General features: G+C 71.9%; 99 protein-coding genes and 7 pseudogenes (2 of these 106 only partly in view). 48 read left to right on the forward strand and 58 right to left on the reverse strand.

Annotated elements, in window-relative coordinates:
* Both ACLGIH_RS01760 and ACLGIH_RS01765 read left to right on the forward strand, forming a co-directional pair.
* Positions 1–432, forward strand: partial view of a ribonuclease J gene (locus ACLGIH_RS01760; protein ID WP_416523415.1) — the 3' portion only. The gene continues 1,254 nt to the left of window position 1, outside the view; 432 of the gene's 1,686 nt are visible here — the last part of the coding sequence; the start codon falls outside the window, past its left edge; the stop codon is at positions 430–432.
* 60 nt (positions 433–492) lie between these two features.
* Positions 493–1,209 carry a polyamine aminopropyltransferase gene (locus ACLGIH_RS01765; RefSeq protein WP_416523416.1) on the forward strand — a complete coding sequence of 239 codons (717 nt, stop codon included), beginning with the start codon at positions 493–495 and terminating at the stop codon, positions 1,207–1,209.
* Between the two features lie 133 nt (positions 1,210–1,342).
* Here ACLGIH_RS01765 and ACLGIH_RS01770 read toward each other — a convergent pair whose 3' ends face one another.
* The 5 genes from ACLGIH_RS01770 to ACLGIH_RS01790 all read right to left on the reverse strand — a co-directional run bounded on the left by ACLGIH_RS01770 (position 1,343) and on the right by ACLGIH_RS01790 (position 9,011).
* Complete coding sequence (locus tag ACLGIH_RS01770) at positions 1,343–2,455, reverse strand: lytic polysaccharide monooxygenase auxiliary activity family 9 protein (RefSeq protein WP_416523417.1); 1,113 nt, start codon at positions 2,453–2,455, stop codon at positions 1,343–1,345.
* Between the two features lie 57 nt (positions 2,456–2,512).
* Positions 2,513–4,735, reverse strand: coding sequence for a glycoside hydrolase family 6 protein (locus tag ACLGIH_RS01775; protein ID WP_416523418.1), 2,223 nt, complete (start codon positions 4,733–4,735; stop codon positions 2,513–2,515).
* Between the two features lie 78 nt (positions 4,736–4,813).
* Positions 4,814–6,961 carry a glycoside hydrolase family 3 N-terminal domain-containing protein gene (locus ACLGIH_RS01780; RefSeq protein WP_416523419.1) on the reverse strand — a complete coding sequence of 716 codons (2,148 nt, stop codon included), beginning with the start codon at positions 6,959–6,961 and terminating at the stop codon, positions 4,814–4,816.
* A gap of 337 nt (positions 6,962–7,298) precedes the next feature.
* Entirely contained in the window at positions 7,299–8,429 is a 1,131-nt protein-coding gene (locus ACLGIH_RS01785; RefSeq protein WP_416523420.1) for a glycoside hydrolase family 12 protein, read from the reverse strand.
* A gap of 273 nt (positions 8,430–8,702) precedes the next feature.
* The gene (locus tag ACLGIH_RS01790; RefSeq protein ID WP_416529259.1) at positions 8,703–9,011 is read right to left on the reverse strand and encodes a cellulose binding domain-containing protein; all 309 of its coding nucleotides are present in this window, start codon (positions 9,009–9,011) and stop codon (positions 8,703–8,705) included.
* Between the two features lie 203 nt (positions 9,012–9,214).
* Between ACLGIH_RS01790 and ACLGIH_RS01795 the strand changes: the two genes are divergently transcribed.
* A complete protein-coding gene (locus ACLGIH_RS01795; protein ID WP_416523421.1) occupies positions 9,215–10,027 on the forward strand; it encodes a hypothetical protein in 813 nt (270 codons plus the stop codon).
* 74 nt (positions 10,028–10,101) lie between these two features.
* Positions 10,102–10,797 carry an alpha/beta fold hydrolase gene (locus ACLGIH_RS01800; protein WP_416523422.1) on the forward strand — a complete coding sequence of 232 codons (696 nt, stop codon included), beginning with the start codon at positions 10,102–10,104 and terminating at the stop codon, positions 10,795–10,797.
* 106 nt (positions 10,798–10,903) lie between these two features.
* On the opposite strand, the gene ACLGIH_RS01805 is transcribed toward ACLGIH_RS01800, so the two are convergent.
* Genes ACLGIH_RS01805 through ACLGIH_RS01815 form a run of 3 tightly spaced genes read right to left on the reverse strand, consistent with a single transcriptional unit; the run spans position 10,904 to position 12,125 of the window.
* Positions 10,904–11,041 (reverse strand): hypothetical protein, encoded by a 138-nt coding sequence (locus tag ACLGIH_RS01805; RefSeq protein ID WP_416523423.1) that lies wholly within the window; start codon positions 11,039–11,041, stop codon positions 10,904–10,906.
* Positions 11,042–11,055: 14 nt separating this feature from the next.
* Positions 11,056–11,583 carry a transmembrane transport protein gene (locus ACLGIH_RS01810; protein ID WP_416523424.1) on the reverse strand — a complete coding sequence of 176 codons (528 nt, stop codon included), beginning with the start codon at positions 11,581–11,583 and terminating at the stop codon, positions 11,056–11,058.
* Positions 11,580–12,125, reverse strand: coding sequence for an RNA polymerase sigma factor (locus tag ACLGIH_RS01815; protein ID WP_416523425.1), 546 nt, complete (start codon positions 12,123–12,125; stop codon positions 11,580–11,582). Before ACLGIH_RS01815 ends, ACLGIH_RS01810 begins: the two co-directional genes overlap by 4 nt.
* Before the next feature lie 269 nt (positions 12,126–12,394).
* Between ACLGIH_RS01815 and ACLGIH_RS01820 the strand changes: the two genes are divergently transcribed.
* Positions 12,395–13,201, forward strand: a complete 807-nt coding sequence (locus tag ACLGIH_RS01820; protein WP_416529260.1) for a transglutaminase domain-containing protein — start codon at positions 12,395–12,397, stop codon at positions 13,199–13,201.
* A 98-nt stretch (positions 13,202–13,299) separates the two neighbouring features.
* Here the strand turns inward: ACLGIH_RS01820 and ACLGIH_RS01825 are convergent, their stop codons facing one another.
* A complete protein-coding gene (locus ACLGIH_RS01825) occupies positions 13,300–15,891 on the reverse strand; it encodes an MXAN_6230/SCO0854 family RING domain-containing protein (RefSeq protein ID WP_416523426.1) in 2,592 nt (863 codons plus the stop codon).
* 307 nt (positions 15,892–16,198) lie between these two features.
* On the opposite strand from ACLGIH_RS01825, the gene ACLGIH_RS01830 reads away from it, so the two are divergent.
* On the forward strand, positions 16,199–18,790 hold the full coding sequence (locus tag ACLGIH_RS01830; protein ID WP_416523427.1) for an SCO7613 C-terminal domain-containing membrane protein: 2,592 nt from the start codon (positions 16,199–16,201) through the stop codon (positions 18,788–18,790).
* Between the two features lie 109 nt (positions 18,791–18,899).
* Positions 18,900–20,306, forward strand: a complete 1,407-nt coding sequence (locus ACLGIH_RS01835) for a DUF6351 family protein (protein WP_416523428.1) — start codon at positions 18,900–18,902, stop codon at positions 20,304–20,306.
* Between the two features lie 36 nt (positions 20,307–20,342).
* Here ACLGIH_RS01835 and ACLGIH_RS01840 read toward each other — a convergent pair whose 3' ends face one another.
* From ACLGIH_RS01840 to ACLGIH_RS01850, 3 genes and pseudogenes are all read right to left on the reverse strand, one after another.
* Positions 20,343–20,933, reverse strand: coding sequence for a hypothetical protein (locus tag ACLGIH_RS01840; protein ID WP_416523429.1), 591 nt, complete (start codon positions 20,931–20,933; stop codon positions 20,343–20,345).
* Positions 20,934–21,239: 306 nt separating this feature from the next.
* Positions 21,240–21,911, reverse strand: coding sequence for a maltokinase N-terminal cap-like domain-containing protein (locus ACLGIH_RS01845; RefSeq protein ID WP_416529261.1), 672 nt, complete (start codon positions 21,909–21,911; stop codon positions 21,240–21,242).
* Between the two features lie 303 nt (positions 21,912–22,214).
* A pseudogene (locus ACLGIH_RS01850) lies at positions 22,215–22,769 on the reverse strand (hypothetical protein); the annotation flags it as partial.
* Between ACLGIH_RS01850 and ACLGIH_RS01855 the strand changes: the two are divergent.
* Positions 22,651–23,148, forward strand: a complete 498-nt coding sequence (locus ACLGIH_RS01855) for a LysR substrate-binding domain-containing protein (protein WP_416523430.1) — start codon at positions 22,651–22,653, stop codon at positions 23,146–23,148. The pseudogene ACLGIH_RS01850 and the gene ACLGIH_RS01855 sit on opposite strands and share 119 nt — an antisense overlap.
* A 93-nt stretch (positions 23,149–23,241) precedes the next feature.
* A complete protein-coding gene (locus ACLGIH_RS01860; RefSeq protein WP_416523431.1) occupies positions 23,242–23,904 on the forward strand; it encodes a class I SAM-dependent methyltransferase in 663 nt (220 codons plus the stop codon).
* Between the two features lie 40 nt (positions 23,905–23,944).
* On the opposite strand, the gene ACLGIH_RS01865 is transcribed toward ACLGIH_RS01860, so the two are convergent.
* Positions 23,945–24,727: an aminotransferase class IV family protein gene (locus ACLGIH_RS01865; protein ID WP_416523432.1), complete on the reverse strand. Its 783-nt coding sequence runs from the start codon at positions 24,725–24,727 to the stop codon at positions 23,945–23,947.
* Between the two features lie 248 nt (positions 24,728–24,975).
* Between ACLGIH_RS01865 and ACLGIH_RS01870 the strand changes: the two genes are divergently transcribed.
* The 4 genes and pseudogenes from ACLGIH_RS01870 to ACLGIH_RS01885 form a co-directional block, all read left to right on the forward strand.
* Entirely contained in the window at positions 24,976–26,388 is a 1,413-nt protein-coding gene (locus ACLGIH_RS01870) for a cytochrome P450 (RefSeq protein WP_416523433.1), read from the forward strand.
* Between the two features lie 156 nt (positions 26,389–26,544).
* Entirely contained in the window at positions 26,545–27,489 is a 945-nt protein-coding gene (locus tag ACLGIH_RS01875) for a terpene synthase family protein (RefSeq protein WP_416523434.1), read from the forward strand.
* Between the two features lie 329 nt (positions 27,490–27,818).
* A complete protein-coding gene (locus ACLGIH_RS01880) occupies positions 27,819–28,493 on the forward strand; it encodes an HAD family hydrolase (protein ID WP_416523435.1) in 675 nt (224 codons plus the stop codon).
* Positions 28,494–28,539: 46 nt separating this feature from the next.
* Positions 28,540–29,033: pseudogene (locus ACLGIH_RS01885) on the forward strand (MFS transporter); the annotation flags it as partial.
* A 226-nt stretch (positions 29,034–29,259) separates the two neighbouring features.
* Here the strand turns inward: ACLGIH_RS01885 and ACLGIH_RS01890 are convergent.
* On the reverse strand, positions 29,260–29,997 hold the full coding sequence (locus tag ACLGIH_RS01890; RefSeq protein WP_416523436.1) for a TioE family transcriptional regulator: 738 nt from the start codon (positions 29,995–29,997) through the stop codon (positions 29,260–29,262).
* 58 nt (positions 29,998–30,055) lie between these two features.
* Between ACLGIH_RS01890 and ACLGIH_RS01895 the strand changes: the two genes are divergently transcribed.
* Entirely contained in the window at positions 30,056–31,312 is a 1,257-nt protein-coding gene (locus ACLGIH_RS01895; protein ID WP_416523437.1) for an erythromycin esterase family protein, read from the forward strand.
* 570 nt (positions 31,313–31,882) lie between these two features.
* On the opposite strand, the gene ACLGIH_RS01900 is transcribed toward ACLGIH_RS01895, so the two are convergent.
* The 4 genes from ACLGIH_RS01900 to ACLGIH_RS01915 form a co-directional block, all read right to left on the reverse strand.
* Positions 31,883–32,239, reverse strand: coding sequence for a hypothetical protein (locus ACLGIH_RS01900; RefSeq protein WP_416523438.1), 357 nt, complete (start codon positions 32,237–32,239; stop codon positions 31,883–31,885).
* Positions 32,240–32,369: 130 nt separating this feature from the next.
* Positions 32,370–32,786, reverse strand: a complete 417-nt coding sequence (locus tag ACLGIH_RS01905) for a TIGR03618 family F420-dependent PPOX class oxidoreductase (RefSeq protein WP_416523439.1) — start codon at positions 32,784–32,786, stop codon at positions 32,370–32,372.
* Positions 32,787–32,918: 132 nt separating this feature from the next.
* Positions 32,919–33,347, reverse strand: a complete 429-nt coding sequence (locus tag ACLGIH_RS01910) for an SRPBCC family protein (protein ID WP_416523440.1) — start codon at positions 33,345–33,347, stop codon at positions 32,919–32,921.
* A 151-nt stretch (positions 33,348–33,498) separates the two neighbouring features.
* Positions 33,499–36,153 (reverse strand): SpoIIE family protein phosphatase, encoded by a 2,655-nt coding sequence (locus ACLGIH_RS01915; protein ID WP_416523441.1) that lies wholly within the window; start codon positions 36,151–36,153, stop codon positions 33,499–33,501.
* Positions 36,154–36,536: 383 nt separating this feature from the next.
* On the opposite strand from ACLGIH_RS01915, the gene ACLGIH_RS01920 reads away from it, so the two are divergent.
* The gene (locus tag ACLGIH_RS01920) at positions 36,537–37,787 is read left to right on the forward strand and encodes a poly(ethylene terephthalate) hydrolase family protein (RefSeq protein ID WP_416523442.1); all 1,251 of its coding nucleotides are present in this window, start codon (positions 36,537–36,539) and stop codon (positions 37,785–37,787) included.
* Positions 37,788–37,867: 80 nt separating this feature from the next.
* On the opposite strand, the gene ACLGIH_RS01925 is transcribed toward ACLGIH_RS01920, so the two are convergent.
* The 5 genes from ACLGIH_RS01925 to ACLGIH_RS01945 form a co-directional block, all read right to left on the reverse strand.
* A complete protein-coding gene (locus ACLGIH_RS01925) occupies positions 37,868–39,310 on the reverse strand; it encodes a cellulose binding domain-containing protein (RefSeq protein ID WP_416523443.1) in 1,443 nt (480 codons plus the stop codon).
* A 34-nt stretch (positions 39,311–39,344) separates the two neighbouring features.
* Positions 39,345–40,949 carry a beta-N-acetylhexosaminidase gene (locus ACLGIH_RS01930; protein WP_416523444.1) on the reverse strand — a complete coding sequence of 535 codons (1,605 nt, stop codon included), beginning with the start codon at positions 40,947–40,949 and terminating at the stop codon, positions 39,345–39,347.
* 90 nt (positions 40,950–41,039) lie between these two features.
* The gene (locus tag ACLGIH_RS01935) at positions 41,040–41,819 is read right to left on the reverse strand and encodes a carbohydrate ABC transporter permease (protein WP_416529262.1); all 780 of its coding nucleotides are present in this window, start codon (positions 41,817–41,819) and stop codon (positions 41,040–41,042) included.
* A gap of 122 nt (positions 41,820–41,941) precedes the next feature.
* Positions 41,942–42,925 (reverse strand): carbohydrate ABC transporter permease, encoded by a 984-nt coding sequence (locus ACLGIH_RS01940; RefSeq protein ID WP_416523445.1) that lies wholly within the window; start codon positions 42,923–42,925, stop codon positions 41,942–41,944.
* A gap of 205 nt (positions 42,926–43,130) precedes the next feature.
* Entirely contained in the window at positions 43,131–44,399 is a 1,269-nt protein-coding gene (locus tag ACLGIH_RS01945; protein WP_416523446.1) for an extracellular solute-binding protein, read from the reverse strand.
* 315 nt (positions 44,400–44,714) lie between these two features.
* Between ACLGIH_RS01945 and ACLGIH_RS01950 the strand changes: the two genes are divergently transcribed.
* Positions 44,715–45,656, forward strand: a complete 942-nt coding sequence (locus tag ACLGIH_RS01950) for a GntR family transcriptional regulator (protein ID WP_416523447.1) — start codon at positions 44,715–44,717, stop codon at positions 45,654–45,656.
* Between the two features lie 121 nt (positions 45,657–45,777).
* On the opposite strand, the pseudogene ACLGIH_RS01955 reads toward ACLGIH_RS01950, so the two are convergent.
* Positions 45,778–46,251, reverse strand: a pseudogene (locus tag ACLGIH_RS01955) (hypothetical protein); the annotation flags it as partial.
* On the opposite strand from ACLGIH_RS01955, the pseudogene ACLGIH_RS01960 reads away from it, so the two are divergent.
* A pseudogene (locus tag ACLGIH_RS01960) lies at positions 46,249–46,395 on the forward strand (CGNR zinc finger domain-containing protein); the annotation flags it as partial. The pseudogenes ACLGIH_RS01955 and ACLGIH_RS01960 sit on opposite strands and share 3 nt — an antisense overlap.
* A 95-nt stretch (positions 46,396–46,490) precedes the next feature.
* Here the strand turns inward: ACLGIH_RS01960 and ACLGIH_RS01965 are convergent.
* The 4 genes from ACLGIH_RS01965 to ACLGIH_RS01980 form a co-directional block, all read right to left on the reverse strand.
* Complete coding sequence (locus tag ACLGIH_RS01965; RefSeq protein WP_416523448.1) at positions 46,491–47,294, reverse strand: class I SAM-dependent methyltransferase; 804 nt, start codon at positions 47,292–47,294, stop codon at positions 46,491–46,493.
* Complete coding sequence (locus ACLGIH_RS01970) at positions 47,291–48,865, reverse strand: radical SAM protein (protein ID WP_416523449.1); 1,575 nt, start codon at positions 48,863–48,865, stop codon at positions 47,291–47,293. The genes ACLGIH_RS01965 and ACLGIH_RS01970 overlap by 4 nt, the downstream gene beginning before the upstream one ends.
* Positions 48,866–48,943: 78 nt before the next feature.
* Positions 48,944–49,513, reverse strand: coding sequence for an SRPBCC family protein (locus ACLGIH_RS01975; RefSeq protein ID WP_416523450.1), 570 nt, complete (start codon positions 49,511–49,513; stop codon positions 48,944–48,946).
* Between the two features lie 455 nt (positions 49,514–49,968).
* Positions 49,969–50,577, reverse strand: a complete 609-nt coding sequence (locus ACLGIH_RS01980) for a TetR/AcrR family transcriptional regulator (protein WP_416523451.1) — start codon at positions 50,575–50,577, stop codon at positions 49,969–49,971.
* 68 nt (positions 50,578–50,645) lie between these two features.
* On the opposite strand from ACLGIH_RS01980, the gene ACLGIH_RS01985 reads away from it, so the two are divergent.
* A complete protein-coding gene (locus ACLGIH_RS01985) occupies positions 50,646–51,584 on the forward strand; it encodes a DMT family transporter (RefSeq protein WP_416523452.1) in 939 nt (312 codons plus the stop codon).
* A gap of 106 nt (positions 51,585–51,690) precedes the next feature.
* Here ACLGIH_RS01985 and ACLGIH_RS01990 read toward each other — a convergent pair whose 3' ends face one another.
* The 5 genes from ACLGIH_RS01990 to ACLGIH_RS02010 form a co-directional block, all read right to left on the reverse strand.
* On the reverse strand, positions 51,691–52,572 hold the full coding sequence (locus tag ACLGIH_RS01990; protein ID WP_416523453.1) for a F510_1955 family glycosylhydrolase: 882 nt from the start codon (positions 52,570–52,572) through the stop codon (positions 51,691–51,693).
* Positions 52,573–52,657: 85 nt separating this feature from the next.
* Positions 52,658–53,434, reverse strand: coding sequence for a cytochrome c biogenesis CcdA family protein (locus tag ACLGIH_RS01995; protein ID WP_416523454.1), 777 nt, complete (start codon positions 53,432–53,434; stop codon positions 52,658–52,660).
* A 284-nt stretch (positions 53,435–53,718) separates the two neighbouring features.
* Positions 53,719–54,213, reverse strand: coding sequence for a DUF2752 domain-containing protein (locus tag ACLGIH_RS02000; RefSeq protein ID WP_416523455.1), 495 nt, complete (start codon positions 54,211–54,213; stop codon positions 53,719–53,721).
* A 184-nt stretch (positions 54,214–54,397) separates the two neighbouring features.
* On the reverse strand, positions 54,398–55,378 hold the full coding sequence (locus ACLGIH_RS02005; RefSeq protein ID WP_416523456.1) for a M56 family metallopeptidase: 981 nt from the start codon (positions 55,376–55,378) through the stop codon (positions 54,398–54,400).
* Positions 55,375–55,749: a BlaI/MecI/CopY family transcriptional regulator gene (locus tag ACLGIH_RS02010; protein WP_416523457.1), complete on the reverse strand. Its 375-nt coding sequence runs from the start codon at positions 55,747–55,749 to the stop codon at positions 55,375–55,377. The genes ACLGIH_RS02005 and ACLGIH_RS02010 overlap by 4 nt, the downstream gene beginning before the upstream one ends.
* Before the next feature lie 290 nt (positions 55,750–56,039).
* Between ACLGIH_RS02010 and ACLGIH_RS02015 the strand changes: the two genes are divergently transcribed.
* A complete protein-coding gene (locus ACLGIH_RS02015) occupies positions 56,040–56,516 on the forward strand; it encodes an ATP-binding protein (protein ID WP_416523458.1) in 477 nt (158 codons plus the stop codon).
* Positions 56,517–56,745: 229 nt separating this feature from the next.
* Here the strand turns inward: ACLGIH_RS02015 and ACLGIH_RS02020 are convergent, their stop codons facing one another.
* Positions 56,746–56,931, reverse strand: coding sequence for a hypothetical protein (locus tag ACLGIH_RS02020; RefSeq protein WP_416523459.1), 186 nt, complete (start codon positions 56,929–56,931; stop codon positions 56,746–56,748).
* A gap of 337 nt (positions 56,932–57,268) precedes the next feature.
* On the opposite strand from ACLGIH_RS02020, the gene ACLGIH_RS02025 reads away from it, so the two are divergent.
* The 4 genes from ACLGIH_RS02025 to xdhC all read left to right on the forward strand — a co-directional run bounded on the left by ACLGIH_RS02025 (position 57,269) and on the right by xdhC (position 63,991).
* Positions 57,269–58,618 carry a phosphatase PAP2 family protein gene (locus ACLGIH_RS02025; RefSeq protein ID WP_416523460.1) on the forward strand — a complete coding sequence of 450 codons (1,350 nt, stop codon included), beginning with the start codon at positions 57,269–57,271 and terminating at the stop codon, positions 58,616–58,618.
* A gap of 642 nt (positions 58,619–59,260) precedes the next feature.
* Positions 59,261–60,724 carry a xanthine dehydrogenase small subunit gene (locus ACLGIH_RS02030; RefSeq protein ID WP_416523461.1) on the forward strand — a complete coding sequence of 488 codons (1,464 nt, stop codon included), beginning with the start codon at positions 59,261–59,263 and terminating at the stop codon, positions 60,722–60,724.
* Entirely contained in the window at positions 60,721–63,180 is a 2,460-nt protein-coding gene (xdhB, locus tag ACLGIH_RS02035; RefSeq protein WP_416523462.1) for a xanthine dehydrogenase molybdopterin binding subunit, read from the forward strand. Before ACLGIH_RS02030 ends, xdhB begins: the two co-directional genes overlap by 4 nt.
* A gap of 1 nt (position 63,181) precedes the next feature.
* On the forward strand, positions 63,182–63,991 hold the full coding sequence (xdhC, locus tag ACLGIH_RS02040; RefSeq protein ID WP_416523463.1) for a xanthine dehydrogenase accessory protein XdhC: 810 nt from the start codon (positions 63,182–63,184) through the stop codon (positions 63,989–63,991).
* Positions 63,992–64,117: 126 nt separating this feature from the next.
* On the opposite strand, the gene ACLGIH_RS02045 is transcribed toward xdhC, so the two are convergent.
* Entirely contained in the window at positions 64,118–64,462 is a 345-nt protein-coding gene (locus tag ACLGIH_RS02045; RefSeq protein ID WP_416523464.1) for a MerR family transcriptional regulator, read from the reverse strand.
* 492 nt (positions 64,463–64,954) lie between these two features.
* The gene (locus ACLGIH_RS02050; RefSeq protein ID WP_416529569.1) at positions 64,955–65,305 is read right to left on the reverse strand and encodes a hypothetical protein; all 351 of its coding nucleotides are present in this window, start codon (positions 65,303–65,305) and stop codon (positions 64,955–64,957) included.
* On the opposite strand from ACLGIH_RS02050, the gene ACLGIH_RS02055 reads away from it, so the two are divergent.
* On the forward strand, positions 65,304–65,402 hold the full coding sequence (locus ACLGIH_RS02055; protein ID WP_416529263.1) for a CGNR zinc finger domain-containing protein: 99 nt from the start codon (positions 65,304–65,306) through the stop codon (positions 65,400–65,402). The two genes, ACLGIH_RS02050 and ACLGIH_RS02055, sit on opposite strands and share 2 nt — an antisense overlap.
* A 21-nt stretch (positions 65,403–65,423) precedes the next feature.
* Here ACLGIH_RS02055 and ACLGIH_RS02060 read toward each other — a convergent pair whose 3' ends face one another.
* Positions 65,424–66,881, reverse strand: a complete 1,458-nt coding sequence (locus ACLGIH_RS02060) for an alpha/beta hydrolase family protein (protein WP_416523465.1) — start codon at positions 66,879–66,881, stop codon at positions 65,424–65,426.
* A gap of 271 nt (positions 66,882–67,152) precedes the next feature.
* Between ACLGIH_RS02060 and ACLGIH_RS02065 the strand changes: the two genes are divergently transcribed.
* The gene (locus ACLGIH_RS02065) at positions 67,153–68,031 is read left to right on the forward strand and encodes a potassium channel family protein (protein WP_416523466.1); all 879 of its coding nucleotides are present in this window, start codon (positions 67,153–67,155) and stop codon (positions 68,029–68,031) included.
* Between the two features lie 159 nt (positions 68,032–68,190).
* On the opposite strand, the gene ku is transcribed toward ACLGIH_RS02065, so the two are convergent.
* From ku to ACLGIH_RS02080, 3 genes and pseudogenes are all read right to left on the reverse strand, one after another.
* Positions 68,191–69,201 carry a non-homologous end joining protein Ku gene (ku, locus tag ACLGIH_RS02070; protein ID WP_416523467.1) on the reverse strand — a complete coding sequence of 337 codons (1,011 nt, stop codon included), beginning with the start codon at positions 69,199–69,201 and terminating at the stop codon, positions 68,191–68,193.
* A gap of 3 nt (positions 69,202–69,204) precedes the next feature.
* Complete coding sequence (locus tag ACLGIH_RS02075) at positions 69,205–70,128, reverse strand: coiled-coil domain-containing protein (protein ID WP_416523468.1); 924 nt, start codon at positions 70,126–70,128, stop codon at positions 69,205–69,207.
* Positions 70,129–70,186: 58 nt separating this feature from the next.
* Positions 70,187–71,418, reverse strand: a pseudogene (locus tag ACLGIH_RS02080) (PP2C family protein-serine/threonine phosphatase).
* 749 nt (positions 71,419–72,167) lie between these two features.
* On the opposite strand from ACLGIH_RS02080, the gene ACLGIH_RS02085 reads away from it, so the two are divergent.
* The 3 genes from ACLGIH_RS02085 (at position 72,168) to ACLGIH_RS02095 (ending at position 75,871) form a co-directional block, all read left to right on the forward strand.
* Positions 72,168–73,436: a protein kinase domain-containing protein gene (locus tag ACLGIH_RS02085; RefSeq protein ID WP_416523469.1), complete on the forward strand. Its 1,269-nt coding sequence runs from the start codon at positions 72,168–72,170 to the stop codon at positions 73,434–73,436.
* Positions 73,437–73,611: 175 nt separating this feature from the next.
* Positions 73,612–74,655: a TerC family protein gene (locus tag ACLGIH_RS02090; protein ID WP_416523470.1), complete on the forward strand. Its 1,044-nt coding sequence runs from the start codon at positions 73,612–73,614 to the stop codon at positions 74,653–74,655.
* Positions 74,656–74,731: 76 nt separating this feature from the next.
* The gene (locus ACLGIH_RS02095; protein WP_416523471.1) at positions 74,732–75,871 is read left to right on the forward strand and encodes a site-2 protease family protein; all 1,140 of its coding nucleotides are present in this window, start codon (positions 74,732–74,734) and stop codon (positions 75,869–75,871) included.
* 143 nt (positions 75,872–76,014) lie between these two features.
* Here the strand turns inward: ACLGIH_RS02095 and ACLGIH_RS02100 are convergent, their stop codons facing one another.
* On the reverse strand, positions 76,015–76,218 hold the full coding sequence (locus ACLGIH_RS02100) for a cold-shock protein (RefSeq protein ID WP_416523472.1): 204 nt from the start codon (positions 76,216–76,218) through the stop codon (positions 76,015–76,017).
* 381 nt (positions 76,219–76,599) lie between these two features.
* Complete coding sequence (locus tag ACLGIH_RS02105) at positions 76,600–77,037, reverse strand: GNAT family N-acetyltransferase (protein WP_416523473.1); 438 nt, start codon at positions 77,035–77,037, stop codon at positions 76,600–76,602.
* Positions 77,038–77,282: 245 nt separating this feature from the next.
* Between ACLGIH_RS02105 and ACLGIH_RS02110 the strand changes: the two genes are divergently transcribed.
* Entirely contained in the window at positions 77,283–78,149 is an 867-nt protein-coding gene (locus tag ACLGIH_RS02110) for an ANTAR domain-containing protein (protein ID WP_416523474.1), read from the forward strand.
* 135 nt (positions 78,150–78,284) lie between these two features.
* Here ACLGIH_RS02110 and ACLGIH_RS02115 read toward each other — a convergent pair whose 3' ends face one another.
* The gene (locus tag ACLGIH_RS02115; protein WP_416523475.1) at positions 78,285–78,665 is read right to left on the reverse strand and encodes a DUF1330 domain-containing protein; all 381 of its coding nucleotides are present in this window, start codon (positions 78,663–78,665) and stop codon (positions 78,285–78,287) included.
* A 909-nt stretch (positions 78,666–79,574) separates the two neighbouring features.
* Between ACLGIH_RS02115 and ACLGIH_RS02120 the strand changes: the two genes are divergently transcribed.
* Together ACLGIH_RS02120 and ACLGIH_RS02125 are read left to right on the forward strand one after the other, a co-directional pair.
* Positions 79,575–81,401 (forward strand): carbamoyltransferase C-terminal domain-containing protein, encoded by a 1,827-nt coding sequence (locus ACLGIH_RS02120; protein ID WP_416523476.1) that lies wholly within the window; start codon positions 79,575–79,577, stop codon positions 81,399–81,401.
* Between the two features lie 219 nt (positions 81,402–81,620).
* On the forward strand, positions 81,621–82,124 hold the full coding sequence (locus ACLGIH_RS02125; protein WP_416523477.1) for a nucleoside deaminase: 504 nt from the start codon (positions 81,621–81,623) through the stop codon (positions 82,122–82,124).
* A 182-nt stretch (positions 82,125–82,306) separates the two neighbouring features.
* Here the strand turns inward: ACLGIH_RS02125 and ACLGIH_RS02130 are convergent, their stop codons facing one another.
* Positions 82,307–83,188 (reverse strand): trypsin-like serine protease, encoded by an 882-nt coding sequence (locus ACLGIH_RS02130; RefSeq protein ID WP_416523478.1) that lies wholly within the window; start codon positions 83,186–83,188, stop codon positions 82,307–82,309.
* A gap of 252 nt (positions 83,189–83,440) precedes the next feature.
* Here ACLGIH_RS02130 and ACLGIH_RS02135 point away from each other — a divergent pair, with 252 nt between their 5' ends.
* Together ACLGIH_RS02135 and ACLGIH_RS02140 are read left to right on the forward strand one after the other, a co-directional pair.
* A complete protein-coding gene (locus ACLGIH_RS02135) occupies positions 83,441–83,620 on the forward strand; it encodes a hypothetical protein (protein WP_416523479.1) in 180 nt (59 codons plus the stop codon).
* A gap of 382 nt (positions 83,621–84,002) precedes the next feature.
* A complete protein-coding gene (locus tag ACLGIH_RS02140; protein WP_416523480.1) occupies positions 84,003–84,941 on the forward strand; it encodes a TauD/TfdA dioxygenase family protein in 939 nt (312 codons plus the stop codon).
* A 55-nt stretch (positions 84,942–84,996) separates the two neighbouring features.
* Here the strand turns inward: ACLGIH_RS02140 and ACLGIH_RS02145 are convergent, their stop codons facing one another.
* The 4 genes from ACLGIH_RS02145 to ACLGIH_RS02160 form a co-directional block, all read right to left on the reverse strand.
* The gene (locus ACLGIH_RS02145) at positions 84,997–85,722 is read right to left on the reverse strand and encodes a cation efflux transmembrane domain-containing protein (protein WP_416523481.1); all 726 of its coding nucleotides are present in this window, start codon (positions 85,720–85,722) and stop codon (positions 84,997–84,999) included.
* Between the two features lie 2 nt (positions 85,723–85,724).
* Positions 85,725–86,060 (reverse strand): ArsR/SmtB family transcription factor, encoded by a 336-nt coding sequence (locus ACLGIH_RS02150; protein ID WP_416523482.1) that lies wholly within the window; start codon positions 86,058–86,060, stop codon positions 85,725–85,727.
* 103 nt (positions 86,061–86,163) lie between these two features.
* Entirely contained in the window at positions 86,164–86,748 is a 585-nt protein-coding gene (locus ACLGIH_RS02155) for a DUF488 domain-containing protein (RefSeq protein ID WP_416523483.1), read from the reverse strand.
* Positions 86,749–86,909: 161 nt separating this feature from the next.
* Positions 86,910–87,608 carry an SAM-dependent methyltransferase gene (locus ACLGIH_RS02160; RefSeq protein WP_416523484.1) on the reverse strand — a complete coding sequence of 233 codons (699 nt, stop codon included), beginning with the start codon at positions 87,606–87,608 and terminating at the stop codon, positions 86,910–86,912.
* A gap of 516 nt (positions 87,609–88,124) precedes the next feature.
* Between ACLGIH_RS02160 and ACLGIH_RS02165 the strand changes: the two genes are divergently transcribed.
* Together ACLGIH_RS02165 and rpmF are read left to right on the forward strand one after the other, a co-directional pair.
* Positions 88,125–88,853 (forward strand): S1 family peptidase, encoded by a 729-nt coding sequence (locus ACLGIH_RS02165; protein WP_416523485.1) that lies wholly within the window; start codon positions 88,125–88,127, stop codon positions 88,851–88,853.
* Between the two features lie 155 nt (positions 88,854–89,008).
* Positions 89,009–89,179 carry a 50S ribosomal protein L32 gene (gene rpmF, locus ACLGIH_RS02170; RefSeq protein ID WP_416523486.1) on the forward strand — a complete coding sequence of 57 codons (171 nt, stop codon included), beginning with the start codon at positions 89,009–89,011 and terminating at the stop codon, positions 89,177–89,179.
* A gap of 62 nt (positions 89,180–89,241) precedes the next feature.
* Here the strand turns inward: rpmF and ACLGIH_RS02175 are convergent, their stop codons facing one another.
* The 3 genes from ACLGIH_RS02175 to ACLGIH_RS02185 form a co-directional block, all read right to left on the reverse strand.
* Positions 89,242–89,730 carry a hypothetical protein gene (locus tag ACLGIH_RS02175; RefSeq protein WP_416523487.1) on the reverse strand — a complete coding sequence of 163 codons (489 nt, stop codon included), beginning with the start codon at positions 89,728–89,730 and terminating at the stop codon, positions 89,242–89,244.
* Positions 89,731–89,814: 84 nt separating this feature from the next.
* Positions 89,815–90,750, reverse strand: coding sequence for a hypothetical protein (locus ACLGIH_RS02180; RefSeq protein WP_416523488.1), 936 nt, complete (start codon positions 90,748–90,750; stop codon positions 89,815–89,817).
* Complete coding sequence (locus ACLGIH_RS02185; RefSeq protein WP_416523489.1) at positions 90,723–92,015, reverse strand: FAD-dependent monooxygenase; 1,293 nt, start codon at positions 92,013–92,015, stop codon at positions 90,723–90,725. The genes ACLGIH_RS02180 and ACLGIH_RS02185 overlap by 28 nt, the downstream gene beginning before the upstream one ends.
* A gap of 428 nt (positions 92,016–92,443) precedes the next feature.
* On the opposite strand from ACLGIH_RS02185, the gene ACLGIH_RS02190 reads away from it, so the two are divergent.
* Together ACLGIH_RS02190 and ACLGIH_RS02195 are read left to right on the forward strand one after the other, a co-directional pair.
* Positions 92,444–93,043: a hypothetical protein gene (locus ACLGIH_RS02190; RefSeq protein WP_416523490.1), complete on the forward strand. Its 600-nt coding sequence runs from the start codon at positions 92,444–92,446 to the stop codon at positions 93,041–93,043.
* Between the two features lie 136 nt (positions 93,044–93,179).
* A complete protein-coding gene (locus ACLGIH_RS02195; protein WP_416523491.1) occupies positions 93,180–93,590 on the forward strand; it encodes a four-helix bundle copper-binding protein in 411 nt (136 codons plus the stop codon).
* 12 nt (positions 93,591–93,602) lie between these two features.
* On the opposite strand, the gene ACLGIH_RS02200 is transcribed toward ACLGIH_RS02195, so the two are convergent.
* On the reverse strand, positions 93,603–94,175 hold the full coding sequence (locus ACLGIH_RS02200; protein WP_416523492.1) for a DUF4396 domain-containing protein: 573 nt from the start codon (positions 94,173–94,175) through the stop codon (positions 93,603–93,605).
* A 370-nt stretch (positions 94,176–94,545) separates the two neighbouring features.
* Here ACLGIH_RS02200 and ACLGIH_RS02205 point away from each other — a divergent pair.
* From ACLGIH_RS02205 to helR, 3 genes and pseudogenes are all read left to right on the forward strand, one after another.
* Positions 94,546–96,649: pseudogene (locus tag ACLGIH_RS02205) on the forward strand (SpoIIE family protein phosphatase).
* A 114-nt stretch (positions 96,650–96,763) separates the two neighbouring features.
* On the forward strand, positions 96,764–97,759 hold the full coding sequence (gene sph / locus ACLGIH_RS02210; RefSeq protein WP_416523493.1) for a sphingomyelin phosphodiesterase: 996 nt from the start codon (positions 96,764–96,766) through the stop codon (positions 97,757–97,759).
* A gap of 214 nt (positions 97,760–97,973) precedes the next feature.
* Complete coding sequence (helR, locus tag ACLGIH_RS02215) at positions 97,974–100,169, forward strand: RNA polymerase recycling motor ATPase HelR (protein WP_416523494.1); 2,196 nt, start codon at positions 97,974–97,976, stop codon at positions 100,167–100,169.
* Here helR and ACLGIH_RS02220 read toward each other — a convergent pair.
* Positions 100,166–100,618, reverse strand: a complete 453-nt coding sequence (locus ACLGIH_RS02220; protein WP_416523495.1) for a DUF6098 family protein — start codon at positions 100,616–100,618, stop codon at positions 100,166–100,168. The genes helR and ACLGIH_RS02220 overlap by 4 nt on opposite strands.
* Positions 100,619–100,953: 335 nt before the next feature.
* On the opposite strand from ACLGIH_RS02220, the gene ACLGIH_RS02225 reads away from it, so the two are divergent.
* The 3 genes from ACLGIH_RS02225 to ACLGIH_RS02235 all read left to right on the forward strand — a co-directional run bounded on the left by ACLGIH_RS02225 (position 100,954) and on the right by ACLGIH_RS02235 (position 104,015).
* Positions 100,954–101,841 carry a GNAT family N-acetyltransferase gene (locus ACLGIH_RS02225; protein ID WP_416523496.1) on the forward strand — a complete coding sequence of 296 codons (888 nt, stop codon included), beginning with the start codon at positions 100,954–100,956 and terminating at the stop codon, positions 101,839–101,841.
* A gap of 136 nt (positions 101,842–101,977) precedes the next feature.
* A complete protein-coding gene (locus tag ACLGIH_RS02230) occupies positions 101,978–102,988 on the forward strand; it encodes a LacI family DNA-binding transcriptional regulator (RefSeq protein ID WP_416523497.1) in 1,011 nt (336 codons plus the stop codon).
* Between the two features lie 97 nt (positions 102,989–103,085).
* Positions 103,086–104,015 carry an NADP-dependent oxidoreductase gene (locus ACLGIH_RS02235; protein WP_416523498.1) on the forward strand — a complete coding sequence of 310 codons (930 nt, stop codon included), beginning with the start codon at positions 103,086–103,088 and terminating at the stop codon, positions 104,013–104,015.
* A gap of 255 nt (positions 104,016–104,270) precedes the next feature.
* On the opposite strand, the gene ACLGIH_RS02240 is transcribed toward ACLGIH_RS02235, so the two are convergent.
* Both ACLGIH_RS02240 and ACLGIH_RS02245 read right to left on the reverse strand, forming a co-directional pair.
* A complete protein-coding gene (locus ACLGIH_RS02240) occupies positions 104,271–105,491 on the reverse strand; it encodes a Cmx/CmrA family chloramphenicol efflux MFS transporter (RefSeq protein ID WP_416529264.1) in 1,221 nt (406 codons plus the stop codon).
* Positions 105,492–105,632: 141 nt separating this feature from the next.
* The gene (locus ACLGIH_RS02245) at positions 105,633–105,848 is read right to left on the reverse strand and encodes a hypothetical protein (RefSeq protein WP_416523499.1); all 216 of its coding nucleotides are present in this window, start codon (positions 105,846–105,848) and stop codon (positions 105,633–105,635) included.
* A 105-nt stretch (positions 105,849–105,953) separates the two neighbouring features.
* Here ACLGIH_RS02245 and ACLGIH_RS02250 point away from each other — a divergent pair, with 105 nt between their 5' ends.
* Positions 105,954–107,048 (forward strand): AI-2E family transporter, encoded by a 1,095-nt coding sequence (locus ACLGIH_RS02250; RefSeq protein WP_416523500.1) that lies wholly within the window; start codon positions 105,954–105,956, stop codon positions 107,046–107,048.
* 161 nt (positions 107,049–107,209) lie between these two features.
* Positions 107,210–107,782, forward strand: coding sequence for a dihydrofolate reductase family protein (locus ACLGIH_RS02255; protein ID WP_416523501.1), 573 nt, complete (start codon positions 107,210–107,212; stop codon positions 107,780–107,782).
* Between the two features lie 141 nt (positions 107,783–107,923).
* Here the strand turns inward: ACLGIH_RS02255 and ACLGIH_RS02260 are convergent, their stop codons facing one another.
* Together ACLGIH_RS02260 and ACLGIH_RS02265 are read right to left on the reverse strand one after the other, a co-directional pair.
* Positions 107,924–108,145 (reverse strand): hypervirulence associated TUDOR domain-containing protein, encoded by a 222-nt coding sequence (locus ACLGIH_RS02260; RefSeq protein ID WP_416523502.1) that lies wholly within the window; start codon positions 108,143–108,145, stop codon positions 107,924–107,926.
* 9 nt (positions 108,146–108,154) lie between these two features.
* Positions 108,155–108,697: a MarR family transcriptional regulator gene (locus ACLGIH_RS02265; RefSeq protein WP_416523503.1), complete on the reverse strand. Its 543-nt coding sequence runs from the start codon at positions 108,695–108,697 to the stop codon at positions 108,155–108,157.
* Positions 108,698–108,770: 73 nt separating this feature from the next.
* Here ACLGIH_RS02265 and ACLGIH_RS02270 point away from each other — a divergent pair.
* From ACLGIH_RS02270 to ACLGIH_RS02280, 3 genes and pseudogenes are all read left to right on the forward strand, one after another.
* Positions 108,771–110,883: pseudogene (locus tag ACLGIH_RS02270) on the forward strand (MMPL family transporter).
* A 132-nt stretch (positions 110,884–111,015) separates the two neighbouring features.
* Positions 111,016–111,372: a hypothetical protein gene (locus ACLGIH_RS02275; RefSeq protein ID WP_416523504.1), complete on the forward strand. Its 357-nt coding sequence runs from the start codon at positions 111,016–111,018 to the stop codon at positions 111,370–111,372.
* 26 nt (positions 111,373–111,398) lie between these two features.
* Positions 111,399–111,692 carry a hypothetical protein gene (locus ACLGIH_RS02280; RefSeq protein ID WP_416523505.1) on the forward strand — a complete coding sequence of 98 codons (294 nt, stop codon included), beginning with the start codon at positions 111,399–111,401 and terminating at the stop codon, positions 111,690–111,692.
* A gap of 72 nt (positions 111,693–111,764) precedes the next feature.
* Here the strand turns inward: ACLGIH_RS02280 and betT are convergent, their stop codons facing one another.
* On the reverse strand, positions 111,765–112,330 hold the end of the coding sequence (gene betT, locus ACLGIH_RS02285) for a choline BCCT transporter BetT (protein WP_416523506.1). It continues 1,555 nt past the right edge of the window; the window shows 566 of its 2,121 coding nt (coding positions 1,556–2,121); its start codon lies off the right edge, out of view — the gene reads right to left on this strand; its stop codon occupies positions 111,765–111,767.

The raw sequence follows: 112,330 nt of genomic DNA on the forward strand, positions 1-112,330 counted from the left end.
CCCGACCGGGTCGTCATCGCCGAGGACGGAGTCGTCGTCGACCTCGTCGACGGGCGCGCCTCCATCACCGGCAAGGTGCCCGCGGGCAACGTCTACGTGGACGGCATGGAAGTGGGCGGCGCCACGGAGGCCTCCCTCAAGGACCGCCTCACCCTGGCAGAGGAGGGCGTCGTGACGGTCGTGGCCATCGTCGACGCCGACACCGGCGCGCTGGCCGAGGCGCCGGACTTCCTGGCCCGCGGCTTCGTCCACGACGACACGACCTTCGAGCCCGTCGTCCCCGTCATCGAGAAGACGCTGGCGGCCGCCGCCGAGGAAGGTGTCGGCGACGCCCATCAGCTCGAACAGCTCATCGCACGTGCCGTGGCCAACTGGGCGTTCCGCACCTACCGCCGCAAGCCCCTGATCATCCCCGTCGTCATCGACGCCTGAGCCGGCCGAGCACATGGGGAGTCGTCGGCCGACGGCCGGGACTCCGGACGAGGAGCACCGATGAGCACGCGCTTCGAGGAGATCGACTGGCGGCCGACGCCGCTGGGGGACATCAGCCTGCGCCGCCGCAGGTATCCGGGGTCGGCCGACGATGTGTACGAGGTGAAGCTCGGGGACGAGTTCCTCATGTCCAGCCTCTTCACGGCCGGGGAGGTCGCGCTGGCGGACCTGGGGCTGGCACGGCTGTCGGGTGCCGAGCTGGACGTCGCGGTGGGCGGGCTCGGCCTCGGGTACACCGCCCGGGCCGCCCTCGACAATCCCCGGGTGCGCTCCCTGATCGTGGTGGAAGCGCTCGGGGAGGTCATCGACTGGCACGAGCGTCATCTGGTGCCGCTCGGCGCCCGCCTGACCGGCGATCCCCGCTGCCGGCTGGTGCCGGCCGACTTCTTCGAGGCGGTCGGCAGTCCGGCCGGCCTGGACCCGCTGTCACCGGGACGCCTCTTCCACGCGATCCTGCTGGACATCGACCACTCCCCCCGCCACGTGCTCAACGCCCGCCACGCCGCGCTCTACCGTCCGCAAGGGCTCCGTGCCCTCGCCGCGCACCTCCACCCCGACGGCGTTTTCGCCCTGTGGTCCAACGACCCGCCGGACGAGCAGTTCACCGCCGCGCTCGGTGACGTCTTCGCCGCGGCCGAATCCCACGTCGTCGACTTCGACAACCCGTTGCAGGGCGGCACCGCCACGAACACCGTCTACGTGGCGCGCGGGAACTGACCGGTCAGGCACGGCCGTGATCGGCACCCGGTGCGCCAAGAGGCAGCCGGTCCAGGTGCAGCCGTCCAAGTGCAGCCGGTCGACGACGGCGCCGGTGCCCGCATCGGCGGGGCCGGCGCCGTCGTCGCCGGTGTTACGGGTTGACGCAGGTGATCGAGCCGACCGGCAGATTGTTCCCGGTCGACGTGGCGGTGAAGCCGAACGTCACGGTGCCGTCCGGCTGGATGGTGCGGTTGTGGTCGACGTTCTTGACCGTGACCGTGCCGTCGGAGCCGGTACTGAGGGTGCCGTTCCAGACTTGGTTGATCTTGGTGCCGGTGCCCGGCTGCCAGCGCACGGCCCATCCGTCACGCGCGGCGGTGTTGTGGTTCATCACCTCGACGGAACCCTGGAAGCCGCCGTTCCAGTGGTTGGTCACCTTGTAGACGGCCATGCACCCGGTGTGCGGGTCGGTGGGCGTCGGGGTCGGGGTCGGCGTGGGGGTCGGCGTGGGGGTGGGGGTCGGCGTGGGGGTCGGAGTGTTCCCCGAGCCACGGATACCGGTCACCTCACCGTTGCCACCGTCGAAGACGATGTCGGAGCAGGAGAAGAAGTTCTCCTGACTGTCCGAGCGCACCCACTGGATGAACATCATCGCGTCACCGGAGCGGCCCGACGGCAGCTTCACGTCCCAGAAGTAGTGACCGGACTCGCTGCCCACCGAGCCGGACTGCGGCGGGTCGGTGACGGTCTGGATGAGCTCCAGGTCGCCCCAGCCCAGCGGCTTCGTGGGCGAGTAGCCGGGCTTGGAGACATACACCCGGAAGTCGCCGGGGTGCGCCGCCCAGTTGCTGTGCTTGATCCTGATCGTCGCGCCGGAGGTGAGGTGCGTCCGGGGCCAGTCGGCGCGGGCGGCGTTGTAGCCGGTGAAGTTGTACGGGGAGCGGTCGCCGGCGCTGCACAGCTTGCCGTCCGGGACGTAGCCCGGGCCGCGTCCGCCGGCGTTGGAGTCGAGCACGGCGAACCAGTTGTAGAGCGCGGTCGAGCCGCTCTCCGCGAGCGCCGCCTTGCACGCCGGGTTCGTCGGGTCGAGGGCACCGGTGCCGGTCCTGGCGTCCAGATAGCAGAGGTAGGTCCGCGATCCGGGCATCATCGTCACACCGTGTGCCTGCGCGCTGTTCTGGCCGATCAGGGCCAGACCGAGGCCGCTGAGCAGGGTGGCCAGCACGGCCAGTAAGGACAGTGGCCTTCTCTTGCTTCGAGCCATGGTGTCTCCTGTGGTGGGGTGGGGTTGTGTCCGTCTCCTCGGCGGTCGCCGGGCCGGTCAGGCGGGCGGGACGCCCCAGGCCAGGTCGCTGCCCACGTAGGCGGGTATCTTCGGGGCGTCGGCGTAGGAGGCGGCGGTGCCGCGGCTGTAGTCGCCGGTCTCGTCGAAGGCGGACCAGTCGGACTTGCTCATCCGCAGCTGGAGGTCGCCGGTGTCCTTCCCGGCGGCCAGGCTGCCGCTCCTGAACCCGATCTCGAGGTAGGCGTCCGCGCCCGCGGCCGGGGTGCTCAGCGGCACCACTCGCAGTGTGACGTTGGCGCAGCCGACGGCCGCGTGGTCGCACCAGGCGTTCACGGTGGGCGAGCCGCCGTCGCGCGTGAAGTAGTAGCGGGCGGTGACCTTGGTGAGGTCCACCGAGGCGCTGCCGGTGTTGGTGATCCGCAGTCCGGGCCGGATGGCGTTGTCGGTGGCCGAGGCGTCGTTGTTCTTGTAGGTGACCTTCAGGCCGCCGGCCGGGTCGGGTCCGCCGCCGCCCGCCTCGGTGGTGACACTGAGTGCGGCCGAGGCCGCGGAGACGTTCCCGACGGCGTCACGGGCGCGCACGGTGTAGCGGTACGCCGTCGAGGCGGTCAGCCCGGTGTCGGTGAAGGTGGTGCCGGTGACCGGCGAGGAGTTGGCCTTGGTGTCGCCGCGGTAGACGTCGTAGCCGGTGACGCCGACGTTGTCGGTGGCCGCCGTCCAGGCCAGCGAGACGCTGGACGCGGTCTTCGCGGTGGCCCTCAGGCCGGTCGGCACGGTCGGGGCGGCGGTGTCGGTCGGGTCGGGGTCACCGCCGCCGTCGGTGGGCACGGCCGGGTGGGCGTTGCGTACGAGCATGGCGAACTGGTCGTGGAACCAGTGCCCGGCCAGCGGCGCGTCCGGCATCGCGCCGGTCGGGTTGTTGCCCGCGTTGGGCGCCGTGTACTCCGGGTTGCACATCGGATCCGCATGCTTGCCCTCGTCGTTCGGGATCTCCGTGCTCGCGCCGTCCGACTCCCCCGGCGGCTTGATCCACAGGAACGCGTCGAGGTGCGAGTCCGGGTGGTCGGTGGGCGCGGCCTGCGGGGGCCGGCCGAGGCCCGCGCCGTTGACGTTGCACCACAGGCCGCGGTGGGTCCTGCGGTCCACCTTGGACTGGCTGACGTAGGTGTCGAGCGTCGTGCTGGTCCCCTCCGCGGTCGGGCGGGCGCTGCCGCCCCAGCCGTTGCGGGAGGTGTCGATGACCATGCCGGTGGAAGCGGGCCAGCCCTGGGACACCAGCGCCGCGTGCACGGCCTCGGTGAAGTCCGCCTCGTCGAAGTTCGGGTTCCACTCGTAGAACTTGGCCGACTTGATCATGTTGCCGCCGACCGTCTTGTTCGGGTCGGTGAGGAACGGCTCGGCGAGCGGCGTGTAGTTGGAGACGTTCGTGATCAGGCCGTCCACGCTGCGCAGGCCGGCCGTCGTGCCCTTGACGACGTCCGTGTACAGCTGGGTGGTCTGGGAGAGGTTGGTGTCCCAGCCGAGCCAGCCGGAGTGGGCGAAGTCCATGTACGTGTACACGTTCGGGATGGCGTGCAGCTTGTTCAGGGCGTACCGGACGGCGTCCACCTGGATGCCGCTGCTCTTGGCCCGGGCGCACTCCGGGTCGGAGAGGTTGGTGACCAGGTTCGGCAGGCCGTCCGGCTCGATGACCGTGGTGATGCGGATGTCCTGGTACTTGGGGTTGGCGAAGACCTTGGCGATCTCGTCGATGTACTCGGTCTTGTAGCGCGCCAGCCCCTCGGCGCTGAGCGGCAGTTCGCCGTTGGAGGCGAGGGCGGCGCAGTCGCGGCCCGGCAGGTCGTACACCACGAACGTGGCCACGAGCGGCTGGCCGGGCTTCTTCTGCGCGAGGGCCAGGTCCAGGTGGTCGGCGAGGCTCTTGCGGCCCGCGTTGGCGTCGCCGCCGTGGATGGCGGCGATCCGGTCCAGCCAGACGGCCGTCGGGTAGCTCTTGACCTTCTCCATCCTGGCCTTGAGCGTCGCGTCGGTGGTCTTGGCGATGGACCCGTCGACGAGGCGGGCGTAGTCCGGGTTGACGTAGAACGACGCGCCGGCGAACGGATTGTCGACGTGTGCCTCCGCCGCGGACGCCTGGGGCGCGGACAGCTGGGCCGCCGCTCCCAGCAGCAGGGTGCTCAACGCGGTGGCCAGGGCGGCCGTCCGCCTGCGGTGCGGCCTGCCCGGCCGGGCGGCCGGGCGTAGGGTCCGATCGGTCATGTGCTCTCCTCGATACTGGGTGCTGGTGACGGTGTGCGGGAATGGCCGTGGGCCAACCGGGGGGAACAGGGGGTTCGGTCAGGTGGGGGTGCAGCGCGGGGCGGGGGTGCCCGCGGTGCCGTTCGCGGTGTAGCCGAAGGGGGTGACGGCGCCGGCGGCGAGGGTGCCGTTGGAGGATGTGTTGCGGACCGAGATCCGGCCGTTCGCGACGGTGTGGGTGCCGTTCCAGAGGCTGGTGATGGTGGCGCCGCCGAGGTCCCAGTCGACCGACCAGCCGGTGATCGGGCCGCCGGTCCCGGTGTTCTTGACGGTGACCTCCGCCTGGTGGCCGCCCGGCCAGGAGTTGACCAGCTTGTGGGTGGCGGTGCAGGCCTTCGCGGGGGTCGGGCCGGGGTCGGGATCCGGGTCGGGGTCGGGGTCGGGGTTCGTGCCGTAGGTCAGGCCGTGCCCGTACGGGAAGAGCGGGGTCTTGCCGTCGCCGTCGTTGATCGGCTGCTGGGAGGCGCTGCGCATCCAGGTCACGGGCAGCTTTCCGGTGGGTGCGTGGTCGCCGAACAGCACGTCCGCCACGCCACCGCCCTCCGTGCCGGGCAGCCAGGCCGCCAGCAGGGCGTTCCAGTCGGGCAGCTGGGCGGCGATGTCCAGCGGCCGGCCGGAGACCAGCACCACCACGACGGGCACCCCGCTCGCCTTCAGCCGGGCCAGGGTCTGGAGGTCCTCCTGGTCGAGTCCCATCCCGCCGGGACGGTCGCCGCGCATCTCGGCGTACGGGGTCTCGCCGACGACGGCCACGGCCGCCGTGTAACTGCCGTCGATGCCGTTGCCGTAGCGGTCGTAGGTGACCCGTGAGGGATCGGCGACGGCACCGCGGATGCCCTGGAGGACGGTGGTGCCCTCGGTGACGGCACCGCTGCCGCCCTGCCAGCCCAGCGTCCAGCCGCCGCTCTGGTTGCCGATGTCGTCGGCGGACTTCCCGGCGACGAACAGCCTCCCCGACTTCGGCAGCGGCAGGACGCCGCCGTCGTTCTTCAGCAGCACCTGCGAGGCGCGCACCGCCTGCCTGGCGAGGGTGCGGTGGGCCGCCGAGCCGACCGTGGAGGTGTACGTACGGTCGGTCAGCGGGCGTTCGAACAGGCCGAGCTGGAACTTCTTGGCGAGGATACGGCGGTTGGCGTCGTCGATCCGGGCCATGGGGACGCGGCCCGCGGTGACCTCGCCGCGCAGCAGGGTGAGGAACTTCTTGTAGTCGTGCGGGACCATCACCATGTCGACGCCCGCGTTGACGGCGGTGGCGATCTCGGCGCCGGTGAAGCCGCTCTGCCCGTCGAGCTGGTCGACGGCGGCCCAGTCGGAGACGACGAAGCCGGTGAAGCCCAGCTCCCCCTTGAGGACGTCGGTGACCAGGTACTCGTGGGCGTGCGACCGTACGCCGTTCCAGCTGCTGTAGGACAGCATCACCGAGCCCACGCCACGCCGGATCGCCTCCTTGAAGGGCGGCAGGTGGGTGGCGCGCAGCTCCGCCTCGGAGATCCGGGTGTCGCCCTGGTCGACGCCGCCGGTGGTACCGCCGTCGCCGAGGTAGTGCTTGGCGGTGGTGAGCACGGAGGCCGGGTCGGCGCCCAGGGTGTCGCCCTGCATGCCGGTGATGAACGAGGTCATGGCGGTGGGCAGTTCGGGCGTCTCGCCGAACGACTCGTACGTACGCCCCCACCGGTCGTTGCGGGCCACGCACAGACAGGGTGCGAACGACCAGTCGATGCCGGTGCCCGCGACCTCCTCGGCGACCGCGCGGCCGATGCGCTGCACCAGCGCGGGGTCGCGGGTGGCGCCGAGGCCGATGTTGTGCGGGAAGATCGTGGCTCCGCGCACCGCGTTGTGACCGTGCACCGCGTCGATGCCGTAGATCATCGGGATGCCGAGCGGGGTGGTCAGGGCGGTGCGCTGGAGGGAGTCGTAGGTGTCGGCCCAGCCCCGGGCGTTGTTGGGGCTGACCGTGGAGTCGCCGCCGGAGAGCACGGAGCCGATGCGGTAGGTGGCGAGGTCGGACTGCGGCACGAGCGCGTCCTTCTCGATCTGGGCCATCTGACCGAGCTTGTCGTCGAGCGTCATCCGCCCCAGCAGGTCGTCGACCCGCTGCGGCACCGGCAGCGAGGGGTCCTGGTACGGCAGGGCGGCGGCGGAGTCGGCGGCACGGTCGGGCGGGGCGGCGCCGGTCAGCCCGGTCACCGCGAGCGCGGCGGCGCACAGGGCGGCGACGATCGCGGGACGCCGGGGAGAGCGGGCGGGGCCGCGGGGAGAGCGGGCGGGACGACGTGGCGGGGGTGCGGGAGGAGGGGCTGAGGCTGCGAGGCGCGGGGTCATGGCGGGCCTTTCCGGGTGGCGGGCCGGAGGGGCGGGAGGTGGTGCGCTCCGGGGCCCGCCCTGTCGGCGCAGGGAAGGAGGACGGGCCCCGGAGCGGGCCGGTGCGGTGCCGGGCATGTGCGGTGCCGGGCCGGGCGGCGCGGTCAGGCCTTGCGGGCCGGAGGACGCCGGCCGGGCAGGCCGACCCGGCGGCGGAGGGGGATCAGGTGACGGAGCAGGCGGTGCCGTTCAGGGTGAAGCCGGACGGCTTGGCGAAGGTGCCGCTGTAGGTGCCCTGGAACCCGAAGGTCTGGGTGCCGCCGGCCGCGATCCGCGCGTTGTGCGTCACGGGGCCGGCCGTCACGGCGCCCGAGGACCCGGACAGGGTCGCGTTCCAGGCGTTGGTGACCCGCTGCCCGGACGGCAGTGTGAAGCCGAGCTTCCAGTTGTCCACGGCGCTCGTACCGGTGTTCTTCACCGTCACGTCGGCGGTGAACCCGCCCTGCCAGACGTTGGTGCCGTACGCCACCTGGCAGGCGGCCGCCGGGTCGCCGGGGTCGCCCGGTGTGTCGCCGCCGATGTTCACGGCGGAGGAGAAGGAGTTCACCGTCAGCCCGGCGCCGTTCTGCCAGGGCTCGAAGCCGGCCTGAACACTGGTCAGGTACCAGTTGCTCTGTGCCATGCCCCGGGCGACGGTCTGGTCGACGAAGTCCATGACGTCGAAGCTCCAGCTCGCGATGGCCGACGGGGCGACGAAGGAGATCACGTCGTTGGAGCCGTTGCTGCCGGTCCACACCTCCCAGGTGCGCCCGCCGACGGTGGCGGTGCCGACCGGTGAGCCGATCGGCTGGATCGGGCCGACCCGGTTGAACCAGATCATGATCTCGGTCCGGTTGACGCCGTCGGTGCGGGGCGTCGGGTCCAGCCAGATGTCGTACGCGGCGTTGAACACGGCGTCCGGGACATAGCCGTAGGAGATGCTGCTGGGCGCGCTGGAGATGGTGCTGATCCGCGCGGGAAGGTTGGTCCCCGGTGAACAGTTGGTGTAGTGGCAGCCGTTGAAGACCGACGGGTACGACTTGGGGGCGCCGTTGGTGGGCACCGAGCCGTCGGCCTGGGTGACCCGGAAGCCGGTGTCGGTGGCGGTGACGCACTGGGGGGCGCTGGTTCCCCAGCGGTTGTTCTGGACGACGTAGCGTCCCTGGATCACGGTCGATCCGAAGGGCTCGCAGATCGTGGTGTCGGCCTGGGCGGGCGCGGTGGCGACGAGGAGCGCCGCCACGGTGGTCAGAGCGGTGAGCAGCGCGCCGAACAGGGCGCGGACGGTGCGGAGGCGGTGCGGTGACGATCGCATGCGGGAGCCTCTTTCCGAGGGAACCGGATCCGACAGGGGGGTGCTGTGCGGGTTTCGGGAGCGCTCCCGTCTCCCCAAAGATGGGAGCGCTCCCACCCACCGGTTTCGGTCGCGACTGTAGGAGTTCTACGATGCCCATGACAACCCTGTGGACACCAATCCGTCGAATGAAGTTCGAAGTCGCAGCTCAGCGCTGCGGTCCGGCTCGCCCGAGCGACGGCCAAGTCGCGAGGACGCGTTGGGAGCGCTCCCGAAAGTCGGGAAGAACAGGGATCAGGTGGTGCAGGTGCGGCCGTTGAGCGTGAAGGCGTCGGGGGCGCCCGTCGCCGTCCCCCTCGCCTGGAAGCCGAAGCTCGCCGTGCCGCCCGGCGGCACGGCCGCGTTGTGAGCCGCGTTCGCCGCGGTGACCTCGGCTCCGGACTGGGTGACCGTGGCGCTCCAGGCGTCGGTGACCTTCTCGTCGCCCTTGAGGGCGAAGCCGGTCTTCCACCCGTTCACGGCCGCCGACCCGGTGTTCTTCAGCCGTACCTCGGCGGTGAATCCGCCGTTCCAGGAAGAGCCGACGCTGTAGGCGACGCGCAGCCCTCAGCCGGCGTGGGGGTGGGCGCCGGGGGTGGGGTGGGCGTCGGGCCCGGGTCCGGGGTCGGGGTGCTGCCGTCCGGCGAGGCAGTTCCTCCCTCGAACCGGCGAGGCAGGGCACCAGCGGTACCCCGTCTCCAATTCGTTGTCCATGCGGCAGATGCCGACCCTATTATCGTCCTCATGATGATAAGGATGGCGCGGGCATGACGAGCTGGGACGGTCTGCACAATCCCCTCGCGGTGGCCCGGGCCCTGACCCGTTCCTCCGCTGAAGACCGCATCGAGGACCCGGTCATCGCGGGAGTGCAGCGCATCCGCACGACCGTGGGACTGCTGGGCACGTTCTGGCTCCTGCTGGCCTACCCCCTGCGCGAGGGCCGCGAGGACTTTCTGCTCGGCAAGCTGGCGGAACTGCTGATCGGCTGCGCCGTCGTCGTGGGCGCCAGTGTCCTCGGCGTGGGCGTCTGCGTCCTCTCGGCCCGGCCGCCCCTACGGCGCGTGTACACGCGCCGCGCCGCCGGACCCCTGATGGCGCTGGGTGCGCTGCCACTCGGCGCCGGTACCGTCTGGCTGATGACCGCGGCCCTCGGCGGGGACATCGTCTCGCCCTCGGTCATGGGTCCGCACGACCTCACCTTCGGGCTCCTCGGCGGCATGTTCGGCACGATCCTCACCGGTCTCCTGCTCACCCTGCTTTTCGTCGCGGCCGCACTCCTGTGCGCCGCGCTCCTCGTCTGGGCGCTGATCTTCACCCTGGCCGCCGCCGTCACCGGCCTGAACTCCTGCTTCCGCACGGGGGAGGTGCACGAGCTGCTGCCGGCCCTGCTTTCCCCGCTGCTGTTCTGGTCCCTCTGCGCCGTCCAGCTCTTCGACGGCCCGGACGTGGCCGCACCACCCACCGTTCTCCACGCCTTCTCGCTGGGCGGCCCGCTGTCGGTGTCCGCGCTGTCCCTCTGGGAGATACGGCGTCTGCGCACCCGGTACAACGTGACGTTCGGCTCGCTGCTCGGCCGCTAGGGGGCTGGGCACACCAGGACGTGCCTCGAAAGTTGCGGCGGGGCGTTGTCAGACCCCTCCGTTACTGTCCGGCCATGACCAACTTCTTACTGGTTGCAGGCGCGTGGCTCGGATCGTGGGCGTGGGACGAGGTGGTGCCCACGCTGCGGGAGGCCGGCCACGGAGCTCACCCGTTGACGCTGTCCGGTCTCGCCGACAAGCAGGCCCTGCCTGCTGGGGAGCAGACTCACGTCCGGGACATCGTCGACGAGGTCGAGCGCCTCGATCTGCGCGATGTCGTGCTGGTCGGGCACAGCTACTCGGGCATCCCGGTCGGTCAGGCCGCCGGGCGGATCGGTGACCGGCTGGCCCGCGTGGTCTTCGTCGACTCCAGCGTTCCGGTCGACGGCGAGTCGTTCGTCTCCACCTGGTGGGAGGGCCCGGCGAAGCTCGAGGCCGCCCTTGCCGAGAACGGCGGCTTCTGGGCCCCGTTGGCCGAGGCCGACTGCGACGGCCAGGGTCTCACCGACGAGCAGACCGCCCGGCTGGTGGGCGGAGCGACGCCGCACCCGGGCGTCACTCTGGCCGACCCCGCCGTGCTGGCCCGGCCGCTCGAGGAGCCTCCGGTGACGTACATCAAGTGCCTGCTCGACGGCGCCGAGCCGAGCAACGACGTGGCCGGGCCACTGACCAGCGAGCAGTGGCGGCTGGTCGAGATGAACACCGGCCACTGGCCGATGTTTTCCCAGCCGGGCGACCTGGCGCGGATCCTCCTCGACGCGGCCCGGTAACCGCGGTTCCGTGCCGACGGGCTGCTCTTGGGTGTGCCCACCCCTACTGGTCACAGCCCTGTTTACCGCGATCTTCCGGAACCCCTGCGGCTGCCCGGCCGGCGGCTCAGGCCCAGAGCAGGACGACTCCGGTCAGGAGTGCTGTGCACGCCAGTGCCGCGAGCAGGAGGACGGTGCGCTCACCCGCGCCGCGGCGGCGCAGGGCAATGGCCAGCGGGCCGACCGGAGCGATCTTCTTGTGCATGGCAGTCTCCTTGATCAATTCGGACCGGTGGAGGCGTCCGGTGCTTCGGAAGGCGTCGTGCCGCAGGCGTCCCGCAGCCGCAGCAGAGCGCGGCGGCGGGACTGCGCCCGCACCAGAAGGCCCGCTGCGGCGGCGATGAGGACGACGCCGAGAAGGGCAGTGGCCAGCGCTTCGGCCACGGTGCCGCGTGCCGCGGCCAGGGCTGTCGCGGAGACGCCGGTCACCGTGGTGGCCGCGAGCGCGAGCCGGGCTCCCAGCACCCGGTCCCGGGCGAACAACGGCCGGCGCCTTCTCAGGACCCAGCCGGCGAAGACCGCCCAGGCCAGCCCGATGGCGATCAGCCCGGCGAAGGCGGCCCGGGTGCGTGGGGGGAGCGGTTCCGGCTCGGTCGCCCACAGCACCGAGATCAACACCGCCGCGCACCCTCCGGCCAGTCCCACAGCCACGTACCGCATGCGCGAACGCAGCGAGACCTCCGCCGCCAAGGCACGCTCCAGTTCCTTGGGCACGTCGCGCTGTGCTCCGTGGTCCGGCTCGCTCATGCCTGGTATCCCCTCTTGATGAGAACGTCCCGCAACATGCGACGCGCGCGGTGCAGCCTGCTCTTGACCGTGCCGGGCGGTGCGCCGAGGACCTCCGCGCAGCCGACCAGAGTCAGATCCTGGAGGTGGAACAGGATCAGCACTTCGCGCTCCAGGTGCGGCAGCTCGGTCAGGCCCGCTTCGATCTCCATCGTGGTCAGGACACCGCTGAGGCAGTCGTCGTCATCGACGACGGCACCCCCGTCCTCCGCGGACGTCTCGGGAGCCCGGTACGCCTGCCGCAGGTGATCGGCGACCGTGCGCCGGGCCAGGGTGAACAGCCACGGGGCGAACCGCTCCGGCTGCCGCAGCCGCGGCAGTCCGCGCACCACGGCGACCCATGCCTCCTGGGTGAGATCGTCCGCAAGGTGCGAGGAGCCGGCCATGCCCCGCATGTACCGCCACAGAGGGGCGTGCCAGAGGCGCACCAGCTCGCGGAACGCCTCCCGCTCTCCGAGCTGGCAGCGCACCACCAGCAGCCGGCTGTCCCGGTCGTCGCTCACCGCACCTCCCCGTGGCCTGTTACCGAGACAGTCGGCGTTCGGGGCCGAAAAGTTCACGTGATCTGGCCGGGCGGTTCCGGACCCGCCGTGTCACGCGGAAAACATCCGGCCGCAAGAGCGGCCGGGTCAAGTGCGGTCTTAGGTGCTCTGCACGTCTCCGCCGCCGGCCATCGAGGAATTGAACGCGTTCAGGTTTTTTGACATGGTGTCTCCTGCGGCCTTGAGGCTGCCGGAGCGAGAGGACCACGGTGGTGACGAGCTCGCTTTTCATGCCGCGCAGCCGTCGTCGGGTCGGCACGGCCGGGGCGGAGACGGCTGTGGGGAGCACCGCCCCGACTCGGATCCTCGACTGGCGGCATCCGGGCGTCGCCGCGCTGCTTCGACGGATCGACGTCCCGGCGGAATCGCAGGCCGCCGAGAGTGCCGCCCACCGGATCGCGACCCTGCGCCGAGCCCATCATCGGATCGCGGCGGCTGTACGGCCGGTGTATTCGGTCCAGGATGAGCGGCCCGTGTCGGAGGTGCTTCGCCGTCGGCGTGGCTCGTGCAGCCAGCGGCTAGCGGTACTGGAGTCCGTGGCGCGGGCGTCCGGGGTGGCCACGCGGGTGCGTGGCCTGCTGGTGGACGGCAGGTTCTGGTATCCGCGCTTCCCTCGGTTCCGCCGGGCCGTCCCGCACCGGGTCGTGCTCGCATGGCCGGAGTTCCACATCGGGGGCCTGTCCTCGGCCGGCCGTGCCGGCGGGCCCTGGCTGGCGGTCTCGGAGCTCTTCGGCGGGCTCGACGAGCTGAGCGAAGGCGGCACCGGCTTCACCAACGCCGACGCGGAGACGCTGTTCGAGGCGTTGTCCCGGACCGCGGTCGACTGGGACGGCGCGACCGCCTGTCCGGGCGGCGGCACAGCGTGCGATCTGTCGGCCTACGTCCTGGAGGACCTCGGCCGCTTCGACTCGCGCGACGAACTCTTCGCCCGGCACGGACAGACGCTCTGCGGGGCGGCAAGGCTGCTGGCCGAACCCCTTCTGGGTCGCCGGTCGGCGGGCGGCACGCTCGGCCGGCCGGACGACCGGACCGGCTGACCGTCGCTCCCTCGCCCGCCGTGCCGGTCCGGGTCGAGCCGAGCAGTGGTTGTGCCGACTCGGCCTCCGCCGAGACCACCACCCGACGGACGACAGGCTCAGCCCAGTTCCGCGACCAGGTCGCCGGCGGTCACCCGGGACAAGGTCTCGCAGACGTCCCCGGCCCCGGGGAAGAGCCGGTAGAAGGTGCCCGACGCCCGCGCCGGCCCGACGCTCCCGTAGACCGTCGCCATGAACACGCGAGTACCTGCGGCGAGTTCGGCCGCCGCCGCCTCGGGGTCGGGGTGCGCGCGGTGCTCCTCGGCATCCTTCAGGGAGGACACCCGGGCGGCGAACGCGTCCGCGTCCTCGTCCGGACGTCGCCGGTACCGCAGCAGTGCGGGTTCCGGCTCCCGGCACATCACCGCCACCTCGGGGGAACGTACCGCGGCCCGCCACACCGTGAGGTCCCACAGGGTGACCCGGGTGCCGGAACCGAACTGCTCCCACAGGTCCCGGGCCACCGCGGCCAGCGCGCCGCCACCGTGCGAGCCGACGCTCTGGAAGCCACCGGTGGACGGCAGATGGGTGTCCGTCCACAGGGCTCGGCGGCGGTCCAGGTCGACGACCATCGGCAGGCACACCCGCGAGCCGCCCGCCAGGTCGAAGCGCTGGCGGACCGCGCGAGGGTCGTAGGAGGCGTCCCGAGCGCCCTGCGCGGGCAGTGCCATGAAGCCCGCGAAGGCATCCGGCAGCTCCTCGAAGGGCACGTTGTTGTAGCTGAAGACCAGCGGAACGGCGTACACGTCCCCCCGCTCCCCCAGCCGCTCCAGGTCCAGGTCCACGTACTCGGTGGCGCCCTGCGGTGCCGGGGCGGAAGTGAGGTCGCCGGAGTGGACCGCGGCGTCCGGTCCGTGCACCAGGCTGGTGTAGTCGCACAAGCCGGTGAAGTTCCACTCGGCGTCGAAGAACGCGACCGACAGGTCCAGGTCCGTGCGGTTGCCCCGCGGCTCGGTCCAGTGCAGGAACAGCCGCAGAACCGTGCCTGCCGGCAGGGTCTGCACGCTCCCCCGCCCCACCGCCACCAGCGCCTTGGCGGTGGACCGCTCGGTGAACGGCACGGTGAGGTCGGCCAGACCGGAGTCCAGCACCGACAGATCGTACGGCTGCCCGGCGGCGAACCGGCGCAGCACCTCAGCCCTCAGCAGGCCGACCGTCGCGGTCACGAGACCGGCGGGCAGGGCGGGCCGTCGCTCGGGGACGGACAGGGCTCGGGTGACCTCTCCGCGCGGGAAGAACACGCGGCGGCGGCCGGTGCGGTCCTCGGTGCGCGTCCTCAGTGCGCCGAGCGCCGACAGCAGCGGGCCGGGGCCCACCTCCGGCAGCCCGCGCAGCAGGGCCTTCCCGAGCTCCGGAGCCAGGACGTCGGCGGTGTGCAGGCGCAGCAACGCGTCGATTCGGCGCACCAGTTCGCCGGGTCGTTCCCCCGCGACGGCCGCGGCGCGGGCGATGTCGCCCTCGGACATCGCCTGTTCCAGCCGTCCCGCCCAGGTGGCCGGGCGGATCCGGGCGCCGTCCACGCGGACGGCGTCGGGATGCGCGGCCGCCGTTTCCAGCAGGGCGGCGCCGAAAGCGGTGCCGGGATCGACCGGGGTGCCGCGCAGCACCGCGAAAGCGAGGGCGGCACGGGGGTGCCGGGCATGCCGCTCGAAGGGGTGCAGGACCTCCGCTGCCCGCTTCCACGCCGTCGGGTGCCGCAACACGTCCTCGACCAGGTACGGCGTCGGCAAGCCGTCCAGAACGGTGAGCAGTTCGCGGCGCAGCGGGCGCGGCACGTTCGCGAAGCGGGACCGCGTCACCAGGCCGGCGTCGGCGCCGGAGAGCACGGCGAGCAGTCGCAGCACGTCGGTTGCGGTGGTGAGCCGCTCCGTCAGCAGCTTCCCGACCGGCAAGCCGTCCGGCGCCGCGACCGTCAGCGCCCCCAGCACCATCGCCTTGGTCTCCCGCACCGGGATCTCCCGCGGTAGCAGGCCTCGCCCTGCAGGGGTGAGCGGCAGCAGCGTCAGCAGGTCGTCGCGGTCCTGCGGGGAGAGCGGGGTGCGACGTGCCAGCAGGGCGTCCACCACTGCGGTGGCATCGGCGCCGCGGTCGGTGCCCAGGCGCAGCAGCCGCAGCGGGCCGGACACCGGTGCCTTCGGGGCGCCGACCGCCCGGACCGGCAGCAGGAAGGGATCGTCCGCGTCGATGCGGCGGTGGCAGACCGGGCAGCCCGCGTAGTCGGATCCGCCCCAGCACAGTCGGCACACCAGGTGCGCGCAGGGCGAGACGGGGAACACCGTGCCGGCCTCACCGCACAGCACGCAGGGCTGGTCCGGCTGCTGCAGCAGGAACGAGAAGATCCGGTCCACGTACAGCCTGTCGGTGTTCCGCGGGACGGTGCGTGGGAAGCGGCGGAAGAGCGGGACGTGTGCGCGGTTGGAGCCGAGCAGATCGTCGACCTGCCCCACCAGGCGGGTGTGCGCGGCTGCCAGCGCGTCGGGGGTCAGCGAGGCGAGCGCCGCGTGCAACCGGGAGGAGAGGATGTGACCGCGGTCGAGCAGTTCGGTCTCGAGTCGGCGCAGTGCCGGTCCCGTTCCGGCGGCGGACGCGGGCACCGCGTCCACGTACACGGTCCGGGCACGGCGCAGCAGTACGGACTCGGCGGCGAGCAACGGCGGACACCCTCCACGACGGCCAAGGACGGAAGAAGGACAGAAGAACGGGGGCGGAGAGTGGGCGCGCCGGACTTTTTGCAGAAGGTGAGAAGGATGCGCGACAGGGAGCCGCCCCCGTTGATCCCGATCTCATCACACACACGCGCGGGCGCCAACGCATTTTGCGGCGGCAGCGGTGGTGGCAACGGTGCACGCTCGGGTCCCGTCCCGCAGGCGGGTGGCAGGTTCTGTGCGCGGGATCTGAGTAAGACCTGAGTACCCGTGCTCATGCCCGGGCGAGGTGACGGGAGCCACACTCCGACGCATGACGAACCTTCCGCCCCCGGCCGAGGAGCTGCGGCTCCTCGACGCCGAGCTGCGGCAACTCGACGCCCGCCGGGTCTTCCTGCTGCGGCGCCGCGCGTATCTGATCCACACGTTGAATGCGGCCTGTGCCCCGCGGCCCGCCCCACACACCGGGCCCGCGGCACCCGGGTGGCCCACCGGTGGCGGTACCGTCGCCGCTCGGCCGGAGACCACGGCACCGAGCGTGCAGAACGTGCTGCTGGTCCTCGGCGGGGTGCTGCTGACGATCGCCGCGATCGCGTTCACGCTGGTCGGCTGGGGGCACATGGGGATCGCCGGGCGGGCGCTGGTGCTGGGCGCGGTGACCACGGCGGCGCTGGGCGTGCCCGTGGCGCTGCTGCGGCGCGGGCTCGGTTCGACGGCCGAGGCGATGGCGGGACTCGGTATCGCGCTGACCGTGCTCGACGCCTACGCGCTGCACGAGGTCGTGTTCACCGGCGCGGACGGTCTCGGCTACACGGCCGCCGCGTCGGCGGTCCTGGCCGGGGCCTGGGCCGCGTACGGCGCGGGGGTGGGCGCGCTCGTGCCACCGCCCACGACCGGCGCTGCGACACAGGAGGACGCCGCGCGGAAGGACACGGCGAACAAGGCCGCGGCGCGGAAGGGCGCGACGCCGGAGGCCGCGGCGCGGAAGGGCACCACGCCCAAGGCCGCCGCGCGGAAGGGCGTGCGCCTTCCGCTGCGGCTTCCGCTTCCCCTCGCCGCGGCGACGGCGCAACTGCCCCTGCTCCTGTGGGCGCTCGCCGCCGGCGCGGGTCCGCACACGCTCACGGCCGTGCTGCTGGTGACCGCCGCGGCGGACACCGCGGTCGCACTGCGGACGGCGCTCGTGCCCGTACGGATCATCGCGATCGTCGGTGCGTCCGGCATGGGGGCCTGGGGTGTTCCGGCGGCCGGATGGCTCTGCTGGAGTGCGGCCGGCCCGGGCGCCGCCGCCCGTGGGGCGGTGCTCCTGTTCCTCGCCGCGGCGATCGCCCTGACCGCGGCGTGGTTCGCCCGGAGGCCGGGGATCGCCATGGGTGCGGCCCTGGCCGGGGGTCTGTGCCTGGTCGCCGGGGCGGGTGGGATGCTGCGGGCCCTGGTGCCCAGCGTGTGGACGGTGCCGGGGTGCCTGGCCTGTGGGATCGCCCTGCTGGCGGTCGTCCGGACGCGGCCGCCCGGGCCCGTGCGCCAGGGCCTGGTGATGGCTTCGCTGACCGTCCAGGGCCTCGCGGTGCTGTGGGCGGTTCCGCTGGTCGCCGGAACGCTCCTCGGTCCGGTGGCCTGGGCGGGGCGTGTCTGGTCCGGCGCTCCGCAGGACGCCCGGGCGGCCGCGTTCACGGACGTGCCCTGGCCTCCGTACGCGGCCACCGTGCCGCTCGTTCTCGCCGTCGTGGCCGGTGTGCTTGCGGTGGCCGGGCGCGGCGCGGCCTGGCGTCCGGCGGCCGCGGTGGGGGCGCTCGCCCTGGGCTGGGCGACGGCGTTCGTGTTCCCGGCGGTGCTCGGACTGCCCTACTGGGCGGGACTGGTGGCGCAGGGTGCCGTGGTCGTGGCCGCGCTGGTCTCCGCGGAGTGGACGCGCCGCGCGTCCGCCGAGGCGGCCGGCCGGTCCCCCCTGCCCCTCACGGCCGTACTGCTGGCCCTCGTCACCTCGGTCGGCCTCGCCTTCGTCTCGCTCGCCTCCGAGCCCGCGACGATCGTAGTGCTCGTGGCCCTGACCGTCCTGTTCGGCGCGGCGGCTTTCCGCCCCGGGCTCGCTCCGTTCGCGGCTCCGGCCTCACTCGTGTACGCCACGGCGCTGGCCTGCGCGCTCGGCGCGTCCGCCGGCTGGCAGACGGCGCACACCGCGCTGCCGGTCCTCGTCGTATCCGCCGTCGCGGCCCTGGTCGCGGCACGCCTCGGCGGCTCGCGTTCGCCCGCGACCGTGCCCGTGGAGGTGACGGGCGCGGCGGCGGCGCTGCTCGCCCTCACGCTCGCCATGGCCGATCTGCCGATGCTGGCCCTGGTGCTCTCGCTCGGCGGGGTCGTCGCAGCCGGGACCGCGCTGCGGCCGGAGCGGCGGGCGGCGGGCGGCCGGATGGCCGCCGTCCTCTTCCTGGCGGGCACTTGGGTGCGGCTGGTGGCCTGGGGCGTCACCGCACCGGAGGCCTACACCCTGCCGGTGACCGTGCCCGCGCTGGTCGTCGGGTCCCTGCGCCGCCGCCGCGATCCTGCGGTCGCGTCCTGGACGGCGTACGGTGCCGGGCTGGCCGCCACCCTGGTGCCGAGCCTGCTCGCGGCATGGGGCGATCCGCACTGGTCGCGGCCCCTGCTGCTCGGCACGGCGGCGCTGGCCGTGACCCTGGCGGGCGCCCGGCACCGGCTCCAGGCACCGCTGGTCCTCGGCGGGAGCGTGCTCGCGCTGGTGGCGCTGCACGAACTCGCCCCGTACATCGTCCAGGTCGTCGACGCGCTCCCCCGCTGGGTGCCTCCCGCACTCGCCGGTCTGGTACTGCTCGCCCTCGGCGCCACCTACGAGCAGCGACTGCGCGACGCACGGCGCGTGCGGGAGCTGTTCGGGCGGTTCCACTAGCCGGCAGGCAGGGCCTCCCGGACCTTCGTCTCCGTCCGCGATGAGAAACGCAGCCGGCGCCGGTCAATCCTGGGCGAGCAACGAGTCGACAGAAGAGGACAGGAAGCGCATGCGGTTCGTCTTCAGGTCACTGGCAGCGGCGGTGGCCGGCTGTCTCACCGCTGTCCTCCCGGGCACGGCGTCCGCCGACGACCACCGGGGAGGAAGGCACACGTCGTACGAGGGAAGCATCGACGGCGCCCGGTACCGGATCGAGATGCCGAAGCGATGGAACGGCACGCTGGTGCTGTACAGCCACGGCTACTACGTCGACGGCTACGTGCCGGACGAGGTCGCTCTCGCGGCACACACGGCGACGGAGGACTGGCTGCTGCGGCACGGGTACGCGCTGGCGGCGTCCGAGTACAAGGACAGGGGCCTCGGTTACGCGGTCGAGGACGCCATGACGGACCAGGTCGCCCTGCTCGACCGCTTCTCCACGAAGGTCGGGAAGCCACGCCGCACCATCAGCCACGGCATGTCGCAGGGCGCGGTGATCGCGGGGCAGCTCGCCGAGCGCCACCCGCGCAGGTTCGCGGGGACCGCGGGCATGTGCAGCGAGGTCGACACGCCCGGCACCTGGAACACCGCGCTGGACATCCAGTTCGTCGTCAAGACGCTGCTGGCGCCGGGCGCGGACGTCGACCTGGTACGGCCGGCCGACCCGGCCACCGCCACGGCGCACACCGAGGCACTGGCGGCGGCCGTACGCGAAGCGCGCGGCTCGAAGGAGGGACGCGCGCGGTTGGCGCTGGCCGGTGCGATCGCCAACATCCCCACCTGGTACTCACCGTTCGAACCGCGGCCGACGGAACCGACCGACCGGATCATCGCCCAGTCCCTGTGGGTCGAGTTCGCGTACGGCTACGGTCTCGGCCCCACCGGTCGCCTCGACCTGGAGGCACGGGCCGGCGGCAACCCGTCGTGGAACACCGGCATCGACTACCGGCGCCAGCTCGCCAAGTCCAGCCTCCGCGACCTCGTCCGCGAGGCGTACGCCGCCGCCGGTCTCGATCTGGGCGCGGACCTGGCGACCCTCGCGGGCGCGAAGCGGATCAGCGCGGACCCGGCCGCCGTTGCGTACACCAAGCGGCACGGCCTGGTCCGAGGCACGGCGCCGACACCCACGCTCACCCTGCACACCACGGGTGACGGCGGAGCTGTCGGCGACCAAGTGCGGTGGTGGGCCGACCAGGTGAAGCGGCACGGCAACGCCCCGTTCCGTCAGCTCCACCTCGCCCGCGGCGGACACTGCTCCTACAGCGCGGCGGAGGAGATCGTCACACTCCTCACCCTGGACCGCTTCATCGCCACCGGCCGGTGGGGGAACCTGGACCCGACCAGGTTGAACGCCCTGGTCGCGAAGTTCGGCCCCGAATACCAGAAGGTCTTCGATTTCGGGACGGGCCAGACCAAGCCGGTGACTCCGGCGTACACCGAGTACACACCACCCGTCTTCCTCCGGCCGACCCGCTGACGCACGCACCGCGTCCCGGAGCGGGACGGGCACGGTTCAGTCCGAGGGATCTGCGAGGGCTGGGCCGGCGTCCGATGGTCGGCCGGTTCGGTCGCCCGGCAGCAGGGTGAGCATGCACAGACCGCCGACCAGCCAACTCGCCATGGCCCACGCCCCGCAGCCGACGCCCAGTGTCACGACGAACGCGACGACCGACACCGTGACGCCGGCCGCGGCGGCACGCCGCACGCCGGTGCCCGCCTCCCACTCACGGCGTAGCAGGCCGGGACGCCGCCACGTCCACCAGAGGAGGACACCGGCGATGAGCGCCTCCACCATGACGAACCAGGCCGGAACTGTGGGCAGCGCGTCCGGTCCCGCCCCTCCGCGCCACAGGCTCAGGAGCCCGACGGCCAGGACGACCGGACCGGCCAGGGCGAACACCCCCGCCACAAGACGGAAGAAACCGACGCCCACCATCGGCATGCCGACGCCGCCGAACGGCACGGTCGAGCGGGAGAGCGCATGGTAACGGTGAGCCGCACCCCGGAAATCCGTCGCGACGATCCAACCGAATGCTGTCGCGAAGACCCCCCAGACCACCGAAAACTTGATGCCCCTCCTTTCACCGTGCACCCGCACCCGCACCCGCCGATGCAGACACCGGACGTGCCTGAGACACGGTAGACGGCGTCGCAGGCGATCTTTAAAGCCGGATCCCGGCAAAGTGTCGGTCCGCCGGATGCCGCATGACGACCGGAAGCCACGGTCGCGAACCGGTGCCGTCAGACCGTCTGCCCGGTGCGCAGTCGCCGCACATCCCGTACAAGGGCGTACAAGACGCTGAGCAAGATCACAGCTAGAACGGCGGAGACCGACATCAGAGCGCTGATGCGGTCAGTCACACGGACATCCTCAACGACAGCCTCGGCCAGCGGTGGTCACCCGAGCCGATCACCCTGATGCAGAGTGGGGGCCGGTGCGCAGGACAGCGAGCAGGCCCCGCGCGCGGATGCCGTCCGGCATGTTCCAGGGGGCGGCGATGTGGCCCGCTGCCTCTGGCGGCAGGACGGGCGCGTTGTCCGGGGCAGGGCGCAGGACCCGGTGCAGGCGGATGGTCGTGCCGTGCGGTGCCGACAGCTCAGTGCCCTCCTGGTCGTCGGTGGCGGTAGCGGTGAAGGCCCCGGGGGCGGAAACGTCACCGCTGTGGGAGTGGGTGACCTCCCGGTCGGGGGCGTTACTGGTGTTCTGGTCCTGGGCCTGGGCTCGGCCCTCGATCAGGGCCAGCAACTGGGCGACCAGCACCGGGTCGTGGCAGCCGTCGTAGACCCAGCGCTGCCCCAGCACCCCGTGCTCCATGGTGCCGATGAGAGCGTGCTCCGCCCCGTCGAGCGGGGCGCCGCGATAGGTGAGCGGCACCAGGTAGGTGGCCGGGTGAGTGCGGGAGGTGTCGGTGACCATCATGAACTCGATGCCGACCTCGCCCTGCGGGTCGTCCAGCCGGAAGCCGCCGGCCTTGGCCAATTCCGGCTCGTCCGCGCCCGCGTACCAGGGCCGGGAGGGCAGCCAGGAGGTGAGGAGTTCCAGCTTGGTCGGCTTGAGTACGGTGTGGTGGATGACGGCCATGCCGTGGATTTCCTTCCGTTGACCGGTCGTGACCTTCACACCTTCCCATCCTCGGCGTCGGCCGAGCGGCTCTTCGTCCGACGAGATCCACGGGGCATGCCCTGGCGGGACGCGGCGAGTTCGGCGAGGACCTCGACGGTGCGGTCGGTCTCGGCTTCGGTGTTGCAGTAGTGCGGCGAGAGCCGCCAGCGGGTGCACGTCGCGGTCTTCGGTGCCGAACTGGGTGTGCACCGGGTCGGTGGTGCTGGCGTTGATGCCGTGCCCGGCCAGGGCGGCCGCGACCTCGGCCGTGGCCATGCCGGCGACCTTGCAGGTGACGATCGCGCACCGCTCACGGCCGAGGTCGTGAGTGGTGATGCCGGGAACGGCGTCCAGTCGGTCGGGCAGACGGGCGCCGAGGGCCAGGGTGCGTCGGCCGATCTCGTCCATGCCGAGGTCCAGGGCGTGTTGGACGGCGGCGCTCAGACCCAGGACGTCGGCGTAGCTCGCTTCCCATGTCTCGAAGCGCCGTGCGCCGTCGTGCCAGGTGAAGCTGCGCTTGCCGTCCCAGGTGGCGGCGGCGATCTGGGTCACGTGCGGCTCCAGGTACGCGAGTGCCTCGGGGCGTACCCACTCGGCCGTCTCCCAGCAGCTGACGTTGCTGGATGGCTCCGCAGGCGGAGATCCTCGTCGCCCGCACGGAGAGGGCGCTGCGGGAACTGGAGCGCGCCGAGGCGGAGATCGCGGCCTCGCTGGAGGGGTGTCCGGGACGATCAGGGTGGCGGCCTTCCAGACAGCGATGCTCGCTCTGCTGCCCGCCGCGTTGACCTGGCTGCGGGAGAACCGTCCCCGGGTGAGGGTGGAGGCCGTGGAGGCCACACAGGCAGAGCCCGACACCTCGCTGCCCGGTCTGCTCACCCGGGACTTCGACTTGGTGATCCACGAGACGTTCCCAGGGCAGGCGCGGCCGGCCCGCGCCTCCGAGCATCACCTGCTGTGCGAGGAAGCCATGCGGCCGGCGACACCCGCGGACATGCTGGTCCACCTACGGCTGGTCGAGCAGGGCCACGCGGTGGCCTTCCTGCCCGACCTGCTGTGGTCCGACCGCACCCCCGGCCTCGTCCTCGACGCCTCCGCCGGCCACACCCGCACCGTCCTCGCGACCATCCGCACCGGGGCCGGGAAGCACCCGCTGATCCGGGCCGTCCTCACCGCGATCCGCCACTCGCTCGGCGAACTGCCCGCCCGCACCGGGTGACCGCCACAGGGCTTCGGCCCGTCGCGTACTGCTGGGTGTGCTGAACAGTTGCCCCCTGAACGCACCTCGGAGTCAGGGGCTACTGTCCCAGGCATGGTCGAACACGATGCCCTCAACGCCACCCGCGAGGCGTACGACGCTGCTGCCGCCACCTATGCGGAGTTGTTCCGCGACTCTCTGCGCGACAGCCCCTTGGACCGTGCGATCTTGGGTGCCTTCGCCGAGGTCGTACGTGCGAGCGGGGACGGCCAGGTCGCGGACCTGGGGTGCGGACCTGGCCACATCACCGCTCACCTGAACGAGCTGGGGCTGACGGCATTCGGCGTCGATGCCTCTCCTGCGATGATCGAGTCGGCTCGACAGGCCAATCCGAGCCTGCGGTTCGAGGTGGGCTCGATGGCCGCGTTGAACCTCGCCGACGGCGTGCTGGACGGCGTACTCTCACGCTGGTCCATCATTCACACACCGCCACAAGAACTCCCCGTCATCCTGGCCGAGTTCCATCGCGTGCTGGCTCCTGGCGGACACCTCCTGGTCGGCTTCTCGGCAAGCGACGGTCCGTCTCACCCGACGCAGGTCTTCGATCACGCGGTAGCGCCGGCCTACCGGTGGTCGCCCGACCACCTCGCCTCGATGCTGCGCGAGGCCGGGCTGGCCGAGACGGCCAGGATGGTCCGTGAGCCCCAGCCCACCGACCGACGGCAGTTCCAGGAGGTGCACCTGCTCGCCCGCAAAGCCTCGGCACAGGCTCCCTGACCGAGCCGTCACCGCGGCGGCCGACCACCACGGGCCTGCCCTACGGCTTCTCGCCGGGGATCGACAGGTACGTCTCCTGCAGCCGGCGCAAGACCGGGTGGCCGGCGGGGAACTCGGTGGCGTCGATCGCGGACAGGGGCCGGACGCCGATGCTGGTGTTCGTGGCGAAGACCGCAGCCATGCCTTTGGCCTGCTCCAGGCTGACTGTGGCGACGCGGTGCTCGACGTGCTGTCGGAGCAGACCCATGGTGACGCCGGGCAGCACGGGAGCCTCGGGCCACACCACCGTGCCCTCCTGGTCGACGAACCCCACGTTCCAGGTGCCGCCCTCGGACACGAGTCCGTCCCGGCCGATGAACAAGGCGTCGCCGAAGTCCGCCCGCTGAGCCGTCCCGCGTGCGTACAGGGCGCCGAAGAGGCCGAGGTGCTTCACCTCGGGCAACTCCCGCTCGTGCACCACGCTCTTGGCGCGCAGCGGTTCCGCAGGCAGCGCTCCGGCACCGCGTACGGACACCAGGACGTGCGGGTCATGGGCATCCGCCGGGTGAGCCATCTCGGCCTTCGGGTCGTAGATCGTGACGCGGACGACACACGGGCGGCTCTGCCCATCCAGCGCGTGGCGGACGTACTCGCGGACGCGTTCGGTATCCAGGTCCGCGTTCCGCACCATCTTGCAGTCCCGCACGAGGCGTTCCATGTGCAGCGCCAGACCTCGGATCGCGCCGTCGGCACCGACGCGCATCGACGTGAAGTGCCCGAGGTTCGTCAGGGCCAGGGGAAGCAAGTCGTCGGCGGAGACAGGCTTTCCATCGAGAGTCACCATGCCGCCCAGCATGTCGGCACCGTCCGCCCTGGTGGCACCCCGAGCAAGGTGTCCGACGGGCCGACGTCAAGTCATTCCCAAGTCGTCGCCGCACGGGGTTCCCCGGTCATGGCCCCGCACTGGCTCTGGCTCCGGCAAGAACCGCTGATCGTGCGGCCGCGGCCATCCCGGATTGGCCGACGAGCAAGCTGGGCCGAGCCGGCATGCGGTTGTACCTTCGACTGAGTTGCCCCCCTACGGGAGGAGTGATGGCGTTTACAACGGGAACCGCGCCTGGTGCCTTCCCCGTCGCCGGCCACGCCTGGTCTCTGGTGCGCCGCCCCCTGGACTTCCTGGAGTCACTGCCGAGGTACGGAGACCTGGTGGAGGTGCGGCTCGGCCCGGCGCGGGCGTATGTGCCGTGCCATCCGGAGCTGCTGTGGCGCGTGCTCACCGACGATCGCACTTTCGACAAGGAGGGTCTGTTCTACCGGCGGATCCGAGCCACGCTGGGCAACAGTGTGGGCAGTTGCCCCTACGCCGACCACCGCAGACAACGCAGACTGCTCCAGCCCGCCTTCCACCCTGCCCGGCTGGAGCGGTACAGCGGAGTGATGGAGCAGGAGATCACCGCTCTGACGGAACGCTGGTGCGACGGCCAGGTGATCGACGCGTTCCCCGCGCTGTACGGGGCGGCCCTGCGCACCGTCATGCGCAGCCTGTTCTCCACCAGTGCGGACGCCGGCACGGTGGCCCTGATCCGCAGCTCGGTCGAAACGGTGCTCGACCAGACGCTCAAGCGGCTGTTCGTCCCCCCGCCGCTCCAGCAGGTGCCATGCCCGGCGAACCGGCGCTTCCAACGGGCCCTGCGTGACCTGCGGCACGGGGTGGGCACCGTGGTCGCCGACTACCGGGCCGGCGGCCGCGACCAGGGGGACCTGCTGTCGATGCTGATCAGCGCACGCGACGAGGGGGCCGGTCACGCGGATGACGGTGCGACGCGTCTGGACGACGACGAGATCCGCGACCAGATCCTCATCATGTTCACCGCAGGAGCGGAGAGCGTGGCCACGAACGTGTGCTGGGCGCTGTACCTGCTGGCGCGGCACCCGGATGCCGCCCGCCGTCTCCGCGCGGAGGCGGATGCCGTGCTCGGCGGACGGCCGGCGGACGGCGGTGACGTGCCGGACCTGCCGTACACCGCCCGGGTGGTCAACGAGGCGCTGCGCCTGTACCCTCCGGGCTGGCTGTTTCCCCGCGTCACCACCGCGGAGACGGAGCTGGCGGGACGCCGTCTGCCGGCCGGGACGACCGTGTTGTTCAGTGCGCCCGTCGTGCACCGGCAGGCCGCCCTCTACGAGCGGCCAGAAGTCTTCGAACCCGACCGGTGGTTGCCCGAGCGCGTCCGCACGCTGCCCCGCGGAGCGTTCGTGCCCTTCGGCGGCGGAGCCCGCAAGTGCATCGGCGACTCCTACGGCATGACCGAGAGCGTCCTCGCGCTGGCCGCGATCGTCGGCCGGTGGCAGGTGAGCCTCGCTCCCGGCACGGACAGCCGGCCCGTCGCCGTGTCTCTCGCGTTGCGCCCCCGTCGCCTCCTTCTGCGGCTGACAGGGCGTGCGGCAGCCGACGGGGCGCGTCCGCGTCCGCCCCAGGGCCCGGGGGCGAGGAGGTCATCGTCGTGACGGCCGACCCTGCGCTCCGCGTGGAACTTCCGCCCCGCTACTGCCCTCTGCCCTCTGCCCACGGCCAGGCACCCCGACGAGGCCGCTCTGGCTCGGCATACCGCGACCTGGGTCGACGGCTTCGGGCTCGGGTTGTCCGAGCAGCAGCGGACCCGCATGCGCGGCAACGACTGCCCCGGCTTCTACGGGCGGATCATGCCGGAGGCCGACAGCCACCGGCTGGAGCTGGCCGTCGACTGGTGCACCCTGATGTTCCACTTCGACGACCTGCACTGCGACGAGGGATCGGCCGGCAGGCAGATGTCGCAGTTCACGCAGATGGCGACCCGGATCGTTCGCATCCTGGAGGAACCCCGCGCGGATGGCGCGGATGGCGCCTTCATGATGCCGGTCTGTGATCTGGCGGAGCGTGCCCGGCGATGGGGCACCGCCACCCAGCTCAGACGCTGTGCCGAAGCGCACCGGGCATGGTTTCTCGGCGTGCTGTGGGAAATGGGCCACCGCACCGCGGCCACCCTGCCCACGCTGGACGACTACGCCGACATGCGCCGGCACACCGCGGCCGGCACCGCGACGATGGCCTGGACGGAGATCATCGACGGCGAGGAGATAGCCGCCCGGGAGCTCGATTCGCCCGCCGTGCAGGCGCTGACCGGACTGGCCCTCACCACCGCCGCCTTTGACGACGACCTGTTCTCCTACGGGAAGGAACTGTGGTTCGCCCGGCGCGAGCGCGCTCCGTCGTCCTACGGGCTCAACCTGGTCGACATCCTGAGGCACGAGCACGGCCACTCGCGCGAACGGGCCCTGCGGGAGGCCGCCGCGCTGTGCGACCGGCTCACCCACCGGTTCGTAGCGCTGCGCGACCGGGTCCTGCCCCGCGCCTCCGGGCCGCTGCGCGCCTACGTGGACCACCTCTCCCACCTGATCCCCGGAAATCTCGCATGGGGCCTGGCAGCGGACCGCTACCGGAATCCCGACGGACTTTCCCCGGACGCTGTCATCACCACCGGGTCCATGACCGGCACCCCGCCGAAGGCCCCACACACACCGCCGATCCCCTCCATCGCGTGGTGGTGGGACCCTCTCCTCGCCATGTGACCCCCAGGCCCATAGCAGCGGTGGTGGGCCTCGGCAGCAAGGCGTTCCTGCCCGATTACGGGCAGGAATGTAGAGGTTCCGCGACTCCCGACCTAGGGTGATCGCTCATGATCACCGCAGATGCGATCGGGACCCTCACTCGATGTGCTCCGAGACCGCCTGCGACGCCCCTCGGCCCGCAGCTGCCTCGACCGGATCACCGGCACGGTCATCGCCGCCTTCGGCATCCGGCTCGCACTCGGTCAGCAGGGCACCGATCGACGCAGCCGCAGGCGGTCCGACAACCGCCGAACGGGCGGCCACACCACCGGAAGTGAAAGGACATCTGCATGGGCTCGCTCCCCACCAGCGCCGAGGCCGTGGTCTTCGACTGCGACGGCCTGCTCGTCGACACCGAAGCCTGCTGGACCGTTGCGGAATCGGCCATCTTCGCGGCGCACGGCCATCCCTTCGGGCCCGAACAGAAAGCCCTGGTCATCGGCCGCACCGTGGAAGCCGCCGGAGAGGCCATGGCCGAATACCTCGGGCGCCCCGGCGACGGCGCCGAACTCGCCGCCGAACTCCTCGAGAGGGTCCGCAAGGAGCTGGCCGGGGGTGCCGCGGCCCTCCCCGGGGCGGCGGAACTGGTGCGCGCCTGCCGGGCAGCCGTACCCATCGCCGTCGCCAGCAACAGCCCCCGGGAACTGCTGGACACGGCACTGTGGTCAGCCGGTCTCGCCGACTGCTTCACCCACTCGTTCGCCGCCGACGAAGTACGCTCCCCCAAGCCCGCACCGGAGCTCTACCTCACAGCATGCGAGGCACTCGGTACGACTCCCGAGCACTCCGTCGCGTTCGAGGACTCGGCCACGGGCATCATCGCGGCGCGTGCTGCCGGACTCCACGTCGCGGTCGTACCCTCCCTTCCAGGCGCCGGCCTCGACCACGACTGGCTCGGCACCACCCTGGCCGAACCCGAACTGCTGGACTGGGCCAGGCACCTGGGAGGTGGCGCGTTCCGCTGATCCACACCACACGGCACACCCCACTCGCACAACCCGTCGGACGACGCTTGGGTTCGCACCCTGGCAGTACGGCCTCGCCTTCGCCGTGCCCTCGATCGGCGGGCTGCTCGGCTCGCGGCCGGCCCGGCCGCTCGTCACCCGGTTCGGGCAGCATCAGGTCCTGGTCGTGGCCGGGGCCCTGCGCGCGCTCTGGCCCGTCGGCCTGGTCTTCCTGGGGCCGGGCACCGGAGGGCTGCTGTTGGTGACGGGCGTCGAACTCGGGCTGGTCCTCTGCTGCGGGGTCTTCAACCCCGTCCACGCCACCTACCGGCTCCAGCGCACCGCGACCGACCGGGTCGCCCGCACACTGTCGGCCTGGGCGGTGACGACCAAGGCCACGACCGCGCTCCTGACGGCCGCTGGGGCGTACTGGGCGGCCTGCTCGGCCCGCGTACGGCCATCGGACTGGCCGGCGTACTCCTGCTGCTGACCCCGCTGCTGCTCCCCCGCCGCGCGGCTGCGCTTCCCTCCGGGCCGGAGCCGGCGCCGCACCGCACCTGACGCCCGCCACCACCGCCGCGGCGGTCGCGGCGGTCAGCACCATCGGGCCGCGCAGCCACCGAACGTGGCAGCACTGGACGGCGAGTCGGTCGTACGGGACGCCGCCGGGCGGCTCGCCCTCCGGCGACTGCGGACCGGCTTCAGCGCCGCGGCCGGGCTGTCCGGCCCGCTGTGTCGTTGTGGTCCGTCTTGGCGTCACCCACGTCTTCGGCCGGCGGCCGGAGCGTCATCCCCGCTCGCGAAGGTACGCCTCCAGCTCCGCGGCCCCGGTCAGCATCGCCCGCCCGCGGGCGGACAGCCGACCGTGCCAGTCGCACAGGGCGGCCTCCAGCGGCTCAAGACCGCCGGCCGCCCGCACCCGGGCGATCAGCGGGGCGATCTGCTCCAGCAGGTGACCGCCCCGCCTGAGCTGGTGGGCCAGCCTGGCGTCCCGTACGTCGGTCTCGTCGTACACGCGGTACCCGGTCCGCGGGTCGCGGCGCGGGCGCACCAGCCCGGCGCGCTCCCATTTGCGCAGCGTCGCGGGCCGGATTCCGAGCTTTCCGGCCAGCGGCCCGATGAACGTGCCGCCGGACCCGGACCCGGACCCCGCACCGGACTCGGGCGCGGTGGTCGGCTCCAGGTCGCGGAGGGCACTCTCCACGGCTCCCAGGGTCCGCCGGTCGTCGAGGAGCTGGGCGTGGCTCTCGTCGATGAGACGGAACGCTTCATCGACCGCGCCCTGGTTCACCGCCCGCATGATCGACGTCGCGGTCTGGTGACCGTGGCCGGGCACCAGGGCGAGAAACGCGCTCAAGGCCCGCGCGTGCAGCGGCGTGTAGGTGCGGTAGCCGTGGGGTGTGCGACCGGCTGCCGGAAGGATGCCGGCCTCCTCGTAGTTCCTGATCGCCTGCGTGGACAGGCCGTGCCCGCGCGCCAGATCAACCGGCCTGAGCCGATCACCGCTTTGAAGCTTTCTCCCCATGGATCCGACGATATCGCGCACAAGTTTCAACCGAGGGTTCAACGATAGCGTTGAAGGCATGGCTACTGACACTGCTGATGTCAAGGACACCGTCCATGCCGTCGAGGCCGCCGCCGTCATGAAGCTCCTTCCGGCGCGGCCACGGCTGCTCGCCCTGGGCGAGCCCACGCACGGCGAGGACGCTCTGCTCGACCTGCGCAACGAGTTCTTCCAGCAGCTCGTCGAGCAGGAGGGTTACCGGACGATCGCGATCGAGAGCGACTGCCTGATGGGTCTGGCCGTCGACGACTACGTCACCTCGGGCACCCGCACTCTCGACGAGGTCGTGGAGCGCGGATTCAGCCACGGCTGGGGCGCGTCCACGGCCAACCGCGAACTGGTGCGCTGGATGCGCGCCTTCAACGTCCGCGCCGACAAGGACGGCCGGCCCGCGTCCGAGCGGCTCCGCTTCGCCGGCTTCGACGGCCCGCTGGAGATCTCCCACGCCGGGAGTCCCCGGCAGGCCCTCACCGCGCTCCACGGCTACCTCGCGGCCCGGGTGGACGCGGACCTGCTCCCCTGCACCGCGGACACACTCGACCGTCTGCTCGGCGCCGACGACCGGTGGACCGATCCTGCCGCGATGACGGACCCGTCCCGGTCCACGGGCCAGTCGGCCGAGGCCGGCCGGCTGCGGCTGCTCGCCGACGATCTGGTGGCACTGCTCGACCAGCAGACGCCGCACCTGCTCAGGACGTCCTCGCGGGACGACTGGGACCGGGCGCGCCTGTACGGGCGCGCCGCGACCGGCCTGCTGCGCTACCACCACTGGATGGCCGACAGCTCACCGGCCCGCATGACACGGCTGTGCGCGCTGCGGGATTCGATGATGGCCGGCAACCTCCTTGCCCTCGCTGCTCGGGGCCCGGCACTCGTCCACGCCCACAACTCCCATCTCCAGCGGGAGAAGAGCACGATGCGGATGTGGCAGGGCCCGGTGCAGTGGTGGAGCGCCGGTGCGCTGGTGAGCGCCCGGCTCGGCCGGGAGTACGCCTTCGTGGCCACGGCCCTCGGCACGATCCGGCACCAGGGAGTGGGCACCCCGCCGCCGGACACCGTCGAAGGACTCCTGTACGCGCTCCCGGAAGACCGCTGCGTCATCGACACTCCGCGGCTGGCCACCGCCCTCGGGGAGACACGGCCCGCGCCCCGCCGATCCGCCTGGTTCGGCTACGCTCCGCTCGACCCGGCCCACCTTGCGGACACCGACGGCATCGTGTTCGTCAAGGACGTCGAGCAGAGCCGGCGCCGCCGTCAGCTGTCCCGCCTGCCGTGACGCCTCGGGTGCGCGGGAGGCGTCACGGCCGTCGACCTTCGGACGGCCACGGCGATCACCGCCCCGACGACGATCCCCGCGACACCCCACGGCACGCTCGGGACCCCGTCGTTGAGGTGGTACCCCACCGCGCACAAGAGCAGAAACGCACCGAACGCGTACACCAGTGCGTACTGCCGTCTGACCATGGTCCTCATATCTTCCCTGAACCTTTCGCGGCGCGATCTCGCCGATCGGCGACCGTTCGTCTCGAAGACCGAGTAGGCAAAGACCCGACGGACTCGGCTCAGGGCACGTGACGACTGTGCTGAGTGCCGGCACTGTGCCGGCTCACCGCCATCAGGACGAGGCCGGTCATCAGAAGAACGACCGGTACGCCGAAGAGGAGCCTCATATTCCCTCACTGTGGGCCGTATCCGCGCGCCGGGCACCCGCGTGATCATGACATCCTCGGTGCCGGGCGTCCACAACGGCCACACCGACGAGGAGGAGTGAGCCCTGGGCCCGCGTCAAGCGCTCATATGTCCGGCACCGCGGACCCGCCAGGTCCTGGACGCCGTTGGCCGCGGTTCACGCCTTCCGCCCCTCGCTCACAGCCCCGGCCCGACGGCGCTCCCGCCGCCGGGCGACGAAGCCGGCCAGCACCGAGCCGACCACGAGCGGCCCGGAGACCCAACGGGTCACCTCCATGACCCGGCCGTGTTCCCCGCCCGCCATCAAGATCACCGTGTCGACGGTGATGGAGATCCCCACCAGAACGAAGCCGAGCCCCCAGGCGCGGACCACCCACACGGGCCCCCGGATCGGCTCCGGTGGCCGACGCGGCCGGAGTACAGCCCGCCACCCCATCCCTACGCAGCCCAGCCCCAGGGCCACCACGAGCACGTTCACGGCCCCGTCGAACACCTCGGTCACCTGCCCGAGCATCCGCGCCTCCCTCTGCCCCTCCCCGCGGACCTCAGAAGTTCAGGGCCGCCTCGGGCACACCATGATGCCCTCCCGGGCGCAACCCCTCATCAGGGCACTGAGGCGCGCGGGCGCTGCCCGGCGGACGCGGTCACCACCCGGGCGGCTTGGCGGTGCCCAGAGCGCGGTTGACGGCGATTTCGATGACGACTCGGCGGAGGTTGACCCGCGGGGGCTTGTAGCGCTCGGTGTACCGGCGCTCGGCGTCTGCGACGGACTCGGGGTCGTCCTTGACGACGGCGGTTCCTTCGAGGGTGCACCACCGCCGGCCCTCGGCCTGGCTCACGGCGACACGGGCCTCGGCGCCGGCGGCCAGGGCGGCACGGATGTTGCGGACCTTCTTGCTGCCGCCGTCGGTGATGACGCGAGCGACCCGCGCCTCGGGGTCGTACGTGACGCCTACGGGGGTGAGGTGGGGCGTGCCGTCGGGCCTGAGGGTGGTCAGGAAGCAGGTGCGGCGCTCCTGCCAGAAGGTGCCGTCCCCGTCGGCGGGCAGGGTGTCGGTCATCGGCGGTCGGTCTCCTCGGTGCGGTCGGCTCGGCACAACGCCCCTTCGGCCGGACAGTACCGTGGGGGGACGGGCATCGGCCGTGGCGCGACTCGCACCGCTGTACTTTCGCCTGGGCCCCGCCCCGCGTGGCTAGGGGGTCTCCGCCGCCGTCTCCGCCAGCTTCTGGAACTCGCCCAGGTCATAGTTGGCCAGCGTCGAATCGAGGTTCGTCAGCGCACCGACGTGTTCGATGAAGCCCTTGGGGTCGTACTCGATCTGCAGCGTCACCCTGCTCGAGGTGTCACTGAGGCGATGGAAGGTCACGACACCCGCGTGGTGCACGCCCGCCGTCGTGCGCCAGGCGATCCGGTTCTCGGGCACCACTTCGGTGAGCTCGGCGACGAAGTTCTTGTCCGCGCCGGGCAAGGACAGCTGCCAGGCGAAGCGCCGCTCGCTCAACGGCTCGACCAGGCGCACATGGCTGAGGAAGGACGGCCACCGCGTCACGTCGCTCCACAGTGCCCACGCCACGGAAACGGGGGCTTCGATGTCTACGGTCTCGACCAATGAGGCGGACACCCGGGTCCCCTTTCTCGGTTGTTCGAAGATGCGGGCCGACAGGTCGTCGCCGCCTCGCCTACCCCCGCGCGTCGAACCCACACGGCGATGCGTACCTCGTCGGCGGCACGGGCCGCGCCCTCCCGCCCACAGGGCCCGGGTGTTCGCTCGGTCAGGCGGCGGTGTCGCTGCCCGGTGCCGTGCCGGGCGGCAGGAGCTGCTCGGTCCAGATGACCTTTCCGTCGGCCGTGTACCGGGTTCCCCAGCGGTCGGTGACCTGGGCGACGAGGAACAGGCCGCGCCCGCCTTCGTCGGTGGTGGCCGCCTGCCGCAGGCGCGGGGAGGTGCTGCTCGCGTCGGACACCTCGCAGACGAGAGTGCTGTTGTACAGCAGGCGCACACGAATCGGCTCGGCTCCGTAGCGGATCGCGTTGGTGAGCAGTTCGCTGAGCATCAGCTCGGTGGTGAAGCTCATCTCCTCCAGGCGCCACGTCTGTAGTTGTTCGAGGCACGCGGCACGGACGGGGGCGACGGCCGCGGGGTCGGCCGGCACCTCCCAGTCGGCGACCCGGGAGGGGTCCGTACGGTGGGTGCGGACCGTCATCAGGGCGATGTCGTCCCTGCGGTGCGAGGGCAGCATGGCGTCGATCAGGGCCTGGCAGGTTTCCTCCGGGGCCCGGCCCCCGTGTCCGGCCAGGGTGTCGCGAAGGAGGCGGAGACCGGCGTCGATGCCACGGCCGCGGTGTTCGACGAGGCCGTCCGTGTAGAGGACGAGTTGGCTGCCTTCGGGCAGATCCAGTTCGGTGGTCTCGACGGGCAGGCCGCCCACGCCCAGCGGCGGGGATGCGGGAACGTCGGGGAAGCGCACCGTCCCGTCGGGAAGGACGAGCGCGGGCGCGAGGTGCCCGGCCGTCGCGACGGTGCAGCGGCCGGACACCGGGTCGTAGATGGCGTACAGGCAGGTGGCTCCCGTGATGCCCTGGCCGTCGGAGTCGCCGTCGCGGACCTCCTCGCGGTCGATGCTGGTGACCAGCTCATCGAGGTGCCACAGGAGTTCGTCGGGCGGCAGGTCGAGGTTGGAGAAGTTGTGGACGGCGGTGCGCAGCCGGCCCATGGTGGCGGCGGCGTGCAGGCCGTGGCCGACGACATCGCCCACGACCAGGGCGACACGGGCGCCGGGCAGCGGAATGACGTCGAACCAGTCGCCGCCCACCCCGGCCTGTGCGGGCAGGTAGCGGTAGGCGGTCTCCACGGCGCTCTGCGTGGGCAGGACCCGGGGCAGCAGGCTGCGCTGGAGCGCCACGGCCATGTCGTGTTCGCGAGTGAAGCGACGGGCGTTGTCGATGGCGACCGCGGCCCGGGCCGTCAGTTCCTCGGCGAAGGACAGGTCCTCCTCGTCGAAGGCCTCGGGCCGGTCCCCCCGCCAGAAGTTGGCCATGCCCAGGACGACACCGCGGGCCTGCAAGGGGGCCGCGATCAGCGAGTGGATGCCGTAGGCCAGGGCCAGGCGTGCTCCCTCGGGGTCCTGGGCGCGCCAGGCGTGGGCGACGGTCAGGTCCGGCTCGAGCACCGCGTGACCGCTGCCCAGGGCCGCCGCCATCGGTGTGGTGGCATCGGTGAACGTGATCAGGTCGCCCGCCGGCTGGAGGGGCGGGTCCGCGCGGACGCCGCTCACCGCCACCCGTCGCATCTCCGTCTGCAGGCCCGTCGGCTCCTCGCCGTGCAGCACGGGGTCCAGCAGTTCCACCGTGACGAAGTCCGCGAACCGGGGGACGGCGACCTGCGACAGCTCCTGCGCCGTCCGGGCCACGTCCAGCGTGGTGCCGATCCGCACCCCGGCGTCGTACAGCATCCTCAGGCGTTCCCTGGCCACTTCGGCGGTGCCGGACAGGGCAAGCAGTTCGGTGGTGTCCCGAAGGGTCGCGACGGTGCCCGCGGGCCCGCCGTGGGGGGCGGTGGGCCGCGTGCTGACGGCCAGCAGGCGCTCCCCGGCCATGCGCACCTCGTCGGTCACGGTGCGCGGTGCGGCCAGCAGTTCCACGATGTCCGTGTCGATGCCGAGTTGGCCGACATGGCGTCCCTCGGCGTCCGCGGGCAGGTCGAGCAGCCGGCGCGCCTCGTCGTTGGCCAGCAGCAGCCGGCCGTGGCCTCCGACGATGAGCACGCCCTCCCGCACCGCGTGCAGGACGGCGACGTGATGCTCGTACATCCTGGTCATCTCAGCCGGTCCCAGACCGTGCGTCTGCCGCCGCAGCCGTCTGCTCACCAGGGCGGAGCTGCCGGTGGCGAGGGCCAGCGCGGCGGCGCCGGAGCCGAGGAGCATGGGCAGTTGGCCGGCCACCGCGTCCCCCACGTTCGTGATCTGCATCCCGGCGCCCACGAGGCCGACCACCGAGCCGTCGGCGTCGGTGACCGGGACGATCGCCCGCGCGGCGTCGTTGGGTGCCCCCGTGAAGATCTCGGTGAAGGACTCGCCGGCGGCCCCCCGGGCGATGCCCTCGGCGCGTTCGCCGATCAGATCGGTGTCGGTGTCGGCGACGCGGGTCCCGTCCGGTTGCATGACGCTGATGAAGTCCACTCCCGCCGCCCGCCCGGCGTCCCGCACATGGGGTTGCAGGGCCTCGGTCGGATCGCCGGACGTGAGTGCCGCCGCGGTGCCGGGAGCGTGCGCGAAGGACTCCGCGGCGGCGAGCGACCGGTTGCGGGCATCGTCTTCGCTGTCGTGCCGGGCCTGGAACGCCAGCGCGATCACCGCGGCGGCGACCAGCAGCGCCGCCAGCACGAACTGCAGCAGAAACACCTGACCGGCGACGGTGCGCGTCCCCATCAGGGATCGGGGTCTCCCTCCCGGCAAGTGTCCTGACCCGCGTCCGAGAACTCCGTCCATGGGCCATTCCTAGCGTCGGCACACCCCGACCGGGCGACGGCGTGCCGGGCCGTCCGTCGGCTCGCCCCGGACGGGCGACGGGCGAGCACTGCATGTGCGCGCACCGGCATCGTGTCCGGCCCGGCAAACAGCCGGGGCCGTCACGACAGCGCATCGCACCGACGCCGGTGATTTCGCTGATGCTCCCGGCCCCGGCCTGCACTTGAATCAGCGCGAACGGCTTGCCGAACGCCTCCGGAGGACGAGGAGCAGTCGCGAACCACCTGGTCAAGAGCCTGACCGTGCACCGGCATCGAACGACGAACCCAGAAGGGAACTCGGACATGACCCACATCAGTCGGCGCCTGCGCGCATGGGGTGCGTCAGCCACCGGCGTCATCTCCTTGGCGGCTGTCGGTCTCCTGGCAACCCCCGCCTCCGCGGCCACCGAGGTGTACCGCGAGGACTTCTCCGGCGGCCTCGGCACCTTCACCGCCTCCGGCTCCGTCAGTACCGGCACCTACGGTGCCCGGTTGAGCGGGTCGCTGTTCTCCGACCCGTCCATGACGTCCACCGCCATCGATCTGAAGGGCTACAGCGGTGTGACGGTGTCGTACACCAGGGCGGCGTCCGGGCTGGATCTCGGCGAGAGCTTCACCGCGGCCTACTCGGTCGACGGCGGCTCGTACACCACGCTGGAGTCGACGCGCACCGCCTCGGGTGCGGCGGCGTTCCGTCTACCGGCCCGGGCCGACGGCCGAACCCTGCGGTTGCGGTTCTCGCTGGACGCCAACAGTGCCCTGGAGAGCCTGACCGTCGACGACGTCCTGGTCGAGGCCGAGAACGACGGGGGCCCGACCGATCCCCCGGCCGGGTCGCTGCCGCCGGTCGACGACGTCACCGAACCCGGCCCCTACGGAGTGACCGTCGACAGTACGGCCGACCCCGACGGCGACGGATGGCTGGTGTACCCGGCGAACGCCGGGCAGAACGGCGTGGACCATCCGATCCTCGTCTGGGGACCGGGCGCGGGGTCCGGCCCCGGCGACTACGAGGACATGCTCAGGCTGTGGGCCTCGCACGGGTTCGTCGTCTACAGCGAGGTCTCCTCCAGCAGCGGCGACTACATGGTCGACGCCCTCGACTGGCTGGAGGACGAGAACGCCAGGCCGAGCAGCCCGCTCCACCAGGACCTGGACCTCGCCGAGGTGGCCTTCGGCGGCCATTCCCGCGGGTCTCTCGGAACCTTCGACGCGGCCGGCGAACCGCGGCTGGAGACCACCATCCACGTGGCCGGCGGCTCGTTCGACGGCAACGGTCCCGACAGGCTGCGCAACCCGGCCCTCTACATCGGTGGCGACGAGGACTTCGCCACGGCGAACATGGAGCGCGACTACACCAACACGGACGTCCCGGTGTGGTTCAACGTCCTCGACGGCACCGATCACGTCTACGCCACCCGTAACGGCCGGCACATCATCACCGCATGGCTGCGGTGGCATCTGGCCGACGAGGAGTTCCGCCGCACGGAGGACTTCCTGAGCGGCGCGTGCACCTTCTGCGACCTCGGCGAGGTTCGGTACAAGAACTGGTGAGGCCCCGGGCGGACGGCGGCGCGTCGCTTCGCGGGAGGCGACGCGCCGCCGGTGCCCTCGGAAGCGCCGGGGCACGGGGGTCAGTTCGCGGGCACCGTGTCCTCGAAGGAGGTGCCCGCCGACCGGTACGCCGCGACCTTGGCGCCGACCTGCGCGGGGGTCAGTACCTGGTCCTTGACGTGGAGGACGTAGTCGACCTGCTCCCGGTACGCCCGCGGGGTGGTGGACGTCTGGCCGTTGAGGTCGATCAGCCACTGGTTGAAGTTGATCGACATGGGCCGCTCGGGCAGGTAGGCGGCGTCGTGGGTGCCGAACAGCTGCCCGTCGACGTAGTACTTGATGGAGCTGTCGTCGATGGTCAGGACGAGGTCGTGCCAGCCGGCGTGGCTCCGGCGGCTCTCGGTGTGCTGGTTGACCGCCTGCCAGGGGTCCGGGTTGTAGGTCTCCCAGGAGGTGGCGTACAGGATGTTGGACGGCTCGCCCCAGCCGCCGTTGGGGAGGTACTCGAAGTCGTACTCGGCGTAGTCGTCGGCCATCGGGGCTTTGAGGTCGTTGATGGTGAAGAAGGTCTGCACCAGGTGGTCGCCGTCGGGCCCCGACACGGGGGCGTCGCTGAACCGGACGCGGGCGGCGTACGTGCCGTTCTTGAACTTGGTGGCCTTGGTGAGGACCTCGGTGTGCTCGGTGCCGGAGGCCGTGCCGTTGGTGGAGGTCTCCATGGTCATGACGGTGTTGCCGTCGGCGGTGGAGAAGGTGACGTTGGAGGGGTCCCAGGTGGCGCCGGGGACGCCGGGGCCACCCTGGTTCGAGCGGACCGACCAGCCGTTGGCGGAGATCCGCGGGTCGGTGTGGGAGGAGTAGGTGAAGTCGTCCCAGAGGGCGCCGGAGCCGCCGGGCGGCGGCGTGGTGGGCGGCGGGTCGGTGGGCGTGTTCCCGTCGGGGGCGGTGCCCCAGATCAGTGAGCCGCCGCGGGTGGCGGTGACCTTCGTCCAGTCTCCGTAGGCGCTCTGCCCGGCACCGAAGGAGTAGTCGTCGCTCTGCTTCAGCGGCTGCCAGGACGACTGGTGGAAGCGCAGCTGCATGTCGCCGGTGTCCGCGCCCGGGGCGAGCGAACCGGCACCGGAGGTGAACCCGATCTCCAGGTAGCGGTCGGCGGTGTCCGTGGGCCTGGCGAGCGTGCCGAAGGTGCCCGTGATGTTGGCGCAGCCCTTGGCCGCCCAGGAGCAGGCGAAGCGGTAGGTGGCACCTGGCGAGTCGGCCTTGAAGTAGTAGCGGAGCCTGACCTCGTTGAGGGGCAGGGCGGTGTTGCCGGTGTTCTTCACCTTGAACCAGGGCTCGCTCTGGTCGGCGGTGGCGCCGGAGGCGCTGGTGCGGTACTGCACCGACAGCCCGTCCGCGGCGCTCGCGGTGCCCGGCAGGGCGGTGAGGGCGGCGGCGCCCACGGCGGTGACGACGGCCGCCGCGGCGGCGGCCCTCAGGCGGCTGCGGCGCGGTGCGGACGGCGGGTTGGCGTTGCTGGTCACTGTGGTGTCCTCTCCGTGCTGGGATCGGTCGGGGTCATGCGGGGGGCGCTGTACCTGCGGGCGCCGCGGGGGTCCGTGGCGCGGTCGGAGTGCGGTGCCGGCGGACGCCGAGGGCGTCCAGCCGGGGCGTGTGCGCCTCGAGCCTGGCCCGGAAGTCGGCCCAGGTGGTGGGTCCGGTCCAGGCCCGGTCGGCGAGTGCGCACAGCCGGGGGTAGGCGAGGCGGTCGAGGTCGTCGGCGGTGGGGGCGTACTCCGTCCAGATCTGCGCCTGGGTGCCGAGGACGCGTCCGCCGCCGGCCGCGGGGGCCTCCGGGTCGGGGTCTCCGCGGTGGACGGTACGCAGGTCGACGACGGGTCCGGGCTGGGCGGGCGGTGCCTGGGGGTCGTCGTCCTGGGCGTAGTCGAGGTAGGTGGTGCGGTGGTGGGTGAGGACGACGTCGTGGCCGTGGCGGAGCGCTTCGCCTGCGTGGGCGGGGTCGCGCCAGCTCATCACCGTGAAGCCGGCCGGAAGCCGGACGCCGTCCTCGGCCCAGGCGACGGGGCGCCGGCCGTGTTCCAGGAGATGGGCACCCGCCCGGCCGAGGAGCCAGCCGTGCAGTGCGGCGGGGGCGGGCAGTGACTCGGCGGCGGCCCGGGCGCGGGCGCGGGGGCTGTGTTCCCACTCGGTGGTCGGGCACTCGTCCCCGCCGATGTGCAGGTACGGGGAGGGGAAGACCTCCATGACCTCGTCCAGGACGGCGCGGAGGAAGTCGAGGACTTCGTCGTGGACGCCGAGGACGGTGTCGCACACGCCCCAGCGGGTCCACACGTCGAGGCGACGCTCGGGGTGGTTGCCGAGGTGGGGGTAGGCGGCGAGGGCGGCGCGGACGTGACCGGGCATCCCGATCTCCGGCAGCACCCGTACGCCGCGCCGTGCCGCGTAGTCGACGAGGCCGGTGAGCTCGGGGCGGGTGTACGCGCCGCCGTGCGGGCGGCCGTCGAACCCGGTGGTACCGGCGTGTCCGGTGGTGCCGCCGGGTCCGGTCATCGACTCGGTCCGGCGGGCGCCGACGGTGGTGAGGCGGGGGTGGGAGGCGATCGGCATGCGCCAGCCCTGGTCGTCGGTGAGGTGGAGGTGCAGCACGTTGAGCTTGTGCAGCGCGAGCAGGTCGACATGGCGGCGCAGGGTGGCGGTGTCGTGGAAGTGCCGGGCGACGTCGATCATCAGGCCGCGCCACTGGTGGCGGGGTACGTCGGTGATCTCGGTGCAGGGCAGCTCCCAGTGGTCGCGCCGGATCCGCGGCCCTCTCGCCAGCGCCTCGGGCGGCAGCAGCTGACGGAGGGTCTGGATCCCGCGGAGCAGCCCGGTGGGGTGGGCGGCACGCAGCAGCACGGAGTGCGGGGAGACGGTGAGCCCGTATCCCTCCTCGCCCAGTCCGCCGAGCTGGGGGTCGACGGTGAGGGTGACGGCGCCGGACGGCGAGGGGGCCAGGGGCAGTCCGGTGGCGGGGCCGAGGAGGTCGCGCAACAGGTCGGCCGCGGCTTCGGCCGCGGGGGTCGCGCGGACGGTGGTGGCGGCGTCGAGGGTGAAGTGGCCGGCTCGGGGGGCGAGCCGGGTGGGCCGGGGCAGAAGGGCCTGTTCTCGGCGGGCAGAGGGCACGGGTGGGCGGCCTTCCGGGAGGGGACACACGGACGGGGGCGCGGTCTCCGGGCTGTTTTGCGCGGGCGGGGGCGGGCCGGCCGGTGCCGGTCAGCCCTTGACGGCACCGGAGGCGAGGCCGGAGGTGACGTGGCGCTGGAGGAGCAGGAAGACGACGAGGGCGGGGAGCGCGAAGAGGGTGGAGGCGGCCATCGTGGCGCCCCAGTCGGTGCCGAAGGTGTTCTGGAAGGAGGACAGCCACACCGGCAGGGTGCGCTGGTCCTGGTTCTTGATGATGAGGAAGTTCGCGTAGGCGAACTCGTTCCACGCGGTGATGAACCCGAAGAGCGACGTGGCCATCAGGCCGGGGGCGAGCAGCGGGAACGCGACCCGCCGGAAGGCCCCGAGCCGGGTGCACCCGTCGACCTGGGCGGCCTCCTCCAGTTCGGGCGGGATGGTGGCGATGAAGCCGCGCAGCACGATGACGGTGAAGGGCAGCGTGACCATGAAGTACACGAGGGTCAGGGTGGCCAGCCGGTCCAGCATGTCGGTGTCGCGGGCGATGATGTAGATCGGGATCACCAGGGACTCCCAGGGCGCCATCTGGGCGATGAAGACGGCGAGGACGAACTGGCGGCGCCCCCGCCACCGCATCCGGGCGACGGCGAAGGCCGCGCCGAGCGCGACGACCAGCGACAAGAGCACGGCGGTGACGGTGACCAGCAGGCTGTTGCGCCAGAACTGGGCGAAGCCGTCCGCCTCCACGGCGGTGCGGAAGTGCTCCAGCGTCCAGTGCCGGGGTATGAACTGCGGGGTGGCGGACTGGATGTCACGGGACGGTTTGAGCGCGGTGGTGAACATCCAGTAGACGGGGAAGAGGCAGGCCAGCATCGTCAGGGCGGCACCGAGACGGAGCGGGAGGCGACGCAGGAGGCGCGGGGGGCGGTGCGAGCCGTGCGGGGGGCTCGCCGAGGGGCTGCCGCCGGTGCGGCTGACTGTGCGTCCGACGGTGCTCAACTCTCGTTCTCCTGTCGGAACATCTGGCGGAAGTAGAGGACCAGTACGCCGGACATGAGGACGACCGTGATCATCGAGGCGGCCGCGCCGAGGTCGTAGCGCTGGCTGGAGAGCGCGGTCTGCACGGCGTAGACCGGCAGGATGGTGGTGGCGTCGCCGGGGCCTCCCCTGGTCATCACCCAGATCTGCACGAACGCCTTGAAGGTCCAGATCACTTCCAGGCAGAGCACGAGCATCACGATCGGCCGGATCATGGGGAAGGTGACCGACCGGAGGATCCGCCATGCGCCGGCTCCGTCGAGACGGGCGGATTCGTGCAGTTCGGCGGGGACGGTGGTGAGGGCCGAGTACAGCGTGATGGCGGCGAAGGGCACGGACTGCCACACGACGAGGGTGACGATGATGGCGAAGGCCGCGGTGCCGTTGGCGAACCACGGGTAGCGTTCGAACGATTCCGCGCCCAGGGAGGTCAGGGCCCAGTTGACGATGCCGAACTCGGAGTGGAAGAGCCACTGGAAGACGGTGGTGGCGGCGACGACCGGCATCGCCCAGGCCAGGACGAGCGAGCTGAGGACACCGGCCCGCCACACCCTGCCGAGTCGCTGGATCATGAGGGCCACCAGCAGGGACACCGTCATGATCAGGAAGACGTTGACCGCCATGAAGAGGAAGGTGCGCCGCACCACCGTCCAGAACCGCGGGTCCGTCAGGAGTGTCCGGTAGTTGGCGAGACCGACGAATTCGGCGTTGCCGGAGATGAGCTCGCGCAGCCCGAAGTCCTGGACGGAGATCACCACGGCGCGGGCGAGAGGATAGAGCAGCAGATAGGCCATGCCGAGGACGGCGGGCGCGACGAGCAGGTAGGGCCGGCATCCGGAGCGGTCGCCGAGGGCGGGGCGGGCGGGGGCCGGCGGGACGGAGGCGCGGGGCGTCCTTCGGCGGACGGCGCGCGGGGCGGCGCGCTCTCGGGTGGCCGGCACGGCTCCTCCTCTCGTACGGAGTGGCTGAAAGCGGACGGGAAGAACGGCTGACCGGCTGGACGGCTGGCCGGGCGCTTGGGCCGAGGCTGCCGGGTCCGGGCGGGCAGAGCTCCTGCCGGGCGGAACGCGTCCGCGGAACGCACCGGTCGGGCTTGGTCGGACTCGGTCCGGCCCGGCTGGCTCGGTCTGGCTGGCTCTGGCTGGGTCAGGAACCGCTGTTCATGGCTCTGGTGATGTCCTCGGAGGCCTTGGCCGCCTCCTGCTTCATGTCGCCGCCCGTGAGCGCGGCCGTCATGTAGTCCTTGATCGGGTTCTCCGCCTCGACGGCGGCCCAGCCGGGCGTGTTGGGCGTGGCTCGGCCTTCGGCGGCGCCGACGGCCATCGCCGCCGCGCCGGGGTCGGACGCCACCGCCGAGGCCAGGGAGGTCTTGTTCGGCACGTAACTCATGGCCGGCGCGAGCTTCTTCTGCCAGGCGTCACCGGTCAGTTCCTTGATGAACGTGTAGGCGGCGTCGTGGTGCTGGGAGGCGGCCGGGATGACGAGGTCGGACCCGCCGGTGAAGACGGCGCCGGGCTTGTCCGCGGTCTTCCCGGGGATGGGGAAGAAGCCGAGCCTGTCCTTGAGTCCGGGGTTGTGCTCGGCGATGACGTTGGCGCCGCCGGGGACGGAGATGATCTGGGCGACCTGACCCTTGGCCATGACCTCGGCCTGCGGCGGGTTGGCCTCGTCGGCGTCCTTCGGTCCCTTTCCGAGCGCCTGGAGCCGCTTGTAGAACTCCATGCCGGCCAGTGCTTCGGGGGTGTCCAGGGCGCCCTTCCACCGGCCGCCCTCCTGGACGGCGAGGTCGCCGCCCTCGTCCCAGATGAATCCGGCCAGCGCGTACCAGTTCTGACCGGGCAGGTAGATGCCCTGCCGGTCGCCCTTGCCGAGCTTGCGGGTCGCGGACAGCCACTGGTCGCGGGTCTTGATCGCGTCCGGGTCGATGCCGGCCCGCTGGAAGAGGTCCTTGCGGTAGACGACGACACGGTTGGCGGCGTAGTACGGGATTCCGTACTGCCTGCCTTCCCAGGCGCCGGGTTCGGCGAGGCCCTTGAGCCAGGTGTCGCCGCCCAGGTCGGCCTTCTTGTCGGTGAGGTCGAGCAGTCCGCCGCTCTGGGCGTACTGGGCGACCTGGGTGTTTCCGACCTCGATGACGTCGGGTGCGTCCTTGCTGGCGAGCGCCGCGGTCACCTTCTGGCCGATGCCGTCCCACTCCTGGATCTGGATCCTCAGGTCGATGTCGGGGTGGGCCTTGGCGAAGGCGGTGGCGAACTCCTTCTGGAAGGCGGCGGAGACGCTGTCCCGCATCAGCCAGACGGTCAGCGCGGCTCTTTCGCCGTCACCGCCGGCGGTGTTCTCGGCGTCCGCGGAGCAGGCACCGAGGGGGAGGGTCAGCACGAGGACGGACGCACCGGCGAGCAAGCGGAACTTCACGGTTCACCTCGGAGGAGCTCGGGGATGGCGCGGGGCGGGGTGAGACGGGTACGGCGACGGCGACGGCACGCACTTACCACTTGACCACTTGACCAACTGGACAGGTCACTGGTCGGCGATGGAAGAAAATGGCATGGACCAATGTGGCCGTCAACCCCCCGCGTACGGAGTGAATTGTCGATCAACCGCTCATCACGCTGGCGCCCGCGTCACTCCGGACCGTAATCTGGTATTTACCAGTGAGGTCCTGCCGTTGAGGTGGCGGAAGCTGGTCACATGCGGCACGCTGTGGGCGCTGGAGAGGGGACGACGCAGATGCGTGACAGGGAGCCGGGCTCGGCCCGGGCCACCGGGCTCGGCACGGGGCCGTGGAAGCCGGCGGTCCAGCCGCCGCGAGTACCGCGGTCCCGGGACGGCGGGCCGGACGGAAGCCATCCCGGCGGCGTTCTCAAGCGGGAGAGGGCCCGGGACGCGGTCCTGGAAATGGTCGAGCAACGCCGCCCGGGCGACGCCATCCCCTCCGAGCGTGCCCTGTGCGCGCAGTTGGGGGTCTCCCGGCCGACCCTTCGGGCGGCCGTCGACGAGTTGGTGGCCGCCGGCGTTCTCACTCGCGAACACGGCCGGGGGGTCTTCGTCGCCCCGGAGAAGATCACTCAGGAGCTGGTGCCGGGGCCGGGGCACCAGCCGCTCAGCGTGCCCCGGGCGTCGGGAGCGTGGACCAGCCGGCTCCTGGAGTTCACCACCGTGCCCGCGGGCGCCCGGGTCGGCCGCAGACTGCGCCTCTCCCCCGCAGCGGACATCGTCTACGTGGCGCGGCTGCGCCTGGTCGACGGCTCCCCCATGGCCATCGAGCACCTGCACATCCCGGCCTCCCTGGTGCCCGGCCTCACTGCTCGCGAGCTGGAACAGGGCGACCTCTACGAGCATTTGCGCGCGCATCACGGAGTCCATGTGAGCGAGGCGACGCAGGCGATCGAGCCCACCGTCGTGACCCGCGCCGAGGCGGAACTGCTGGACGTGCCGGAACTCTCCCCGGCGCTCCTGTTCGAACGGCTGACCACCGACACGGCCGGGCGCCCGGTCGAGTACGTCCATTCCCTCTACCGCGGTGACCGCTACCGCATCGTCTCCCGCCTGACGCTCGGGCAGGAGACGTCACCGGACTCGGCGCCCCTCGGGCATCATCCGGGCATCCCGCCGGGTGACCTGCCCCACGGCGATCCGATCGCCGCGTCGACACGGGGAGACGTGCAGTAGGGCTACGACCGCGACGAGCACCGGCGGCTACGGTGGCGGCGCGGCATCCGCGAGGCCTCCCTCGGCCTCACGCCCGGTCGCTCATCGCCGGCTCCGGCTCCAGCGCCTTTGCGGGGACCTCTCATTCCGCGCGGTTGCGCACGTCCGCGGCGACCTGGGGATTGGCCGGGGAGAATTCCGGGGGCGACCAGCGCAGCGGGCTGCCGCCCTCGGTCCCCACGACGCGCTCGATGGTGAAGCGGGTGGTGCGGCCCTCATCGGTGTAGTCGGTGCGGGCGGTGCCGGAGACCTGGAGGGTGGTGCCGGTGGCCCAGTCGACGAAGAGCAGGCCTGACCGGGCGTCTGACTCCAGGTTGCCGAGGGTGAGGAACATGGCGTTGCCCCGGTAGTCGGGCCAGGTCAGTTCCGTGGGGGAGGCGACGTGGACGAAGCCGGGGTTGCCGCCGCGGTGGCTGGCGTCGGCAGCGCCGTCCGGGCCGATGGCGATGGCGATGGCGATGGCGATGGCGATGGCGATGGCGATGGCGATGGCGATGGCGATGGCGATGAAGAACGTGTCGGCCGCGTGGACGTGTCGCCGCTGGGCGGCGGTGACCGGATCCGCGCCTGCGCCCACGAGGCCTGCGTGCTGCACTTCTTCGACACGTCACGCAACGGCACTCGCCGCTGGTGCTCCATGGCGGTGTGCGGCAACCGGGCCAGGGCGTCCCGCCATTACGCGCGAGCGAAAGAGGGATGACCGGCCCTCGGCCCAGCCAGGGGACGGGGCCGCTCGCGACGTGGACGCGGAACACGGTGGCGTCGGCCCGGAAACGGACCGGCGGGGCCGGGCGACTACTCCGGCATGCGCTGGGCGATCAGCAGCGCGTACCCGAGAGCGCCGTCCGCGACCGCCGTACGGGCGGCATCGAGGACGGCGGGGGCGGCGCCCAGGTCGACGTCCGCGGCGGCGAGGCGGGCCGGGGCGGTCATGCTCAGCAGGTTCAGCCTGGCCTCTATCTGGTCGATCATCCTCAGCATCGCCCGGTCGTGGCGCTCGGTACGGAGCCTTCGCAGGCCCGCGCCGGCCAGGATCTCGGTGTACTCCGCGAGCGGCCGGGCGTCGGCGATGCAGGCGATCCGGGCACCGAGGCCGGCGAGTTCCGGCGGAAGCCTCGTGGGCTCGGCGGTGACGTCGGTGATGCCGAGGCGGCCGCCGGGCCGCAGGACCCGGGCGAGTTCCGCCGCCGCGCGGCCCTTGTCGGGGAAGGTGCACAGGGCGCACTCGCACACCGCGGCGTCGAAGGCGCCCCCGGGGTACGGCAGTTGTTCGGCGTCCCCGGTGGTGAACCGTGCCCGGCTGGCGAGGCCGGCGGCCTGGGCGACGCCCTGGGCGAGGGCGGTGTTCGCCGGCGCGTAGTCCACCCCGTCGACCTCGGCACCGTAGGCGTCGGCCAGCAGTAGGGCGGTGGTGCCGCGGCCGGAGGCGACGTCGAGGACGCGCGCCCCCGGGGTCAGGCCGAGGCCGTCGGCGAGGCGGCGGGTCAGGGTGGTCCCGCCGGGGTGGTACGACTCCCCGAGGAGCAGGGCGACGACGTCCGAGGAGTACGCGGCGGCGCAGCACGCCTTCAGTTCGTCACCGCCGGGCGGCTGTGTCATGACGGGAACGTCCCTTCCGCGCCCGGAGTGTTCGCGGTCTTCGACCCGTACGGCGTCGTCGTCAGGCGGTCGGCGAGCGGCAGGGCGTTGGGCGCGACCGGGGCGACGGGCACGCCGGACATCTCGGCGCGGACCTGTTCGCGGTAGCCGACGGAGTTGTACGCGCAGAAGGGGATGAGGCGTCCGTCGGGGGTGATCTCCTCGACGCAGCACTTCATCAGCTGCTTGACGTTGAGGGTGTAGGGGTCCTGGAAGTCCTGCACGACGATCATGAACGCCTTGTCGTTGAGGTCTCTCACGGCCCGGGGCAGGTCGATGCCGCAGGCGTCGGAGCAGTCCAGGGCCTCCGCGGTGGCCCGGAGTTTCTCGTCGGTCGTGGCGGTGCCCATGAACGCGGAGGCCGACCACAATTTCTCCAGGGCCTCGCGGATGCCGGCGTCGGGCATGACACGGTTGGTGACGTAGTCGAGGTGGTCCTCGACGTTCAGCAGCCGTGGGATCGGGACGACGGTGCGGTTGCCGGGTTCGCCGTCGACCAGCAGGTAGGTGATGGAGCGGCAGGTCGGGAAGCAGCACGGCACGGGGAAGAAGTCGCCCTTCCGGAACCAGTCCGGCCGCTGTGCGTTGATCAACCGGATGACGTCGGGGTTGGTGAGCCGGTTCAGCGGGTCGAACTCCACGTGCCGGCCGGAGTGGGTGACCGGCTGGAACGCCACCGAGCGGACGGCGGGATGGTCGATGCCGTACTCGATGATCGCCCCGAGTTCGTGCTCGTTGAGGCCACGCTCGACGGCGGCGACGAGGGTGACGGTCAGGCCGTGCTCGGCGCAGTTGTCCATGGCCCGCTGCTTGAACGTGCGCAGGTCCCGGCCGCGGATCCGCAGGTGGGTGTGTTCGTCGAAGCCGTCGAACTGGAGGTAGACGTTCACCGACTTGCCCGGCACCCGGTTGCGGCTGCCGAGCTCGGCGACGAAGCTCTCGTCGGTGGCCAGGCGAATGCCGTTGGTGTTGAGGTTGACGTTGGTGATCGGGCGGGCCTGAGCGAGGTCGACGAAGTCCAGGATGTGCTTGTGGATGGTGGGCTCCCCACCGGAGAACATCACCACCTCCGCCTCCCCCTCGCTCTCCAGGAAGGCGTCCAGCATCCGCTCGCACTGCTCGTGGGTGATGGAATAGCCGTCCGGCTGGTGGCCGGAGTCGGCGAAGCAGACCGGGCAGTCCAGGTTGCAGCCGGTGTTGACCTCGATGATGCCCAGGCAGGCGTGCTGCTTGTGCTCGGGGCACAGCCCGCAGTCACTCGGGCAGCCGTCCTTCACCTCGGTCTGGAAGGTGAGCGGGAGGGTGCCGGGCTTGTTGAAGCGGGCGGAGGACAGGTACTCCTCGGCGTCCCCGTAGACCAGCGCCTCGAACTCGCCGTGCTCGCGGCACCGTTTGCGCAGGTAGACCTTGTCGGCGCGGATGTTGACCTGCGCGTCGACGGGTGTCTTGCACATCGGGCAGACGGACTTGGTGAACTCCACGAACACCTCGTCGCGGTCCGCCTTGCGCCGGGGCGCGGGTGCTCGGTTCATGCGGAACTCCTCCATGAACGGGTTTCCTTCACTCACCGGCCGCCGTCTCCCGATGAAACGGCCCGGCCCGCACGAGGCTCAGCCGAGGGACGCGCGCCGTTCCCCTTCCCGTTTGACCGCGGTCAGCGTGGCCTCGACGGCCGACTCCCAGCGCGGGGCGACCACATCGCCCCACCACCGGCCGAGCGTCCACAGGTCGGCGCCCAGCTCGCCGCGGTAGACGAGGCGTGTGCCGGGGCCCTCCTCGGTGAGTTCGAAGGTTTCGGTGACCGCCGGGACGGGCCCGCGGACCAGGCGGAAGTCGATCCGCTCGGGCCGGGTGAACCGCACGGTCTCCACCGTCGTCGCCGTCAGCCGCCCGCCGGCGACGGGGGTGCGGTGGGCCGCGAGCACCATGTCGCTGCCCTGTTCCAGCACCGTGACCTTCTCACGCACGGCCCGGGTCGCCCGGCCGAGATAGGGCTGGGCGATCACTTCGAAGACCGTCTCGCGCGGTGCGGCGATGCCGACGCTTCGCGGACCGAGCGGGCGAGTGCGCCGCCCCACCCCGAGATCCAGCGGCACCGCTCCCGTCAGCAGCCCCAGATACCCGGCGGCCGCGCCCGCGCCCGCCGCGGTCACCGCTGCCAGTACACCGATCCGCACCATCGCCCCGGCCTCTCCGCCCGTCCGTCCCTTGTTTCCCGCCCGACGTGTTCCGCCCGACGCAGGCCCGGGCGTGTCCGTCGATCAGTGAGCGTGCCCACCTCCTACTCGCCGCGTCGGCCCCTGCCCTGAGCGCCGTCCTCTCGTCATGAGGACGGACGACCGTGGAGTCCGTCCTCGTACCCGTACCTACCCGAAATCGTCGACAGCCGCGCCGCGACGAACGCGCTGCCGGCCGGCCCCCGTGAGGACATCGTCACCCCGGCAGCCGTCCCGCGCTTCCTCGGCCACGCCGCACACCGCTCGCTGCTCCAGGCCGTCCGCCGCCCCCGGGCCCTCCCCGTCGTCACCGTCACCGGCCTCGCTCTGCGCCGCGGCACCATGCCCGGGCGCCCCCGCCCGGTCCTGCCGGTGCGTGAGGCTCCGGCGTGCCCCCACCCGTACGCCCCCGGGAGCCCTTACGCCGAGCGGCCCCGCCGGCCGGTGGCGGCGAGGAGGGCCTGTGCCTGTTCGCGGGCTTGGCCGATGGGGTCGTCGAAGACGCTCAGGCCGTGGGCCACGAGCGCTCCCTCGTGCAGCATCAGGAGCGTTCGCCCCAGCTGGTCGGCCCCGTCGGGGGCGATGTCCCCGGCGAGTTCGGTGAACAGGGCGAGCATCCACTGCTTCTGCCCGGTGATGATCGGGTAGGCCGGGTGGGACGGATCGCTGATCTCGGCGTGGGCGTTGACCATGCTGCACCCCTTGGGACTGTTCTCCGCCGACCACGCACTCGAGGCATCGAAGACGGCCAGGACGCGCGCCGCCGGGACCGGCTGTGCGGCGTCGAGGTACTGGGCGAGGAAGGCCCGCCAGCGTTCATCACGGTCCGCGAGGTACTCGACGACGATCTGCTCCTTGGAGCCGAACCGGTCGTAGAGGGTCTTCTTCGTCACCCCGGCCTCGGCGGCGATCAGGTCCACTCCGACGGCATGGATGCCCCGCTCGTAGAACAGCCTCGCGGCGGCCTCCAGGACGCGCCGTGCGGCAGGCGTCATCGTGATCCGTCGCGGCCTCTCGCTCGTGCCCATGCCCGACAGTATACCGATCTGTATAGTTCCCTGGCGTGTATACCGATCTGTTTACTGGAGGTTGAGGCGTGAACTTCCTGCTCTCGATCGCCTTCGTGGTCTGCTGGAGTTCCGGGTTCATCGGTGCCAAGCTCGGCGCCGGCAGTGCCTCCGCGGTCACGATCCTGATGTGGCGGTTCCTGCCCCTCGCCGTCATCCTGATCGTCGTCGCCGCCGTCTCCACAACGTCGTGGCGGGGCCTCACGGCGCGGGATGTGGCCCGGCAGGCCATGATCGGCGCGCTGTCGCAGAGCGGCTATCTGCTCACCGTCTACTACGCGATCCAACTCGGGGTCTCCAGCGGCACCACGGCACTGATCGACGGCGTCCAGCCCCTCGTCGCCGGAGCACTTGCCGGGCCGTTGTTGCGCCAGTACGTCTCGCGCAAGCAGTGGCTCGGCCTGTGCCTGGGGGTGAGCGGCGTCGTCATCGTCACCATGGCCGATGCCGTGGCCGGCACCGGTGCGGCCTGGTGGGCCTATCTCATCCCGTTCCTCGGCATGTTCTCGCTGGTAGCGGCCACGTTCCTGGAGAGCCGCTCCTGCGTACGGGTCGCGCCCGGGGTGGCGATGACCGTCCACTGCGCCACCAGTGCCGTCATCTTCACGGCGCTCGCCGTGGGCGCCGGAGCCGCGGAGCCGCCCGCCGAGCTCTCGTTCTGGACCGCGATCACCTGGCTCGTGGCCTTGTCGACCTTCGGCGGGTACGGGCTGTACTGGCTCATCCTGAGGCGCTCCGGAGTCACCAAGGTCAATACGCTCATGTTCCTCATGGCCCCGGTCACGGCGGTCTGGGGAGCCGTCATGTTCGGTGAACCGTTCGGTCCGCAGACCGCCCTCGGCCTGTCCGTCGGCCTCGCCGCGGTCGTCATCGTCTACCGCGGTGACACCTCGTCCACCCGGGTGTGCGCGCGAGAACGGGGCAAGGACACGGGCCAGGCCGCGAAACCGGCCGAGTACGGCGCTTGACACCTCCGCCTCGTCAGGGGACGGCCACCGCCAGGGACCCGTCCGGCCGTCCGTGCGCACACTCGCGGCCGGCGGGCGGCGGGCGGTCGTACGGGTCCGCGGGCGTTCAGTGGTGGTCGGCTGCTCGGGTGACCGGAACGCGTTCGGTGAAGGTCCTGCCGCCGTCGGTCGTCTCGTACACGCCGTCCTGGGTGGCGGCCAGTACGCGGTCGGCGTCGACCGCGGTGAGCGCCTGGGGTGGGCCGCCGGGCACGCTTCCCGCCTTCTTCCAGGTCCTGCCGCCGTCCGCGCTGAGGTGCAGGGCGCCGGTCGGATCGATGCCGTAGAGGGCGTCGGGCCCGGCCCACGAAACGTACGACATCACCGGTTCGGTGCCGGGGGCGAACGTCTCCCCGCCGTCGGTGCTCTTCGCGACGCCCTGCTGTGTGGTGGCCAGTACCAGGTCGGGGTCGTTCGGACTGACGGCGATGTCGAGGGCGGCGAGCTTTGCGCGGTCGTCCCAGGTCTTGCCGTCCTTGCTGACGCGGAGCAGGCCGTTGGTGCTGTCGTATCCGTAGATCGTGTTGTGGGCGTACTCCAGGGCGTGGAAGTCGGCCTCGCCGCCGAGGGAGAGGGTGTTCCAGGTCTTGCCGGAGTCGGTGGACTCGATCAGGCCGCGGTTGGCATGATCGCCGCTGCCCGGTGCGGGGTGGCCGCTGCCGAGGAACGTGTTGGGGCCTTTCACGGTGAAGCCCATGTAGTCGGCGGTGTCGCTGACCCGCTTCGCGGAGCCGTCCGCCTCGACGGCGATGACGCCCTCGTGGGTGGCGACGTACAGCCGCCCGTCGGCCGGGTCGATGCCGAGCCCGTGGATGTGACTGACGGCCACCCCGGACGCCGGTGCTCCCTCGGACGGGGTGCCGGCGTTCTCTCCGCAGGCGGTCAGGGGGGCCGCGAGCAGCACAGCTGCCGCGGCCAGGGCAGGGCGGGAACGGAATCGGAAGGTCATGGGAAGAGGTGTCCTCGTCGGTGGTACGGAACGGGCGGTACGGCGTGGTGTGGGGGCCGCTCGTCCACTGCGGGTACGCGGGCCGTCACAGCGGCAGTTCATAGCCGCTCGCCCAGGTCTGCATGTGGTGGATCATCCAACTCCACAGCCCCGAGACCTGGGCGAGTCCGACGGCCACCAGCAGCGCGCCGCCGAGGCGGAGCACGTTGCGGGTGTGGCGGCGGGCGAATTCGAAGGCGCGCAGGGACTTGCCGAGGGCGAGGGTGAAGAGCAGGAACGGTATGCCGACGCCGACCGCGTAGAGGAAAGCGAGGAAGGCGCCGCGTCCGGCCGAGCCGGTGGTCAGGGACAGGGAGAGCACGGCGGCGAGTGTGGGGCCGATGCAGGGGGTCCAGCCGATCCCGAACATCACCCCCATGAAGGGCGCACCGGCGAGCCCGGCACGCGGTGTGAAACGCGGCTTGAACGTGCGCGACAGGACGGGGACGCGCTCCAGGGCGCCCATGAACACCAGGCCGAGGACGATCGTGAGCACTCCGAGGATCCGGATCACGGTGTCCTGGTGGGCGAACAGCACCGTACTGACGGACCCGAACAGCGCGCCGTACGCGGTGAACACGGCGGCGAAGCCGAAGACGAACAGGGCCGTGCCGAGCACGGCGCGGCTCCGCGCCCGGCCGCTGTGGGTGTTCTGCGTCTCGTGGGCGTCGGCGGCCGTCATGCCGGTGGTGTACGAGAGGTAGCCCGGAATCAGAGGGAGGCAGCACGGCGAGGCGACGGTGATCGCACCCGCTGCGAGCGCGATGGGGGCGGCCAGGAACAGGGACCCGGAGCCGACCACCTGGCCGATGTCGACGGACAAAGCTGTGCCTTTCGGTTGGGGCGGGTCCGGCCGCACGAGGGGTCAGGCCGCTTGACGGATCCGGCCGCACCCGGGATCGCCGGATGCCGCCGCCAGGGCCGGCAGAGCCGGTGGCGGGTCAGCAGCAGCCTATCTCCTATACAGCTTAGGGCCTAAGCCGCATAGGAGCTCATGGCCGGGGCTACGCGGTGGTGTCGCGGTGGTGTCGCCTCCGGCCGGGACGGCGACGCCGCCGACGCGCGTGCGAATACGGCGGGAGGAGCCGGGAGCGGTGATCGGACGGCCTACCAGGCTCTGCCGCTGTCCAGCAGTCCGGTCGTCATCAGCAGCTCCGCCTGGCTCTGCTGACGGAGCTCCAGCGCGACCACGGCGAGGCCGAGGATGGTCCACCCCACGAGGCCCGGCCGTACGCGCAGCACCGGGCAGCGCCCCAGAACAGCTCCCGCCGCCAGGCGGGCCAGAAGGACGGCAGCGGCGAACGCGACCAGCGGCCCGAGCGGGTTGTAGCGCCACGCCATGCCGAGGTCCCCACGGAAGACCGACACGACCGACCGGGTGAGCCCGCAGGTCGGTGCCATGATCCCGACGCGGTGACCCGGACCGTGGACGTCCACGGGGAACATGCCCCACGCCGCCATCGCCGTGCCGGCCACGACCACCACGGCCCCGGCCGTCCCCCACACCCACCAACGGGCGTTCGGCGACTCCCAGGCCAGCCGGACCTGAGGCACCCACCGCCGGCGACCGTGTGCGCCGGGCGAAGTCCGGGCCGCTGCCATGTGCTCTCCTCACCTGCGCGGGACCGGGGCGACGGCGGCCACCCGGCGGGCCGGCCGGTCATCGGCTCCGTCGTCCGCTCCCGGCTTCGGACCATACCGCCGGAGAGCCGGTCACCCCGCCGAACGCTCCTCGCGGTTACTCCATCCGCGGCACCGACAGGGGTGCGAGCCGCGTCGCCCCCGGTCACACGAGATGCCCCGCGCCGGCGGGGGAAGCGTCCGGCAGCGGGCAGGTGGTCATGCCGGCCGCGGCCACCGCAGGCTGAGCGGCCAGGAAAAGCGGCAGCACCAGCACCGCTGCCGCCACCAGCACCCCGCCCCGCACCACCGCGCGCCGCGGCGGCCGGGGTGGATCGAGCAGCCGCCGCACCCGGCCCGCCACCTGGCCGCCCGAGGCCGCCAGCGACGCGGCGGGCGCCCCCGCCCCGGCCAGCTCGACCAGCGCCCCGGCCAGGGTGAGCGGGTCCGTACGGGCCGTCGCCTCGTCGTCGGCGGCCAGCTCCACCAGCCGCCGCGTCTCCTCCGCCGCCGTGCGGGACAGGGCTACGCGCCCGAAGGAGCGCTCCAGCGCCTTCGCATGGGCCAGGACCAGGTGGTGGCGCTGTCTGATGTGCGCCCGCTCGTGGGCGATCACCGCGTCCAGCGCGGCCGGCTCCAGCGCGGCCATGGCCGCCGAGGTCAGTACGATCCGGTGCCCGGTTCCGGGCAGGCAGTACACCGACGGGCGGTCGTCCTCCAGCACGGTCACACCCAGACCGGGGTGTTCCCGGCCGACCACGGCCAGTACCTCGGCGTGCCGACGGCGCTCCCGCCGCGCCCGGCACAGGGCCGCCGCCAGACACCAGCCGACGCGGCCCACCACCGCGAGGGCCAGCACCGTGCCGGTCGCGGCCGCCATCGCGCCTCCCGGTGCGGCGTACTGCGCGCGCAGCGCCATCCCGCACGCCTCCAGCAGGCTCGCCACGCTGCCGCTGACCGGCACGGTGGGCACCGCCAGGACGAGCCCGGCCAGCGCGACCGACACGACGACCGTGGCCGTGACCGCCTGCCAGGCCCAGATCGCCGGCCTCGGCGCCCGCACGGCCCAGCCGGTACGGGCCAGCAGCACCGGCCCGAGGACGCCGACCAGGCCCGCGTAGCCCAGCAGCACCACGGCGACCCTCACGAGCCGGTCCTCCCACGACGGGCCGCGAGCGCCGCCCGCAGCTCGGCGACCTCGGCCTCGTCCAATCCGTCGAACAGCCGCAGCAGCGTCGCGGTACGGTCCGCCCCGGTCGCCCACACCTGGTCGATCAGCGAGGCCGCGTACTCCTCACGCGTCTTCGTGGCCTGGTAGTGGAACGCCCGGCCGACCTTCCTCCGGGACAGCCAGCCCTTGCGGTGCAGGATGTCCATCACCGTCTGCACCGTGTTGTACGCCAGTGGCTGCGGCCGTTCGCCATTGAGCCGATCCAGCACCTCGCGCACCGGCAGCGGCGTATCGGCGGTCCACACCGCGTCCATGATCGCCTGCTCCAGCTCGCCGAAGCCCCGCATGCCGGCCGCCTTCCTCACGAAAACCTAAGCGCCATAGTACGTTCCGTCCCGAAGCGGCCCCGACTCGCGAAGACCAAGCCGTGGCCATACGCGCGGAGCCGTACCCGACGCAGCCGCACACGACGCAGCAAAGGCGGCGCACGAGCAGGCGCCCGGCCCGCCGGGCCGTAGGCCACGAGTCGGCCGCCCCTTGCGCAGGGTCCTCGGGCTTGAGTCGGCCCGGGCGGGGTAGTCGCCCTGCCGGGCTGCCAGCCCGAAAGGCAGATAACGACCCCATCAAGGGTGTGCACATGGCTGTACCGCTTATGAAGCAGGCGGATGAACACGAGCCGGGGGCACTGCGTCGCCGAGTCTCCTGGGGCACCGCCCCGCCCATGGCCGCGCAGGCCCGGTCGCAGGCGGAAGCGCTCCTGGCCGATCTGGCGCAGAGGTGCGGGACGACCTTCCCGGAGAGCTTGGTCAACGACGTCCGGCTCGTCGTGAGCGAACTGATCGCGAACGTGGCACGGCATGCTCCCGGCCCCGGCGGCCTGCAACTGGAGGCGCCCGGCCGTGGCCACGTACTCCGGATCACCGTCTGGGACACTTCCCCCGCCATGCCGCACCCCCAGCCTCGGGACCCCGAACGGGCGAGCGGCCACGGCCTGGAGATCGTCAACGCCGTGAGCAGCAGACTCTGGATGCAGCCTCACGGGCGGGGCAAGGCCATCACGGCGGAACTGCCTCTTGCCTCCCTGGCGCGAGTCGACGCGCTCCGGCCGGCGTGAGTGCGCCGAGGTCTTCCTCGTCGGTGCGGGGCAGGATGCCGGCCACCGCGATGGCCGGCGAACTCGCGCCCCCGGCGGCCGTGCTCCGTGGCCGCCGCGCGGGCCCGGCTCCCGCGCCGGCCCCGCGCGACCGCACCCATTCGTGACTACGCACCCGCCTCGGACAGCACGGGCTCGAGCCGGAAGAACTCGCCGCCGATCCGGCCGTTGAGACCGTTGCCCTAGACCATCAGCTCGGGGCCACCCCTGCCTCCACCGGACTCCCCGGCACCTGCACCCGGCCGCGCCGGCGCACCTCAGCACTGTCCAGCCCGAGGTCGCGCGACCACAGCCGCCTGCCGTTGTCGGCCGAGTACGCGGCGGCGCTGCCGTTCCGGCCGGAGACCGGCACGATGCCGTCCGCGACCACGCCCATCGGCACGCCGTCGACGCGGTGCTGCGCCCCCTTGCGGGGCCGACCTCGTCCTGGGCGGGCCGGTTCCGGCGCCGTGGGCGCCGAGGTGAGGACGCGAACCGGGAACGGGGCGCAACCCGGGCTGCGTTCTTTCCGTCTTCCCCTGTCGGGCAGCCGCTCTTCATGAAGGAGAATGCGGGATCGACGGGAAGCCGGCCTAAAGCCGACCGACAGTCGAGCGGAAGATGACGAGCGAAACCTACCCCGACCTTTGACCCATATCTAACAAATCGGCCGAAAATTGATACACATACCATCGCAGGGTCCTGCACCAACGGACTCCGGAACAGCGTCCCCGGTGTGGCGTCGACCGCGGGCGAGACTCTGGGCCGTAGCGGGTGTCGTGACCCTCGGATTCCTCATCTCGCTGGAGTTCGCCACGCACCGCTACGGCCTCCCCGGGCCGATCGCCAGCGGGCTGCGGGAAGTGATATTTCCTCCCAACTCAGGCTTCCTGTTGTACGCCGGCCTGGCGTTGACGATGGTGGTCCTCACCTGGCGGCAACGCCGCATCGCGGTTGGTGCCGCGGTCGGGATCGACGCCGCCTTCTGGGTGGTCCGGTGGGTGGCCGACGCCAGGCCGGCCGACGGCCACCCCTTCGGCAACGGCGCGTTGTGGGTGATGCTGGGCTGCGCGGTCATCGCCGTCACTCGCCGCACCGGCCGGGAACGCGTCCTGCTGCTCAAGGCAGTGGCGCTGGGCCTGCTGCTGGTGGCCGGCCGCAAGACCGGCGACGCCTGGCTGGTCATCACCGCGAAGACCCGACCGGAGGTGCTCGACCCGTACCTGGCGATCGCCGATCATGCGCTGGGCAACCCGTCATGGCTGGTGGGCCGGCTCGTCTCGGCGACCGGCACGATCGGCTACTACTCCCTCGACATCGTCTACGGCCAGCTCGCGGTGGCCGCGGTCGTCGTCTCGCTGTACCAGCTGCGCAACGTGGCGGTCGAACGCCGCTTCCCGGGCCACCACCTGGTACGCACCTTCCTGGTGATCGGCCTGCTCGGGCCAGGCATCTACATGATCTTCCCGGTGGTCGGACCGATCTTCGCCTACGGCACCGGTGCCGATCACTGGACCCCGGTCGGCCTGTGGGCGGATACGCCGCCCACCCAGCAGTGGGCCCTGGCCCATCTGTGGCCCCAGACGCCGCCGGTGATCAGCACCCCGCACCCCATGCCGTTCGACGAGGTCACGCCGCGGAACTGCATGCCCAGCCTGCACACGGCGTGGGCTGTGGCGATCTTCATCCACTCCCGGAAGGGACCGCGGCTGCTGCGCTACGCGGGAACGTTCTGGCTGGTCGCCACGCTCGCCGCGACGCTGGGATTCGGCTGGCACTACGGCGTGGATCTCATCGCCGGCGTCGTCTTCACGGTCACGATCGAGGCGGCCCTGCGCTCCTACGACCGCGGCTGGGACCGCGCGGGAGTCCGGCTGGTCGCCTACGGCGCGACCGTCTTCGCCGCGCTCCTGGCGTCCTACCGCTACCTGCCGTTGGAGATGGCCCGGCATCCATGGGTGTCCGGACCGCTTCTCCTGCTGGCGATGGCCTCGGTGATCCACGGCTACGTACGGACCGTCGCACTGTGGCAGCCGAAGGCCGAACCCGTACGGCAGCCGGAACCGCAACCCGAACCGGTGTGAACCGCGGCTCGGGCCGACGCCAACCGGCTTGGCGGCTCCGCCAGAAGCTGCGACGCCCGCGCACGCGCTGTGCCGACCACCCGTTCGGCCCCGCCTCCGCACGCGGACCCGGGGCACCCGTTGCAGTGCGTTGACGGGCGCCATGGGTAGGGTGCCGCGGCCGGCTCCCCGAGTACGGTCGCGGCACCACGGGCAGCGCGCGTGCGCCCCTCCGGCCCGGTCGCCGCACGGCGGCCCCAGCCTCGGATCCAGTCGTTTCCCGAGAGACCGGGGCCAACCTCTTGACCTCTGTGAGCCCAGCCACTAATTTGCGGTAAACGTCGACCCATGACTGCCGGAAGGAGGCGACAACAGATGTACACCAGCTCTGATCTTGGTCGCCTCGCCCGTTGTACGGCCTGGGTCCCGGGTCGGATCGCGCACGGCTGCTGAGCACGCCGTTCTGATGTGCCCCTTTGCGGCACATTCGATGTGCCCTTTTGCGGCACATTTCAGGTTTCCCGTTTCCATTTCTCGGCACGTCCTCTTCACGTGCCCTTTTGCGCCCGCTCCTCTCCTGTGGCGCGCCTGAACACAGAAAGCTGCCTGAAAATTGGCGAACATAATGAATCGACCGATCGCGCACCGAAACGAAGGCCTGTCATGGTAGCGGCGCGGATCACGGTCAACGGGAAAGAAGCACCGATTTCGCCTGCCGCGCCCCACACGACAGTGCTGGACTTCCTGCGCGAGCGTGGCCTCACCGGCACCAAGGAGGGATGCGCCGAAGGGGAATGCGGCGCCTGTTCCGTCCTGGTGGCCCGCCCCGGGGTGAACAAGCCCACCGACTGGGTGGCGGTCAACGCCTGCCTGGTGCCGGTCGCGGCGCTCGACGGCCAGGAGGTCATCACCTCCGAGGGACTCGCCACCGCGGGCGAACCCGGCACGCCGCCCGCCCTGCACCCGGTGCAGGAGGAGATGGCCGTCCGCGGCGGCTCCCAATGCGGTTACTGCACGCCCGGGTTCGTCTGCAGCATGGCTGCCGAGTACTACCGGCCGGACCGCTGCGCCCACGCGGAGCCGGCCGACAGCGCCGACGCCGAGCACGGTCCGAACGGTTTCGACCTGCACGCGCTGAGCGGTAACCTGTGCCGCTGCACCGGTTACCGTCCGATTCGCGATGCCGCGTACGCCGTCGGCACGCCCACCGACGAGGACCCGCTCGCCCAGCGGCGCGAGCAGTCCCCGCCCGCACCGGTCGCCACCGAGTACACCCGGGACGGCAGCGCGTTCCTGCGGAAGGACACCCTCGCCGAAACGCTGCAGGTGCTGCGCGAGCGACCCGACGCGGTGGTGGTCGCCGGCTCCACCGACTGGGGCGTGGAGGTGAACATCCGCTCCCGCCGGGCGGATTGCGTGGTCGCCATCGACCGGCTGCCCGAACTGCGGGAGCTGCGCGTCGAATCCGACCACATCGAGATCGGGGCGGCGCTGACGCTCACCGAGATCGAACGCCGCCTCGACGGCAGCGTCCCGCTGCTGGCGGAGCTGTTCCCGCAGTTCGCGTCCCGGCTCATCCGCAACGGCGCGACCCTCGGCGGCAACCTGGGTACCGGCTCCCCCATCGGTGACAGCCCGCCGGTGCTGCTCGCGCTGGAGGCGTCGCTGGTGCTCGCCGACGCAGACGGTGAGCGCGAGGTCCCGCTGGCGGACTACTTCACCGGCTACCGGCAGAGCGTGCGCCGTCCCGGTGAGCTGATCCGCGCGGTGCGCATCCCGCTGCCGCTGTCGCCGGTCGTGGCCTTCCACAAGATCGCCAAGCGGCGTTTCGACGACATCTCCAGCGTCGCGGTCGCCTTCGCGCTCGACGTCGAGGACGGGGTCGTCCGCAAGGCGCGCATCGGCCTGGGCGGCGTGGCCGCCACCCCGGTCCGCGCCCTCGCCACGGAGGCGGCCCTGGAGGGCAGGCCGTGGTCGGCGGAGACCGTCGAGGCCGCGGCCCGGGTGCTGCGGGGTGAGGGCACGCCGATGGACGATCACCGCGCCAGCTCCCTCTACCGTTCCGCGATGCTCGGCCAGAGCCTGCTGAAGCTGCACGCACAGACCACCGAGGCGGTGCCGTCATGAGTCATCTGTCAGAGCGTCCCGAAAAGCCCGTCGTCGGCGTCGCGATGCCGCACGAGAGCGCCTTCCAGCACGTCACCGGTACCGCGCTCTACACCGACGACCTGGTCCAGCGGACCAAGGACGTGCTGCACGCGTACCCGGTCCAGGTCATGAAGGCCCGCGGCAGGATCACCGCGTTGCGTACCGAGCCCGCGCTCGCCGTGCCCGGTGTGGTCCGCGTGCTGACCGGTGCCGACGTGCCCGGCGTCAACGACGCCGGCATGAAGCACGACGAACCCCTCTTCCCCGACGAGGTCATGTTCCACGGCCACGCGGTCGCCTGGGTGCTCGGCGAGACCCTGGAGGCGGCCCGGCTCGGTGCGGCGGCCGTCGAGGTGGAACTCGATGAACTGCCCTCCATCGTCACGCTGCAGGACGCCATCGCGGCGGGCAGCTATCACGGTGCCCAGCCCCTGATGGTGCACGGCGACATCGACGCGGGCTTCGCCGACTCCGCGCACGTGTTCACCGGCGAGTTCCAGTTCTCAGGTCAGGAACACTTCTACCTCGAGACGCACGCGGCGCTGGCCCTGGTCGACGAGAACGAGCAGGTGTTCGTCCAGAGCAGCACCCAGCACCCCTCGGAGACGCAGGAGATCGTCTCGCACGTGCTCGGTGTGCCCGCCCACGAGGTGACCGTGCAGTGCCTGCGGATGGGCGGCGGCTTCGGCGGCAAGGAGATGCAGCCGCACGGGTTCGCGGCCATCGCCGCGCTCGGCGCCAAGCTGACCGGCCGGCCGGTCCGGTTCCGGCTCAACCGGACCCAGGACCTGACCATGTCCGGCAAGCGGCACGGGTTCCATGCCAAGTGGAAGATCGGTTTCGACGCCGACGGCCGCATCCAGGCCCTCGACGCCGCCCTGGTCGCGGACGGCGGCTGGAGCCTGGACCTGTCGGAGCCGGTCCTCGCCCGCGCGCTGTGCCACATCGACAACACCTACTGGATCCCCAACGCGCGCGTCGCCGGTCGCATCGCCAAGACCAACACGGTCTCCAACACCGCCTTCCGCGGCTTCGGCGGGCCGCAGGGCATGCTGGTGATCGAGGACATCCTGGGCCGCTGCGCGCCCCAGCTCGGCCTGGATCCCATGGAGCTGCGGGAGCGCAACTTCTACCGGCCTGGCCAGGGTCAGACGACGCCGTACGGTCAGCCGGTCACCCAGGCCGAGCGGATCTCCGCCGTCTGGCAGCAGGTGCAGGAGAAGGCCGGCATCGCCGACCGCAAGCGCGAGATCGCCGCCTTCAACGCCGCGCACCCGCACACCAAGCGGGCCATCGCGGTCACCGGCATCAAGTTCGGCATCTCGTTCAACCTCACCGCCTTCAACCAGGGCGGCGCGCTGGTGCTGATCTACAAGGACGGCTCGGTCCTGATCAACCACGGCGGCACCGAGATGGGCCAGGGCCTGCACACCAAGATGATGCAGGTGGCCGCGACCACGCTGGGCATCCCGCTGCACAAGGTCCGCCTCGCCCCGACGCGTACCGACAAGGTGCCCAACACCTCCGCCACCGCCGCCAGTGCCGGGGCGGACCTCAACGGCGGGGCGATCAAGAACGCCTGTGAGCAGCTGCGCGAGCGGCTGCTGCAGGTGGCCGCCTCCCAGCTGAGCGCGAACGCTTCGGACGTGCGCATCGTCGAGGGCGTCGCACGTGCCCTGGGCAGCGACAAGGAGCTGGCCTGGGACGACCTGGTGCGCACCGCGTACTTCCAGCGCGTTCAGCTGTCGGCGTCCGGCTTCTACCGGACCGAGGGGCTGCACTGGGACGCGAAGACGTTCCGGGGCTCGCCGTTCAAGTACTTCGCCCACGGCGCCGCGGCGACCGAGGTGGAGGTGGACGGCTTCACCGGCGCGTACCGCATCCGGCGCGTGGACATCGTGCACGATGTCGGCGACAGCCTGTCCCCGATGATCGACATCGGCCAGGTGGAAGGCGGTTTCGTGCAGGGCGCGGGCTGGCTGACGCTCGAGGACCTGCGCTGGGACACCAGCGACGGCCCGAACCGCGGCCGGCTGCTGACCCAGGCGGCGAGCACGTACAAGCTGCCGAGCTTCTCGGAGATGCCCGAGGAGTTCAATGTGACGCTGCTCGAGCACGCCACCGAAGAGGGCGCGGTGTACGGGTCCAAGGCGGTGGGTGAGCCTCCGCTGATGCTGGCGTTCTCGGTGCGGGAGGCGTTGCGGCAGGCCGCCGCCGCGTTCGGGCCGAGCGGGGCCGGTGTCGAGTTGGCCTCCCCCGCGACGCCGGAGGCGGTCTACTGGGCGATCGAGGCGGCTCGCCAGGGCGGTGCCTCCTCGAACGGTCCCGCCCCCGACGGGGCGGCCGCCAACGGCCACGCAGCGAACGGGTCGGCCGTGAACGGGTCGGCCGGCGCCAGGGTCCGGACCGACTCCGAAGCACTGAGCGGTGCCTGACATGACGTGGGTCGCCGCGGTCGCACGGTTGCGGGCACGCCGGGAGTCCGGCGTGCTGGTGACCGTCGCGACCGTGCGCGGCCATGCCCCGCGCGACGCCGGTGCGAAACTCGTTGTGGGGCAGACCGAGACGTGGGGCTCGATCGGTGGCGGCAACGTCGAGGCCGTGGCGATCGACCGGGCCCGGGAGATGATCGCCGCGTCCAAGCCGGAGCCGGAGCTGATCGATTTCGCCCTGAACGACAAGGTGGTCAACCAGCACGGCGTGCAGTGCTGCGGCGGCACGGTGTCGGTACTGCTCGAACCTCTGCCGGTGGTACGGGCGGTGGCGATCTTCGGCGTCGGGCACGTCGGGCTGGAACTGGCGCGCATCCTGGCGCGTCAGGACCTCGACCTGCATCTGATCGACAGCCGCTCCGAGATCCTCACCAAGGAACGGCTCGACGTGCTGGCGGACGCGGTGGCACAGGTGCACGTGCACCACACGCCGCTGCTGCCCGAGGAGGTGCTGGCGGAGCTGCCGCGCGGCACCCACGTCCTGATCATGACTCATGATCACGCCGAGGACGCCGCTCTGTGCGACGCCGCCTTGCGCACCACCCATCTCGGTTCCATCGGGCTGATCGGGTCGGCGGCCAAGTGGGTGCGGTTCCGCAAACGCCTCACCACCGAGGGCGGTCACGACGAGGCCACCATCGATCGGATCAAGACCCCGATCGGGCTGGCCGACATCACCGGCAAGGAACCGGCGACCATTGCCGTGAGCGTCGCCGCCGATCTGCTGCGCACCTTCGAGACCGAGGAGGGCTGACCTTCCCACCGGACCGACGAAGGCGCCCCGCGCGTGTGCGACGCACACATACGGGGCGCCTTTCGGCACACCTGTGCCGGCCTCCTGTTCCGCGACGCCGGCGGCCGTCCGCCGCGCATCCTGTGGTCAGGCCGTTGTCTTCGACTGCGAGTCGCTGACCTGGGTGCGCAGTTGCTCGTTGATGCGCTGGGCCTCTTCGAGCTGGTCCTCGAGGATGACGATGCGGCAGGCGGCCTCGATGGAGGTCCCCTGGTCGACGAGTTCGCGGGCGCGGGCGGCGATGCGCAGCTGGTAGCGGGAGTAGCGACGGTGGCCGCCCTCGGAGCGCAGGGGGGTGATCAGGCGGTGCTCGCCGAGGGCGCGGAGGAAGGCGGGGGTGGTGCCGAGCATCTCGGCGGCCCTGCCCATGGTGTAGGCGGGGTAGTCGTCATCGTCGAGGTTGTCGACGGGACGGGAACTGCCAGAGGGCATAGACCTCTTCTTTCGGGGACGCGTCGGGGGCCCGGATGCCGTGCGGCATCCGGGCCCCGAGCTTGCAACACCATCTACCGGCACACTGTGCCGACCTTCTTTGTCCGCAGGTTCCGCCTCGGAGGGCAGGGCTGCGGGGATCGCGGATGCGTGACCGGGGACCACCTTCCAATCCGGGGGCCTGCGGTACCCGGACGGACTTCTTCCTCGTCCGGGCGATCCTGATGGCGTTCTGCTCCTTACTTTCGGTTACTCGGTCGTACTGCTGGATACCGCGGGTACTGCTCGCGGCCCGGCCCTGCCGGGCCGCGTCCTGCTTGACGTACTGCGCGGCAGTTCGTCTCTGCCGCGCCCTCATCGACTTCTTGGTACGTCAGAAACAATAACCCTGCGGCCAGCCAATGTCTACTGTGGCGGCGATAGATTTTCTCCAGGACTCAGACCCGGTCGAGGGGAGGCGGGCCCGAAGGCACGGGCCGGGGCTCCCGCCGGTCACAGACTGATGAGCGTGAAGTCGGCAAGCCCGTACAGCCGCCCGTCGACCTGGAGCCGCACTCGGTGGAGACCGGGGTGATAGCGGCGGGTGCTGAGGGGCCGGAAGGAGTGGCGGCGCAGGCCGGTCCAGCGTTCCTGCGGGGCCAGGCTGCGGGTGGTCAGCTTGAAGACCTTGAATGGCCTCGCCGCTTCGGCCCCGGTCACGTTCCAGGTCGGAGGAAACGGCCGGCTCGTCGAGTGGGAGGCCGGCGGACCGGCCTCCGGGGCGGCGGCCCGGCAGGCCCTCGTCCTGGCGGCCGGTCCCGACCAGGCCAGGCTGCGGCGCTGTCCGGCGCCCAGCTGCGGCATGTTCTTCCTGTCCCGCCGGCACGATCAGGCCTGGTGCTCGATCGGATGCGGCAACAGAGCCCGGTCGGCCCGGCGCCGGCACCGGCACCGGGACTGACGGCCAGTGCGGGGCCGCTGGTCAGGGGCTGCTGCGCGGGGAGTGGACGGTGAGGTCGCCGTAGGCGGGCAGCACAGTGGCCAGGTCTCCGGGCCTGCCGCGCAGCGTGGTGTCGAGGAAGGCGGCTGAGGCCGCGGCGCTGAGACGGGGGCCGCCGGTGCGGCCCAGTGAGCCGACGACCGACTCCACCGGGGGCGTGTAGAGGGGCGCGTCCGTGAACGTGAGATGTGCCGCGCCGGGGACGGTGAGCCGGTAGCTGGTCGCGGTGCTCAGGGACAGCATGTGGGTCAGGCTGGGGATGTACTCCGGGTCGATGTCCCGGCGGACGTCCTGGGTGAGCGCCAGGACTGGTTGCGCGAAGGGCTTCGCGCCGGGGTCGTGCGGGAAGCCGTCCAGGTTGACGACGGCGTCGAACCGACCGTCCTGGCGAGCGGCCCGCAATGCGGCTCCCCCACCGAGGGAGTGGCCGGTGGCGGCCACGCCGCTCGGGTCCATGCGCCCGCCCACGGGCCCCGGTATCTCACCGCGGGCGACGCGATCGAGCTGGGTGAGGACGAAGCTCAGGTCGGCAGCCCGGACCGCTGTCCAGGTGGCCGCCAGCTTCTCGTCCCGGCCGGCGTCGCCCGTGGCGGCGACCTTCGTACGGATGGTCCTGCCGTCGGCGAGGACCACGGCTGCCGAGTCGTAGGGGTGGTCGAGGGCCGCTACGACATAGCCGCGGCCGGCCAGTTCCTCCGCCCACGCCGTGTTCTGGGTACGTACGGCGTCCAGTCCCGGGGAGAACAGCACGACCGGGAAGCGTCCGCCTCCCTCTGCCACCGGCGCGTCGACCACCGCGTGGGTGCGGGTGCGAGACAGGCCGTCAAGCAGGAAGCCGGGCACGCCGACGTAGCTCGCGAGCGCGTCGGAGACGATGCCCGCCTCTCGCTCCGTCCGCCCGAGGTACACGGCACTTCGCGCGTCCGCCGTGGTCTTCCGCGCCGGGTACCACAACGGCACCACGACGGTGCGCCGGTCCTCCGCGTCGGCCGTGGCCTCCTCGGGCCGGTCGGCGTCGGTCCACTGCACCACGCTGGTGCCCACGGCGAACGGGCCGGAGGGTGCAGGGAGTTCGGGCTCGGGAAGGGCCCAGGACGCGGCCGGTCCGACGGCGACCAGGCACAGGCACGCCAGGGACACCGGCGCAGCCGCCCACCATCGGGCCCGGCGCCGCGGCCTGCCGCGACGCGCCCGCAGTTCGGCCCCGACGACGACCGACAGGACGAGGGCGGCCACCGCCACCACGGGGAGCAGTTGCCAGCGCAGGCGGCCCGCCACGACCAGCGCCGTACTGGACGTCACCACCATCGCCCCGGCGCCCGACTCGGCCGGCCGGCGCATCCGTTCGGGCAGCCAGCGGGCCGTCACCAGCGCGACGGCACCCACCACGACGACGATTTCCAGGAGGGACATGTGCGGCCCCGGCAGTATCTCGGTCACACGGCCATGCTGGATCCGCGGCCGTCGCTGCGGCATCGAGCTCAGGACGCGACCGTGTGCGACCTGTGGCTGATGTGACCTTCATCCGCGAGCCGCACGGGTGGCGCAACGTGGTGTCGGCACGTGCGGGAGCCCGGCCCCTTGTCCGTTCCGTCCTCCTTCCGGCCGGATCGGCGGAGCGGGCCGTGTGCCGGGGCGGGTGGATCAGCGGTCGGGTGGCCGGTATCCGGGGAACCCGGTGGGGACCGGGCTCGTAGCGTAGGAGGAAATCTTGGGCTGGTTGGTCACCGCGGTCGGCGCAGCACTCATCGCGGTCGCGTTGCGCGACGTGTTCCACACCCTGTGGCATCCGTCGGGCCACGGCGGTCTCAGCACGTCCGTGACGTCGAGTCTGTGGCGGATCAGCCGACGTTCCGGCTTTCCCGCCCGGCTCGCCGCCGTGGTGGGGCCCGCGGCGATGGCGACGGTGGTGGTGATGTGGACGTCGATCATCGTGACGGGCTGGACGCTGGTCTACTGGCCCCACATGCCGGGAGGTTTCTCCTTCGCCCCGGGCCTGGAGACGGAGCAACGGTCCGACGTACTGGACGCTCTGTACCTGTCCCTGGTCACGGTGGGCACGCTCGGCTTCGGGGACGTCGTCCCCACCACGGGCTGGCTCCGCCTTGCCACGCCCGTGCAAGGCCTGATCGGGTTCGCCCTGCTGACGGCCGCCGTCTCATGGCTGGGCCAGATCCACCCCGCCGTCACCCGTCGACGCGTCCTCGCCCTGCGGCTGGCCTCCCTGCGGAAAGCGGCCGAGGCCGGCGGACCGCCGGACGCGGCGTTCACGGCCGGGCTGCTGGAGAGTCTGGCCGCCGACGTCAATCACGTCACCGTCGACCTGAGCCAGCACACGGAGACGTACTACTTCCACGACGGCAAGGGAGGCCGGTCCCTGGCTGCCATGATCGGCTACGCAGGGGACCTGGCCCTGCTGGGGCGGACGTCCCGCAGCGCTGACGTCCGGTTGGGCGCCACCATGCTGGTCATCGCGCTGGAAGAGTTCTCGTCGCTCCTGCGCAGGCAGTTCGTGGAGGCGGAGGGCACGTTCATGGACGTCTTCGCCGCCTACGCACATGATCACGGGTGTTCACTCGTCCGGGGATGACCGGTACGGACAGCGGCGGGGCTCTGCGGGAGCCGCCGGCGGCCGAGGGACGGCAGAGGGACGGGACGCGACGTACCGGCAGCCGGCGCACGACCGCGCGCCTCGGTGGCTGCCGCTCCGCGGTGGCCCGCAGGGGCGGCCGTCGATCGGCCGACCACGTCAGGAGGCGGCCTTGGTGACCGCCTTGAGGAGCTGGTCCCTGTTCATTCTGGACCGGCCCGGGATGCCGAGCCGGCCGGCCCGCTCGTACAACTCGCTCTTGTTCAGCTGCTCCAGTTTCCCCCGGTCCCTCTTTCCGGTGGCCTTGCGCCGCTTCGCCTTGCCGTCTCCGTGCCCGTCGGCGGGCCGCTCCTTCGGCTTCCCCCGTTTGCCGGAGGGCTGCTGCCGGCCCTTGCCGGATTGTTCGACGCTGCGCTGCAGGGCTTCCATCAGGTCGATGACGTCGGTGGCCTGCGGCGGGGCCTCCTCGCTGACGATCTCCTTGCCGTCGGCCTTGGCCTCGACCAGCTCCTTCACCCGCTCCTCGTAGGTGTCGTGGTAGCCCTCGGGCCTCCAGTCGATGGACAGTGCCCCGATCAGCTGCCGCGCCGTCCGCAGCTCCTTGCCCGTGGCCTCCGAGTGGTCGGGCAGCAGGGGAAGCTCACCGTGCGGGTCGCGCACCTCGTCGGCCCAGTGCAGCGTGTGCAGCACCAGGACCTCTTCCTGTGCTCGAAGGGCGACAAGGTACTGCTTGCTGCGCATCACGAAGGTGGCGATGCCGGTCTTGTTCTCCTTCTCCAGTGCGGCCCGCAGCAGCTCGTAGACCTTCGTGTACTCCTCTCCCTTGGGGGCGAGGTAGTAGGTGCGCTGGAAGTAGACCGGCTCGATCCGGTCCAGGTCGACGAAGCCGGTGATCTCGATGACCTGGGACTTGCCGGGGGCGATCTCGTCGAGTTCGTCCGGCTCGACGATCACGTAGTCGCCGCCGCCCAGGTCGTAGCCCTTGACGATCTCGTCGTAGTCCACCTCCTCGCCGGTCCTCTCGTTCACCCGCTGGTAGCGGATGCGGTCGGAGGTGCCGCGCTGCAGCTGGCGGAAGTGGACGGTGTGGTCCTCCGTCGCGGTGAACAGCTGCACCGGCACGGTGACCAGCCCGAAGGTGAGCACCCCGCTCCAGATCGCTCGTGCCATCGCTCATCCCTGGCCTTTCTCGCCGGCTCCGCTGCGCTTTTCCTCGAGCTGCCGGGCGTGGGCGGTGGCGTCCTTCGCCCGGCGCCGGGCTTCCCGCACGGCCCGGTCCGCGTCCCGGAGGCGGTCGCGGGCCTCCCGGGCCGCCTCCCGAGTCCGGTGCTCCTCGGTCTCGGCCTCCTTGAGCTGCCGGGCCAGACCGGCCCGGCGCTGCTCCGCCTGCTGCTGCTCCGCTGCCGCCCGGCGCTCGTCCTCCTCGGCGGTGGACAGCTCCGCTTCGCGCTCCCGCAGCCGGTGTTCGGCGTCCTCGGCCTGCTGCCGGGCGCGCTGGAGGTGCTCCTCCTGCCGTCGGCGTCGGGCACGTGCCGCGTCCAGGTCGGCCACGTCACCGGCCGGACCGCCCTCCCGGCCCCCGGCAGGGCGCGGCCGGGCCTCGGGAACGGAACCCGGTGAGAGGGCGGGGAAACCGACCGGGGTGTTCAACGGCCTGGTCAGGCGTCCCTGAGCCCACTGCTGCGCGGCGTTCGGATCGGCCAGGGCCGCGTGCAGGGTCTCCTGGACCTCGCGCTGGGCATCCTCGCTGATGCGCTGTCCGGCCCGGGCGGTGAGCCGGCCGGCCTGCCGGGCCAGGGCGAAGGTGACCTGCCGCTGCTGGGCCGAGAGCGCACGCAGTTGCTCGCCGTCCATGTCCCGGTGGGCCTGCCGCAGCGCGTCGCCGAGACGGAGCAGACGTTCGGCCTCTTCCGGCTGCTCGCGCACCAGGAGGTTGCTGGCCCAGGCCGCCTGGGTGGGTCGGCGCAGCCGGCGGATCTGTTCGGCCAGGTCGCGGTCCCCGCCCTGGCGGGCGGCCTTGGACCGCTCGTCGCGGACGGCGGTGAACTCGCTCGGCGGCAGGGCGTACAGCTCGTCGCTGACCGTTTCCAGATCCACTCTTCCTCCCGGCCATCACCTCATATATCCATATATGGCCTATTTCACCTGCTCATAGCTACCGTGCCGCCGTCCGGGCGGCCGACGCCTGGAGAGTGTCGGCGCCCGAGCTGACATGCCGCTCGGTCTCCTGCGGGCCGTGCCAGTCCAGGCACATCACGGTGGCATCGTCTCCGAGCCGGCCGTCGGCGGCCTCCCGGACCGCGGTCGTCAGCATCAGCGCGGCCTCCCGCGGATGCAGGTCCCGGGTACGCTCCAGCAGGGCGGGGACGTCGGCCTTCTCCCCATGACCTTCCAGCATGCCGTCGGTCAGCATGAGCAGACGGTCACCGGGGCGCAGATCGATGTCCTGGACACGGTAGGGGTGGGGCCCGATCCCGGAGAGACCGAAGGGAAGGTCCACCTCGCAGGCGATCTCCTCCACCACCCCCTTGCGCAGGCGCAGTGGCCAGGGGTGACCGGCGTTGACGAGCTGGGCCCGGCCGGTGCGGAGATCGATGCGCAGCAGTTGCCCGGTGGCGTGACCGGGGCCGTGATCGACCAGGGCCCGGTCGGCCAGGCGGGCCTGTTCGGCCAGACCGGTTCCCGCGCGGCGGGCGCCGCGCAGGGCGCCCACGAGGACCGTGGCGGCCAGGGCGGAATCGATGTCGTGGCCCATGGGGTCGGTCACCGACACGTGCAGGGTGTCGCGGTTCAGGGCGTAGTCGAACGTGTCGCCGCTGAGATCCTCGGAGGGCCACAGGTTCCCGCACAGGGTGAACTGCGCGGCCTCGCAGGACGGGGAGGGAGGCAGCAGCTGGTACTGGATCTCCGCTGCCAGGGTGGGGGGCCGGGGCCGTTTGCCCCAGGTGTAGAGGTCGGTGAAGCGCCCGTTGGCGATCACGATGTAGGCCAGGGCGTGGGCGGCTTCACTGATCGCGTCCAGGATCTCCTCGCCGGGGTGGGCCGGCAGGACCAGTTCCAGCAGCCCGATCGCGTCTCCCCGGTTGGTGACCGGCACGATCACCCGCTGTCCCTGGCCGGCCGCCTCCCGGTACAGCCGCTGCGTACGGACCACCTGTTCGTAGACGCTGCCGAACATGGGGATCCGCTCGGCTTGCGGCCCGCTCCCCACGGACCCGGCGGTGGACAGCCGCGCCACCGCCTTGCCCGTCAGGTCCACGATGAGGAAGGAGGCCCTGGTCGCCTCGAAGCCCGCCGCAGGTCCTGCGCGACGACGTCGACGGCGTCCACCGGCGCCGCTGTCTCCGCCGCGGTCAGCAGCCGGGGAAGTTCACTCTGTCCACTCATGGCCACAGTCCCTTCCACCGGCCCTCCTCCCAGCTTGGGAGCCTCCGCAGGGGCCGTCAATCCGTGGTCCGTCACGGTAAGTGATGGTGGTCGCGTGTGCGTTCGGGAATGTCATGCCGGGAGTGACCGGGAACGACATGAAGGTCGGCCCACTGTGCGCTCAGCGCCTCCGTGTTCACCTCGTCACGAACCTGAACGGCCGGTGAGGTCTGCTGTGCGGGCCCGGCGTACTGCGGGACTCGGCGCCGACCGGCCACCCGATTCACCGGCGTCGGGTGTCCGTACGAGGCCTCCTGCCGCTCGGCTGGCCTGCGGGGAGACCGGGGCCGTGGCGGGTTGCCCGACCACCGGGCGGGCCCTGCGCAGCGGCCGGGTCCGTTCGTGCCCCTCCGTGCGGCCGGCGGTCCCACTAGGCTGTGCCGCGTTGGCGGGAGCGCGGCCCGTCGTGGCCGAGGGGGACGGGGGAAGCGCCGGTGCGGGCGGAGTGGACGGGGGCCGTGCGCCCCGGCGGGCGGATCGGGCCGTACACGGTTTCTCGCCGAGCTGGCCAGCGGCGGAATGGGACGCGTGTACCTGGCCCGCTCCCCCGGCGGCCGGACCGTCGCCGTCAAGACGCTGCTGGCCACGGCCGGCGACGGCACCGTCCCGGACGCCGACCGCCGCCGGTTCGCCCGTGAGGTCGCGCTCGCCCGGCGCGTGCGCGGCCTGTACACCGCCAGTGTCGTGGACGCCGACGCCTCCGTCCCCTGGTGGCCACCGAATACGTTCCGGCCCCGTCGTTGCGCGAACTGGTCGCCTTCCAGGGGCCCTTGCCGTCACCCGGCCTGCACTGGGTGGCGGCCGGGATGGTCGAGGCGCTGGTCAGCATGCACACCGCGGGGCTCGTCCACCGTGACGTCAAGCCGTCCAACGTCCTGCTGCCCGAGGACGGTCCCCGTGTGATCGACTTCGGGATCTCCCAGGCCGCCGATGTCACCCGTACCAGGGCCGCCCTCGGCACCATCGCCTTCGCCGCGCCCGAACAGGCCCGGGGCGAGCCGACGACCGCGGCCTCCGACGTCTTCTCCCTGGGCGTCACGCTCTTCCACCTGGCCACGGGCCGCAGCCCGTACCGTGACATGGGCCAGGGCACGGCGATCGAACAGCTGGTACGGGCGGCCGAGGGCGATCTCGATCCGTCCGGTCTCCCCGGCGAACTGGCCGCCCTGATCCTGCCCTGCCTCGCTCTGGACCCCGCCGCGCGCCCCGCCCTGCGGCGTCTGCCGGCCCAGGTCGGCCCCGTGCTCGCCGAGCGCCCGCAGGCCCGTGGTGCCACCGACTGGCTGCCGCCGGGCTGGTCCGGCGCGATCGAGCAGCACCGTCGGCGCCGTACCGAGGAGGCCGACGCGGCCGAGCGGCGGATCGACCCCGACGCGGCCACCGAACGCACCCCGTCCGGCGGCGACGCCACCCGCCGCCTGCCCACGCCGTCCTCTCCGCCGCCCTTCCGCCGCGCCCGTGCCGGGCTGTGGGCCGGCGTTGCCCTGGTGGCGCTGCTCGCCGGGGGCGGTGTCGTGTACGCCCTGCAACCGGACGGTGAGGACACGCCGGCAGCGGTACGGCAGGACGTCCGGATGGCCCTGGTGGAGCAGAGCGAGACGGGCGAGTGCACGGACCAACTCCCACCACCCACCTTCCACTCCGCGTCGTTGGGAGCGTGCTTCCGCATCTCCACGCGGGCCGGGGACCGGATGACCGTGCGGCAGCTCCGGGAGGCGCGGGCCGAGTTGGACGAGCAGTCCGCCGGCTGGATGATCCAGACGCGGTTCCGGGACGGAGACGCCGAACGGTTCGCGGCGCTCAGCGAGCGGGCGGCGCAACGCCGGTCGCCGAAGAACCAGATCGCCGTCGTCCTCGGGGACCGTCTCGTCAGTGCGCCCGCCGTCGCGGAGGCCATCACCGGGGGCCAGGTGCAGATCGCCGGCAACTTCACCCAGGACGAGGCGCAGTCCCTGGCCAGGGAACTGGGTGCCCGTTAGCCGCATTCCTGCGATGCGCCGGCCGCGGCATTCCGTTTCCGTGTCCGCCGCCGATGAGGATGAGGGCGCAGCGCGGGCACTCGTCGTCGGCAGAACGGCTTCGGGCTCCGCTCGGTGCAGCACGTGGACGAGCGGCGGCGGCTTCGAGAAAGGGTGAACTGTGTACGAGGTACCGATGTGGCTATGGGTGGTCTTCGCCGTCACCGTCGTGGTGGCCCTGGCCGTCGACCTGCTGGCGCACCGGAAGGCGCACGTCATCGGCTTCAAGGAGGCCGCCGTCTGGAGCGCGGTCTGGGTGGGGCTGGCGCTCGCCTTCGGCCTGGTCGTCTTCCTCGTCGTGGGTACGGGTGCCGGGGTCGAGTACACGACCGCGTGGCTGCTGGAGAAGAGCCTGTCCGTCGACAACCTCTTCGTCTTCGCACTGATTTTCGGCTACTTCCAGGTGCCCCGTGAGTACCAGCACCGCGTTCTGTTCCTCGGTGTCCTCGGGGCCCTGGTCTTCCGCGGTCTCTTCCTCGCCGCGGGCGTGGCGGTGGTCAGCCGCTTCACCGCCGTCCTGTTCGTCTTCGGCGCCTTCCTCTTCTACAGCGCGTACAAGATCCTCAAGAAGGAGGACGACAGCGTCGATCCGGGCAGGAGCGTCGCCGTGCGGCTGCTGCGCAAGGTCGTCCCCGTCCGGGACGACTACGCGGGGAACCGGTTCTTCGTCAAGGAGGCCGGCAAGCGCGTCGCCACCCCGCTGCTCGCCGTCGTCGCCGCGGTGGAGGGCGCCGACCTTGTTTTCGCCGTCGACAGCGTGCCCGCCGTCCTGGGCGTCAGCAGTGATCTCTTCATCGTCTACACCAGCAACGCCTTCGCCATCCTCGGTCTGCGTGCCCTGTACTTCCTGCTCGCCGGCCTGCTGGACCGCTTCCACTACCTCAGCAAGGGCCTGGCGCTGATCCTCGCCTTCATCGGCGTCAAGCTGATCCTGCAGGCGTCCCACAAGATCATCAGCACCAGCATTCCCGAGGTGCACGCGCTGGTCAGCCTCTCCGTCGTCGTCATCGTCCTGGCCGCCTCGATCCTGCTCAGCGTGGTGCGTCCTGCGCCCTCGGACGACACCGGGGCCTCCGACGGCGCCGGGTCCCCCGATGACACCGAGGCCCCCGACGAAACCGGGGCCTCCGACAAAACCGAGGCGGCCCGGAGTGAACCGGGCCCGGGACAGTCCCGCTGACGGAACAGGGGTGAGGTGCCGGCTGCATGGAACCCGGAAGAGTACGCGGCAGGCTCGGCAGGGAGGCGCATCGGTCGTGAAGGCGACATTCTCGCTCGGGCGCGTGGCCGGCATCCGGATCGGCGTGCACTGGAGCGTGCTGGTCATCGTCCTCGTACTCGCCCTGGGCCTCGCGGGCCGGTTCCCCGACGCCTATCCGGACCGGGCTGCCTGGCAGTACTGGCTCACCGGGCTGCTCGGCGCGTTCGTCTTCCTGCTGTCGCTGCTGGCCCACGAGCTGAGCCACGCCCTGGTGGCCCGCCGCAACGGCGTGGAGGTCGACGACATCACCCTGTGGCTCCTGGGAGGCATCGCCCGCTTGAAGAGCGAAGCCGCCACCCCGGCCGCGGAGGTGCGCATCGCCGGGGTGGGCCCGCTGGTCAGCCTGCTGCTCGGCGTGTTCTTCGGGGGCCTCACGTGGCTGTTCGGGGCCCTGTACGGGCCCGGACTCGTCGTCGAGACGCTCGCGTGGCTCGCGGGCATCAACCTCCTGCTGGCCGTCTTCAACGTCCTGCCCGCCGCCCCGCTGGACGGCGGGCGACTGCTGCGGGCGCTGGTGTGGCGCAGGACGGGCAACCCGCTGCGCGCGACCGTGGTGGCGACCGGGGCCGGGCGGGCGCTGGGCTGGGTGCTGATCGGCGTCGGCCTGTACCTCCTCCTGTTCGGTGCCGTCTTCAGCGGCTTGTGGCTCGCCGTCATCGGCTGGTTCCTCATCGCCATGGCGACCGCGGAGAGCGGTCAGGCGAAACTGCGGGAGCTGCTGAGCGGTGTCCCGGTGCGCCAGGCAATGGGGCGCGACCCCGTCACCGTGCCCGCCTCCGTCACCGTGGCCCAGTTCCTCGCGGCACCGGAGTACCGCTACCGGCACTCCGCGTTCCCCGTGCTGGACGCGGAGCAGCACCCCGTCGGGCTGGTGAGCGTCAAGACCGCCGCCGGCGTTCCGGACATCGAGCGGGACCTGCCCGTCACCTCGGTGATGATTCCGGTCGAGGAGATCCCCACCCCGCACCCCGACGATCCGCTCGTGAGTGTGTTGCCCGCGCTGGACAGCAGCCCGGCACACCGCGCCCTGGCGGTCGAGAACGGCCGGGTCGCGGGGATGGTCACCAGTTCCGACGTCAGCCGCGTCACCACGTGGCTGTCCTCGTCCTCATCGTGGCGGCACCGGGCGTTCTGACCCGGCCCGGCCACCCCCTCGTACTGACGTACTGCTGCGCGAACGCGAAAAGGGAGCCGGCACCGGTGGGTGCTGGCTCCCCTTCCCTGCGGATCCTCTTCAGACCTCGGCCTCGGTGGGCGCGGCCTGTCGGTCCCGTGTCCTTACAGCGCGCGGACGCGGGAGGCCTGCGGGCCCTTGGGACCCTGCACGATGTCGAACTCCACGCGCTGGTTCTCCTCCAGGCTGCGGAAGCCCGAGCTGTCGATCTCCGAGTAGTGCACGAAGACGTCCGCGCCACCGTCGGCCTGGGCGATGAAGCCGAAGCCCTTCTCGGCGTTGAACCACTTGACGGTTCCCTGAGTCATGGCTGCTCCTTACAGGGGCTGGGTTAGGGGGCCTCGCACCGTGCGGGACTCCCGGCCGGTTCACGACGCGGCTGCTCCAGCGACCTGGAAGGCAAGCTTCGCGCCCGCAACATCGTTCTCTGCGAGCATGCGACTGGCACAAACACACGAACAAAACTGCGACCGCCTCGTACAACCAGAGTGCTGCCGGAATCATTCCCGCCCCCGCAGAGCACATCAAAGGCAACGCGCAGTGACGGCGATCGGTGCCCTCCTTCAGCCCGCGGCCACATGGCTGCGAAGAGCGAGGCGGGGTGACCCGCCGGGCGAGAGCCGCCCCGGGGCCACCCTGCGGTGCCCGCGTCCGGCCGTGCCTTTCGGCGGCCGCCCACGCCTGCACGGCTACGGCTGCACGAGGTAGCGATAGACGGTGGAGTCGCGGCCCTCGAATCCCAGCCGCTCATACAGTCGGTTCGCCGCCTGGCGAGACGGACGCGAGGTCAGATCGACCGTCCGCACCCCGGCCGCCTCGGCCAGGCGCAGTGCCTCCGCGGTCAAGGCCGCTCCGACGCCATGTCCACGGGCCGTCCGGTCGACCACGACGTCCTCGATCCGGCACCGCAGACCCGACGGCAACGGAAACATGATCAAACTGAGCATGCCGACCGCCCGGCCGTTGACCCGAGCCAGCAGAAGGGTGTTGGCATCACTGCGCAGCAGCCCTGTCACCGACTCATGGTCGGGTTCCCTCGCCGTACTCGAGAGCTGCGGCACCAGGCGCGCGACCGCCTCGACCACCTCGTCCGTCGCCTCCCGGACCACCTGCACCTCAACGCTCATGATCGTGGCCCTACCGAAGCCCCGCGGAGGCCCCGCTCAGTCCGGAGAGGTGTTCCTTGCGGACACCGCCCGGTGCCTATCCATCACCGGGACCGGCGTCCGCCGGTTCCCTCGCCCCGCGGTCGTCGTTCTGGTTACGCTCGGACCGGAGTGCTTGGGAAGCAGGCGCTGCACCGCGGCAGGTCCGGCGAGGCCTGCCCGCGGCTTGTGCTGTCCTGCCTGCCGTCCCGCATAGGAGCCGTCCCATGAATCAGCTTCCCCGGCTACCGGATGAGACGGTCACGCCGGTGACACCGTCCCGCTCCGGTCTCGACGGCAACGCTGTGCAGTTGCCGCAGGAAGAACTCGATCTGCGCAACCGGAAGCTGGGCCACGAGTGCGTGTCCCGCGCCCAGGACGTGGTGGCCGAGCGCTACCGCCTCGGCAGTGCCGATGAAGCCCTGGGGCTGCTGAAGGCCGTTTCGCAGCGGTGCAACGTCAAGCTCCACACGATGGCGGACGCCGTGGTCCGCATGCCCGGCCCCGACCGCGGCGCGGCCGTCTGGTTCCCCGGCCGGAGGCGCCACGGCCCGCCCCGGCTGCCCGGCGTCGTGGTGGACCACGGTTCACGCGGCAGCCAGGGAGCCGTCCTCGGGGCGGCGCTGGACCGGGTGCTGACGATCACGCAGACACCCATGGGCAACATCCAGCTCGCGGACGGCGGCCGACTGCGCCTGGCCCGGCACAGGGGCCTCAACAAGTACTTCACCGACTTCTTCGCCTTCGTCGACGACTCCACCACCGCCTGCTCGCAGGCGGCGGCAGAGCGTCGGCAGGTCACCGTGCGGGACGTGGCGACCGCGGCCGTCTTCGACGACGCGTCCCGGTACGCCATCCTCCAAGCAGGCAGCCGGGCCGCCCACAGCGTCCCCCTCGTGGACGGCAAGGGAACGGTGCTGGGCATGGCCTCCTCCCACCACGAACGTCCCCTGACCCGCCTCAGCGCCGCGCAGCTCGCAGCGCTGCAGCAGACCGGGACGGACGTGGGGCGCTGGCTGGCCTGGCATTGGCACACCGTCGTCCTGGACGCCCTGGAGCAACTCCACGCCACCGCCACCACCGCGCGGGACTGACCGGGGGCCGTCTCTTCGGGAAGTCAGGACGGGGCCGCACGCGTCGCACAAGCCGTCCTCGGCGGGCGGGCCGAGGAGAGAGGCGGCACCGCCGTCACCGCCGGCTGCTCTCGTGCCCAGCGGCCGCTCCTGCGCCTAGAGGCCGTCGGCGGCACGCCATTTTGTGGTGGGCTGCAGCACCGCCTCGGCCAGCGCGCGGGTCCGCAGCTCGGTGACGGCCTGGTACTCCGGGTCGGCGACCATGCGGCTGAAGGCCTCGCGGCTGGGGTACCGGACGAGGATCACCGCGTCCCAGGCCTGACCCTCCTCGGCGACCAGCGGCGTGTCCCCCGTACCGGCGTACAGCACCTGCCCGCCGTAACGGGGCAGGAACGTCTTCTCGAGATGCCGCGCGTACTCCTGGTAGAGCGGCCTGCCTTCCGGGGCGAAGCGGAGGAGGTTGAGCATCACTACCGGACCGCCGGGATCCTCGGACAGCAGGCGCTTCAGATCCGCGCCCGCGGGGTCGATCGCCATGGAATGCCCCCTTCGTGAGAGTTGCCGCCCACACGGAAGTGGCAGCGCGCCGAGCATACCGGATGGTATGTAGGGGTCGGCATGACCTCACGCCCGACTGTGACCGGCTTCAACGGGCGTCGCCGGAACAGGGTTCGCTGCTCGGCAGGCAGGCAGGCAGGCAGGCAGGGACGAGCATGGGGGCAGACCCTGCGCCTCGGTCGGGCCCCCGGAAACAGCCACCGGTCAATCCGGCCCCGCCTCGGCAGCCCGGGCGCCGTCCCGTACGGCGTACGCGACCCTCTGGCCGGAAGTCGACTCTCGCCCGCCTCCCGGGATTCAGCCCGCGCGGCCGGGAACCGGGTCGTCGATGGTTGCCGGACCGGCACGGCACTGCCCGTACCTCCACGGCATGTGCACGCCAGGGCGGCTCCCGCCCCGTCACGCCGGTCATGGCAGCCCCGCCAGTCACAACAGCCCGTCGACGCCGGTCTCGCCACGGACCGATACAGGCGCATTGGGAGTTTCCTCAGGCCGCAGGACTGGCCGGCTCTTGTAGATCCCTACAAAGATCGCGCTGTGTCCGGTGGCCGCTTTCATGTCTTCCACGCCTGGCTGAGTCTACTCCCTTGACTGTGTACTCCTCGTGCACGGTGCAACGAAGCGAGACGCGTTGCAGCGAGGCAGAGATGGGCACCGTGGACTCCCTCCTACCTGACACAGGAGGGAGTGCCGGTCCACGGACTGCTCCATCTCCCTGATGTCCTGTCGAGCGAGGGGGAGAGTCGTGACCGAGACGCCGTCCGGCCGGGATCCCTCCCGGTCCTTCCCGTACGCGGCGGGATCCTCCGGCCGGGGGCCGCGCCAGACCCCCGCAGCCGGAGAGATCGTCCGCGCCCTCGTGGCCGACGAGCAGCCAAGGGACGTGTCATGATCGTCTTGGGGTGCGACGGCCGCCTGCTCGGCCACGACGCGGGTGCGTCGCTGCTGGTGGACGGTGAACTGGTCGCCGCCGTGGGAGAGCAGCGCCTCAACCGGGCGGAGAAGACGACCGACTTCCCGGTCAACGCCGTGCAGTGGTGCCTCGACCAGGCCGGGCTGACGTTCTCCGACGTCGACCTCATCGCCGTCCCCCGGCGCTTCTCCACCGAGGCCCTGAACCAGACGCTGTCCGGCATCGAGAGCGCGCCGATGACGCCCTCGGCGGGGCGGGCTCTCGCCGGCGGCCTCAGCAAGCCGGTCGGCGATGCCATCGGCCCTGAAGCGATCCTCACCGGCTTCGCCGGACGCACCGGTCCCACTCCCGATCCGGACCAGGTGGTGTTCGTCCCGCAGCACCTCGCCCACGCGATGACCGGCTACTACATCGCGGGGATGAGGGATGCCGCGTTCCTGGTCAGTGACGGACGCACGGAAGTGTTCTCGTCGCTGACGGGAGAGATCCGCGACGGCCGGATCCGCGTCTTCGAAGAGTCGTCCATCGGCTCGGAGTATTCGATCGGACGGCTGTTCGCCGCCATCACGCGGTACCTCGGATTCGTGCCCGACAAGGACGAGCACAAGGTCATGGGCCTGGCCGGGTTCGCCGAGCCCCCCGCACCGAACCCGTTCCTCGAGCACATCGTCCAGTTGCACGCCGACGGCCGCTACACCTTCTGCAGGCCCCTCGCGCCCGACGGGCACCGCGACCTCGGTGCCCTGTTCGAGAAGCACTTCGGGCCCTTCGAGGACACCCTTGAGCACAAGGCATGGCTGGCTGCCGCGGCACAGCAGATGCTGACCGCCGTCACCCGGCACCAGGTGCGCGCGCTGGAGGCCAGGACCGACCTGGGCCGGCTGCTGTTCGAAGGCGGCGTGGCACTGAACTCTCTCAACAACACACCGCTGTTCGAGGGGTCGCGGTTCGAGGACATGGACGTGAGTTTCGGCGCGGGCGGCACGGGCCTCACCATCGGCGCCGCCGTCCACGCCTGGCTCAACCCCCCGGACGGCCTCGCCCGGGTGCAGCGCGCGCCGACCGGAGTCCCACAGCGGGGAGCCCTCGGCGCGGCGGTCCACGCCCACTTCTACGGTGCGGACACCCCCGAGCGGAAGACCGCGCCGCCGGTCACCCCCTACCTGGGGCCGGAGTACGACGACGCTGCGATCGAGCAGGCCCTGGGTGAGTTCGCCGGCCGTGTGACCTGGAGCCGGCTGGACGACGAGGAGGTGGTCTCCCGGGTCGCGCGGCTGCTCACCGGGAAGGTCGCCATCGGCTGGTTCGAGGGCCGGATCGAGCACGGGCCCAGGGCACTGGGTCACCGCAGCATCCTCGCGAACCCGCAGTTCCCGGAGATCAAGGACATCATCGACGACAGGGGCGGGCACCGGGACCCGTTCCACTCGTGCGCGCCCCTCGTCCTCGAGGAGGACGCGCCGAAGATCTTCGACATGGGCCGCAAGTCCCGCTCGCCCTACAAGGCGTTCGCCTTCCCCGTGCGCCCCGAGTTCCGCGCCGTCATCCCCGGCGCCACCCATGTCGACGGCACCTCCCGCATCCAGACCATCACGGACCGCCACACGCCCCGCCTCGCGGCCCTGCTGCGCCGCTTCGCCGGGCTCACCGGTGTCCCCTGCCTGATCAACGCCGACTTCAACGTCGCGGGCGAACCCCTCGTCTGCGCACCCACCGACGCTCTGGACTGCTTCCTCGGCACAGAGATCGATCACCTCGTGCTCGGCAACCACCTCGTCAGCAAGACGGAGTCCTTCCGATGAGGACTCGGACCACCCCGTCCCGGACCTCGCGGCGACTCGGCGAAGCCGTCACCGGCGGCAGCGGCGGCAGCCCTCTGCGTCCCGACGGCTCCCACCGCACCCCGGTGCCGCCGGAACAGCTGTGCGGCGCCCGACCACACCCCTGACCTGCTGCCGGTGCGCCGTTCCGCGCGGGCCGCAGCACCCCACCACCCACCTCATCTCCCCGAAGGAGCGATCATGACCACGCAGACCCCGGAAGCCGGCATCCAGGACTCCGAGCGCATCTGGATGGAGCAGGCGATCGACCTGGCCACCACGAGCGTGACCCGCGGCGGCGGTCCGTTCGGCGCCCTCATCGCCAAGGACGGCGAGGTCGTCGCCACCGGTAACAACCAGGTCACCGCCACCCTGGACCCCGTCGCGCACGCCGAGGTCAGCGCGATGCGCGCCGCCTGCAAGGAGCTGAACACCTTCTCCCTCGAAGGCTGCGTCCTGGTCACCTCGTGCGAGCCGTGCCCGATGTGCCTGTCCGCCTCCCTGTGGGCGCGCGTCGACCGGGTCGTCTACTCCGCCGACCGGCACGACGCCGCGGTGGCCGGGTTCGACGACCGCAAGTTCTACGACCTGTTCGAGAAGCGGCCGCACTCCATGTGGCCCGTGACGGTCGAGCACCTGGACCTGCCCAACCGCACGCAGCCGTTCGACACGTGGCTGGCCAAGGCCGACCGCATCGCCTACTGACGGGGGCCCGGGGCAAGAGAGGAACGCCGGGCTCCCGAGGTCCCAACGGGAGCCCGCGTGCAAACAGAACCCGCCGGCCTGTCCCTGGCAGTCATCCGACCGCCGCGGGCAGGCCGACGACGCTCCGGGCAGCGGTGTGCCGTTCGTATGCGCAGCGGTTTCCGTCCTGGGCGCTCGCTGGGTTACGGCAGTCGCACGTACGGCGACAGGAAGGCGCGCGCTCCCGGAGTGTCCAGCCGGTACGTGACATTGGTGGCGTAGCAGGGGCCGTCGCCGGTGATGGTCGTCGCCGCGAGGATGCGCTCGCCGTCGATGACGGCGAAGTTGGGTCCGCCCGAATCCCCGTAGCAGGCACCGCCGTTGCCCTGCGGCGCGGTCATGGCCAGGCGCACCCACGCGTCGTTGAGGGCGTCGAAGCTCACCGGTGCCTTCATCCGGACACCACCGCCCGGGTGGGTGTGGCCGCCCGGCCCCTTCATGGCCTCCTGGGTGCCGTATCCGGCGACGACCCAGTCGGCGGAGTCGAGCTTCCGCGGTCCGAGCGCGCCGAGCCGGCCGGCGGTGGGCAGCACGGCCGGAGTGAAGGACCAGCGTGAACTCATCTTCGCCGCCGGGACTTCGACGACCGCGATGTCGCGGGTGTCGGCGGCCGGGCCGGGGTAGCCGGGGTGGCTGTGGGCGGTGCCCGGGACGGCGACGGCTCTCGCCTGGGCTGCGGGGTCACCGGGGTACTTCTGCGCGGCGGCGTCCAGTCCGGCCTGGACGTCCTGGTCGAGGGAGACGTGGAACCGTACGTTGTCCGGCCAGCCCGTGGTGCAGTGAGCGGCTGTCAGGAAGGTGTCGGCGTCGATCATCGTGCCCGAGCAGACCCAGTCGACGCGGTCCGGGGTGGCCGGATCGCCGTCGTCGTCCCAGGTGGCCACGAGGGCGCCGACCTCGGTGCGTTCGGGGGCGGGAGCCGCGTTGTAGGAGTTGATCGCGGACGAGGACGATGCCATGGCGAGTACGGCGGCGCAGGCGGCGGCCGTGACGGCGGTGGCGCGGGTGGCGCGTACGGCGGTCAAGAAGAACCCCTTCGCTGGGTGTGGACCGGGTGTTCCTCCTGTGGGGGTGGGTGCATTGAAGCGCCTGTGATCGTCTGCGGCAAGACCACGGGCTGCTTCGCCGCCATCGGGTTGCCCGGTCCCGGCAGTGTCCGGGACCGCAGGCTGCCGGTAAGGGATCTTCCGTCCGTCACCGGGGCAGGCGAGGCTGTACGGGCCGCACCTGCTCCGCAGGCCGAGCCGCGGCCGATCACCGGGACCAGGAGGACGCCCATGAAGACCATGCTTGCCCGGACCGTACTCGCCCTCCGATACGTCGTCTCGGGCCGTCGCCGGCTCGGCAGGTACAGGCACGCGGACGCGCACCGCGGAAGCCACCCGGACCGCTACACCGGCCTGGACCGCCACTACGTGCCGACCCCGCACCACTTCCCCGGGGCCGGCGGCGTGTAGCGGGCGCGGGGCCCGTCGTACGGACGCGTACCGGGCCGGCGTTGACAGCAGCAAACGAAGATCACACAATCGTTCCATGACCACCGCCTGGTTCGACTCCACTACGGGGCCTTCGCGTTGCCCCGATCGAACCGGGTGTGAGCGCTCCGGTCGATGACCGACTGCCGTTGAGCCATCTGCTCGCCACCCCGACTCAGGGCGTCGGCGTCGCCTCACGGCGGACGGCACGGAGCACTTCTCCCCCACCTGGGCACCGGACGTGCCGGGCCGTCGCCGTCCGCCGGCCGTCCCTCGGTGGCCCGCGCAGTCGGCTTTGGCAGAGGGCATCCCCTTTCGTCACTGCACACGACCCGACCAGAACCGGTCGAAGGAGAAGAGCACCATGACCGTCACGGACGCCGGACCCGCAGCCGTCCTCCGCGCCGCACCCATTCCGGGTGACGGACTCCACGAGGGACCGCGCACCTTGCGCCGGCTGCCGGAGGGCTGGGAGGAACGTCCCTACGAACTGTTCGAGGTCGTCCCGCAGGCGCGCACGATCGGCGCCGAGATCCGGGGCGTCGACCTCTCGCTCCCGCTCACCCCCGGCCTGCGCGAGGAACTCGACCGCGCGCTGCTCGAGTGGAAGGTGCTCTTCTTCCGCTCCCAGCACCTCACGTCCGATCAGCAGCGCGCGTTCGCCCGCAACTGGGGCGAGCTGGAGACCAATCCGTTGCTGGCCGCGGGTTCCAGCGAGGACGTCGTCCGGTTCGACAAGGGCGGCGGCAGTGCCCAGACGTTCGAAAACGTCTGGCACGCCGACGTCACCTTCCGCGAACGCCCGGCGCTCGGCGCCGTCCTCCAGCTCCGCGAAGTGCCACCGTTCGGCGGGGACACGATGTGGGCGGACATGGCCGCCGCGTATGACAACCTCCCGCAGGACGTGAAGGACCGCATCGACGACGCCCGTGCGGTGCACGACTTCATCCCCGGCTTCACCCGCTTCTACGGGCCCGACCGGCTCGCGCCCTTCCAGGACCTCTTCCCGCCCGTGGAGCACCCCGTCGTGCGCAGACATCCCGTGACGGGGCGGCGCATGCTGTTCGTCAACACCTCGTTCACCACGCACATCGTCGGCATGGACCGCGACGAGAGCGACCGGCTGCTCCGGCTGCTGTTCCAGCAGGCGCACGTTCCCGAGTACCAGGTGCGTTTCCGTTGGCAACCCGGTGACATCGCCTTCTGGGACAACCGCGCCACCCAGCACTACGCCGTGAACGACTACGACGGCCACCGGCGCGTCGCCGAACGCGTCGCGATCGCCGGCGACCGCCCGCGGTAGGCGGCCGCACGTTCGCGTCCGCGCGCCGGGCGCAGCGGTGACGGCCCTTCGCGGTTCAGGCGCAGCAGTCGCAGCCGGGGCGGCAACCGCACGCGTCCGCCCCGGTCCCGGCCGGTGACGGGACCGGGGCGGCGGTGGCGGGCGCGCAGCAGCTCCTGCCCTGCCAGGCGTCGCGGCCTTCCTTGACGGCGACGGCGGCGATGACCAGGGCGGCGATCGGGTCGGCCCAGGCCCAGCCGAGGGCGGCGTTGAGCACCAGGCCCACCAGGAGCACGGCGGACAGGTAGGTGCACAGCAGGGTCTGTTTGGAGTCGGCGACCGCGCTGGCGGAGCCGAGTTCGCGGCCGGCCTTGCGCTGGGCGGCGGACAGGAACGGCATGACGGCGAGCGAGAGGGCGGCGATGACGATGCCGGGGACGGAGCCTTCGGCCTCGCCGGTGCCGGCCAGGGCGCGGACCGCGTCGAAGGTGACGTAGGTGGCGAGCGCGAAGAACGAGAGGGCGATGATCCGCAGGGCGCGCTGCTCGCGCGCCTCCCGGGCGGCGTGGTCGGCGGCGGAGAACTGCCAGGCCACCGCGGCGGCGGAGGAGACCTCGACGACCGAGTCCAGGCCGAAGCCGATCAGGGCGGTGGAGGAGGCGAGGCTGCCGGCGGTGATGGCGACGATCGCCTCGATGACGTTGTAGGCGATCGTGGCCGCGACCAGCAGCCGTATCCGGCGGGCGAGCGCGTCGCGGCGGACCGGGGAGGACGCGAGGGACATCGGTGTCTCGGCGGCCATGGTCAGCAGCAGTCCTTCGCGTCGGCGTCCGGGCAGGTGCGGTCGGTTTCCACCGCCACCACGGCGGTGCGCAGGTCGTCCAGCGCATGGCCGAGGCGCTCGTCGGCGATCTCGTAGCGGGTGCGGCGGCCGTCCGGGATGGCGACCACCAGGCCGCAGTCGCGAAGGCACGCCAGGTGGTTCGACAGCCGGGTGCGCGAGATGTCGAGGGCGTCCGCGAGGTCGGCGGGGTGGGCCGGGGCCCGGCGCAGCGCGAGCAGGATGCGGCAGCGAATCGGGTCGGCGAGCGCGCGGCCGAACCGGGCCAGCACCTCGACGTCGGAAGTCAGTGTCAGCACGGCATGAGAGTACAGCAGATCCTGAATTCAGGGTTTCGTGGATCGATCCCACTTCTCCGAGTGGGTCCGGGTCGTACGCTCGCCGGTCTCGCAGGGGCCTCTTTCACGGCTCCGGTGGCGGGCCTGCGTCGTACACCAGGAGGCCGTCGCCGCGCAGCCGCGCGCCCGGGGTCGGTGTGTGCGCTGTGAGACGCCCGTCGTGCATGAGGTGGTGGACGGGCACGCCACGGGCGAGGAGCGCGAAGTCGGCGATCAGGCGCCGGTGGCAGCGCCACCACACCGCCTCGCTGCACATCACCGCGGTGCGCCGCTCATGCACTTCCCGCACCAAGGCGTCCATCGCGCTGACGAACTCCGGACTGCGGGTATGAGCCGCATAGCCGCGGAAGGACGCGTTGCGCCAGAAGGTGTCGGGCGAGTCCGGTGACGGCTTGCGGTACCCGCCGAGACGCTGCTCCCACCGGTAGGCGATGTTCTCCTCGGGCATCCACCGGGCCAGCCGCTGCCGTGCCAGGTCCTGATCACGTCGGCTGCCGGGCGCCGTCCTGACGTCGACGACGGCCGCGACGCCGGCCTGCCGCAGCAGCGAGGCCAGCGTCGCCCGGTCCGCGGTGCTGTGACCGAAGGTGATCAGCTCGGGCCCCGGTTTCCCCGGCTCGTCCGCCGGGGCGGTTCCGTCGTGGTGCATGTCTTCAGTGCAGCAGGTCTCGGCGGGTGCGGCACGGCGGTGGCGGGCGCGGTGCGGGTGCGGACCGGCGCACCGGCCGTGCCGCGGTGACCGCCCGCGCCGGCGCCGAGCCGTTGCCCGGCGCCGGGTACGCGGTGCCCGCCCGGGCGGACGCGACGGGGTCAGTCCACCGGAACGAGGGTCAAGTAGGCCAGTCCGATGACACCGCGGTATCCCCGGAGCCACATGTCGCGGTGGCGGTCCACTCGTTCACGGGTCTCCTCCGCCTGGGGGTGGTCGGGGTGTTCGGCGAGCCATTCCTCGGCGTCGGCCTGGTAGCCGGACTCGAAGTGCTCCCACTCGTCGTTGTTCGCGGTCTCGATCCAGGCGGGGCGGAAGCCCGCGGCGATGGCGAGGTCGACGAGGCCGGCCAGGTCGTGGTGCTCGGATGCGGAGGCTTCCGGCCACATGGCCGACAACTCTTCCTCGGTGGGGGGACGCTGCCAGAAACCCTCGCCGAGCAGCACCCGGCCGCCCGGCTTCACCAGGCGGCGAAGGGCGCGCAGTGCGGCGGCGGTGTGCTCCGGTGGCCGGGCGTCGCTGAGAGCGTGGCTGGCGCTGAAGCACAGGACGATGTCGGCGGGGCCCCGGTCGGTGCCGTCGGCGGACTCCCGGACGAAGCGGACGCGCTCGGCCAGCCCGCGAGCCTCCGCGTTCGCGCGTCCGCGGTCGAGGTCCTCCTCGTCGAGGTCGATGCCGACACCCGTCGCACCGGGTGCCGCCTCGAGCAGCCGGAGCATGAACTCGCCCCAGCCGCACCCGATGTCGAGCAGGGTCGTCGGGGCGGCCGGTGTCGCTCTCCCGGTGAGCCGGCCGATCATCCTGGCGGCCCGGTCCTCGGAGAGGGGGCTGTGGAAGGTGAGCCGAGTCAGCCGTGGCGGGGCGGAAGTGTCGTCCAGGAACCGGAACAGTAGGGACCGCCCGGCCGTCGGCGACACCTGTTTTCGGCCTGCCTCACCAGCGGAAACGGGCCCGGCGGCAGTGCGTCGGGCCCATGCGCCCAACGGGGTCGGGCCGCCTGCGCCGGGGAACGTACGGCGTGTTCGGGGAGCCATCGGAAAGCGGGTGGGGTCGGGTGCGGGCGCACCCGGCGCCGGTCTCTTCCGGGTGCTCCGGCCGGCTCGTGGCGCCCGGCCGCCGGACGGAAGCGGGGCGGTGATAGCACCACGTTATGGTCAAGAGCTAGTACCCCCGCGCGCCGTTCCTCTGGGATTCTGAGCCGTGTTCGCGGCCAACTCCCTCCTCACACCCGGGCGTTGGCCGTGTTCGCGGCCCATGGGCCGTCATCCCCCACACGCACACGCCCCGTTCGGCGTGTCTCCCCGAATCGAGGAACCTTGCGCATACCAAGGCTCGTGTCCGCGCTCGCCGCAGCAGCGGCCTGCGTCCTCGCCGTTCTCGCCCCCACGGCCACCGCGACCGCGGCCCCGTCGCCGGCGGCTCCGACCACCAAGGCCCCGCAGCCCATCATCGGCGGCGGGGCGGCCACCAGCGGCCCCTGGGCCGCCCGGCTGTTCTCCAACGGCAGAGAGACCTGTTCGGCGACGATCATCGCCCCGACCTGGATCCTCACCGCCAAGCACTGCGTCACCGGCGGCGGACTGTCGTTCCGCATCGGCAGCCTGTACCAGCACAGCGGCGGCACCCTGGCCAACGGCGTCCAGACCTACACCCACAGCTCGGACCTGGCGCTCGTCCGTCTCGACCGCTCCGTGTCGGCGACCTACGCCCGCCTCGGGCAGCCCGGCTCGGTGCGGGTCGGCCAGACCGTGCAGGTGTACGGCTGGGGCGCCACTTCGCGGTGCGGATCGGAGGCCAACTGCCAGTCCCCGTACCTGAAGGTCGCCAACGTCACGGTCACCGGCGGATGCGGTGACGCCTACGGCGGCTCCGCGATCTGCGCCCGCCGCGGCGACGGCATCACCGCCGGCGGTGACTCCGGCGGCCCGATGATGGCGAACGGCATCCAGGTCGGCGTCGCCTCCACCAGCGACCGCCAGACGACCACCGCGTACACCAACGTGACGCAGTACCGCTCCTGGATCCAGTCGATCGCCGGCGTCTGACCCGCTCACGCCTCCCGCCTCCCGGCGGAAACACCGGTCCCCTCGCCGCAGTGCGGCGAGGGGCCGGCAGTGCAGATGAAAATCATTGTCGTGTATTGTCGGGTCCGCCCCGGCGCACGCTCCGCGCCGTACGACGACCCCGGGAGGAACCACCCATGGCCGTGCCCAAGCGGAAGATGTCCCGCAGCAACACCCGCCACCGCCGCGCCCAGTGGAAGGCGGCCACGCCGAACCTGGTACCGGTCACGGTGGACGGTGCCACCTACCGCGTCCCGCAGCACCTGGTGCCCGCCTACCGCCGCGGCCTGCTGCGCCCGGACGACTGACGCCGACGGCCGCGCGGCGCCCGCCGCCGTTCACGGGTGCGCGGCCCCGGCCGCGGCCGGGGTCACCAGGTCAGGGTCAGCGAACCTCCGACCGGCAGCGCGTGCCAGCGGTCGGCGTGGTCGTCGAACCGGGACACGATCCGCTCGACCACCGGGGGGATCTCCCGCGCCGTCACATACGCCGGAAGCTCCCGTGCGTGGCCGCGCCGCACTTCCCACACCGGTACGGAGATGCCCGCCAGCTCCTCCGACCTGGCCATGTCGGCCTGCGCCCGAGGGGACGGCTTCACGCCCTTCGACCTGCGGCGCCGGGCGGCCTTCACCCGCTCCGCCGGGTCGGCCGGCCAGAACATGCCGTTGTCACCGGCGGCCAGCCGCCCGTAGACCCCGAGCTCGATGCCCGCCTCGGCCTCGACGAGGAAGTGCACCAGGTCGTGCGGGAGATACGGGTGCCCACCGGGACCGTTGCGCGGGGCGAGCGCCGCGCCGGCCTCGCGGTGGACGGCGATGTCGTAGCTCGTGCCGGGACCTTTGGTGAAGACGACGCGCATGCCCGGCACGGTAGGCGACGGACCCGGCGGCGCGCACCCATATTTCCGGGGCGCGCGGCCGCGTGCGGGCGCCCGGGACCGGCGTCAGCGCGCGGAGTCGCTCGGGGTGAAGTCCGTCAACGTGACCGTGTAGTCGTCGTGCGCCGGCCGGTAGGCCATGCAGTAACGGGTCGGGTACCAGCCGGGGGCGCGCCAGGCGCGGGGCTGCGGGACCGGGGCGCAGGTGCGGTGCGGCGGGGTGGCACGGAGGCCTTCCAGGAAGGCCTTGGTGAGCATCGGCTCCATGAAGACGATCTCTCCCCCGTAGGCGCCGTAGATGAAGGTGTGCCCGGTCAGGGACCCGGCGCTCGCCGGCCGGCTGTCCAGGTGTTCGCCCATGGCCCCCTCCGCCGTCTCGGGGCTCGAGGCCGGATAGCCCTCCGGGAGATGGGCGGCGGGGACCGGCTCGGCGGCCGTGGACAGCTGGGCGCAGTCGATGAGCAGGGCGCAGCGGCCGAGCCGGATGCCGTCCCTCGTCTCGCGCGGCACCAGGTAGAAGTGCACGTCGAAGTGGGGGACGTCGTAGCGGCCGTGGGGCTTGTGGCCCTGCGGGTTCCAGTTGAACAGGACCCACCGGAAGGGCAGCCCGGGGCCCGCTCGGCCGGCCGGTCCGTCCGGCAGGGACAGCTCCAGGCCGTGACCGCCGACGCACTCGTGCGACGGGTGGACGCGTCCGTCGCCGTCCGCGTCCAGGCAGTGCTCGCCGTCCGTGGGGGTGGTGGGCAGGCCGGTGAGGGCGGACGCGCTGAGGACGACGCCCAGGGAGCGGGGACGGTCGTCCGCGTCCTCCCGGAAGACCCGGATCCGCCCCTCGCCGAGCCGCTCCGCCGGCCCGTACGCGACATCCCCGCCCCGCGCCCCCCGGCCGGTGCCGGCGGTGTCCGGGGCCGTGCCGGCGACCAGGTGTCCGCCCGCCGCACCGGGGAGCAGCGCGAGCAGCAGGGCGGCCGACGTCAGCCCGACGGAGTGGACGAGGCGCATGCGGCGATCCTTCGTGCCGGGACGCTCCACGAGGAGCGTGCGTTGAGCCCTGCCGCGTCCACGCCGGTGACTTCGCGCGTGCAGGACCTGATGTCCGCCAGCCTGTGGTCCGGCAGCACCTGGCGAATGTCGGAGAAGCCGTCCGGGGCAAGGTTCTCCACCCGATGGAGCAGCGGGTCGGGCTCCAGCCGCCGGTGCGCGGCCAGCAGCCGCGTGGCCTCCGGGCGCCGCAGCGCGTCGTACCGGGACAGCGCCTCGTCGAGGTCGTCGTGGTGGGCGAGCTGGTACGCGAGCACGCGGGCGTCCACGATCGCCTGGGAGGCGCCGTTGGAGCCGGTGGGATACATCGGGTGGGCCGCGTCCCCGAGCAGCACCACACGGCCGTCGGTCCAGCCGGGCAGCGGATCGCGGTCGATCATCGGATAGCGCAGCACACGCGGTGCCGCCGCGATCGTGCCGTGCAGGTCGAGGAAGGGTGTGCGCCAGCCCGCCAGGTGGGGCAGGACGGCGCCGGGAGCCGCCTCGCAGTCCCAGTCGGCGGGCGGGGCCCCGCCCGGACCGCCGTCGCCGCGGGTCTCCACCACCCAGTTCAGCGTGCAGCGGCCCGACGCGTCGGGCGGCGAGACCGGGTAGACCACGGCCTTCACCCGGGAGTTGCAGCCGATGATCACCATCGTCCGCCCGTCCAGGAAGGGCGGCTCGTCACTGAGCCCGCGCCACATGCAGATGCCGTTCCAGAGCGGCGGCCCTTCGCGCGGATACATCGCGGACCGTACGGCGGAGTTGATGCCGTCGGCGCCGATCAGCAGGTCGCAGGTGTACGGGGCGTGCCCGCCGGCCACGTACGCCAGCACGGGCCCGCCCCGGCCGTCGCGCCGGTGCTGCTGGTACCCGGTCAGGCGCCGGCCGGTGACGACCGCTCCGCGCCCCAGACGCCGGGTCACCTCCCGCAGCAGCAGCGCCTGGAGGTGTGCGCGGTGCACGGAGTACTGCGGCCAGCGATAGCCGGCCGCCCGGCCTCGCGGCTCCGACCAGATCATGCCGCCGTAGCGGTGGTGGTACTCCAGCCGGGCCGTGGCCACCGCCCGCGCGGCCAGTTCCTCCCCCAGGCCCAGCTCGCTCAGCTCGCGGACGGCGGCGGGCTGGAGGTTGATGCCCGCGCCGACGGCGCGCAGCCGCCGACTGGCCTCCACGACCACGACGTCGTCCAGACCCGCGGCATGGAGGCTGAGCGCGGTCGTCAGCCCTCCGATGCCGGCGCCCACGATCAGAATTCGGGGAGAATTCCTTCCGCTGTGTGGCATCATTTTCAACATCCTTTCGGCCCCTCCCACCCAAAAATGCGGGAGGGCGAGAAAAGGTGCAAACGCGCTGCCAGGGCCACGCCTCGCACACGCACCAGGAATCAACATGTTCACCCGATTGGCTCCGACCCGAGTGCCGCCTAACGGGTTACGTGCTTCAAATTGAGAGTCGGCAACAGAAAGGCTGCGACATGAATCACGTGACATTCGGCGCGTGCGACATCCAGCGCCTCCAGCATGCCGTTGACTACGCACGTCACGCCTCCAGAAGCTCCCTTGAGGCGCTCCTGCCGCCCTGGCTGCCCGACGCGCTGAAACGGGAAATCAAAAGCCAGTGCATTGTCTCCCACTGCGGGACGCTGTTGTTTCCCACCTCCGAAGAAGCAGCCATGGAGCACTTCCGGGAAAATGGCTGGCAGGCAACGGCGACTATTCCGAGCGTCCTGGTGAAGCGCCGGCTCGTCGAACGCCACGGACTGCCCGATGACGCGCGAATACTGGTGACCCGGCTGAGCGTGACGCCGAACCCCGGTCCGCAGGTCGAGATATTTCTGTTTCCGCGGACGAGCCCCGGTTACCGTCCGGGCGTCGCCGACGCGGAACGCACGCACGGCTTCGAGAACCACGTGGGCCTCTTCCTGGACCACCCCCGGCCCGCCGCGCTCGCGGACCTGGCGGACCGCCTGGAGACCACGGGGGAGATGGTGTACGAGGGCTTCGCGCACAACCCCCACGAGAACACCACCATGCTGTACTTCGCGCCCGGCGACCGGGTCGCCCGCATGCGCCGCCGCTTCCCCCGCTGGGAGCTGCAGTGCGCCGGCGACCTGTCGGCCGTCGCGCGCGCCCGGCCGGTACGGGACGGGGAGGTCGAACGGGCCTACGCCGCGCTGCGGGCCAACTCCGCCTCGACCGTGTTCATGCAGACCGGCCCGGCCTCTTCGGCCGGTGCGAGTCCGGCCGAAGAGGCGCTGACGCCGAGGTCCTGAGAGCGGAGGCGGTGCGCGGCATCGACACCCCGCACGACGCTCGCGGCGGTTTGCCGTGCGCGGCGCGGTGATACCCGGCAGCGGAACCGGCGGGCGCACTTCACGCCCGCTCCCCCGTCGGAACAGGAGCGAACCCATGAGCACGTCCGTCCGCGAGATGCTGCGCACCTACCCGGCCGACCTGGGCGGTGTCGACCGGGAGGCCATGGCCAGGTGCATCGAGGAATGCCTCGCGTGCGCGCAGGCGTGTACCGCGTGCGCGGACGCCTGCCTGTCGGAGGACATGGTCGGCGAGCTGACCAAGTGCATCCGCACCGACATGGACTGCGCCGACATCTGCACCACCACCGCGTCCGTGCTGTCCCGGCACACCGGCTACGACGCCAACGTCACCCGGGCGGTCCTCCAGGCCTGCGCCACCGTCTGCAAGGCCTGCGGTGACGAGTGCGCGGCCCACGCCGACATGCACGAGCACTGCCGTGTCTGCGCCGAGGCCTGCCGGCGCTGCGAGCAGGCCTGCAACGACCTGCTCGCCGGGCTCGGCTGAGACGCTTCGGCCTCAGTGGTGGGCGTGGACGACGGCGTGCCCCTTGCCGCGGCCGATCATCCACTTGTTGACCGGTGTGGTGACCAGGAACGCCACGGCGAAGCCGCCGAGCAGCGCCGACCAGAACAGGCCGTCCGACAGGCGCGCGTCCAGCGCGCCCGGCGTCAGCGCGATGATGGTGTTGTCGACCAGTTCCATCACCGCGATGGAGACCGTGTCGGCGGCCAGCGCCACCTTGACGGCGGCCCTGAGGGACAGCCCTGCACGCACCACGGCGAACAGCGTGAAGGAGTAGCCGAAGAGGAAGGCGAGGCCGATCGCCAGGACCATGGTCGGCACGTTGCCCCACAGCAGTGCGGTGCCGATGACCATGCCGAGGATCTCGCCGACGGCGCACCCGGTCAGGCAGTGCAGCGTCGCCTTCACCGCCGTCGGCCAGGATGCGCCGTGGCCGCCGGAGCGCTCCCCGCGGCCGGGACGGCCGGGACGGCCGTGGCCGTCCGCGGGGGCGGCGGTGCCGTGCGCGCGAGCGGTGGTGCCATGCGTGGGCGCGGTGGTGTCGGTGCGGTGCGAGCTGTGGTCCATGACCTTCATCCCCATCCGGCTGCCGGTGCGGCCCGTGACGGGGCCCAGGCCCGGAAAACCTATACCCCCGGGGGGCATATTCCCACGGCGTTCCGGGCCCACCACCGGTGACTGCGGCGGCGAGCACGGTCGGGCCGGCCACGACCACGCTCCACACCGCCACCCGCGCCCACGTCGAGCGGCGCCCCGGTCCGAGCACGCCCTCCCTTCTCGGCACACCGCCGGCCGACGGTGTGCCGAGCGCCCGGCAAAGGCGTAACGTCCTCGTATGGGACGAGTGGGGTACGTCCGGTGTGCGCGTCCCGCGCCCGGAAGGGAGCGGCCACCGGCTGCCTTCCGGGAGGCTCCGCCGTGATGCTCGAGGTGGCCCGTGACCGGCACGCGTGATTCCGCCGCCGACGGCGGTGCGCTGGACGCCGCGTTCACCGAGACGGTCCGCCGAACCGGCGCGTCCATCGGCGCTCTGTACCTGCTCTCACCGGACGAGCAGATTCTGTGCCTCGACGCGCTGTGCGGGGCGCCGGCGGCACTCGCCGCGCCGTGGGAGAGGGTGCCGGTCACCGCGCCGGCCCCGGTGGCCGACGCGATCCGCGAGGACCGCATGGTCTGGGTGGGCAGCCAGGAGGAGATGGCACGCGCCTATCCGCGCACCGCCGTCGCCCTCCCCTATCCCCTGGCGCTGGCCGCCGCACCGGTCACCGGCGTCCGCCGGTGGGGCTCCCTGCTGCTGATGTGGCCGGCCACCCGCCCGCCGTACATGACCGGCCGGGAACGGAGCAACATCGCGTCCAGCTGCCGCCGCCTGGCCCGGGTGCTGGAGGAAGCCGCCGAGCGAGGCAGGCGACCGGACGGGGGTGACCGGCCGAGGGTCCTGCCCGCCGGCCGGTCCGGAGAGGGCCACCGCCGACTTCATCGAACGCCTGCCCGGTGGCAGTTGCGCCCTGGACCTGGAGGGCCGGTTCACCTTCGTCAGCTCCGGTGCCTGCGAACTGCTGGGCAGTGACGCCGACCGGCTGCTCGGCACCCTCCCGTGGCTGTCCCTGCGCTGGCTGGACGATCCCACCTACGAGGACCGCTACCGGGCCACCGTGCTCAGCCGCGAGCCCGTCTCGTTCACCGCGTGCCGCCCGCCCGGCCACTGGCTGGACTTCCACCTCTACCCCGACGCCAGCGGCATCAGCGTCCGCATCGTGCCCTCCGGCACCCACGCCCCTGCTCTGCGGACACCCCGGAATTCCGAGCGCACCGCCGCACCGGCCCGCGCCGGTCAGCTGTACCAGCTCACCCACCTGGCCGCCGGGCTGACCGAGGTGGTCGGCGTCCAGGACGTCGTCGACCTGGTCGCCGACGAGATCATGCCCGCCTTCGGCGCGCAGGGACTGGTCCTGTCCACCGCCGACGCCGGACGGCTGCGGATCACCGGCCACCGCGGCTACGCCCCGCAGACGATCGAACGCCTCGACGGCCTCCCCCTCGACACCGACTTCACCCCGGCCGGCCGGGCCATCGGCAGCGGCATCCCCGCGTTCTTCACCGACGCGGAGGAGATGCGGCGCATCTATCCCGAGGCGCCGCTGATCAGCGGCAAGCAGGCCTGGGCGTTCCTGCCGTTGATCACCTCCGGCCGGCCCGTCGGCATCTGCGTCCTGTCGTACGACCGCCCCCACCCGTTCCCGGCCGAGGAACGTGCCGTCATGACCTCACTGGCCGGGCTCATCGCCCAGGCCCTCGACCGCGCCCGGCTGTACGACACCAAGCACGACCTCGCCCATGGTCTCCAGCAGGCGCTGCTTCCGCGGGCTCTCCCCACGATCACCGGTCTGCGGGTCGCCGCCCGCTATCTGCCCGCCACCCAGGGGATGGAGATCGGCGGGGACTTCTACGACCTGATCCGGCTCGGCGACACCGCCGCCGCGGCCGTCATCGGCGACGTGCAGGGCCACAACGTCGCCGCCGCCGCTCTCATGGGCCAGGTACGCACCGGCGTCCACGCCCACGCGACCCTGGGCACCACCCCCGGCCAGGTCCTGTCCCGCACCAACAGGCTCCTGACCGATCTCGGCCCCGATCTGTTCACCAGCTGCCTGTACGTCCATCTCGACTTCGCCCGCGGCCGCGCCACCCTGGCCAGCGCCGGTCACCCGCCACCGGTCCTGCGCCGCCCCGACCTCGGCACCCGGCCCGTCGACGTCACCCCGGGACCGCTCCTCGGCATCGACCCCGATGCCCGCTTCCCCGAGGCCGCGGTCGAGTTGACCCCCGGAACGATGCTCGTCCTCTACACCGACGGCCTCATCGAGAGGCCGGGCGTCGACTTCGACGACTCCGTCACCCATCTCGCACACCATCTCGCCCGGGCCGACGACCAGGACCTCGACGCGCTCATCGACACCCTGTTGCGGGAGACCGGCGGAACCCGGCAGCGCACGGACGACATCGCGCTCCTCGTCCTGCACCGCGGCACCGGCCACTGAGGCCGGGCGGCGGTACCGGCCGCCCGACATCCTTTCGCCGCACAGGTGTTACCTGGGAGTAATCGGCGGTGGTTTGATGTGCGGCGCCACTCAGCCTCACCCCAGGGAGATCCGATGACGCTCTTCGCCCTGCGCCGTTCCCGCCGTGCCGCCGCGCTGGCGCTCTCGCTCGCCGCCGCCGGCCTGGCGGGCACGGCACCGACCGCCTCGGCCGCCTCGGCCGCCGAGCAGACACCACCGGTGCGCGTGCTGTCGTACAACGCCTTCCTGTTCAGCAAGTCGCTCTACCCGAACTGGGGCCAGGACCACCGCGCCGCCCAGATCGCCAAGGCGCCCTTCGTGAGCGGCAACGACGTCGTGGTGTTCCAGGAGATGTTCGACAACTCCTCCTCCGACGCGCTCAAGAGCGCCGTCGCGGGACAGTACCCGTACCAGACGCCGGTCGTCGGGCGCACGAAGAGCGGCTGGGACGCCACCGGTGGGGCGTACTCCGCGACGACCCCGGAGGACGGCGGTGTCGCCGTCCTCAGCAAGTGGCCGATCCTGCGCAGCGAGCAGTGGATCTACCAGGACGCCTGTGGAGCGGACTGGTGGTCCAACAAGGGCTTCGCGTACGTCGTGCTGAACGTGAACGGCAGCAGGGTGCACGTCGTCGGCACGCACGCCCAGTCGACGGACCCGGGCTGTGCGGCGGGCGAGGCGGCTCGGATGCGCAGCCGTCAGTTCAGGACCGTCGACTCGTTCCTGGACGCCAAGGGCATCCCGGCCGACGAGCAGGTCCTGGTCGCCGGTGACCTCAACGTCGACTCGCGCAGCGCCGAGTACGGCTCCATGCTCGCGGACGCCGGCCTGGTGGACGCCGACGCGCGCACCGGGCACCCGTACTCCTTCGACACGGCGGAGAACTCGATCGCGCGCGACCGCTACCCCGACGACCCGCGCGAGGACCTCGACCACGTCCTGCACCGGGCGGGGCACGTGCGCCCCGCCGGCTGGAAGAACGACGTGGTCAAGGAGCAGAGCGCGCCCTGGACGGTCACCAGCCGGGGCACGTCGTACACGTACACCAACCTCTCGGACCACTACCCCGTGACCGGCTCCGCCGGCTGACGCGTGGCGGCCGCCGGAACGGCCGCCGGAACGGCCGCCGCAAGGGGCGTCGAAAGGGCCGCCGGAAAGGGTGCCGAAAGAAAAAGGAAAGGAGGTGACCACTCCTTTCCACTCTCAACGTACAGCGCACCGGGGGGCTTGCGGCAAGGCCCCCGTCGTACCGCAGAATCATCGCCCTGTGCCACCACCTGCGGAAAAACGGGGGATTCGCGCTATGCGTGTGCTGTTGTCGACGGATGGGTCGTCCAGGGAGACCGACGCATTCGACCTGCCCGACCGTCTCTCCGCCAAGGCCGACCCGGCGCTGATCGCCGGCGACGAGCGGCATTTCGCGGCCATCGCGGAATGCCTGGAGGCGTCGATCGCCGAAGTGACCGCCCGCCTCGACGCCGAGCGCCGGGCGCCGGGCGGCCTGGGCCGCCAGGCCCTGGACCGGGACACGGAGATTCACCGGCTGACCGCTCGTCTGCGCACCCTGCGCCGCTACGGTCTGGACCTGTGCCTCGGTCGCATGGTCGGCGCGGACGACTCCGAGCCCGTGTACGTCGGACGGCTCGGCCTCACGGACGGTGAGGGCCGTCGGCTGCTGATCGACTGGCGCTCCCCCGCGGCCGAACCGTTCTTCGGGGCCACCCACGCCAATCCGATGGGGCTGGCGAGCCGCCGCCGCTACCGGTGGACCCGTGGCCGGATCAGCGACTACTGGGACGAGGTGTTCACCTCGGACGGGTTCGCCGGGCACGCCGCGCTCGACGACCAGTCCGCCTTCATCGCCGGCCTGGGCACGTCCCGGTCGCCCCGGATGCGGGACGTGCTCGGCACGATCCAGGCCGACCAGGACGCCGTGATCCGCGCGGGTTCGCGCGGCGCGCTGGTGGTCGACGGCGGTCCGGGCACGGGGAAGACGGTCGTCGCCCTGCACCGCTCCGCCTACCTCCTCTACGCCGACCCCCGGCTCGGCCGCCGCCGGGGCCGCGTGCTGTTCGTCGGTCCGCACCAGCCCTATCTGGCCTACGTCGCCGACGTCCTGCCCAGCCTCGGGGAGGAGAGCGTGCAGACCTGCACGCTGCGGGACCTCGTCCCCGAGGGAGCCGCGGCGGGGATCGATACCGACCCGGACGTCGCCCGCCTCAAATCCACGGCGGACATGGTCCGGGCGATCGAGACGGCCGTCAGGTTCTACGAGGAGCCGCCCACCGAGGGGATGACGGTCACGACCCACTGGTCCGACGTCCGGCTGAGCGCCGACGACTGGGCCACGGCGTTCGAGGCGGCGGATCCCGGGACTCCGCACAACGAGGCGCGCGGGCAGATCTGGGAGGAACTGCTCACGCTCCTGGTGGACAGGCACGACGCCGACGCCCCGGCCGAGCTGGTCCGCAGGTCGCTGACGCGGAACAGGGAACTGCTCACGGCCCTCGACCGCGCGTGGCCGTTGCTCGAAGCGGCCGACCTCGTCGGAGACCTGTGGTCGGTTCCCGCGTATCTGCGGATGTGCGCGCCCTGGCTGAGCCGCGACGAGGTGCGGCTGTTGCAGCGTGCGGACGCCCAGGCCTGGACGGTGTCCGACCTGCCGCTCCTGGACGCGGCACGGCAGCGGCTCGGCGATCCGGAGACGGCCCGGCGCAAGCGCCGGAACGAGGCCGTCCTCGCCGCCCAGCGCGAGCGGATGGCACAGGTCGTCGACAACATGATCCGGGCCGCGGCCGACTCCGGCGCCGACGGTGACGACGGCGAAGGCCTGGTGACGATGTTGCGCGGGCCGGACGCCCAGGTCAGCCTGGTCGACGAGACCGAACTGCCCGCCGTCGACCCGGACCTGCTCGCCGGGCCGTTCGCGCACGTCGTCGTGGACGAGGCGCAGGAGCTGACCGACGCGGAGTGGCAGATGCTGCTGGTGCGGTGCCCGTCCCGGAGCTTCACCATCGTCGGGGACCGCGCCCAGGCCCGGCACGGGTTCACGGAGTCCTGGCGGGAACGGCTCGAGCGGAACGGGTTCGACCGGATCAGGTCGGCCTCTCTGAGCATCAACTACCGGACGCCGGAAGAGATCATGGCGGAAGCCGAGCCGGTCATCCGAGCCGTGCTCCCGGACGCCAACGTGCCGGCCTCCGTCCGCAGCGGCGGCTACCCCGTCGTACACGGATCCGTCGCGGACCTGGAGGCGGTCCTCGGCACCTGGCTCGACGCGCACGACGACGGTACCGCCTGCGTCATCGGCCACCCCGCCTTCCGCGCGACGTCCCGCGTCCGCTCGCTGACCCCGGAGCTGTCGAAGGGGCTGGAGTTCGACCTGGTCGTCCTCGTCGACCCGGAGGGCTTCGGCGAGGGCGTCGAAGGAGCGGTCGACCGCTACGTGGCGATGACCCGGGCGACCCAGCAGCTCGTCGTCCTGACCAGCGGCTCCTAGGGGGTTCCGTCCCGGTCGATGGGACCCCAGCGTCCGGGCTGCCGGGTGATGATGGCGCTCGCCTCCTCGATGACGTGGCCGGGAATCCAGCCCAGCGGCCGGACGTCGGCCACCAGGGGCTCGTTGTCCGGGCCGCGGGCCACCTCGCACCCCTGGAGGACCCACGGCCGGGTGCGGGCGTCCTTGACGCGCGGGAGGTGACAGTAGTCGTACAGCCGCCGGGCGACCCAGACGTGCACGGGCCGGTCCCCCCACCACTCCTCGACGTCCAGCGGGCTGGCCGACAGTCCGGGCAGCTTCACGCCGGTCAGGTCGTCCGTGCTGGTCACCTCGGGCAGGTCGTGCGCAGGGCCGCGGGACCAGCGCACGTACAGCCCGTGGTGGCCGGTGACCAGCCGCGCCAGTTCGTCGAGCCCGGCGAATAGCGGCAGGTTCGTGGTCGCGCTCATGAGCAGGGCGTCTCCCGGCCGTGCTCGGCGTGCCGGGTTCCCGGCGGCGCGTCGCGGCCGGTCGGGACATCGGGCAGCGCGAGGTGTGCCCTGAGCATCGCAAGCCTCCCTTGCCTCGTCACCAGCACGGGTCCAGCGCCCATGGGTACCCCGGGCCGGCCGCTCCATACCGGTTGGCTTCCCACGTCAAGCCGTGCGGGAGGGCCCACGACGGCCAGGAGCCGGGACGTGCGGGCCTGCTTCTCGAGGACGACCCCGTCCTCGACCGGACACCTGTGGCCGAAAGGCGGTGCGCAGCCGCTCCCCCGAGACGCGGTCATCCGGGATCATGAAGCATGCTCCCGGATGACTGGCACCTCACCCAAGACGTCGACGAGTTCCTCGCCCGGGCAGGGGAGTTCCTGTGCTCGCGCCCCGCCCTGCACAACACGCCGCTGACGGACATCGAGAAACTGCGGATACGCCGGGCGGCCGAACGCGACGCCGAACCTGCCGTTCTCGGTCGGCTGGAGTCAGGAGGCGAGGTCCGTGCGATCTTCTATCTCACTCCGCGCGGCCGCCTGGGCCTCACCCCCCTCTCTGCCGAGCAGACCGACACCCTCGCCGCTCACCTGGCCGGCCTCGGCCACTCCCCCTCCGACGTCATCGCGGACCACGACACCGCCATCGCTTTCGCCGGGTCATGGCAGCGGACCACGGGCGCGGCGCCGGCGCCCTTCTGGCGGACGCATCTGTACCGTCTCGGTACGCTCACCCCACCGCGGCCGTGCCCAGCGGGCCGGGGGCGCGTCACGGGCGCCGAGGACCGTGAGCGAATCGTGCGCTGGTGCCGTGAGTTCTGTGTCGACGTCGGGGAGCAGCGCTCCATCGACTTGATCGACGCCGGATCCTGGGACGACTCGCGTTTCGGCGACCGGCACTTCACGTTCTGGGAGACCCCGGACGGCACCCCGGTCTCGATGGCGGCCGCGACCTCGGTCATCGGCGGCATGGTCCGGGTGGACCCCGTCTACACCCCGGCCCACCTCCGCGGCCGCGGTTACGCGGGAGCCGTGACGGCCGAGGCGAGCAGGGCCGCGCTGACCGCGGGCGCCACGGACGTCGTCCTGTTCACGGACCCGGGCAACCCCACCAGCAACGCCCTCTACCAGCGCATCGGGTACGTCCATGTCGCCGACTTCGCCGGGTACAGGTTCTCCTACGGCGCGCCGCGGACCGGGTGAGGGGCGTGACCGACGCCTACAGTGCAGCGGGTCGGTGAAGGGCGGGGATGCCGGGACCCGGACCCGGCAGGTCCGAGGGGCGGGGAGGTTTCCGGTGGCGCGACCACGGATCAAGGACGTCGCACGGCGCGCGTGAGTGTCGGAGAAGACGGTGTCCAACGTCATCAACGACTACGCCCATGTCTCCGACCGGACCAGGCGCGTGGTCCAGGAGGCCATCGAACAACTCGGCTGCCGGGTGAACCTGGCCGGCCGTCATCTGCGCAAGGGCCGGACCGGCATCATCGCGCTCGTCGTCCCCGAACTGGACGTCCCGTACTTCGCCGAGCTGGCCCGGCATGTCATCCGCGAGGCCGAACAGCGGTCCCTGACCGTGCTCATCCACCAGACCGGCGGGGACCGCGACCACGAGCTGGCGGCACTGGCCGGGTTCGGCTCCACCTTCGTCGACGGGGTCGTCCTCAGTCCGCTGGACCTGACCGCCGAGGACCTGCGCGAGCGCGCGGGCGCGCCGCCGACCGTACTGCTGGGCGAACTGCTGGAGGAGGGCGCCGACCATGTCGCCATCGACAACGAGAAGGCCGCGCGGGAGGCGACCGAGCATCTGATCGGCCTCGGGCGCCGCTCCATCCCGGCCGTCGGCGGGCGGGACGGGGCGCGTCTCGGGACGGCGGAGGCCCGTACCCGCGGCTACCGCGCCGCCCTCGCGGAAGCGGGCATCGCCCACGATCCGGCCGCTCTGCTGCCCGTCGCCTCCTTCCGGGTGCCCGACGGCGCCGAGGCGGTGGCCGGGGCACTGGGCGCGGGGGCCCGGCCCGACGCACTGCTGTGCTTCAACGACCAACTGGCGCTGGGCGCGCTGCGCGCCCTGCACGAGCGCGGCGTCCGGGTGCCCGAGGACGTCGCCGTCGTCGGCTTCGACGACGTGGAGGCCGGGCGGTTCAGCGTGCCGACGCTGAGTACGGTGGCCCCCGACAAGGCCGCGGTGGCCGCGGTCGCGGTCGAGCTGCTGCAACGCCGGATGGAGGAGGCGGCGGGTACCGCCGGGGCGGAGGCGGTGCCGGCGGCCGACCGGTCGCTCCGGGACCTGGTGGTGCCGCACCGGCTCGTCCTGCGCGAAAGCACCGAAGGCGCGGGGCGGCACTGACCGGCCGGGCTGGCGCGGGCCTGAGACCGGCCGATTTTCATGCAAGAGCATTTTTTGTGCGCGGCAATATAGAGCGTACGCATGTATATTCGCTGCCATGAAGGCCATCACACTCAAGAGCTATGGTTCCGCCGACGACCTGGAGCTGACCGACCACCCCGAGCCCAAGGTTGCCCCGGGCGAGGTCCTCATCCGGGTGAGGGCCGCGGGGGTCAACCCGGTGGACTGGAAACTGGGCGCCGGCCTGCTGGACGACTTCGTCGAGAGCCGCTTCCCGCAGATCCCCGGATGGGACGTCGCCGGGGTCGTCGAACGGGTGGGGTTCGACGCCGGCGAGTTCGCCCCCGGTGACGAGGTGTTCGGCTACATCCGCAAGGACTGGGCCCAGCTCGGCGCCTACGCCGAACAGGTCTCGGCACACGTCCGCATGCTGGCCCGCAAGCCGGCCTCGCTCTCCTGGGAGCAGGCCGCCGGTGTGCCGCTGGCCGGCCTGACGGCACATCAGTCCCTGGAGCGGGTCGGGCTTCGGGCCGGCTGGACCGTCCTGATCCACGCCGCCGCCGGTGGGGTGGGCTCGCTCGGCGCGCAGATCGCCCTGGCGCGCGGCGCCCGGGTGATCGGCACCGCGAGCGAGTCCAACCACGAGTTCCTGCGCGGCCTCGGCGTCGAGCCCGTGACCTACGGCGACGGCCTGGCCGACCGGGTGCGGGCGCTCGCCCCCGACGGCATCGACGCCGCGCTCGACCTCGTCGGCGGGGACGCCCTCGAGGTGTCCCTGGCCCTGGTCGACGACCCCGGCAGGGTGGCCTCGATCGTCGACCCCGGGGTCACCGCCCGCGGCGGCCACTACGTGTGGGTGCGGCCCGACTCCGCCGGTCTGACCGCCCTCGCGCGACTGGCCGACGAAGGCCGGCTCACCGTCCCCGTGGCCAAGGTCCTCCCGCTCGCCGACGCGGCCGAGGCGTGGCGGCTGAGCGGCCAGGGGCGCACCCGGGGCAAGCTGGTCCTCGCCGTCGGCGAGCACTGACGCACGGCTCGGCGCACCATGGCCGGCCACCGTGTGCTCCGGACGGCCGGCACCCGGCCCGCCGGAGTGTGCCGGCCGTGCGTGGCCGCCGCCCGGCGTGGTCGGGCAAGGCCCGGCCGAGTCCTCGCCGTACACCGCACGGAGAGGGCATCGGAGGAGCGCTCCCGGCGCCCGGCGCGCCGAGGACGTGGGGCCGAGCCGGCGGCTCGGCCGCGCCTCTGCGCCGCCGGGCCGCCCCGGGCCCGGCCGGCGTTCTCAGCCCCGGGGTACTCCTTCCCGGGCGGTGACCGCGTCGGCGGGCTCCGCGGCGAGCCCCGACAGCACCACGCGTGACCGGCTGTGCAGCCGCAGGGACACGGCGACCAGGGCGATCGCGAGCAGGGTCATCGCCGCGCCGGCCCAGGCCGTCGCGGCGAAGCCGAGGCCCGCGTCGATGACCGTACCGCCGAGCCAGGGGCCACCGGTGTTGCCCAGGTTGAACGCGGCGGTCGTCGTCGCACCCGCCAGCGTCGGCGCGGCGCCCGCGACGTTGAACATGCGCGCGTTGAGCGCCGGCGCCGTGTAGAACGCGGAGAAGCCGAGCAGGAACGACAGGACGATCACGACGGCGGGCGCCGACGCGGAAAGCGCCAGCGCGGCCAGCAGGACGGTCGAGGCTGCGATGCCGGAAAGCAGTACACCGAACAGGTGTGCGTCGGCGACCCGGCCGCCGACCGTCGTGCCGGCCAGCGCACCGATCCCGAACAGCCCCAGCACCATGGGCACCCAGCCGTCCGCCAGCCCGGCCACATCGGTGAGCAGCGGGGCGAGATACGAGAAGGCGCAGAACACACCGCCCGCCGCGAGCGCGGTCATCGCGATGGACAGCCACACCTGACGGTCGCGGTAGATCGACAGCTCGCCCTTCAGCCGGGGCCGCCGCCCGGGCAGCGGGATACGCGGGATCAGGGTGACCACACCGACGAGCGCGACGGCGGACGCCGCGCCCACCGCCCAGAACGCGGACCGCCAGCCCAGGTGTTCGCCGAGGAACGCGCCAGCCGGGACGCCGAGGACGTTGGCGATCGACAGTCCGCCGATCATCACCGCCATCGCGCGGGCCCGTGAGGTCTGCGGCACCATGGCGATGGCGACGGCCGCGCCGACCGCCCAGAACCCGGCACACGCCAGTGCGCTCACCACCCGGGAGGCGAACAGGATCTCGTAGGCCGGCGCCAGGGCGCCCGCGATCTGGCCGAGGCCGAACACCGAGAGCAGGGCGACGAGCGTGGTCTTTCGCGGCAGCCGCAGCGTCGCGACCGCGAGCAGGGGCGCGCCGACCACCATGCCGATCGCGAACGCCGATATCAGCAAACCGGCCTGCGGGATGGTCACGTCCATGTCGTCGGCGATGGGCGGCAGCAGGCCGGAGAGCATGAACTCGCTCGTGCCGAGCGCGAAGACGGAGAGACCGAGGATGTAGACGGCGAGCGGCATGCGCGCAGCGGTGGGCCGTACGGCGGAAGGATCGGGCATGATCGTTGTCAACGACGGGCTGCCCGCGGCCATTCCCTGCCCGGCCGTCGTCCCGCCATCCGGCCGACGGTGCGGTTCGGCGCTCCTGGCGGCCCGCCCTCCTCAAGGCGCCCAGACGCCCGGTCCCCCGCCGCGCCACTCGACCCAGTCGGCGCGCTCCACGTCCGAGGCCTCCACGTCCTCCATGCCTGCGCGGCGCAGGAACTCGGCGATGTCCACGAGGGTGTACGCCATGCCCAGGAAGGCTCCGTCGACCCGGACCCGCCGGCCACCGTCGCCGGAGGGCGGGTAGATCACCACGGGCAGATCACCGGCCATGTCCCCAGGGTGCGTCGGCAGCCGTGCGCCCGCATGCGGGGGCCCGTCGGCGGTGGCACCCGGCCCGGCCGATCCTTGAATCGCCCGCCCCATAGGGTGACCTCCGTGTCTGCCACTCTGAATTCCGCGAGAGTTCGTTCCGCGCTCCACACGACCGCGCGTGTCTCCGTCGAGTTGTTGCTCATACTCGGGATGCTCGCAGTGGCCCTCTGGGTCCTCGGGCGCATGTGGTCGGTCGTCTGGCCCCTGATCATCGGCCTCCTGCTCACCACGCTCACCTGGCCCGTGGCCCGCCTCCTGCGACGGCGCGGGTGGCCTCCGGCCCTGGCCGCGGCGGTGGTGACCGTGCTGTTCCTGCTGACGGCCACGGGCATCGTGGCGCTGATCGCGGTGCCGATGGCCTCCGAGACCGACGAACTGACCCACGGTGTCGCCGCGGGCATCCAGCAGCTGCGCGAGTGGGCGGCGGGACCGCCGCTGAACATCGGCGACGACCAGATCACCGGGGCCGTCGACTCCGCGATGGCCCGCCTCCAGGACAGCGTCGGCAGTATGGTCAGCGCCGTGGCCACGGGGGTGGGCACCGTCGCCAACGGCCTGGTCACCGCCGTCCTCGCGGTCTTCCTGATGTTCTTCTTCCTCAAGGACGGGCCGCGGTTCCTGCCCTGGCTCGCCCGGCAGTTGCCGGGCCGGCTCGCCGTCGACGTGCCGACCGTCGCGCTGCGCGGTTGGGAGACCCTGGGTTCCTTCGTACGCTGCCAGGCGCTCGTCGGCCTGCTCGACGCCGTCTTCATCGGCCTCGGCCTGTGGATCCTCGGGGTGCCTCTGGTGCTCCCCCTGGCGGTGCTGACGTTCGTGTCCGCGTTCGTGCCCATCGTGGGCGCCCTGTTCGCCGGGTTCGTCGCGGTGCTCATCGCCCTGGTGTCGAACGGCCTGACCGACGCGCTGATCGTTCTGGTGATCATCGTCGTGGTGCAGCAGCTCGAGGGCAACGTCTTCCAGCCCATCATCCAGAGCCGGGGCCTGGGCCTGCACGCGGCGGTGGTCCTGCTGGCGGTGACACTGGGCGCCAGCCTGGCCGGCATCGTCGGCAGCCTGCTCGCCGTACCGGCCGCCGCGCTGATCGGCGTGGCCTGGAACTACGTACGCGAACAGCTCAGCGACCCGCCGGAGCAACCGGAGACGGCCCAGCCCGGCTGACGGGCCGCGGCTCGGCGATCCGGACGGTCACCGGCCGATGACTTTCTCCCGGATCCGCAGTCATCAATGACAGTCGGTGTCCTCGCGGCCGCGGGGCCGCCGACCGGGCCCCGGCCGCACCTGCCGAGCCCAGCCACCGCACCGCACTCGGGAGACCTCATATGCGCACCCTGATCAGCACCGCGTTCATCTCGCTCGACGGCGTCGTGGAGGCCCCGGGCGGCGAGCCCGGTTACCGGAACTCGGGATGGACCTTCAAGGACGTCGAGTTCCTCCCGGAGGCCTACGAGATCAAGGGACGCGAGCAGCAGGAGGCCACGGCCATGCTGCTGGGCCGGGCCAGCTACCAGGCGTTCAGCCCGGTCTGGCCGGACATGGCGGACTTCGCCGAGTACAAGGTGATGCCGAAGTACGTGGTCTCCACCACCCTCACCGCGGACGACCTGGTGCCGAACTGGGGCGAGACCACGATCCTGCGCTCGCTCGACGACGTCGCCGCGCTGAAGGAGACCGAGGGCGGGCCGATCATCATGCACGGCAGCGCCGCCCTCAACCGGAGCCTGTCGGACGCCGGTCTCATCGACCGTTACCACCTGCTCGTGTTCCCGCTCCTGCTGGGCGCCGGCAAGCGGCTGTTCAGCGACACGGACAAGGACGCGCAGAAGCTGAAGCTCGTCGAGCACGAGGTGTACGCCAACGGCCTGCAGAAGAACGTCTTCGACGTCGTCCGCTGACGGTACGCCCCGGAACGGGTCCGGTCCGGACCGGGCCCGTTCCGACCGGCCACGGCGCCACCGCGCCCTTTCCGCTAGACCGAGCGGGGCATGGCCCCGGTTCGTGCGCGCGTGACGCCGGCGGGAGCCGCGTACGCCCCGTCACTTCTTCTTCCGCAGGGCCGACGGCTTGTGCACCGCCGACTTGCCGGACCTGTCGCCGCGCACCTCGTACTGCGGCTCCTCGGACGAGGCGTCCACGGTCCGGCCCGCCGCCCTCCTCGCCCTCGTCCGCTCGGTGATCTTCTTCTCGTCCTTGCCCTCCGTCTCACTGCCGTGGCGCCCGTCCTGTTCCACGCCGCGCCGGACGGCGAGGCTCCGCATCCGGGTGGGTCAGCGGCGCAGGAGGCTGAGTTCCCGGTTCAACTCGCCGAGAAAGCGGACGACCACCGCCAGTTCGTCCGGGGTGAAACGGTCGCATGCGGTGCCGGTACTGCGGGCGAGGGGCCGGAAGTAGTCCCGGGCGACCTCTCGTCCCGCTTCCGCGTAGTGCAGATGCACGACCCGGCGGTCGTCGGCCGCCCGGACACGGCGTATGTGCCCGGCCCTCTCCAGCCGGTCGATGCACGCCGTCACCGCGCCGGACGTCAGATTGAGCCGCTTGCGCAGCGCTCCGGGCGTCATGGGGCCGTCGTCGGCGTCGGCGTCGGCGTCGGCGTCGGCGTCGGCGTCGGCGTCGGCGTCGGCGTCGGCGTCGGCGTCCAGGATGGCGATCAGGGCCAGCACATCGGTCAGATGCAGGCCCTGCGCCTGGGCGAACTCCTGGGCGATCCGGTTGAACTCGCCGTTCATCCGACGCAGGAGGACGGCGAAGGTCTGCAACCCCACCGGGTCGTCCGCCGGGAGCAAGGGAGGGGGCTCGTGGGTGCCGGGCATGCCTCCAGCATACGATCACTCAATGATTAAGATAGTTGATGTGTGACTGATTGCCGATTGCCTGGAGACCTTCGTGACAACCGCTGCCCGACGGACCCGGTGGCTCCTACCGCTCGTCCTGGTCCTCGTCTGGCTGGGCGTGGGCGGAACGCTCGGTACCTACGCGGGCAAGCTGGGTGAGGTGGCCACCAACGACCAGGCCGCCTTCCTGCCCCGGAGCGCCGAGTCCACTCCGAGTGCTCGAAGCCCGCAAGGCGTTCGACCAGTCCGAGACCCTGCCTGCCATCGTGGTCTGGACCGCGGACGGGGAACGGATCACCGAGGCCCGGCAGACCGAGGCCACCCGCTCCATCGGCGCGCTCACCACCGAACCCGGTGTCGTGGGCCGCCCGTCGCCCGCCCTGCTCTCCGACGACCGCCAGGCGATGCAGGCCGTCGTCCAGCTGGCGCCCGACCTGGGCGAGGAGCTGCCCGCGGCCCTCGACGCGGTGCGCGATGCGGCACGGGACGTCCCCGGCACCACGGCCGAGATCGCCGGCCCGGCGGCCACTCAGGCCGATCTGTCGGACGCTTTCGCGGGCATCGACGGACTGCTGCTGGGCGTGGCGCTCGGCGCCGTGCTGCTGATCCTGCTGCTGGTCTACCGGAGCGTCCTGCTGCCGTTCCTGATCATCCTCGGCTCCGTCTTCGCGCTGGGCCTCGCCTGCGCCGTGGTGTACGCGCTGGCGGAGCGGGACGTGGTCCGGGTCGACGGCCAGGTGCAGGGCATCCTCTCGATCCTGGTGATCGGCGCCACCACCGACTACGCCCTGCTGCTGACGGCGCGCTTCCGGGAGGAACTCGCCGTACGCGGGGAGCGGACGGCGGCGGCGCAGGCCGCGGTGCGCCGCTCGTCCGGTGCGATCACCGCGAGCGCCGCCACCGTGGCGCTCGGGCTGCTGGCCCTGCTCGCCAGTGACCTCACGAACAACCGCGCCCTCGGGCCGGTCGGCGCCATCGGCATCGGGTGCGCCGTGCTTTCCGCGCTCACCTTCCTGCCGGCCGTGCTGGCCCTGCTGGGCCGCGCCGCCTACTGGCCGTCCCGGCCGGAGCCGTCGGCAACGCCCGCGCGGGGCGGCGGGGTGTGGCGCCGGGTCGCCGCGACGGTGGACCGCCGGCCGCGGCGGACGTGGGTGGTGACCGCCCTCACCCTCGCCTTCTTCGCGGCGTTCTCGCCCACCCTGTCCGCCAAGGGCGTGCCGCTCGACGAGATCTTCGTGAACGACGCGCCCTCGGTCAGTGCCCAGCAGACCCTCGGTGAGCACTTCCCCGGCGGGTCCGGCAACCCGGCCGTCGTCATCGCCGACGCCGAACGCACCGCCGAGGTGACGTCCGCGGCACGGAGCACCGAGGGCGTGGCGTCGGCCGGGGCGCTCTCCGCCTCCGGACGGCCCGGGGCCGGCGAGCCGCTCGTCGTCGAGGGGCGCGTGCGCATCGACGCCACGCTCGAGGCCGCCGCGGACAGCGACGCGGCCAAGGAGACGATCGAGCGGCTGCGCGAGAACGTGCACGCGGTCCCCGGGGCCGACGCGCTGGTCGGCGGGTACACGGCGCAGCAGTACGACACCCAGCGGACGGCGGCCCGGGACCGGGTGGTCATCGTGCCGATCGTGCTCGCGATCATCCTGCTGATCCTGATGGCGCTGCTGCGCTCGCTGCTCGTCCCGGTGCTGCTGGTGGCGACCGTCGCGCTCAACTTCGTGGCGACGCTGGGAGTCTCGGCGCTCGTCTTCGAGCATCTCCTCGGCTTCAGCGGAACGGACGCGTCGGTGCCGCTGTACGGCTTCGTGTTCCTGGTGGCGCTCGGCGTCGACTACAACATCTTCCTGATGTCCCGGGTACGGGAGGAGGCACTCTCGCACGGCACCCGGCAGGGCGTGCTGCGCGGGCTGACCACGACCGGCGGGGTGATCACCTCCGCGGGGGTGGTGCTCGCCGCGACGTTCGCGGCGCTGATGGTGATCCCCCTGGCGTTCCTGGTGCAGATCGCGTTCATCGTCGCCTTCGGCGTACTGCTCGACACGCTCGTGGTCCGCTCGCTGCTGGTACCCGCGCTGGTGATCGACATCGGGCGCCGGGCGTGGTGGCCCAGCGCCCTGGCGCGCACCGGCACCGGGCCGGCGGCCGAGGCACGGCACCCGGCGTAGCCGCGACGGGCAGGGTCACCGCGCCACGGCCGCCTGATGGGGCGTCACCCGGTCGGTCGCGAGCCGCCGCCGAGTGGCAGGGCTGGGCCGGCCGGGTGATGGTGGTGGAGGTGCGTCCGGAAGGAGGCTCAGATGCAGACGTTCACGAACACCGCCAGAGCGGGCCTGGTGACCGTCCTCGTACTGGCACTCACACTCCTGACCGCGCTGTCCGTCGCCGACAGCGCGGCCGCGGCACCGGGCAGGGTGTGTGGCACGGACGGCGCCTCGGGACTCGCCGTGTCGGCCGACCGTACGACGTCGTGCGCCACCGCTCTGCAAGTCGCCGGAGCCTACACGCAGAAGGCGCGCGGCGCGACCGGTTCGAAGGTGACCGTACAGGTCGGCGGGACGGCCTGGAACTGCCAGGAGCGGCAGGGCAGTCCGAACCCCTATCAGCAGTGCGTGTCCACGGCCGACTCGGGCCGATGGGTCACGCTCACGTCGTAGGCAGTCCGCCGGGAGGTAGGTGTCCCATGGTGTCTCCGCTGGTGTCTCCGCGCGTGCTCGCCGGGGCGGCCTGTGCCGCCCTGGTCCTCGCTCTCCCCTCAGCGGCGCACGCCGCTCCGGCCGTCGCGCCGGACCGCTGCGCCAAGGCGATCGCGGTCGCCGAGAAGACGCAGAAGGACTACGAGTCCTGGCTGAAGTGGTACAAGGACCTCGTCGCCGAAGGCGGCCACCCGGGCGACGCCGAGCGGCAGGCCCTGGCCGACGCCAAGGCCGACCGGGACCGGACGGCCTCCCAGGCCCAGCGCATCTGCGGTCCCTGACCGCAGGGTCCGACCGGGTGCCGTGCGTCCGCCCGTGACGCACGGCACCCCGTCACCGGGCGCGGCGACCGGTCACTCGGGCAGGTGCGCCTCGGGCGCATCGGGCCGGTGGTCCGGAAGCGCCGAGCGGGCCGACGCCTCGTCGTGCAGCCGAAGGAACTCCAGGTGCCGCTCGTACTGGTCGAGGATGTCGGCGATGAGCTGCTCCTTGGTGTAACCCATCACGTCGTAGCCCTGGTTGCCCTCGGCGAGCTGTACTTCGAAGCGCACGTAGGTGTCGTGGGTGGTGACCGACCGGGTCGCGAACCCGGGAGTCGGTGTCTCGACCGGCCAGACCTGGTAGACGAACTCGTCGTTCGTCCCGATCGGCACCCGCAGCCCGACGTGGGCGAGGCCGTTGTCCGGGTGCACCCCTTCCAGGAACTCGGCCTCGGCGCCCTGTTGCCTCAGCTCCTGGGCGACGTCCCCGAAGGCGGGGCGGCACACCTCGTCGACGAACCTGGTGGCCGCCCGCCTCCCGGGGAACGCCATCGCACGCGCCAGTCGCCGCCGCCAGTTGGGCGCCCCCGGCGGGCCGTGGAAGGTGGTCCGGCCGGACAGCGAGCCCGGCAGCGTGGTGATCTGCGCCTCGTCCCGCA

Source organism: Streptomyces hamibioticus (genome assembly GCF_047946815.1).
Classification (GTDB): domain Bacteria; phylum Actinomycetota; class Actinomycetes; order Streptomycetales; family Streptomycetaceae; genus Streptomyces.

Bases quoted from the DNA above. Each gene is read 5' to 3' on its own strand.
- ACLGIH_RS01775 (WP_416523418.1), bottom strand. From the start codon at position 4,735: ATGACCGATCGGACCCTACGCCCGGCCGCCCGGCCGGGCAGGCCGCAC.
- ku (WP_416523467.1), bottom strand. From the start codon at position 69,201: ATGGCACGAGCGATCTGGAGCGGGGTGCTCACCTTCGGGCTGGTCACC.
- ACLGIH_RS02190 (WP_416523490.1), top strand. From the start codon at position 92,444: ATGGAGCACTTCCGGGAAAATGGCTGGCAGGCAACGGCGACTATTCCG.
- ACLGIH_RS02045 (WP_416523464.1), bottom strand. From the start codon at position 64,462: ATGCCCTCTGGCAGTTCCCGTCCCGTCGACAACCTCGACGATGACGAC.
- ACLGIH_RS02000 (WP_416523455.1), bottom strand. From the start codon at position 54,213: ATGGCAGCGGCCCGGACTTCGCCCGGCGCACACGGTCGCCGGCGGTGG.
- ACLGIH_RS02135 (WP_416523479.1), top strand. From the start codon at position 83,441: ATGAAGACCATGCTTGCCCGGACCGTACTCGCCCTCCGATACGTCGTC.
- ACLGIH_RS02055 (WP_416529263.1), top strand. From the start codon at position 65,304: ATGTTCTTCCTGTCCCGCCGGCACGATCAGGCCTGGTGCTCGATCGGA.
- ACLGIH_RS01765 (WP_416523416.1), top strand. From the start codon at position 493: ATGAGCACGCGCTTCGAGGAGATCGACTGGCGGCCGACGCCGCTGGGG.
- ACLGIH_RS01865 (WP_416523432.1), bottom strand. From the start codon at position 24,727: ATGGTGACTCTCGATGGAAAGCCTGTCTCCGCCGACGACTTGCTTCCC.
- xdhB (WP_416523462.1), top strand. From the start codon at position 60,721: ATGAGTCATCTGTCAGAGCGTCCCGAAAAGCCCGTCGTCGGCGTCGCG.
- ACLGIH_RS01935 (WP_416529262.1), bottom strand. From the start codon at position 41,819: ATGCTGGCCTGCCTCTTCCCCGTCTACTGGATGTTCACCACCGCGCTC.
- ACLGIH_RS02160 (WP_416523484.1), bottom strand. From the start codon at position 87,608: ATGATCGGCCGGCTCACCGGGAGAGCGACACCGGCCGCCCCGACGACC.
- ACLGIH_RS02235 (WP_416523498.1), top strand. From the start codon at position 103,086: ATGAAGGCCATCACACTCAAGAGCTATGGTTCCGCCGACGACCTGGAG.
- ACLGIH_RS01875 (WP_416523434.1), top strand. From the start codon at position 26,545: ATGCGCGGCAACGACTGCCCCGGCTTCTACGGGCGGATCATGCCGGAG.
- ACLGIH_RS01835 (WP_416523428.1), top strand. From the start codon at position 18,900: ATGCGGTTCGTCTTCAGGTCACTGGCAGCGGCGGTGGCCGGCTGTCTC.
- ACLGIH_RS01915 (WP_416523441.1), bottom strand. From the start codon at position 36,153: ATGGGGACGCGCACCGTCGCCGGTCAGGTGTTTCTGCTGCAGTTCGTG.
- sph (WP_416523493.1), top strand. From the start codon at position 96,764: ATGACGCTCTTCGCCCTGCGCCGTTCCCGCCGTGCCGCCGCGCTGGCG.
- ACLGIH_RS01950 (WP_416523447.1), top strand. From the start codon at position 44,715: ATGCGTGACAGGGAGCCGGGCTCGGCCCGGGCCACCGGGCTCGGCACG.
- ACLGIH_RS02115 (WP_416523475.1), bottom strand. From the start codon at position 78,665: ATGGCGATCGACCCCGCGGGCGCGGATCTGAAGCGCCTGCTGTCCGAG.
- ACLGIH_RS01980 (WP_416523451.1), bottom strand. From the start codon at position 50,577: ATGGGCACGAGCGAGAGGCCGCGACGGATCACGATGACGCCTGCCGCA.
- ACLGIH_RS02030 (WP_416523461.1), top strand. From the start codon at position 59,261: ATGGTAGCGGCGCGGATCACGGTCAACGGGAAAGAAGCACCGATTTCG.
- ACLGIH_RS02245 (WP_416523499.1), bottom strand. From the start codon at position 105,848: ATGGCCGGTGATCTGCCCGTGGTGATCTACCCGCCCTCCGGCGACGGT.
- ACLGIH_RS02100 (WP_416523472.1), bottom strand. From the start codon at position 76,218: ATGACTCAGGGAACCGTCAAGTGGTTCAACGCCGAGAAGGGCTTCGGC.
- ACLGIH_RS01830 (WP_416523427.1), top strand. From the start codon at position 16,199: ATGACGAACCTTCCGCCCCCGGCCGAGGAGCTGCGGCTCCTCGACGCC.
- ACLGIH_RS02200 (WP_416523492.1), bottom strand. From the start codon at position 94,175: ATGGACCACAGCTCGCACCGCACCGACACCACCGCGCCCACGCATGGC.
- ACLGIH_RS02140 (WP_416523480.1), top strand. From the start codon at position 84,003: ATGACCGTCACGGACGCCGGACCCGCAGCCGTCCTCCGCGCCGCACCC.
- ACLGIH_RS02280 (WP_416523505.1), top strand. From the start codon at position 111,399: ATGGTGTCTCCGCTGGTGTCTCCGCGCGTGCTCGCCGGGGCGGCCTGT.
- ACLGIH_RS02015 (WP_416523458.1), top strand. From the start codon at position 56,040: ATGGCTGTACCGCTTATGAAGCAGGCGGATGAACACGAGCCGGGGGCA.
- ACLGIH_RS01880 (WP_416523435.1), top strand. From the start codon at position 27,819: ATGGGCTCGCTCCCCACCAGCGCCGAGGCCGTGGTCTTCGACTGCGAC.
- ACLGIH_RS01900 (WP_416523438.1), bottom strand. From the start codon at position 32,239: ATGCTCGGGCAGGTGACCGAGGTGTTCGACGGGGCCGTGAACGTGCTC.
- ACLGIH_RS01810 (WP_416523424.1), bottom strand. From the start codon at position 11,583: ATGAGCGAGCCGGACCACGGAGCACAGCGCGACGTGCCCAAGGAACTG.
- ACLGIH_RS02175 (WP_416523487.1), bottom strand. From the start codon at position 89,730: ATGCGCGTCGTCTTCACCAAAGGTCCCGGCACGAGCTACGACATCGCC.
- ACLGIH_RS01800 (WP_416523422.1), top strand. From the start codon at position 10,102: ATGACCAACTTCTTACTGGTTGCAGGCGCGTGGCTCGGATCGTGGGCG.
- ACLGIH_RS02120 (WP_416523476.1), top strand. From the start codon at position 79,575: ATGATCGTCTTGGGGTGCGACGGCCGCCTGCTCGGCCACGACGCGGGT.
- ACLGIH_RS02220 (WP_416523495.1), bottom strand. From the start codon at position 100,618: ATGAGCGCGACCACGAACCTGCCGCTATTCGCCGGGCTCGACGAACTG.
- helR (WP_416523494.1), top strand. From the start codon at position 97,974: ATGCGTGTGCTGTTGTCGACGGATGGGTCGTCCAGGGAGACCGACGCA.
- ACLGIH_RS01820 (WP_416529260.1), top strand. From the start codon at position 12,395: ATGCCGCGCAGCCGTCGTCGGGTCGGCACGGCCGGGGCGGAGACGGCT.
- ACLGIH_RS02265 (WP_416523503.1), bottom strand. From the start codon at position 108,697: ATGCCCGGCACCCACGAGCCCCCTCCCTTGCTCCCGGCGGACGACCCG.
- ACLGIH_RS02180 (WP_416523488.1), bottom strand. From the start codon at position 90,750: ATGCGCCTCGTCCACTCCGTCGGGCTGACGTCGGCCGCCCTGCTGCTC.
- ACLGIH_RS02090 (WP_416523470.1), top strand. From the start codon at position 73,612: ATGTGGCTATGGGTGGTCTTCGCCGTCACCGTCGTGGTGGCCCTGGCC.
- ACLGIH_RS01845 (WP_416529261.1), bottom strand. From the start codon at position 21,911: ATGGCCGTCATCCACCACACCGTACTCAAGCCGACCAAGCTGGAACTC.
- ACLGIH_RS01870 (WP_416523433.1), top strand. From the start codon at position 24,976: ATGGCGTTTACAACGGGAACCGCGCCTGGTGCCTTCCCCGTCGCCGGC.
- ACLGIH_RS02010 (WP_416523457.1), bottom strand. From the start codon at position 55,749: ATGCGGGGCTTCGGCGAGCTGGAGCAGGCGATCATGGACGCGGTGTGG.
- ACLGIH_RS02105 (WP_416523473.1), bottom strand. From the start codon at position 77,037: ATGAGCGTTGAGGTGCAGGTGGTCCGGGAGGCGACGGACGAGGTGGTC.
- ACLGIH_RS02275 (WP_416523504.1), top strand. From the start codon at position 111,016: ATGCAGACGTTCACGAACACCGCCAGAGCGGGCCTGGTGACCGTCCTC.
- ACLGIH_RS01770 (WP_416523417.1), bottom strand. From the start codon at position 2,455: ATGGCTCGAAGCAAGAGAAGGCCACTGTCCTTACTGGCCGTGCTGGCC.
- ACLGIH_RS01895 (WP_416523437.1), top strand. From the start codon at position 30,056: ATGGCTACTGACACTGCTGATGTCAAGGACACCGTCCATGCCGTCGAG.
- ACLGIH_RS02225 (WP_416523496.1), top strand. From the start codon at position 100,954: ATGCTCCCGGATGACTGGCACCTCACCCAAGACGTCGACGAGTTCCTC.
- ACLGIH_RS01975 (WP_416523450.1), bottom strand. From the start codon at position 49,513: ATGGTGCGGATCGGTGTACTGGCAGCGGTGACCGCGGCGGGCGCGGGC.
- ACLGIH_RS02255 (WP_416523501.1), top strand. From the start codon at position 107,210: ATGCGCACCCTGATCAGCACCGCGTTCATCTCGCTCGACGGCGTCGTG.
- ACLGIH_RS01965 (WP_416523448.1), bottom strand. From the start codon at position 47,294: ATGACACAGCCGCCCGGCGGTGACGAACTGAAGGCGTGCTGCGCCGCC.
- ACLGIH_RS01990 (WP_416523453.1), bottom strand. From the start codon at position 52,572: ATGACCTTCCGATTCCGTTCCCGCCCTGCCCTGGCCGCGGCAGCTGTG.
- ACLGIH_RS02110 (WP_416523474.1), top strand. From the start codon at position 77,283: ATGAATCAGCTTCCCCGGCTACCGGATGAGACGGTCACGCCGGTGACA.
- ACLGIH_RS01970 (WP_416523449.1), bottom strand. From the start codon at position 48,865: ATGAACCGAGCACCCGCGCCCCGGCGCAAGGCGGACCGCGACGAGGTG.
- ACLGIH_RS02195 (WP_416523491.1), top strand. From the start codon at position 93,180: ATGAGCACGTCCGTCCGCGAGATGCTGCGCACCTACCCGGCCGACCTG.
- ACLGIH_RS01805 (WP_416523423.1), bottom strand. From the start codon at position 11,041: ATGCACAAGAAGATCGCTCCGGTCGGCCCGCTGGCCATTGCCCTGCGC.
- rpmF (WP_416523486.1), top strand. From the start codon at position 89,009: ATGGCCGTGCCCAAGCGGAAGATGTCCCGCAGCAACACCCGCCACCGC.
- xdhC (WP_416523463.1), top strand. From the start codon at position 63,182: ATGACGTGGGTCGCCGCGGTCGCACGGTTGCGGGCACGCCGGGAGTCC.
- ACLGIH_RS02155 (WP_416523483.1), bottom strand. From the start codon at position 86,748: ATGCACCACGACGGAACCGCCCCGGCGGACGAGCCGGGGAAACCGGGG.
- ACLGIH_RS01890 (WP_416523436.1), bottom strand. From the start codon at position 29,997: ATGGGGAGAAAGCTTCAAAGCGGTGATCGGCTCAGGCCGGTTGATCTG.
- ACLGIH_RS02260 (WP_416523502.1), bottom strand. From the start codon at position 108,145: ATGCGGAGCCTCGCCGTCCGGCGCGGCGTGGAACAGGACGGGCGCCAC.
- ACLGIH_RS02125 (WP_416523477.1), top strand. From the start codon at position 81,621: ATGACCACGCAGACCCCGGAAGCCGGCATCCAGGACTCCGAGCGCATC.
- ACLGIH_RS01920 (WP_416523442.1), top strand. From the start codon at position 36,537: ATGACCCACATCAGTCGGCGCCTGCGCGCATGGGGTGCGTCAGCCACC.
- ACLGIH_RS01785 (WP_416523420.1), bottom strand. From the start codon at position 8,429: ATGCGATCGTCACCGCACCGCCTCCGCACCGTCCGCGCCCTGTTCGGC.
- ACLGIH_RS01795 (WP_416523421.1), top strand. From the start codon at position 9,215: ATGACGAGCTGGGACGGTCTGCACAATCCCCTCGCGGTGGCCCGGGCC.
- ACLGIH_RS02050 (WP_416529569.1), bottom strand. From the start codon at position 65,305: ATGCCGCAGCTGGGCGCCGGACAGCGCCGCAGCCTGGCCTGGTCGGGA.
- ACLGIH_RS02020 (WP_416523459.1), bottom strand. From the start codon at position 56,931: ATGGGCGTGGTCGCGGACGGCATCGTGCCGGTCTCCGGCCGGAACGGC.
- ACLGIH_RS02145 (WP_416523481.1), bottom strand. From the start codon at position 85,722: ATGGCCGCCGAGACACCGATGTCCCTCGCGTCCTCCCCGGTCCGCCGC.
- ACLGIH_RS02240 (WP_416529264.1), bottom strand. From the start codon at position 105,491: ATGCCGCTCGCCGTCTACATCCTCGGTCTCTCCGTCTTCGCGCTCGGC.
- ACLGIH_RS01860 (WP_416523431.1), top strand. From the start codon at position 23,242: ATGGTCGAACACGATGCCCTCAACGCCACCCGCGAGGCGTACGACGCT.
- ACLGIH_RS01905 (WP_416523439.1), bottom strand. From the start codon at position 32,786: ATGACCGACACCCTGCCCGCCGACGGGGACGGCACCTTCTGGCAGGAG.